Here is a 115343-nt window from a genome sequence, read left to right on the forward strand (position 1 = left end):
GTGTCGTCTTGCTTACTCAAAAGTAAGTGATGGCATAAAAATGATGAAAAGTGCCGCTCAGCAAGCAGAGGACAGATATTTTTTGCAGTAAGCAGTACAGAGGGCATCGTTGATAAGCTAACGCTGATGCGGCACACACAAAAAAGGTGTGCCTATGTTACCGTTGATAGCTATCAAGGTAAGGAGTTTGAAAAACTTCTCGCTGGCGGTATCTGGTGCATTGTGACCTTGAATTACTTTTTTGAAGAAAATCAAAAAGGATCGCCTTTCAGAATGGTGGATTTAAAGCCTATCCAAATGCCGAATATGGATATGGATGCTTTGAAGGAAGGGCGCAGGTATTTTACCGAAGACCAATGGATTGAAGTTCTTTTACGCTCAACCGGCATGGAGCCAGCTCACTTTAAAGAGCGTGCGAAATGGCATTTATTGGCGAGAATGATTCCTCTGATTGAAAACAACTACAACGTTTGCGAGCTTGGCCCACGGGGTACCGGTAAGAGCCACATTTACAAAGAAATTAGCCCAAACTCTATATTGGTCTCAGGTGGACAAACGACTGTGGCTAATCTTTTTTACAACATGAGCAGTCGCAAAGTTGGCTTAGTTGGTCTGTGGGATGTGGTTGCTTTTGACGAAGTGGCTGGTGTCACGTTTAAAGACCATGATGGCGTCCAGATCATGAAAGATTACATGGCGTCAGGATCGTTCTCCCGAGGGCGTGATTCGATTAGTGCGTCGGCTTCGATGGTATTTGTTGGGAATGTCAGTCAAAGTGTCGAATCGCTGGTAAAAACCAGCCATCTGTTTGCGCCATTCCTTGAGGCGATGATTGATACTGCATTTTTTGATCGATTCCATTGCTATATCCCTGGCTGGGAGATTCCTAAAATGCGTCCGGAATTTTTTACCAATCAGTACGGCATGATTGTCGATTATCTGGCTGAGTACTTGCGTGAAATGCGTAAAGTCTCATTTTCGGATGCTATCGATAAGTTCTTTAAGTTGGGAAGTAATCTTAATCAGCGCGATACAATTGCGGTGCGTAAAACGGTCTCTGGTCTATTGAAACTCCTTTATCCTCAGGGAGATTACACGAAAGAAGCGGTCGCTCGATGCCTGGAATATGCCTTAGAGAGCCGTCGTCGTGTGAAGGAACAGTTGAAAAAACTAGGTGGCATGGAGTTCTATGATGTACATTTTAGCTATATCGATAACGACACATTAGAAGAACATTTTGTCTCTGTTCTTGAGCAAGGTGGAGGTGGACTGATCCCTGAAGGGCAATTAAAGCCAGGCACGCTGCATACCATAGCGCCGAGTGCAAACGGCATGCTGGGTGTGTATCGTATCGTATCGAATTACAATCTACCCCTGGCAACGGAAAGTTATCACTTTCTGGTCTTGGCTCAAGCGCCAGTACGAAAGAGCCTGTACGAATTGCGTTTGATTATTTCAAAGCGAATGTTGGTCGTGTTAGCGCGTCAGCAAAGGTAAATGACCATGATTTTCATTTATCAGTGCTTGAGTTAAACAATACTGGGCCGACAGATCAAATGACCTTGCCAGCTTTTGTTGCTTTGTGTTCGGTACTGATGAGTCGTCCGATCCAATCGCAAATGGTCGTGTTAGGAAGCATGAGTCTGGGAGGTAATGTTGTGCCTGTCCAGAATCTTGCGGAGTCAATGCAAGCAGCTTTTGACGCTGGAGCAAAGCGAATATTAATACCAATGAGCAGTGTTTCAGCGATCGCAACCGTTCCCGGTGAGTTATTTTCAAAGTTTCAAACGAGTTTTTATTCTGATCCTGTGGATGCTGTGTTTAAGGCATTGGGGGTTGATTAAAGAATTCGGCAAGACTGCAAAATATGTGGGATGTCGACAGAGCTCAAAAGCACAAGAAGAAACGCTTCTTCATACAGCCTCCCAAGAGGCAGACTCTACATTATTTCCGTACTAATCTCGGGGGAGCAGGTCAATGGAGCTAAATAAGTGAGATTTCAAATAAATTGTAATTAGATTTTTTGCATCCATGTTTGCATCCATGTTGTATGTTTGGTGTGTATAAAATGTTGCTGGGTATATATATTGATGGTCTTTTCGATTCCGGCCTCGGCACCATATCGACATCTTAGTAAGTGTAAAAACCCGCAAATTCTTTGGAGTTTGCGGGTTTTTTGTTGTCTGTTCAAATGTCCGATACCATTGTTGCCTGACTGAGCCGGCCACTGGGCTTGCTTTTCTCTACTCACAGGGATCATTGATGTCTGCTATATCTCCAGAAAGCACGGTAGTTTTACAGATTGACGGATTGCATATCGCGCATCTGCGCCTTGTCTTGCGCGACTGGTCGACTGAGATTTATTCTGGTGTGACGCTGGTGTGCGATGAGGAGGGGGAGTGTAAGACGGATTTTCTGCTTTTGCTGGCGGCTGAGTTGCCGTACGCTGCGGGCAACCTTACTCTGCTGGGTGTGGCGCAGCATGTGGACGTCTCGGCTTACAGGCAACAGGTTTTCTGGATCGAGCCATCCGCTACAGAGTATGATGAATTCACCGTGGAAGGATTTTTTTCTTGGCAGGCAAGTCGCTATGCCGGCTTTGATCAGACTGTGTTATTGCAGTTGATAGACGGGTTGGCGCTGGGGCCACATTTGTTTAAGCAGATACAGATGTTATCGTCTGGCACCCGGCGCAAGGTGTGGATTGCCGCAGCGTTCGCGAGCGGCGCCGCGCTGACTTTGCTGGATGATCCGCTGGCAGCACTCGATAAAAGTTCTGCGTTGTTTGTACTATCTCAGATGGCAGCCTTGGCGCAGGATGGGCAGCGCGCACTGGTGGTGGGGGACTATCAGGCGCCAGCGAATGTGCCGCTGGCGGCAAGAATAGATCTGGGGGGGGACCGACGTTTGAGCCTTGTTGCATGCTTAATCGGCAGACGGAGATGTTGTGTAACAGGATTGATATATGCCAGCCTTAATGCCGGCGAAAGTGCCCACGTCAATTTTCACCGGTTAAGCTGCTTTTCCGTATCGGTTTAAAAGCGCCCCCGTTTTTAGACAAATGCGGTGACGTTACTGCACTCGGTGCAACGCGGCTCGTCACAGGGTATCGATATTCTCTAAGATAATTTTTGCCTGTTTCTGGAATTCTTCAACCGTAACAGTATCCATTTTTTCCAATTGGCGGTAGGCCATACCGATACGTGGATTCTTCGCAAGAGAATTGGCGTTACGCTGAAAAAAATCCCAATACAGGGCGTTGAACGGGCATGCGCTCTCGCCAACGCGCAATTTTTTATCGTAGTAGCAGCCTTTGCAATAATCACTCATGCGATCGATGTAGGCAGCGCTCGAGACATAGGGTTTGGTCGCTAACAATCCGCCATCGGCGAATTGACTCATGCCTATGGTGTTTGGCAGTTCCACCCACTCAAATGCATCGATGTAGATACCTAAATACCAGCGATGCACTTCAGCCGGGTCCAGGCCGGCAAGCAGCGCGAAATTACCGATTACCATCAAGCGCTGGATGTGGTGTGCATGTGCGTGATCCAGCGATTGCGTGATTGCATGGGACAGGCAATTCATCCGAGTTTTGCCATTCCAGAACCAGCTCGGTAACTGACGGCTGTGTCCGAAGAAATTTTTCTCTCCGTACTCAGGCATGTTTGCCCAATACACGCCGCGTACGTATTCGCGCCAGCCTAATATTTGTCGGATGAAGCCCTCTGCTGCAGCCAGCGATGCACGCCTGGAGTGATACGCCGCCTCTGCTTTTGTAACCACTTCACGAGGATTTAGCATTTTTACATTTAAGGCGAACGACAGGAGTGAATGGAATAAGCGCCATGATTTAACACTCATTGCGTCTTGAAAATCACCAAACTGCGGCAGCGCATTATCGATGAAAGCATCCAATTGTTGTAGCGCTTCCTGACGGTTAAGTGGCCACGCCAATTGCCTGGCCTGAGGATTGCCGAAACTCTTTACACCCGCATCGACAATGGTTTGCCACAAATCAGAGTGATCATGCAAAGTCCGCGTATCTTGTGGCTCAGGCGGATTGCCGCGCCACGGCTTGCGATTGTCGTGATCATAGTTCCATTGACCGCCAAGAGGCTTTTTCGTGTCTTCCATTAATACGTGATGAGTCACGCGCATCTGGCGATAAAAAAATTCCATTAACCATTGTTTACGTCCGCTAAAGATATCGGACACTTCGTTACGGCTTGTATAGAAATGTTCGCTATCAACCATGACCCACGGAATATTTGCGCGGCGACCATGTTGATATAGCTGCTGATCCAAACGCCACTCATCCGGCGCCTGATACTCAAATACCGTCGCCTGATATTGGCTGATCAGCGCGTCAATATTGGCTGGTAGGGATTGCAGATTATCCGTGTCGTCAATCGCGATGTAATGCACTTGATGTCCCGCGTCGCGCAACTGCTGGGCCAGATCGCGCATCGCCGCAAAAATCGCCAGAATTTTTTGTGCGTGGTGCAAAACATATTCTGTTTCTTGCTGCACTTCCATGAAGACATAGGTTGTCGCATCATCGACTTCGCTGAACCAGCGATGTTGTGGGTTGAGCTGGTCACCCAGAATCAGTCTGATTGTCCGGTGAGGCAGGGCTGTGCTGGCGATAGTGTGTTTCATATGGTTTGTGTGCTTACCATCTATTTCTATTTAGCGTTCCAGAGTTGCTGATATGTGTCATCGCGATCGTAATCATGGACTTGTTTTTGTATGTTGAACCTTCTGCCGTTGCGAGGATCGATACCCGCCCGTATATGAATAACCAATTGCCCTGATCGCTATAGACGTCATCATCAATTATTGGTCTCGTCAAGTCTTTCGCTTGCTATCCTGGCGGCATCGGTCGGAACAGTATTTCACATCGTTCCACACTTTTTCCCATTTCTTGCGCCATGCAAATGGTCTGTCGCATTGAAGACAGAGCTTGGTCGGCAACTCCGACTTTTTTCGCATACGCATGTCAGTCGTCCTAATAAACTGCATTAAAAAATTCGTTTGGTCTTGCTAAGTAAAACGAGTCACTTATGTCGGTGTCTATATATTTACCTTGAGATCAGCCTGTATGCGTAATTCATCGATTTGTTTGCGTGGCAATTGATGTGTGGTTTGTAACGGGGCTAAATAGTAGCGTGGAAATAGAGATTTCGCATTTGGTCGTAAACATCGCGTACTAAGGATGTGCCCATTCAGGACTTGGGATAGCTTGACGGTTCAGGGTAATAAATTAAAGTTGAAAGCTGTAAAAGATTTTGTGTTTGGATTAAAACGGAGTGATCACTGTCCGCAGAAATACTGATATCTGACGTTGTTTCTGAGAAATGATTTAAAGGTTGACATACAACGAACGCTATGTGGCTTTCAATTTCATTAGTTAAATTAAATCGAATTCATAAATTTAATTAAGTTGATTAATAGATTTGTGGTCTCTAGAATGAGTTCCGTAGCAGATGTTAAACAAATGATGCGGTGATTGAATAACTGATCGCAGTATTGACGCACTTACAGTTGATTCGTGCTGAGTTTTTACCTAATCCTGCCTTATCCGAGTCTGAATTTTGAGGAGAAATCTATGTCAAACGAAGCAAAATGCCCTTTCAACTATGGCGCTGCCAAACACACCGTCGCCGCAGGCGCACCGAATAATGCCACTTGGTGGCCGAATCAGCTCAAGCTGAATATTTTGCACCAGCATTCCCCTAAGTCGAATCCTATGGGAGAAGACTTTGATTACGCAAAAGCATTCAAGTCGCTCGATTTGCATGCCGTTGTTGCTGACTTAAAAGCCTTAATGACCGATTCACAAGATTGGTGGCCTGCCGATTGGGGACATTACGGCGGTTTGATGATACGCATGGCCTGGCATGCGGCGGGCACTTATCGCGTATCGGATGGGCGTGGCGGCGCAGGCACTGGCAATCAACGCTTTGCGCCTTTAAATAGCTGGCCAGACAACGGCAATCTCGACAAAGCACGTCGTTTGCTGTGGCCGATCAAACAAAAATACGGTCGCAAAATTTCTTGGGCAGATTTGTTCATCTTAGCGGGTAATGTCGCGCTCGAATCCATGGGCTTTAAGACCTTTGGTTTCGCTGGTGGACGTGAAGATATTTATCAACCAGAAGAAGATATCTACTGGGGTTCAGAAACCGAATGGCTGGCAACCAGTGATAAAGCAAATAGCCGTTATGCTGGCTCAGTCGCAGGCTCACGTGACTTAGAAAATCCCTTAGCCGCCGTGCAAATGGGATTGATTTATGTGAACCCAGAAGGCCCTGATGGTAATCCTGATCCCGTTGCATCTGGTCGTGATGTACGCGAAACCTTCGCTCGGATGGCCATGAATGATGAAGAAACGGTGGCCTTGGTCGCTGGTGGTCATACATTCGGTAAAGCGCACGGCGCTGGTGATCCTGCTTTAGTAGGACCAGAACCAGAAGCGGCAGGCATAGAAGAGCAGGGCTTAGGCTGGATCAACAAGTTCGGCTCAGGCAAAGGTGTACATACGACGACGAGCGGCATTGAAGGTGCATGGAAGCCTAATCCTACGACCTGGGACAACGGCTACTTTGACATGCTGTTCGGTTACGAATGGGAATTGACGAAGAGTCCGGCAGGAGCGAAACAATGGGTGGCGAAAGATTGCAAAGCAGAGCATTTGATTCCAGACGCACATGATCCATCGAAGAAGCATCCGCCGATGATGACTACGGCGGATTTGTCACTGCGGTTTGACCCTGCTTATGAAAAAATTGCCCGTCGTTTTCATCAAAATCCAGCTGAATTTGCCGATGCATTTGCCCGTGCCTGGTTCAAATTAACGCATCGCGATATGGGGCCGGTGGCACGCTATTTGGGACCATTTGTGCCGACGGAAACACTGATCTGGCAAGACCCGATTCCTGCTGTGAATCACGCCTTGGTGGATGCGCAAGATATCGCTACATTGAAAGCAAAAGTGTTGGCCTCTGGCTTAAGTATTTCTCAGTTGGTGAACACGGCATGGTCATCCGCATCGACTTTCCGGGGCAGTGATAAGCGTGGTGGTGCGAATGGTGCGCGGATTCGTTTATCTCCACAGCGCGATTGGGAAGCGAATCAGCCTGCCGAATTGAATAAAGTGCTGGCGATTTTAGAAGCAATCCAACAAGAATTCAATGCGGCGCAAACTGGCGGCAAGAAAATTTCTTTGGCTGATTTGATCGTGTTAGCTGGCGCAGCAGCGATAGAAGCAGCTGCAAAAAAAGTAGAGCAAGAGGTGCAAGTGCCTTTCGCACCAGGTCGTATGGATGCAGCGCAAGAGCAAACCGATGTGGAATCATTCGCGGTCTTAGAACCAGCGGCAGATGGCTTCCGTAACTATGTGCGTGCGGGTTTGGAAAAACACGCAGCCGAGCTCTTGCTCGATAAGGCGCAGTTGCTGAATTTAAGCGCGCCAGAAATGACGGTCTTGGTCGGCGGCTTACGTGCTTTGAATGCGAATACCGGAAAAACGCAGCATGGTATTTTCACCAAACGCCCAGAAACCTTGAGCAACGACTTCTTCGTTAATTTGCTCGATATGCGCACCAAGTGGCAGCCATCCAGTACAGCGGGTGTACTCGAAGGCCGTGATCGTCAGACTGGTGAACTGAAGTGGACGGGCACCACGGTCGATCTGGTGTTTGGTTCTAATTCACAGTTACGTGCCTTGGCGGAAGTGTATGCCAGCAGCGACTCGCAGGAAAAATTTGTGCATGATTTCATTACTGCCTGGAATAAGGTAATGAATGCAGATCGCTTTGATTTGGTGTGATCCAGAGTGATTTTCTAACGGTAGTCCTTCAGTAGCAGAAGCGTACCCACTTTCCCCCTTTTAACTGGGCAAGAGTGGGTACGCTTTTATTTATCTGAACCTGGATAAATACGGGCTTATAAGGGGCCGTTTATTTTGCCGAGATATTAACGCAACTGAGCCAGCACCGTTTTTGCCACTTCTTCAGAGCTTGCTGGATTCTGACCAGTGATCAGGTTACCGTCGGCAATCACAAATACTTGCCAGTCGGATCCTTTTTCATAGCGGGCGCCAAGCGCTTTAAATTCATCTTCGATTAAAAAGGGAACGACATCTGTCAGTTCAACGGCATCTTCTTCACCGTTGGTAAAACCGGTGACTCTGCGACCACGAATCAATGCTTGTCCATCAGCGCCTTTTACGTGACGCAATGCGCCGGGAGCGTGGCAGACAAAGCTGATCGGTTTTCCTGCACGGTCAAATGCTTCGATCAATGCAATAGATGTCTGTGATTCGGCCAGATCCCATAATGGACCATGTCCACCCGGATAGAATACGGCATCAAAGTCTTTTTCATTGATGGACGAGAGCACGACTGTATTTGCCAAAGCGAGCTGCGCCTTTGCATCGCTTTTGAAACGGTGGGTTAAGTCGGTCTGAAATTCCGGCAGATCGCTTTTGGGATCTAATGGCGGTTGTCCGCCGGCAGGTGATGCCAGAACGATGTCTGCGCCCGCATCGGCAAACGTATAGTAAGGTGCTGCAAATTCTTCCAGCCAGAAACCAGTTTTTTTGCCGGTGTCGCCGAGTTTATCGTGGGATGTCAGTACCATTAAGATTTTCATTTTATTTTCCAGTTCTGTAAAAAGAGATGTGTTATTTATTGCCATTCAGTAGCGATGTCGCAGCGCCGATTTTTTCTTCATAAGGTGCTCTTAAACGCAGGTTGGATGCGCCATCTTCACTCTGCCGCACCACGGCTTTCGCATGGGTGAATTGCCGGAAACCGTGTATGCCATGATATGCGCCGATACCCGATGCACCGACACCGCCGAACGGTAATGTCTCTACCGAGGCGTGAGACATCACATCATTGATCACCAATGCGCCGGATGTTGTTTTCTCTGCGAAGTGGTTTTGTTTTTCCGTATCGTTGCCGAAGTAATACGCGGCCAGCGGACGCGGACGTGCATTGATAAAGCGGATGGCGTCATTGACTGAGTCAGCCGCGACCAGCGGCAGGAGTGGTCCGAAAATTTCTTCTTGCATGACCGCCATGCTGTCATTCGCGTTCAGAATCAGATGAGGCGCAATTTTCCCAGTGATAATGTCGTAATCTGGTTCGCCTTCTGGCGCCAGACTCACAATGCGGGCGCCTTTATCTTTGGCGTCTTGTATCAGACCGATAAGCCGCTGAAAATGTTGCTCGTTAACGATGGATGTATAGTCTTTATTCGTCTGTATCTCCGGGTAGCTGTTTGCAATCAGGGACTTGGCCGCAGCAACAAATGCATCGGCTTTATCATCTCTGATCAGTACATAGTCAGGTGCAAGGCAAATCTGACCGGCATTGAAGGTTTTCACTGTCATCACCCGTTCGGCAGCTAAGCTGATATCGGCATTTTCCTCGATAACCACGGGGGATTTACCACCTAACTCCAGCGTGACAGGCACCAGATTTTCTGCGGCAGCTTTCATCACATGACGCCCGACGGTGGTGCTGCCGGTGAAGACCAGATGATCAAATGGCAGTGCACTGAATGCAGCGCCGACCGAGGCGTCTCCTAATACAACGCCAAGCTCCATCGGGTCGAAATATCGGGCAATGAGCTCCGCCAGGACTTCTGATGTTCTCGGTGTCAGTTCGGAAGGTTTAATCAGTGCGCTGTTGCCTGCGGCGAATACGCCGGCAAGTGGGCCAAACGCCAGATTTACCGGGAAGTTCCATGGACTGATGATGCCAACCACTCCCAGTGCCTGATATTGGATCCAGCTTTGCATTCCAGGATAAGGGGACGCGACCGGTTCTGCTTGCATCCAGCCTTCCAGTTGTTCTGCGGAGTGGCGCAGCATATTTGTTGTCGTCAGTATGTCAGCGGCTAAAGACTGATAATGGCTGCGGTTACCAAAATCGGCGCTCATGGCCTTAACTAACTGATCGTGATTGTCAGTGATTAATTTTGCGGCACGCTGCAGACGGTCTTTGCGGGTCGCTGCGTTCACATGCCCGTGCGCGAGATGTGCTTTTTTCATCGCGCCGAGTATCGTCATTAAGTCTTGGTGAGTCTGAGGATTAAGCATGATGTCAGATATTCTTTTTAAAAAATGATGTCAGGGATGCTGCATTTGTCTCATGAAGGTGAGCGTCATTCGTGCTACGCACGACCTCGTCGGCATGGGAAACATCTTACTGGGTGGTGACAGTGCTGGCTAATTAGACTATCTTAGTGGTGCCATAAATTAATTTATACCTTATTCATGTCTCTACAGCGTCTCCGGACTTTTATTGAAGTGTACAGGCAGCGTTCCGTCACGAATGCGGCGCGCAGTCTGAATCTGACCCAGCCAGCGGTGTCTCAGCACATCGCCGGGCTGGAAGTGGCGATAGGTCGTAAATTGTTTGAGCGGGAGGTGCGTGGTGTCGTGCCGACGGCAGCTGCGGATGAGCTGGCCGCTGATCTGGGCAATAAACTCGATGATGCAGAAGCAGCCTTATCCTCCGCCAGAGCCAGGTCGATTGAACTTACCGGTGCGCTGCGTATTATCGGGCACGGCGACTTTCTGGCCGAAGTGGTGACAATACATTTGCAACCCTTGCTTGAAGCGGGCATGAAAGTCCGGTTGCATACGGGAGACAGCGATCTGATTACTCATATGCTGACGGAGGGGCATTGTGATCTGGGGATTTCCGCTTACCCTGCAAATGATAAGCGTCTGCATTGTGAGTTGATCCGGAACGAGCGGGTACTTGCGGTCGCTTCGCCTCAGGTTGCCGATAGGATTGTCAGTGCACCGGATTTCCGGCAGGCATTGCTTGCTGAGCCTTTACTGGCGTATAACCTAGAGCTGTCGATGATAGATCGTTGGCTGGGGAAAAATAAAATTGATCATGGACAGATCAATCCGGCGATGACAGGTCAGGATTTACGGTCGCTTCGTAACCTCTTATGCAAGCATTTCGGTTGGACTGCGCTGCCCGAATATTTGTGCGCGCCGTATCTGGATAATGGTCAACTGATGGAAATTCCGGCCCCTGTCGGTTCCACCTTTCTTGATTACTATCTGGTGTGGACGCCGTCAGCGTTAAGGCAGCCGAGGGTAGCGCATGCACGTCAGTCCTTACTGTGGAATTTAAAGAAAACCTGATTGCTGTAAGGTCGTCACAGTTGTGCCGACGTTGCATTTACTGATCCGTGATGCCTGGCTGAGCGTTGCCACCGCCAAGTGCCAGGAATAAGCTGATCTGGTCGTTTGTCAGTTGCGCATTGGATGCCGCTAATGCCGCTTCTGATGAGGTGGCGCTGCGATCTGCATCCAGTACAGACAGAAAATCTGTCCGGCCACTTTCAAACAAATGGCGTATCTGCTGTGCCGCCCTGACACTTTCGTCGCGGGCGGTCTGCAGTGCGGCATTTCTGTCTTTTTCTCTGGCGTAGATAATCAGCGCGCTCTCCGCTTCTTTCAGTGCATTCAGAACGACTGCGTCAAAGTGAGCCAGTGCGCCTTCAGCACTAGCCTCAGCTGCTGAGACGCGACTACGGGCGCCTGCAGACGGGAAACTCCATGAGATCAGTGGGCCGAGATTCCAGTGAAAGGCATTTCCTGCGCCAAAGTGATCTAACAATCCGCTGCTTCCGGCAGATATACCAAAGGAAACGTGAGGATAAAGATCTGCGATTGAGACGCCGATGCGGGCGGTGGCTGCAGCCAGATTACGTTCCGCCTGGCGGATATCTGGCCGGCGGCGCAGAAGGGCTGCACCGTCACCTACGGGTAACGGAGACGTTAATCTGGGAACATCGTGACACTGAGGCTGGTTCAGATTCATTTCCTGCGGGGTTTTTCCGGTCAATACTGCCAGCTTGTAATAAGCCACACGTTGTTGTGATTGATATTGCGGCAGTGCCGATTGCAACAGGGCAAGTTGCGCAAGTGAACGCGTATGGTCGGTCTCGGTTCCCCGTCCGAGTTGAATGCGTTTTGCGATGAGGTCGGTGGTTTTTTTCTGTAAATCGATCGACTGCTGGCCGACGGTAATTTGCCGCATTGCTGAGCAGGCTTCGGTATAGGCACGGGCTGTATCGGCGACAACGCTGATTCTGACCAGATCGTATCCAGCCTGCGCCGCCTGAGTATCCGCATTGGCAGCTTCAGTCGCGCGGGCAATTTTGCCGAACAAATCGGCCTGGTAAGAAACGCTGGCAGTGCTATCGTAACTCCAGCTATCCGGCAGGGCATTTGGTAAACCTCTTGCCGCTGCAGAAGCTCGCCCGGCAGATGGTGCAGCGCTGAGACCGATAGTGGGTGTTGTCGCATCCGCAGTTTCTTTTTCTACAGCGCGGGTTCGTGCAAGGTTTGCGGCAGCAACTTTCAGATCTGCATTTGCGTTCAGCGCCTCTTGGATTAACGCGTTCATCACCGGTTCATCATAAAGTTGCCACCAGTTGTCTGGTAATGGTGCGGAACGATAGACCGTTTCACCGGCCGCCAGAAAAGGTGCGGCAGCAGCAGGCCGCTGTGCCACGGACTGCAATGGTAGTGAATACTGTGGTCCGGAGGCAGTGCAGCCGGACATCAGCAGAATGGCGGCGTAGCAGGTGCCCTGTGTGTAAGCAAGGATGGATTTCATTTTAAAAATCTGCTCAGGTACGGCTGTTGCGGACATCGACGGTCACTGTCTGCCCCGCGACCAGTGTGGTTCCCTGCGGCAGCTTATCGAATGTAATGCGGACTGGAATGCGTTGTGCGAGCCGGACCCAGTTAAATGTCGGATTGATGCTGGTTAATAAATTGGGTGAGGTAAGACGATCACGTTCGGCAATCCCGCTGGCAATACTATCGACGTGCCCGGGCAGCTTGGTCGTGCCGCCCATAGGAATAATCGTGACGGCATCACCGGCAGCAATGCGGGGCAGTTTCGTTTCCTCGAAATAGCCTTCGACATAGTAAGAATCGGTGTCGATCAGTGCCAGAACGGCGTGACTGGCGCTGACGTAGGAGCCAGTTCGTAAATCAAGATTGGCAACGCGGCCATTAACGGGCGACAGTACATGAGTCCGTTTCAGATTCAGTTTTGCCAGATCCCGGTTGATCGTCGCCTGAGTCAGTGCTGCGCGCAGTTGTTCGACATGGGCGCTGCCTTGTTCCTTACTTTCGTCGGAAACCAGTTCGCGTAACGCGTTGTTGCGGCGTGCTTCTTTAATCGCCTGCTCAAGTGCGATCCGCTGAGATAATTCTGCTGCTTCGGCCTGCCGTAAAGCCAGCTCAAAGCGTGCAGTGTCAACATCGAACAGCACATCGCCGATGTTGACTTGCTGGTTGTCATGAACCAGGACTTTGGTGACTTGACCAGAAACATCTGGTGCAACCTGAATCACGTTTGCCTTGATGCGACCGTCCCGTGTCCACGGGTCCATTTCATAGTGCCACCAAAGGCGCCAGGCCAGAAAGCTGGCGATCACGACAAAAATGCAGGTCAATGCGACGCGAGAGTAAATTGCGAGAGTTTTTTTTAAATTATTAAGTTGCATAAATCAATAACCTGAGTTTGTCAGAACAAGTGAAAAACTGCCTAAAAAAATGAAAAACAAGGCCAGTTCAAAAAGAGCCGGATGCCATAGGAAGCGGTAAAAGCCGGTGCGCATCAGGAAACGTCCGGTCAGCATCGTGCAAAGAAAAGCGACGATGGCGAGTAGTAAAAGGACGGGAACGTACAGCCCGAAAATACTGATTTCTGCTGTCACGCTATTTTTTCCTTTAGAAATGGGTTGTATGTACGGGCATCGGGAAACAGATCACGACGCATACTGGTTAACGCTGAAATCGCTGCCAGATGGATAGGTTTGCTATCGCTGGCGCAGATCTCGCGCAGCGTTTGATCGATCTGATAATTCAGTGCGTTGGCGGTGGTGCTGTCCGGGTTTGTAAAGTGATTGCCGATACTGGTGAATAGCGGCGACAATAGAATGCCGTTCATTTTCAATTCCGCATTCATCCCGCGTAATTGCGTAATATGAATCCCTGCACGCAGCTCACGTAAATGATGCATGGTGTGATTGCGTTCATCGGCGTTAGGGTGACGTTTGGATAGTCGCGGCATCAGCAAGCCGATGCGGTCGACAGTGCGGATCGCGATGTCACGTAATGGTGGCGCTGATAAGTGGCTCATTTCTACAAATTCACGATGGACGGTTTGCATCATCCGGGAAATCATCCAGTCGTTGCTGACCGTGCGAATCAGGCTGGTGACAACGCCGGCTGTCACAAATCCGAAAAGCTGCGCAAGTAAGCCGTTAAGAAAACTGGTGATTTCCAGCGTGCCTGTGTCTTGCAGTGACAACGCACCGGCAACTCCGATAAGGAAAGCGAGTGCTTTGCCTCCGGTTGCAGGATGGGGAATGTAGCTGCCAGCGACGATAAATAAAGGAGCCATGCAAAGCAGCAGCATTTCAAAACTGTGAATCGACGGAATAATGCTGATGATGTAAAGCATCGCAACAGGTACCGACAGCAAGGTATATTTGATAAACATCTTAATCGCCGGAACCGGATCGTCCTGCGTTGCAAAAAATGAGCAGAACACGCCTGCCATCATGGGCGCGGCGGCACCGGCAGGCCATGCGGTGAGTATCCAGAATGCGCTGCAGACAGAAATGGCGACGACTGCAGCAAAAGCAGAACGGAATGCCATGCCATGATCGCGGTGCAAAACGGATGTATTGGCATGTTCCTGAGTGGAAGTGCTTCCTCCTTGCATCGCGAGTGTAATCTGACTCCTTAACTTCAACACTTCCGCGTAGATGGTAATCAGTTTGCTGAGGCGCCTGATCAGATTCAGACACAGAATATCGCTCCAGCTTGAGGCCGCGCTGAACTTCGGCGTCAGTAGTTCAAGTTCTTTTTGGAATGCTGTTAAGCGTTGAGCCGCCTCGCTATTTTCCTCTTGCAGCCAGGCGGCGACGTCATTTAGTAGCTTTTGCCAGCGCGGCGTTAAACTCGCCGGACTCAGATGTTGCAACGTGGTCAGCCGGTCTTCTACCGCCAGTAGCAGGGCAAGCATTTTGGTGATGTTGTCGGCTAATCTGTGAACCAGCCCCGAGGTCAGCCGCAAGTTAGAAGTGTCAAACGGCAGGTGCGTTGACATTACTCGCAGATCAGTAATTTCAGCCGCGAGGGAGAGGCGGGCAGATCCCAATGCGGATACGCTGCCGGACGTCGGTTGCAGCACGTCGTACATCCAGCTCCGTACATCACGGATCGCTGCATCCAATCTGTTTAAAATGCCTGGGCCTATCCCTTGCGGAAATACAACGGAGTGAACGACGCTGGCAGACAAAATACCAATGCAGATTTCTTCAACGCGAGCCAGACCAGTATCGAAGATTGAGGTTGGATCTGAGACCGCGGGAAAACCGATCAGACCGGCGGTATAACCGGCCAGCATAAAAACATAGGAGCGGGGTGTACGGTCAAGCAAGGAAATATACAGACATAGCCCCACCCACAAAGCGATTGCGGCGGATAGCAGTTCAGGCGCGTTCGCTAACTGCGGCACTATCAGAATGGTGAACAGCGAGCCCAGAATCGTACCAAAAACGCGGTAAATCGCTTTGGAACGCACGGCTCCGGCAAATGGATTGGCGACAATATACGCGGTCATCATCGCCCAGAATGGTCGGGGCAAACCGGATGCCATTGCGATGTACAAAGCCAGCATGGCCGCAACGAAGCATTTTGCAGAAAACAGCAGGTGAGAAGGTGAGGGAAGTTTCACGATATTTCTGCAGTCTTATTCTGTAGGTGTCTCGGTCAGTTGCCCATTGAGTTTGTTGAGCACGCGCAGGCAGGCTTCGACGTCAGCCTGTGGAATGTCGCTGAACAGTTCTCTGCGAAATGGTAAAAGCGCCGCTTCTAAACGTTCTGCCACTTGTTTCCCCTCTCCGGTCAGAAAGAGTGCCTTGGCTCGCCGGTCTGTAGGGTCATCCTGTTTTAAAACAAGACCGCTGTCGATTAACTGATCGATCAATCGCACCATCGACGGAGGTTCGATGCCAACCGCCTGAGCGACTTTGCCCGGGCGCACACCGTCACCCAACCGGGAAATCATCAGTACAGGCCAGGCGCTTGCATGTGAAAGATGAAAGTCTGCCGTCATTTGGTCTGCGGCAGATTTATAAGCGCGACCAACCTGTATCAGCGTATGTGTCAACGACATCAGGGTTTTATCGTAAGGGGTCATTGGGCGATTAATTTAATTAGTATGCTAAATATTAGCATGATATTTAAAAATTCGCCGGGACCTGAAATCAATCGGTAGCTACACCAGAGATCCTTACTAAATAAAGGGTTATTCAATCGCTTGTATCTGAAATGAGATGTCCGGCTGATGTTCTTTAAAGGGAATAAACGGGTATTTACTCCTTTATTCCTCGCATCCAAGTTCGGCGGCGCGTTCAATAATCTCATCTGTAAATTTACGTAATCGAAGCATTACTTGCTTTGTGGAAATGACAGGAGTCGGCAATGGCCGAAGATAGCGATCTCGAAAAAACAGAACCGGCCTCGGAGAAGCGCCTTGAGCAGGCGCGTGAGGAAGGGGATGTTCCGCGTTCGCGTGAGCTGTCAACCTGCACTATTTTGCTGGCAGCTGGTGGTGCTCTCTGGGCGATGGGCGGCACTCTGGTTCAGCAATTGAATAAAAATCTGATTACAGGTCTGACTCTGGAGCGTGAAGCTGCCTTTGACTTTAATTTGTTGATTGGAAAAATCGGCGTCAATTTACTGGATGTTCTGTTGGCATTTTCCCCCGTCGTATTGGTGCTGTTGCTGGTGGCATTGGGCTCACCGCTGTTGATTGGTGGCTGGTTGTTCAGTGCTAAGGCGCTACAACCTAATTTCGGGCGCATGAATCCGATTTCCGGCTTGGGAAACATGATTTCTGCTCGTGCTGGTGTTGAATTGTTGAAGGCGATTGTAAAAACAGTGCTTGTCGGTAGCGTTGCCTGGGTTGTCATCATGGGGCAAAAAGAGGTGATTTTTGGTTTGCCTCTGGAAAATCTGCATGCGGGGATCGCACACGTTGGTCACATGATGGCCGTCTGTTTTATGTCTATCGTTGCTGCTTTAGTTGCGATTGCAGCGATAGATGCGCCGTATCAGATGTGGCATTACGCGAACAAATTAAAGATGACGCATCAGGAAGTGGTGCAGGAATCGAAAGAGTCGAATGGTAATCCGCAAATTAAAGCGAAGATTCGCCAGCAACAACGTGAAATGGCGCGTCGCCGGATGATGACTGAAATTCCGACTGCTGACGTTATTGTGACCAACCCGACGCACTTCGCCGTCGCACTGAAATACACCGAGGGTGGTGGTGGCGCACCAAAGGTAGTGGCGAAAGGTGCGGATGAAGTCGCCGCAAAAATCCGTGAGCTTGGTGCCGAACACAATGTTCCTTTGCTAGAAGCGCCACCGCTGGCGCGTGCGCTGTATAAGCACACAGAGTTAGGCGACGAGATTCCGGAAGCTTTATACGCGGCTGTCGCTGAAGTCCTTGCATATGTATTCCAGCTTCGCAGCTACCGCGAACGTGGTGGCATCAGACCGGAAGAACCACGCGAATTAGAAGTTCCCGCAGAGTTGGACCCGAATAATCAAGTAGGAGTCGCAGTATGAACAGCCTGAAATTGCCTTTGTGGATGAACGGGCTCAATGGCAGGGCGCTGGCAGCGCCTATCTTGATTATTCTGATGCTGGCTATGATGGTGTTGCCATTGCCAGCATTTATTCTCGACGTTTTTTTCAGTTTCAATATCGCGATTGCGATCATTGTTTTGCTGACGAGTTTGTACACGGTGAAACCGCTGGACTTCATGGTGTTCCCAACAGTGCTGCTGGTCAGCACCATGTTGCGTTTATCGCTCAACGTCGCGTCTACCCGCGTAGTGTTGACTGAGGGTCATACAGGTCCGGACGCCGCAGGTAAGGTGATTGAGGCTTTTGGTCATTTTCTGATTGGTGGAAATTACACTGTCGGTATCGTGGTGTTTGTGATTCTGACGATCATTAACTTCACGGTGGTGACAAAAGGTGCAGGTCGTATCGCTGAAGTGGGCGCACGTTTTGCGTTGGATGCGATGCCTGGTAAGCAAATGGCGATTGATGCTGATCTGAATGCTGGTCTGATTGCCGAGCAAGAGGCACGTCGTCGCCGTACCGAAGTCGCGCAGGAAGCTGAATTCTACGGTGCGATGGACGGTGCGTCTAAATACGTGCGCGGTGACGCGGTTGCCGGGATCATGGTGACGGTGATTAATATCGTCGGCGGTCTGATTGTGGGGATGGTGCAGCACGATCTGGACTTTGGTTCAGCGCTGAAGAACTATACTTTGCTGGCTATCGGTGACGGTCTGGTTGCGCAGATTCCATCGTTGATTATTTCTACTGCTGCTGGTGTGGTTGTCTCGCGTGTCGCCAGTGAGCAAGATATCAGTGGTCAGTTGATAGGGCAGTTATTTGCCAAACCACAGGTGATGTTTATCACCGCTGGCATTATCGGTGGCATGGGCATTATTCCAGGTATGCCGCATATTGCTTTCGTCTTGTTAGCAGGATTACTGGCTGGTGCTGGGTATCTGGCGCGTCAGAAAGCGGAACAGGCAGCGGGTATTTCTCCTGCCGAAGCGGCGGCGCAAGCGGAAGCGCAGAATGCACCGGCACCTGAAGTTGAAGAAGCCACCTGGCAGGATATCTTACCCGTGGATACTTTGGGGCTTGAGGTAGGTTATCGTCTGATTCCTTTGGTCGATAAATCGCAGGGCGGTGAGTTGCTGCGTCGTATTAAAGGAATACGTAAAAAATTCGCGCAAGAGGTGGGGTTTTTATCGCCGCCGGTACACATTCGCGACAATCTTGAACTGAAGCCATCTGCATACCGCATCGCGTTGAAAGGCGTTGAAGTCGGCGCCGGTGAAGCGATGAATGGCCAATATCTGGCGATCAATCCCGGCATGGTTTCTGGGCCGTTGCCAGGTGTAGAAACGACTGATCCTGCGTTTGGTTTGCCTGCGATCTGGATCGATGCCAGTGCGCGCGAACAAGCGCAAGCGATGGGATATACCGTGGTTGATGCCGGCACAGTGATTGCAACTCATCTGAATCATCTGATCACTACGCATGCCGCTGAATTGTTAGGTCGTCAGGAAGTGCAGCAGTTGCTGGATCATCTGGCAAAAGAAATGCCGAAAATGGTTGAGGATCTGGTGCCTAAACTGATTCCTTTGTCGGTACTGCAAAAAGTCTTGCAAAACCTGCTGCTGGAAGGCGTACATATCCGCGATATGCGTACCATTATCGAGACCTTGTCTGAGCAGGCGATGCATACCCAGGATGCCAATGAGCTGACCGCGCAAGTACGTATCGCGCTTGGTCGTGCGATTGTTCAGCAAATTTTCCCGGCAACAAATGAGCTGACCGTCATGACTCTGGATAGCCGTCTTGAACGTTTGCTGATGCAGGCGATCCATGCCGGTGGTGGTGATGGTGCTGCTCTCGAGCCTGGCTTGGCTGAGGCGTTGACAACGCAAACCGAAACTGCAGCCAAACACCAAGAAGAAATGGGCATGACGCCAGTCCTGCTGGTGCCTGCACCACTGCGTGCTTTGCTGTCTAAATTCTTACGCCGTACATTGCCGCAACTTAAAGTGTTGTCGCATGCCGAATTACCTGAAACAAAAACCATTAGAGTTACCAGCCTTGTTGGAGGGCAATCATGAACGTCAGAAAATTTACTGCTAACACCTCGCGTGAGGCGCTTCGCTTATTAAGGGAAGCATTGGGTGCGGATGCGGTGATTTTGTCCAACCGGAATGTTGATGGTAAGGTCGAGATTATGGCGATGGCCGATGAAGCGATACAGTCGATCGCACCGACTAAAGATGAGCGCCAGATCACCTCCGGCCACACCAGAGCGGCGCCATCGTTTCAACATGAAGCACGGATATTCACACCGCGCGGCATGGCCGCAGAGCCGCAGGAATATGCTGCAGCTCCGGCTTCCGTTACGGGTGAGTTAAGTGATGTGATGAACGAAATTCGTTCCATGCGCAATATGCTGGAATCGCAACTGGCGGAGTTGTCATGGGCTAATACGCAAAAACGCGAACCACAGAAGGCGCTGGTGCTGAAAGAGATGCTGGCAACTGGCCTGAGCGCCAGCTTGTCGCGATTCATGGTTGCAAAGTTACCGGAAAATGAAACAGGTGAACAAGGTATTGAATGGATAAAGTCTATTCTGGCCCGCAATCTGACGACCATCGATAATGAAAATGAAATTTTAGAAAAGGGCGGTGTGTACGCTCTGGTCGGGCCGACAGGCGTTGGAAAAACGACGACCACTGCAAAACTGGCAGCGCGCTGTGTGATGCGTCACGGTCCGTCGAAGCTGGCGTTGATCACAACCGATGGTTATCGTATCGGCGGCTATGAACAGTTACGAATCTATGGGAAAATTCTTGGTGTGATGGTTCACGCAGTCAAAGATGAGAGTGATTTACGGATTGCTTTGTCCGAGCTCAAGAATAAACATACTGTTTTAATTGATACTGTCGGAGTCAGTCAGCGTGACAAAATGGTGACGGATCAGGTCGCGATGTTGTCTGGTTCTGGCACTGATGTGAAACGCCTGCTGTGTCTGAATGCGACATCGACCGGTGAAACGCTGAGTGAAGTCGTGCGTGCTTATCAGGGGACAGGCCTCGCAGGATGTATTCTGACTAAACTCGATGAGGCGGCGACGATAGGCGGTGCGCTGGATATCGTGATCCGCCAAAAGTTAAGTCTGTATTACATTGCGAATGGGCAACGGGTACCGGAAGACTTGCATGTGGCAAACAAGCAGTACCTGATTGATCGCGCCTTTAAGTTAAAACGTGAAACGGCGCCGTTCCGTTATCTGGATGAAGAGCTGCCTTTGCTGATGGCTGGTGTCGGATCTGCTGCAACTGGTGGACAAGCGGCTGCGCGGGAGGTGTCTCTTGGCTAATGTTGATCAGGCAGAGGGACTGCGTCGCATGCTGGCTGGACCAAAGCCGCGTGTATTTACTTTTTTATCAGCGTTGAAAGACAATGAAAAAAGCGAAATGCTGGTAAATCTAGGCGTATCGGTAGCGCGGCAGGGGCAGCAAATTTTGATGGTTGATGCGCGTTCGTCTTCCGATAGTGTAGGCGCGTGGTTCAATGCGAGCATAGAGCGCACCTTGTTGGATGTAGCGCAACAACAGCGTACAATGCACGAGGCAGTAAAAATGGTTGCGTCTGGCTTGTCAGTATCGATGTTATCGCGTCAGAGGACTGTGTCATCCAGCTTGTCCGCCGAGCATTCGAGACGATTGTCGAGAGTATTTGATCTGGCAGTACATCGTGCCGATATGGTCGTGGTTGATTGTGATATTGACGCGTGCGATGCGTTTCCACTGGCATCTCTGGATGATAGTGAAGTGGTGATTCAGGTTTCTTCAGATCCGTCAGCAATCAAATCTGCGTATGGACTGATTAAGCGTATGAGTGCTCGTCTGGGGCGACGCTCTTTTAGTATTTTGGTGTCCGGTGTATCTGAGAAAGAAGCAATGTTGATTTATACGAATATGGCTCAGGCGTCTCAACGATATCTTGCGGTACCCTTAAATTTCATTGGTTATGTGCCGGATGATGAATTCGTCAGAAGAGCTGCTCATCAGGGGCGGTCAGTGATCGACGCTTTTCCAAAAGCGCGCTCTTCCATGGCTTTTTTTCAACTGGCAGAGCGGCTTGCTGTCAGTGCGCGATCTGCATTGTGTCTGGACAGTGTATCCGGACAACAGGGCATCGCTCTCGGAATCTAATTTGAATATGTACACGGCCAGCGGAAAATCAGATAAAAATTTTCTCCTCAGGGAGCATGCGCCTTTGGTTAAGCGACTGGCTTACCAATTAAAGGCGCGCTTGCCTCCCAGTGTTGAGGTGGATGATCTGGTGCAAGCTGGAATGATTGGTCTGCTTGATGCGATCAGTCGTTACGAAGACACGCATGGTGCACAATTCGAAACCTACGCCGTCCAGCGGATTCGTGGTGCGATGCTCGATGAGCTACGCAACACCGACTGGTTGCCGCGTGGGGTTCGGCAAAATATGCGGAAAATCGAAAATGCGATGAACCAGATGCAGCAAAAACTGGGGCGGCCGCCGACAGAAACAGAAGTGGCCAAGTCGCTTAAGTTATCCCTTGGAGAGTATCAGGGACTTTTGGGGGATAGCGGCGGACATCAGTTGGTGTATTACGAAGATTTCCATGACGCAGAAACAAAAGAGCACTTCCTCGATCATTATTCTTCCGATAGTTCCGGTGATCCTTTGCAGGATCTGTTGAATGACGATTTTCGTGATGCCGTAATCGGTGCGATCGACAGTTTGCCCGAACGCGAAAAATTGTTAATGGGCCTGTATTACGAACAGGAGTTAAATCTGAAAGAAATCGGCGCGGTCATGGGCGTTTCTGAGTCCCGCGTTTCTCAGTTGCATAGCCAGGCGGTTGCACGTATGCGTGCGCATTTAAGGGAGAAAGCGTGGACTGGGCTAGCTTAGTAGGATTTATTCTGGTCGTTGTCGGCATCAGTTCCGGTCAGTTAATGGAGGGCGGGCGTCTTTCTTCATTAGTGCAACCAGCGGCATTTGTGATTGTTGCGATTGGCACGCTGGGGGCGGTACTTCTGCAGAGTCGTATGAGTACTTTCCGACGTGGTTTGCGTATGTTGAAATGGGTCATTTCTGAGCCGCAAGACAATAGCCGTAAAAATATTCAGGATGCATTGATCTGGAGTGCGGTTGCACGGCGCGAGGGATTTTTAAGTCTTGAGCGTTATATGGATGCTTCTGATGACGCCTTTATCAGTAAGGGATTGCGGCTAGTTATTGACGGCGTTGACCCTGCGCGTCTGAAAGACATTCTGGATGTTGATATTTCATTGTATGAAATTGAGCAACGTCAGGCCGCCAAAATTTGGGAGGCCGCTGGTGGCTATTCTCCGACCATTGGAATCTTAGGAGCGGTACTGGGGCTGATTCACGTCATGGAAAATCTGACTGACCCCGCGAAACTCGGTGGCGGTATTGCCGTGGCATTCGTGGCGACGATTTATGGTGTTGGCCTAGCTAATTTATTTTTTCTGCCCGTCAGCAATAAGTTAAAAGAAATAATCGGCAGAGAAATTACCCGACGCGAGATGTTGTCCGATATTTTTTATAGCATTGCTGTTGGAGATAGTCCTCGTATCGTGGAAGAGCGGGTTGATAACCACAGTAGTCAGGTTTAAACATGGCAAGAAAAAAGTATCACGAAGAGCCAGAAAACCACGAACGATGGATGGTCTCTTACGCTGATTTCATTACCTTATTGTTTGCTTTTTTTGTTGTTATGTATGCGATCTCTTCGCTGAATGAGGGAAAGTATCGCGTGTTGTCCAGCTCCCTGACTGGCGCATTTAGTAACGACCCTACCTCTCCTGTTGCTGCCGGAGTAACTCCACAGGTGGTGAAGTTAGATCCGCTGCCAATAGTGAAGCGGAAATCAACTGAAAACATTCGTAAAGAGCGGGAGGTAATGACAGGATTAGCAAAAGATGTACTTGCTGCCCTGGAGCCCTTGGTCAAGGAAGGTAAAGTCAGAGTGACGCAAACTGCCAGGGGTGTGACGATAGAAATCAATGCAAGTTTGTTGTTTCCACCTGGCGAAGCTAAGTTAAACGCAGACTCCGTACAGGCACTGACCGCGATTGCTTCTGTATTAAAATTAGACAATCATGCAATTCAGGTCGAAGGACATACGGATAATGTGCCAATCAAAAATCCGGTTTTTCCCTCGAATTGGGAATTATCAGCGGTTCGGGCAAGTACGGTAGCGCGTCTTTTAACGGAAAATGGTGTTGATGATTTCAGGGTGACTGCTGTTGGGCAAGGAGCAAAATTACCGGTGGATTCAAATGATACGCCTGAAGGAAGATCGCGTAATCGCCGGGTGAGTGTCACTATCTTGTCGGTATTACCTGAGCCGGTAGTGGATATTCCTGTTGCGACTCAAGCGCCAATTACTCCCTGACAAAGATCGCAATAAAAAAAGCCCCGAACAATCGGGGCTTTTTTTATGTACTTGCGAACGATCAGCGGACAATAAGTCCTTTGGCGGGAGTTGTTCTGATCGACGACTGCCCATTTGGTCCGTATAAGGAGCCTGTCGTTGTTCCTTGTTGAAACGTGCTGAGTGCAGCCTGATTTTGCGACAGTCTGCGCGTGATCATCAGGCCATTGGTTTTATTATCTTCTTTAGCTTGTGCTGATAATTCCAGTAAACCATTCCAAAGCAATTGTGCCTCCGGTGTCTGGCGTACAAACTTTAATGTACTTTCTGCATCGTCACCGAAACCCTGCTGTTTAAGATAAGCGTTACGCAGTTTTTCTGCCTCAGACAGTTTTCGAACCAATTCACTTTTTTGTGCAGAAGTCTGAGTCAACAGAGACACATCACCATCGACAAGCGCAGCTTGCTCTTCTTTGAGTAAGTCAGCCAAAGCTGTCATTGCTTCTTTTTCTTCTTTTAAGCAATGCAGAATAGCGTCACTATTTGCGCTTGTATTGGTCATGTTCAGCGTTTTCTGGAGTTAAGTAAATCTTTCACGGTTTCCAGAAGTCCATCAGCAACTTTCTCAGAGTTCACCTGGAAGCGTCCCTCAGAAATGGCTAATTTAATTTCTTCAACCTTTTTTGCCTCGAATACGCCATTGCTTGCTTGTGTACTTTGCAAAGCTTGCAATTGCGTAGACAGAGGGGAAATTTGTACGTTAATAGAAGGCGCCGGAGTGGAAACTGCTCTCTCTGGTGCTTTTTCAGTCCGTACGGGCTGCTGGCTTGGTAAGCTTGCAGCTTTATTTAGTGTGTCATCAATTTTCACGGCGATACCCTCGAAAGTGGGAATGGTCTACTTCTACAATCCGGTTATCGGCCAGGTATTTTTAAACTTTAATTTTACGTACAAATATATTCCAATTGTGGTGCTTGTTAATATGTTATTTCAATGACGCCACCAGCTTTGGCAATGCCACTGACAGTTTGCCCGGAACTTGTTTTAGCCTTAGCTACCTGGCCTTCCGCTGCATTATTCAGTGCTTGCGCATCTGTGGCAACCTGAAACCCCGGGCCATTGCTGACAACTCTGACAGATTGCCCTTGTTGCACTACTGCCGGGCTTCGGAGTAATTCCTGGCGTAAAGGTGTGCCGGACGAAATGGAGCTTTGCAAGGATTTGCCGATGACCTGTTCAGGATTGGTAATAATGCCAGCAGGTAAATTTGATATGTCGCCTTTAATTTTACTCATGTCGTCAGCTGTGATGAGCTGTCCCTGACTCAGAGCACGGGATGCGACGTAATATTCAGAAGTGATTTGTACGTTTGCCTGCAAGTAAATAACCCAGTTAACAGGTGTTGTGCAACGTACCCCGACCGTGATCTTGCCCCAGGCTTTACTTCCGTTAGGCAGAAATGCTGTAGGAGACTGGCACGCCGCCAGATTAAGCCGTTTATCGACTAGTCCCATCGTAACCGTACTCTCACCCGGTTGAGTTCTTGCCTGCTGATTTAAAAAGTCGGTTGCCAGTTTTCTGATGATTTCGTGATCTTGCATAGCAGCCGTGGTTTGAGCCTGCGCCTGATTAAGGGCCGACGTCAGCACTAACAAAAAAATAATTGATCTGAAAAGTTGTTTCATAGCCGGGCGGATGCAGATAACTTTTAACGTGTTGCCATTGTAGATGTCAGGATCGGTTTGCTAAGGCTTGAATAGAAGAGGTTTTTCGCCTTTACTCAATGAATTGAATTGTCTTTGCGGGATATAAGATGCCAATAATGGAAAACCGTTATATGGCTGGCAGAAGGCTGGCTCTGGACTGGCGAGGGGCTTCGGATGACTAAATTAGATGATTTCATGCGTTTTCACGAAACAGCTTTATCTGTTCGTGGTCAGCGGCAGCAATTGCTTGCTTCTAACATCGCCAATGCGGATACGCCGAATTACAAAGCCAGAGATATTGATTTCACATCGGTTTTGAATAACGCACTGCATCTCGATTCTAAGCAGGCGACGGCAAGTCTGAATAAAACGGATGCGCAGCATTTGGGCGGCGCATCAACCGTGGCGGGGGCTGAGCCGATGTATCGCACAGTTTCACAAGGCAATATCGATGGCAATACTGTAGATATGGATGTTGAGCGCAATCAGTTTGCCGAAAACTCACTTCGATATGAGGCGAGTCTGACGATTATTAATATGCAAATTCGTAACATGCTTGCAGCAATTCAGGGGTAATTATCATGTCGCTTTTTAATGTTTTTAATGTGGCTGGTTCCGCCATGAGTGCTCAGGCTCAGCGTCTGAACGTCGTGTCCAGTAATCTGGCTAACGCCGACAGTGTGACCAGTTCTGATGGCAAGCCATATAAGGCTAAGCAGGTTGTATTCAGTGCGGTGCCGGTTGCTGGCTCACCTTCTACCGGAGTGAAAGTAACGGAAGTGGTTGAGGATGCGACGCCAGCAAAAATGAAGTATGACCCTAAACATCCGCTCGCAGATGACAAGGGCTATGTGGCAATGCCAAACGTCAACGTGGTGGAAGAGATGGTGAATATGATTTCGGCATCCCGTTCTTATCAGACCAACGTTGAAACGATGAACGCGGCGAAAACAATGTTGCTGAAAACGCTGACTTTGGGTCAGTGACCTTCATAAAAAGGAAATGTAATGACAACGATACAAAGCAATACAGTTGATCAGAGCTTGCTCAATACCATGAATGGTACGACCAGCAGCACATCAGCCGCAAAAACTTCAGAGAGCACGTTTCTGAACCTGTTGGTCACGCAAATGAAGAATCAGGATCCGTTGAATCCTATGGACAATGCCCAGGTAACAAGTCAGATGGCGCAATTGTCGACGGTGTCCGGAATTGAGAAATTGAATGCATCGTTCGCGGCACTCAGCAGCAATATGCAGGCAAGCCAGAATTTGCAGGCGGCAAACATGATTGGTCATGGTGTGATGACCGCAGGGAACTCCTTGCCACTCTCCAGCGCGAAGGGGATCTACGCTGTGGATTTGCCGCAGGGTGCTGATAAGGTCGAAGTGGTGATTAAAGACGCAGCCGGCGCAACGGTGCGCAAGCTGAGTCTCGGTGCTTTGCCCGCGGGTGTGAACGATCTGACCTGGGATGGAAAAAATGATTCTGGGGCAGCGGTCGCCGATGGTACTTATACGTTTGATGTTGCCGCGAGCTCAGGCGGAAAGGCGTTGGATGTGACTAAATTATGTTTCGGTATGGTGAATAGTGTGAGTTCGGGGTCGCAAGGTGTGAAGCTGACAGTTTCTGGTGTCGGTGAAATTTCAATGGCAGATGTCAAGCAAATTTTCTGAGATTGCTGATTACGCAGGTAATCGCAGTATTTAAAGTTAGGGAGAAAAATCATGGGTTTTCAGCAAGGTCTTAGTGGATTAAACGCGGCATCGAAATCACTGGACGTGATCGGTAACAATATTTCGAATGCAAATACAGTCGGTTTTAAGCAGGCGCAAGTGCAGTTCGCCGATGTTTATGCGAACTCATTGAGTGGCGCTTCTGCGAATGCAGTTGGTATCGGTGTGCGGGTATCGACGATAGCTCAGCAATTTACCCAAGGGAATATCAGCTCGACCAATAACCCACTCGATACAGCGATTAACGGTAACGGCTTTTTCCGCATGATTAAAAACGGTGCTGTCACCTATACTCGTAATGGTCAGTTTCAACTGGATAAAAACGGTGGTCTGGTGAATGCACAAGGACAGCAACTGACCGGTTATATTGCGAATGCGGCGGGTGTGCTTTCAACCGGGTCAGCGTCGCCAATTACAATTAATACTGCGGATATCGCACCGGCGCAAACAGCAAAGGTCAGTGGCGTGATGAATCTGGATTCGCGTGAATACGTGCCAGGGACGCAAAAGCCAGTGACAATTCCACCTGTCATTACGCCGATTGCTTTTTCTCCGACTGATCCTACGTCCTACAATAAATCGACATCGGTAACGGTGTTCGATAGTCTGGGTAATTCTCACGTTTTACAAACTTACTATGTGCGCGTTGATCCGGTTGCTACGCCGCCCGCAACGGCAGGCACCATAGAATGGAATGTCTTTGCGACAGTTGACGGTAATCCTTTCGATGCGGCGGGTGCTTTGACGCCGGCAGCGACGACGCCAACACCGATTGGTAAGCTGGCATTTGACAATATGGGTAAGTTGACTGGTGCGATCCCTGCGTATGCTGCAACTGATCCGCGTGCATTGCAGATGATTGTGCCCGTTGCTTCAGGTGCTGTGACACCAATCAATACGACAGCAAACATCAAATTTGATTACACGAATTCAACGCAGTTTGGCTCGGATTTCAGCGTCAGCAGCATGAAGCAGGATGGCTTTACGTCTGGCAAATTATCCAAGTTCAATACCGCGAAAGACGGCACGATTGTCGGTAGTTATACCAACGGTCAGACGAAGGTGCTAGGGCAGGTCGTGCTTGCTTCATTTACCAATTCTAACGGTTTGCAATCGCTGGGCGATAACCAATGGGCAGAGACTTCTGAATCTGGTCAGCCTCTGGTTGGTCCTCCAAATTCAGGTGGTCTCGGTGCGTTAACGGCGTCAGCAACCGAAGACTCGAATACTGATCTTACCGGCGAACTGGTCAATATGATCACGGCGCAACGTGTTTATCAGGCAAATTCACAAACCATTAAAACGCAGGATCAGATTTTGCAAACAATCGTGAATCTGCGTTAATCATCTGAATAAAAATGGATATTGAATTGAGTACGTGCTTATCGGGAGGTGGTAATGGATAGGTTGATTTATACAGCGATGACGGGTGCCAAGCATATCCTTGAGCAACAGGCAACGAATGCGCATAACCTCGCCAATGCGACGACGACAGGGTTTCGTGCTCAATTAGATTCCTTCAGGGCAGTGCCGGTGCAGGGGGCGGAGCTGCCAACCCGCGCGTTTGTTGTTGACGCGACGGTAGGTACGGATTTCTCTGCGGGTAGTTTGCAATTGACCGGGCGCGAGCTCGATGTTGCGGTTCAGGGTAAGGGTTGGCTGGCTGTAGAAAAGCCTGACGGCTCTGAAGGCTACACCCGCAGTGGCAGCCTGAAATTAAGTGAAAACGGGGTTTTGCAAACGCAGAATGGTTTAAATCTGATTGGCGACGGCGGTCCGATTACGATTCCGCCGGACGTGTCGATTGCAATTGCAAAGGACGGTACCGTCTCAACTGTGCCGGTCGGCTCCAATCCAAATGCGGTGCAAGTGATCGGTCGCTTAAAACTGGTAAATCCGCCAGAAGAAAATCTGGTGCGCGGTGATGATGGGTTATTTAAAACGAAAGACGGCACCGTTGCTGATGCAGATGCTGCCGTTGGCGTTGCTGGCGGCATGCTGGAAAACAGCAATGTCAGTGTGGTGGAATCGATGGTGACCATGATTAACCTTGGTCGACAATTTGAAATGCAAATGCGCCTTTTGCAGAATGCGGAGAATAACGCGACAAAAGCCAGTCAGATCCTCAGTTTGGGTTAGTCGTTTTAGGCGCAGAATAACCGGTAGCAAATTAAGCTGTTCATTACGCCGCAGGGCGTGCAGGAGAAATAAATGATACGTTCACTCTGGATCGCCAAGACTGGCCTGGATTCACAGCAAACACAAATGGATGTGATTACCAATAATCTGGCGAACGTCAGCACTACCGGATTTAAGCGTTCACGCGCAGTTTTCGAAGACTTGTTGTATCAGACTATACGTCAGCCTGGTGCGCAAAGTTCGCAGCAAACGCAATTACCTTCGGGCCTGCAGTTAGGTACTGGTGTACGTACAGTCGCAACCGAGAAAATTTTCACACAAGGCAATCTGCAACAAACCGGCAATGCGAAAGATGTGGCGATTCAAGGTCAGGGTTTTTTTCAGGTGTTGATGCCTGATGGCTCTACGGCATACACCCGTGATGGCTCTTTTCAGATGGATAGTCAGGGGCAATTGGTCACGTCAAGTGGCTTTGTGATTCAGCCTGCAATCACGATTCCTGCCAATGCGCAGTCGATTACTGTGGGACGCGATGGCACTGTTTCTGTAACTCAGCCAGGCTCCAGCGCGCCGGTGCAGGTTGGTTCCATTCAGCTCGCGACGTTTATTAACCCGACAGGTTTGTTGGCTCTGGGCGAAAACTTGTACTCAGAGACGGCAGCGTCAGGCAACCCAGGAACTAATACACCAGGCACAAACGGCGCAGGGTTACTGATGCAAAATTTTGTCGAGACCTCGAACGTCAATGTTGCTGAAGAATTGGTCAACATGATACAGACGCAGCGTGCATACGAGATTAACAGTAAGGCGATTACGACCTCGGATCAGATGCTGCAAAAATTAACGCAACTCTGATTCTGGTAACTAGTTGAGGACATCATGAAGGCTTTATTTTTTTTCGGTAGTGTCGTCTTGTTGCTGGCCGGTTGTGCTGTGACTCCGCCGGCCATCGTGCATCAGCCAACATCGTTGCCGGCGCAGTCTGCGAAGCCGCACAAAGAAATTAATGGTGCGATTTTTCAGTCTGCAAGTTATCGCCCTTTATATGAAGATGCCAAGCCCAGAATGGTGGGCGATGTATTGACAATCTCTATCAGTGAAAGAACTTCCGCAGCAAAAGGCAGCGCGAGTTCTTCCAGTAAATCGTCTGGTTTATCGCTGGCTGCACCGACAGTATTTGGTGTGAAGTCCTCAACCACGGCACAGTTGGGGCTGAGTACCAACGGCTCTTCAAAATTTGATGAAAAAGGTGCGGAAACGGCGAGTAACAGTTTTACCGGGACGATTGCTGTGACTGTCATTGATGTTCTGCCCAATGGTAATTTGCTCGTCAGTGGTGAAAAGCAACTTGCCTTTGATAAGGGCGCTGAGTTCGTTCGGTTTTCCGGCGTGATCAATCCTCAGACCATAGCAGCGGGCAATGTTGTACCGTCCACGCAGGTGGCCGATGCCAGATTTGAATACCGCTCAACGACGAGAATCGATAAGGCTGAGGCGAACTCCATGCTGACGCGTTTCTTCCTCAGTTTTCTTCCTATGTAAGAAACTGAAAAGAGGTTGAATATGAAAAAATATACGCAGTTGCGGTCATCGCTTTGCACTCTGCTCATCACTCTGACGATGGGCATGACGCTGACGGCAGAATGCCGAGCCGAAAGGTTGAAAGACCTTGCCGGTATTCAGGGCGTTCGTCAGAATCAGCTGCTGGGTTACGGCTTGGTTGTCGGCCTTGATGGAAGCGGAGATCAGACTACACAAACGCCGTTTACGGTACAAAGTATCGTGAGTATGTTGCAGCAGATGGGGGTTACTTTGCCTGTCGGTACGAGTTTGCAGTTGAAAAATGTCGCAGCCGTCATGGTAACGACATCGCTTCCACCGTTCGCACAACCGGGGCAAGCCTTGGATGTGACGGTATCGTCTATGGGGAATGCGAAGAGCCTTCGTGGCGGTACTTTGTTGATGACGCCGCTTAAAGGCGCGGATAACCAGATCTACGCGATGGCGCAAGGCAACGTATTGGTCGGTGGCGTCGGCGCTTCTGCGAATGGTAGTAAAGCACAAGTCAATCATCTGAGTGTAGGGCGTATTTCTTCGGGAGCGACGGTGGAACGGGCGGTTCCCAGTTCTGTCGGTCAGGGAAATACGATACAACTGGAATTGAATACATCAGATTTTTCTACCGCGAGCAGAGTCGTTGACGCGATTAACCGGCGTTTTGGCCCGGAGACTGCGGCCGCACTGGATGGCCGTGCGATTCAGGTGAAAGCACCGGTCAGTGCAGATCAGCGGGTCTCATTTTTAGGTGCTTTGGAAAGTCTGGATGTGACTCCGGCGCAGACTGTGGCAAAAGTGATCTTGAATGCGCGGACAGGCTCTATCGTGATGAATCAGGCCGTCACGCTGGATTCCTGCGCTGTCGCACACGGCAATCTTTCCGTTGTCATTAATACGGATAACGCGATCAGTCAGCCAAATGCTTTGGCGGGTGGTCAAACCGCAGCGACTGCAAACTCTGGCATCAGTATCACAAAAGATGCTGGGCAATTAATGATGCTGAAGGCAGGCACATCGTTAGCCGATGTCGTGAAAGCTTTGAATGCGATCGGTGCAACGCCACAGGATCTGCTGGCGATTTTGCAGGCGATTAAAGCCTCTGGCGCTTTGCGTGCAGAGCTTGAAATTATTTAAGGATGCCTCATGATCGGTCGTGCTGATCTTTCGGATAATAAATTAGCTTTTGATAGCAAGAGTCTGGATGGGCTCAAGCAATCGGCGAAAGATAATTCCCCCGAATCTATCAAGGCAGCAGCCAAGCAGTTTGAGGCATTGTTCATGAATATGATGCTGAAATCCATGCGTCAGGCTGGCGGCCAGGATGGTGCCTTCGACAATGAACAAACCCGTACCTACACATCGATGCTTGATCAGCAATTGTCGCAATCGATGGCAAACCGCGGTATCGGTCTTGCCGATGCCCTGGTAAGGCAATTGACTAATAATGCGGTGAGCCAGGCGTTGCAAACGGATGATGCTACTGCTGGCAATGGCGTCGGTATTAGTGGGAACATCGCGGGTAACGCCAGAGGCATCAGTTCGTATCTGGATAATCTGAAATTTGAACAACAACCTGCCACAGCGGCAAAGACGAGTTTTTCGGGGCCGGCGCACGTTCGTGAATTTCAGGAAAAATTAAGTGCCGACGCCGAGGCGGCAAGTAAGGCGACGGGAATTCCGGCTAAATTCATGCTCGGACAAGCGGCGCTGGAAAGTGGTTGGGGGCGCCGTGAAATCAAAACAGTCGATGGCAGTACCAGTCACAATATTTTTGGTATGAAGGCGACCAGTAAGTGGAAGGGAAAAACTGTTGATGCGGTAACAACGGAATATGTCAACGGCGTCGCCTATCGTAAAGTTGAAAAATTTAAAGCCTATGATTCCTACGCAGATGCATTCAAAGACTACGCAAAGCTTTTGACAAAAAATCCTCGCTATGAAAATGTCATTGCAAATGCCAAAGATGCGACCAGTTTTGCTGTTGGCCTGCAAAAGGCAGGTTATGCGACTGACCCGCAATACGCCAATAAACTGACTAAAATAATCAAACAAACATTGTCGACGTAATGTGACGGTCTTTGCTAACTGTTAGTTATTATTTTTACTACATTAAAGTTTTTGTGTTTTTCTCCGAAAACCTTAAGGTGATAGCTCAACAAAGCTCAAATAATCAATAGGTTAAATTATGGGTACAAATATTCTGAACATCGGGCAAACCGCATTGGCCGCTGCCCAAGTGGGAATTAGTACCACTGGACATAATATTGCCAACGCTGGCACGGCAGGTTATAACCGCCAGGTTGTGTTGCAATCGGCGAATGCGCCGCAATTGCTGGGTGGTTCTTTTGTTGGACAGGGCGTCTCCATCAGCCAGATACAGCGACAATACGACGCATTTATCAGCCAGCAAGTGAATGCGACGCAGACCACCAAAAACCAGGCTGACGCTTATTACTCGCAAATTCAACAAATCAATAATCTGGTTGCCGATCCGACAGCAGGAGTGACGCCGGCATTGCAAGAATTTTTCACATCTATACAAAATCTTTCTGCGAGTCCGAACGGAACAGCCGGTGCAGCTGCACGTCAGGCGGTTTTATCTAGTGCGCAGTCATTGGCTGGCCGTTTCAATAGTTTGCAGACCCGTTTGGACGAGATCAGACAGAACGTCAACGGTCAGATTGGCGGTGCGATCACCGCAATCAATACGTATGCGTCGCAAGTCGCCAATTTAAATGAGACGATTGCCAAGTCAGTCAGCACAACGGGTTCACCACCGAATGACTTACTTGATCAACGCGACCAGTTAATCACAGAAATGTCGAAGTACACCAAAGTCACGGTGATACCTCAGGATAATAAATTCAATGTGTTTATCGGTAATGGGCAACCGCTTGTTCTGGGCGGGGTCGTTAATCAGCTCGAATTAAGTGTCTCTAAAACTGATTCGACCAGAGCGGAAGTCTCGTATTCTGCTAACGGTACGTCGGTGCAAATTGCCGAAAATGGTTTGCCAGGCGGCGTTTTGGGCGGGCTCTTTGATTTTAGGGCCAATACTTTAGACCCTGCGCAGAATGCGATCGGGCGTGTGGCGATTGGTATTGCCTCGGCATTCAATGAGCAGCATGCATTGGGGCAAGATCTGAACGGCGCGACTGGTGCGAAGTTCTTTAATATTCCCCAGCCAATTACAACGCCAAGTACATCAAATACAACGAATGCAGATGTAACTGCGAATATTTCCGATGTCAGCGCACTGACCACCAGTGATTATCGTTTGCAGGTAACCAGCCCCGGAAATTATCGTGTTATCCGCGTGTCGGATGGTCAGACCCAGACTGCGACATCACAGCCGATCAAAATTGACGGCATTACGATGGAATTTCCGCAGCCACCTGCGGCTCAGCCTGCGACCGGAGATGAGTTTTTGATTCGTCCTACCCTGGCTGCCGCGGCAGGGTTTTCCGTTGATGTGATTGACCCTTCTAAAATTGCGGTTGCTGCGGCGATCAAAACGGCAGTGCCGACAACGAACATCGGTAATGGAAAAATTTCAGTTGGCACAGTAGATTCAGCGGTCGCGAGCGCATCAAGCTCCGCAACTGCAACCATTAGTGCGGTTAAAACAGATAGTTCTTTCGCAAGTTCTTCCGTCGCACCACCAGTCACGCTGACTTATTCCGGTGGCTCATTCACTGGCTTTCCAGCCGGAGTCAATGTGTCTGTGACTGTGGGTGCGACCACAACAAATTATGCGCCGCCGGCAACAGTACCTTATACGACAGGCGCGAAGATCAGTTTTTCCGGTATGAGTTTTACGGTTCAGAACAGTTCTGGAGCACCGGCAAATGGTGATACTTTTACTGTGTCGCCATCTGTTCCTGTGGCAGCATCCAAATTAACCTTTAATTCCGCGGGAAATACCCTGACTGGTTTTCCTGTAAACGCGAATGTGACCGTTACTAAGGGGGCAACGTCGACCACTTATCCTGCGGGTACGGCAGTTCCTTATTCTGACGGCGCAACGTATAGCTATTCGGGGACCAGTTTCACTCTTTCTGGTACGCCCTCAAATAGCGATGTGTTTAATATCTCAGCCAATGTGACTGGTTCCGGCGATAACCGGAATGCTTTATTGTTGGCGGGTATACAGACAAAAAACAGTATGGTTGGCAGTACTACGACGATACAAGGTGCATACGCACAATTTGTCAGTCAGGTTGGTAATAAAACACATGAATTGGGTATCACGACAGCATCTGAAGCGACCTTGTTAAAGAATGCGACGGATAATCAACAATCCATCTCTGGCGTGAATCTGGATGAAGAAGCCGCCAATTTACTTAAATACCAGCAGGCATATCAGGCTGCCGGCAAATTGATGCAGATTGCCAGTCAGTTATTCGACGCAATACTGGCCATCGGAAGGTAGGTAATTTATGCGTATCAGCACAAGTATGATCTATGAGGGCGGAGGTTCCCGTATCAGCGATCTGCAATCCTCCCTGAACCGTACGCAACAACAGATTGCTTCCGGGCGCAAGATACTCACGCCAGCGGATGATCCTATAGGCTCGGCGCGTGCTTTGGTGATCACGCAGGCTGATGCAATCAATGAGCAGTATGCGGTGAATCGGGCGAATGCCAAAGATAATCTGAGTATGGCTGAAAGCACTCTCGGCAACGTCACAACAACGCTGCACAATCTTAAAACCCTTATCGTCAGTGCTGGCAACGGAACGCTGAATGATAAAGATCGCAGTTACATTGCGGTTGAAATGCAGAGTAATCTTGATCAGTTGTTAGGTCTTGCGAACGCGACGGACGGAACTGGCGCCTATTTGTTTTCCGGTTTTTCGACAACGACTGCGCCTTATACAAAGACGATCAACGGAGCAACATATAACGGTGATCAGGGACAGCGATATCTGCAGGTTGAAACATCGCGCCAGTTGCCGTTGAGTACTCCCGGAACACAGATTTTTGAGAATATCCGTACGTCGCCAGGGCAGTTCAATGTTGTTCCGAATCCTTCAAACAATGGGCAGGTCGTTGCCGCAGTCACTATCAACGCACCGACAGCAAATGCATTGACGGGTCAGAACTACGATATTGCATTTGATTCTACGGGCTTAAATTTTACCGTAACGAATAAAACGACCGGCGCTGTAGTCGTGCCAAGTACCGCTTACACCAGCCCGGCAACGGTGACGGTTGATGGCATGGATATTACTCTGACCAATACACCCGGCGCGCCAGGGCCTGGGGATCATTTCAGTGTGCAGCCAGGCAATCAGAATATTTTTGAGACGCTGACTGACATTATTAATGCGCTCAATACTCCTGCAACGACAAGCAGCGCAAAGAAAGACCTTTCTGCTGCGTTAGCGCAGGGGAATAACAATCTGGATGCGTCCCTAAGTAATGTGTTAACGGCACGTGCGCAATTAGGTTCAAGTCTGAAGGAAATTGATGATCTTGATAGTTTTGGCTCTGCGAATGCACTGAACTATAAATCTGCGTTGTCAGATATTCAGGATCTGGATTATGTGAAAGCGCTGACGTCGTTATCACAACAGCAAACTACTTTACAGGCAGCGCAGCAATCGTTTGTAAAAACTGCCGGGCTGTCCTTGTTTAACTATATTAATTAAATATTTTTTGCTGGGCATTCTTCAAGGTGTGATTCTGTCAGAGATGCAGACTCACACCTTTTCCATTTCTTCGGAATCCAAAGCGATGACATGCGTTTGCAGTATGCCGCGCTCATCGTGCCATTCCCTCATAACGCACGGATAACCGTCTTCATCCAGATCGATCACTTTGAAAAATTGCCCGATCATCGATTCAATTAAGATGCGCTCGTCTTCGGGGAAATTATTGATAAATTTTTTACTGAGAGTGATGACGCGGACAATATCGCCGATAGCGACGGCTTGATTTTTGCAATCGAGGATGGGTGTGGTGGACATGAATTTAATTTTAAATTGGTGTGGCTGCCATTGTACTGGCAAATTTCCGGACGAAGAAGCGTGCTGACTATGCCAATGGAAAAGGACTTAAATCTATACTGATTTAAGTCCTTTTAATTTTTTCGCCGCTCGGTTCAGAGCTGGCTTAAGTCTGGCTAAGTGGCTGGTCAGCTTGCTTTTACATTCTTTTCACGGGCAACCAGATACAGGGTAACAATGATGACGGCATACGGGATCAGCGTTAATCCATTCGCGTAAGCGCCTTCAAAGAATGGATTGTGTGCAGTAGCCCAGTCACCGATCGCTTTGTCGAAACCGGTCAGAATGCCCGCAGTAAATGCAATCACGATGCCCGCCAGCGCACCACCTGCGATATAGCCGGAGGAAAGCAAAACACCAGAACTGCGGTCGCCAGCGGCCTGCATTTCTTCCTCATTCAGCGATTTATACTGATCGAGTTTGTTGTTACGGCGATCCACCAGCCACCGTATCATGCCGCCGACAAACAAAGGGGCGGACGACGATAAAGGCAGATAGACGCCGACCGCAAATGCCAGCGATGGGATACCCGCCATTTCCAGTACCAGTGCGATCATGACGCCAAACAAAACCAGCGTCCAAGGCAGTTGCTGATCGAGTATGCCCTTGATGATGTAAGACATCAGTACGGCTTTTGGAGCATCGTATTTCTTGACTTCAGTACCGTCAGGACGTTTGTTATAGGCACCGTTGATACCCGGATCAACCAGATACACGGCTTTGCCAGCGTTATCGACCAGATACTTGCCTGCCGGGCCGCCAACAGTATCGGTTTTATGCCAGACCTTGTAACTCGCTTTATCCTGCTTTGCCTGTGGACCTTGCAAACTGGCTGTTTCTGTCAGTTTGCCCGCATCCGTGCTTAATGTTGGCGCGACCTGTGCTGCCGGTACATATACCGTGCCAGCATCATTCAGTTTCAGGAGAATAGGGCCGAGAATCAATGCGGACGACAGCGCGCCAGCCAGAATTGCATATTGTTGCAGGCGTGGCGTTGAACCCACCAGATAGCCGGTTTTTAAGTCTTGCGAAGTTGTGCCACCGTTGCTCGAAGCGATACAGACAATCGCGCCTACCGACAAAGCAGTGACGTAATACTGACCACCAGTCCAGCCCATCAGCAAGAAAATCAGGCAAGTGAATAACAGCGTTGCTACCGTCATGCCGGAAATTGGATTGGATGAGGAACCGATTTCACCCGTCAGGCGCGATGATACGGTCACAAACAGAAAGCCGAATACCAGTATCAGCAAGGCACCGAGAAAATTCATGTGCAACGGTGTGGCGAAGGTAATGATGGCAATGATGGCGAGTGCGCCGATCACAACCCATTTCATCGGAATATCCTGATCTGTACGCAATGTTGCTGCACCATCGTTTTTACCATTGCGCATACCAGCCAGACCAGCTGAAAGGCTGCGCCAGATGGTTGGCATCGCGCGTACCAGACTAATCAGGCCACCTGCCGCAACGGCACCGGCACCGATATACAAAATATAGGCACTGCGGATATCATGCGGGCTCATTTCGCTGATGAGTTTGGTCGCAGGTGCTAGTGGTGTGATCAGTGCGTCGCCGAAAAATTTGATCATCGGAATCAGCAACAGGTAAGACATGACGCCACCCGCAGCCATGACGGCGGCAATGCGCGGGCCGATAATGTAGCCGACGCCGAGTAATTCTGGCGACACTTCCGCGCCCAGCGAACCAGCTTTGAGAGGTGCGCCGAAAGTGACTTCCGGTGTGTCTTTCCAGCCTTTAAACGCAACGTTCGCAATTTTGTACAGCAAGCCTATGCCGAAACCCGCAAAGATAATTTTAGCGCGGCGATTGGCATCGTCCTGTGCATGTGGGTTGCTGCTTTCTCCGGCCGCTTCACGTGACGTATCGGTCGCTGCGGCTTTCAATACTTCCGCACATGCCGTGCCTTCCGGATATTTCAGTTCGCCATGCTTTTCGACGATCATCGTCCGGCGCATAGGAATCATCATCAGAATGCCCAGCAAGCCACCGAGGCAGCCGACCAGCATTACACGCGAAATTTCCAGATCAAAACCGAGAATCAGAATCGCCGGCATGGTGACGCCGAGACCAAATGCCAGTGACTCACCTGCGGAGCCGGCGGTCTGCGTAATACTGTTTTCAAGGATGGTTGAATCTTTACCGCCGAACTTATTAAACAGGCGGAATAGCGTGATCGCGATGACGGCGACCGGAATCGATGCGCTGACCGTTAAACCGACTTTGAGTACCAGATACAGCGACGAAGCACCAAAGATCATACCGAGAATGACGCCCATGATTAAAGCGCGTGCTGTCATTTCCGGTAGTTGTGCCGACGCCGGTATGTACGGCTTGAATGAAGAAGCTGACGTTTCTTTTGGCATTGAATTACCTTTTTTATTGTCAATGAAGAGCCCGTATTGCTGTATTCCCCCGGGCCCGCCTGATATTGCTTATCGTTATTACGTTGTGACGAAACGTTAAGCAATTAACACCGATCGCGCATTATCACGCTTTTTTTCTTTTCTGCGCAATCATATGCGCACCGTGCTGCGAAATATTTACTGACCGCCGCCGGATCACTCGCCTGCACGGAATGAGCATGCGTATTGGCCAGTATTCAGCGCAATGATGCTGAATCCCAATGATGCTGAATCCGTTACGCAACCGGTCACAACGACTGCCTTTCTTCCTGCGGGCTTAGCGTTGGTAAAACACTGATGCCACGAATAATAGGATTACGCCACGCGAATGTTGCCAGCAGCAGTGCGGTAACTCCTGCGAACGCCAGTGAATAATGCAGACCCGCGTGTTCGCCCATCCAGCCACCGATCAGAGCACCGGGGCCTGCGGGTAACAGGATCAGCCAGCGCATAGTGCTGGTCATGCGTCCCAGCATAGGCTCAGGGGTGACGGCCTGACGTAAAGCGAGGAAGTTGATAAATATCAGTACCGCACCGACAGAAAAACACATCAGCATTAAAGCGAATGCCGCAATACCCCAATGATTGACAGGTGCGATGGCCAGCAAACTCCAACCTGCGCCGCAGATCGTGATACCCAGCACCATACAAGGCCCGGGGCCGATCGCGCGGCTGATGCGATAACCATAAACACTGGCAAGGATGGTACCCAAGCCCATGCCCATGTAACTCAGACCGACGGTTTGCTCTGATAAACCGAGGATGCGGGTCGCATACAAAATCTGCACGACTAAGGCGGCGTTGTAGCAAAGCTGCCAGCCGCCGACAGTGGCGGCCAGCGCCAGTAACAGGGGTTTTTTAGCGACGAAATGGACGCCAGCTTTCAAGTCGCGCCAGAACGCCGCATCCTTGGCAACCGGGCGGTTCTCGGTGACTTTGATCCCACGCAATATCATCGCCGAGCTGATCAGTAAAGCGGCGTCGGCGATCAGTGCAAGCGGTGCACCTAGCAGTTTGATTAAGGCTCCTGCGGTGGCGGGGCCGGCGACTTCAGCGCCGGAGGTTGCCAGCGCATTCTTTGCATGCGCTTCGACTAGCCGTTCACGCGGCACGATCTGAGTCAGGACGATTTGCGCCGCAGTTCCCGCCATCGTATTCACCATGCCGATGATGAAACCGACGACATACAGCCAGCGCATGTTCACCATATCCATCCACCAGGCCACCGGTACGCTGATGACGGCCAAGCCTATGATGGTTTCGCCCGCAATATACACCGGCAGTTTGCGCATACGATCAAGCCATACCCCGGTTGGCAGCGACAGCAATACAAACGGCAGCGTTTCCATCATCGTCAGTATGCCCATCTGGCTGGCGCTGGCATTGAGCATGACAGCGGCGGTCAATGGCAACGCCAGCATCGTGATCTGCGCACCAAACGAGCTGATCAGTATCGACGTCCACAAACGACGGTAGATCAGGTCCCGTAAAAGATCGTTGGCTGGCAGCGAAAATCGCCGTTGTAAAAAATTCTTGCGCATGAATGGCGTCTGGTTTTGTTTTTTGTTCACACGATAGCTGTGGCGCTGTCGTGATGAATGAGATCATTATTGTTCATTATTATTGTATGCAGAACCGCGCTGCATCAGCGATTACAATGTCGGGCAGCTGTGCACGGATGGGAAGCTTTTTAAGTTCTATTTCTTCTGGCGCTGCTGCCCGGTGTGCGTGGATGCATCAGGGCACACAATAATGATATTGGTAGATACTCTTACACAATTTTAGTTCCGGTGAATAAAAAATATGTTTGCACAAGCGATAGTCGTGATCGACTTTGAGACCTCGGGCATGAGTCCGGAGCAGGGCGGTCGGGTGACTGAAGTCGCGGCTTTACGTGTGGTGGGGGGCGAAGTCGTTGACCGTTATGTGTCCCTGATTAATTGTGGCGTACGGATTCCATATTTCATTACCGAGCTGACCGGGATTACGCAAACGATGGTGGATCGTGCTCCGGCGGTCAGTGAGGTGATGCCGGCGTTGGTGGATTTTATCGGCAACGATACTTTGGTTGCGCACAACGCCAGTTTCGATGAAAAATTTCTGAAGGCAGAAAGTGACCGCCAGGGTTTATGGCCTGATCATGATGGGCTGGTCTGCTCGGTCAAGCTGGCGCGGCGGATTTTTCCCGGTATGGCGAGTTATTCGCTGGGGCGACTGGCTGCTGCACTCGGCATCCGTTTTCAAGGCGCAGCGCACAGAGCCGAGGCCGACGCCGAAGTCACCGCCGCGCTGATGCTGCATGTCGCAGAAGAATTGCGCCGCCGTTATGCCGTTGCTGCAATTGATCCGCAATTGCTGATCGCGGTGAATCAGCTCAGCGCTGCCAAAGTACCGGCGTTTCTGAAAAAACAGTTTGCTGCGGCATGAGTGTGCGGCTGGTCGTTGGCAGAGTTGCGGCAGACGAGGCATAATCGCGGCCTGATGTTGAATTGATGAAAGAGCTCTGACGATGACCCAGCCACAAAAATACCGGCACTACAAAGGTGGTGTGTACGAACTGGTCTGCGAAGCAATACAAGAATCGGATCTCAGCCCCGTGATCGTTTACCGTTCACACAATGGCAGTATCTGGACGCGTCCGAAGGCGGTATTTTTTGAAATGGTGGAAGTGGATGGTGTACTCGTGCCGCGTTTCGCCGCGATCGATGACGATGAGGTGCGGACCGGCTTGTAACCGCAGGCTGCTGTCAGCCTCCCGGATCTTGCTCTGCTCACTGTCTGATCGCGCCGAATAGTGCAGAATGATGCCGGATGGTGCAGAACAGTGCCAAAATATACTCCCCCCAGTATATTGAAAGCCCCTTTGTTTATGCGGACATAAAGGCAAAATAGGCAGATACTCCCCCTAAAATCGTTGTAACAGAAAATTTAACCGACGAAATCAGCCCATTGTTACTGTGTTTTCGCGCGATACCGCTCCCGCGAGGGAAACCGGGTTTCGTGAGAAAATACCCGCACTCATTTACAGGAGAAATCATGAAACGTCTTATCCTCGCTATTTCACTGACTTTGCTGGGCGCTCAGGCGCAGATCAGCGCGCAGGAAGTGTTGCGCTTGTCGACCACGACCAGCACCGAAAATTCCGGATTACTGAAAGCCATTTTGCCGGATTTTGAAGCGAAAACGCACATGAAGGTGCATGTGATTTCCGTCGGCACAGGCAAGGCGCTGGAGCTGGCGAAAAATGGCGACGTGGATGTGACCTTAGTGCATGCGCGCGCGGCGGAAGATAAATTCATCGCCGAAGGCCATGGCATTAATCGCCGCGACGTGATGTATAACGACTTCATTATTGTCGGCCCGGTGGCAGATCCGGCTGGTCTGAAGGGCAGCAAAGATGTGATCAACGCGTTGCGCAAACTGGTGGCCAGCAAAGCGAAATTTATTTCCCGTGGCGATAATTCCGGAACAGATCAGATGGAGCAGGCGTACTGGAAAGAAGCGGGCGTGAAACCTGCTGGCAGCGCCTATGTATCTGCCGGTCTTGGGATGGGCGAAGTGCTGACAATGGCAGCGCAGATGCAGGCTTATACTCTGACTGATCGCGCGACTTACGGCGCGTATAAAGCGAAGACTGGATTGGATGTACAGGTCGAGGGCGATGCCAAAATGTTTAATCCCTACGGCATCATTGCAGTCAATCCTGCGAAGTACAAAGACATCAATATTCGCGGCGCGAACAGCCTGATTGAATGGATGACGTCAGCAGAAGGCCAGAAGAAAATTGCCGACTATAAAGTCGATGGCCAGCAATTGTTTTTCCCTTCGTATAAAAAATAAGCTGAGTTTCTTTGGTTTTTTTAGCTTCTTCAGTTTCAATGGCAACGGTCATCGTCACACGATCGCCGTTGCAGACATCTCTGGTTCCGCGAGAAGGTGCCAGAAATGCATTAACACCATGAACGAAAAATATGGATAGTGTCGATCTCGAAGTGCTCAAATCCTGTGATGCCTGGGTCAAAAGCGGGCTTCGTTGTGAGTTGGTGACGGTCATTAAGACCTGGGGCTCCAGCCCGCGTCCTGAGGGGGCTATGCTGGGTATTTGCGAAGATGGGCGCGTCATCGGCTCGGTTTCCGGTGGATGCATAGAGGATGATCTTATTGCCCGTGTTCAGCAGCATGGCATCACCCGTAATGTTCCGGAAATTGTTACTTACGGCATTTCTGCCGATGATGCACATCGTTTTGGCTTGCCGTGCGGCGGCACGATACAACTGGCGATAGAGCCGTTGACTGACAGCAGCAAGATAGGCGAATTGCTCGACAGACTCGCTGACCATGAACTGACAACGCGTGAATTAGATCTCGCGTCGGGTGCTGTAACACTGAGTAAAGCCGAAGCGCATGCGCAATTGGTGCTGGCATCTGAACGCCTGATCACGGTGCATGGCCCGCGCTGGCGCTTGCTGATTATCGGCGCTGGTCAGTTATCACGTTTTTTGGCGAGCATTGCCGTCGGCATGGATTATCAGGTGACGGTGTGCGATCCACGCGAAGAATATCGTGTTGGCTGGCAGGTGGATGGTGTGCAAGTCGTCCATGCGATGCCGGATGATCTTGTGCTGGAGATGCAACTCGACAGCCGTAGCGCTGTGGTGGCCTTGACGCATGATCCTAAACTTGATGATCTGGCGCTGATGGAAGCATTAAAGACTGAGGCGTTTTATGTCGGAGCAATCGGCTCCCGTCTGAACAATGCAAAGCGGCGCGAGCGTTTGAAACAGTTTGATGTCAGCGAAGCGCAACTCGCAAAATTGCATGGCCCGGTCGGTTTGTATATCGGTAGCAAGACTCCGGCTGAGATTGCGATTTCCATTCTGGCGGAAATGACCGCTGTGAAAAATAAAGTGCAACTCCCCGCTGGCATGCGCGTTGAAGAAGCAAAAACGCTGGCGGCGCAGGCGGCATCCGACGCGGTTTGCGGCGTCTGATCATCACGACATGCGTTTTCTGCAGGGCTGCAGATGTAATAAGCTGCGTAATAAGCTTAATTCACGGGGCGATTTCGCGTAAAATTCCACCCAATATCAATCGGGCAGGAGATTTTGCATGAGTATCAAATCAGATAAATGGATACGCCGGATGGCGGAATCGACGAACATGATCGAGCCGTTTGAGGCTGGTCAGGTGCGCGAGCGCGACGGTCAGCGCATCGTCAGCTACGGCACGTCATCGTATGGCTACGATATCCGTTGCGCCGACGAATTCAAAATCTTCACCAATATCAACAGCACTATCGTCGACCCGAAAAATTTCGATGAAAAATCGTTTGTCGATTTTAAAGGTGATGTCTGCATTATCCCGCCAAATTCTTTTGCGCTGGCACGAACCATGGAGTATTTCCGTATTCCGCGCAATGTGCTGACGATCTGCCTCGGCAAATCAACCTACGCGCGCTGCGGCATTATCGTTAATGTGACGCCGTTTGAGCCTGAATGGGAAGGCTACGTGACGCTGGAATTCTCGAATACCACGCCGCTGCCAGCCAAGATTTATGCAGGCGAAGGTTGTGCGCAGGTCTTGTTTTTCGAAAGCGATGAAGTATGCGAAACGTCTTACAAAGATCGCGGCGGAAAATATCAGGGTCAGCATGGCGTGACTTTGCCAAAAACCTGATGTAGTCGCCATTGTCTGGCGTTTCGGCAAACAAAAACGGACGGTGATTGAACCCGTCCGTTTTTATTTTGTGTCGAGTTTTTACGGACTTAATCCATCTCTGCCAGTGTCTGATGCACAAACGCAGACAAAATTAATCTGGATTGCGGTGTCAGATTAATAAATTCGAAACCGAGACGGAATTCTTCGCCGGTTTCGGTGATGGCTACCGAACGCAGAATTACGTCCAGCACCAGATACTCATCGTTGCCAGCGGCGTTGACTTTGAATTTGATGACACCGACATCGCCTTTTTTTCCTATGGATTTTTTCACTACACCGGAAGTGCCGCCCATGCTGAGGTCTCCCAGCGTGGCGGCAGCGGTTTGTTCCGGATTACCGATCGTGACAGAAGCGATGATTCTGACGGTTGCACGCGCACCCTGGCGGATGGTGGTCGAGCGCACCTGTCTCGGATAGCTGAGGTGCAGATAAGAAAAGGGCATGTACACGTATTTGAGCAGATTCGCGGTAAATGCGTAGGCTTTTTTGCCGGGGAAAGCACGGATGATAAATGCCTGTCCTTCACGGATAGATGCAGATCGCCCATCGATAGTTGGCGCGGTGACGAGCAATGATTTATTTTTTACATAGCCTATCAGTCTGACCGTGTAGCGAGTTGCGGCCTGATCATGCGTTTGCAGATGAAATACTTCGCCGACGGTCCAGCGCACACTGTCGAGCTCGACAATGGTTTCTTTATTCAGTTCTTCTGCTGGTTTTGATGTCGTGTCGGGCGCGGTCTTTGCACCGAGTTGTTCGAGGCTTGGCAGTTTTGAAGGGATACTATCCCACAAATTATTCGCATCGCAGTAACCGACTTCTAACAGATGATTCAATTGCTGTTGATCCGCAATGTGAACGCCTGATTTAAATAATATCTGACCAGCCTGATTGTAAATGGGCCAGTGTATCGTCTGGCCGACGGCAACATCGGCATGTTTCAGAGACATTAATCCTTGTACTTCACCCATCTGTCATTTCCATCAATTGGTCGCAGCGCATTGTTATTCTGTGATCGGCAGCAGGTATTACTTTTACTGCCGGGCCGCCCGGTTATTCCGGTGTTACATGATTGCATGTAACAATAAAACAAGCACCTGAAAATTGAAAGATTTTCAGGTGCTTTTGATGTTTTATCTGGGCTTGCGTGAGGTTTATTTGCCGTTTTCTGCGCCGAGTTTCACACAGTCAACAAAGTAACCCAATTTGCCATTCAGCTCTGCTTTGACCAATCCGTGACAGTCAGTTTCGAAGCCGGGGAAGCGATCATTGAAGTCGCGGACGAAACGCAGATAATCAACGATAGTGCGGTTGAAACGCTCGCCCGGAATCAGCAGCGGAATACCCGGTGGATATGGTGTCAGCAGAATCGCGGTGACACGTCCTTCCAGTTCATCAATAGAAACACGCTCAATCTCGCGGTGCGCCATCATCGCAAATGCATCGGATGGCTTCATCGCCGGTTGCATATCAGACAGATACATTTCCGTGGTCAGACGGGCGACATCATGGCCTTTGTAGGCTTCATGAATGCCCTGACACAGGTCTTTCAGTCCTGCGCCTTCATAGCGTGGGTTTGCTGCCGCAAACTCAGGCAAAATGCGCCAGATAGGCTGATTTTTGTCGTAATCATCTTTGAATTGCTGCAGTGCTGTCAGCAATGTGTTCCAGCGACCTTTGGTAATGCCGATGGTAAACATGATGAAGAAGGAATACAGGCCGCATTTTTCAACAATCACGCCGTGTTCCGCCAGGTACTTGGTGACGATCGATGCCGGAATGCCGGTTTCGCCAAATTTGCCTTCCAGCGACAAGCCCGGTGTGACGATGGTTGCCTTGATCGGGTCGAGCATGTTAAAGCCCGACGCGAGGTTGCCGAAACCATGCCAGTTGTCTTCCGCGCGGATGACCCAGTCTTCGCGTGAGCCTATGCCGTCATCTGAAAATTCTTCTGGTCCCCAGACCTGGAACCACCAGTCTTTACCCCATTCCTGATCGACTTTACGCATCGCACGGCGGAAATCCAGCGCTTCCAGAATCGACTCTTCCACCAGCGCAGTGCCGCCCGGCGCTTCCATCATGGCGGCTGCCACATCGCATGAGGCGATGATGGAGTATTGCGGTGACGTTGAGGTATGCATCAGGTAAGCTTCATTGAAGCTGTCGCGATCCAGTTTAACGGTCTGCGATTCGCGCACCAGAATTTGCGACGCCTGAGAAATCCCTGCCAGCAATTTATGTGTCGATTGCGTTGAGAAAATCATGGATTGCTTGGCGCGCGGTCTATCCTTGCCTATCGCATGCATGTCTTTGTAGAACTCATGGAAGGTCGCATGTGGCAACCAGGCTTCGTCGAAATGCAAAGTGTCGATTTCACCATCCAGCAAGTCTTTCAGCACTTCGACGTTGTACAGCACACCATCGTAGGTCGATTGTGTGATGGTCAGAATGCGTGGCTTCTTATTTTTAGCTTCGCGTGCAAACGGATTCGCCTCGATCTTGCGGCGTATGCTTTCCATGCTGAATTCTTCCAGCGGAATCGGGCCGATAATACCGAGGTGATTGCGGGTTGGCATCAGGAAAACCGGAATCGCGCCGCACATAATAATCGAATGCAAAATCGATTTATGGCAGTTGCGATCAACGACCACGATGTCGCCGGGCGCGACAGTGGAATGCCATACCATCTTGTTCGAGGTCGACGTGCCGTTGGTGACGAAGTAGCAGTGATCAGCATTGAAAATGCGTGCGGCATTCCTTTCTGAAGCAGCAACCGGGCCGGTATGATCGAGCAATTGACCGAGTTCTTCCACCGCGTTACAGACGTCAGCGCGCAGCATGTTCTCACCAAAAAACTGATGGAACATCTGACCTATCGGTGACTTCAGGAAGGCGACGCCACCTGAGTGTCCCGGACAATGCCACGAATATGAACCGTCATTCGCGTAATGCACCAGCGCGCGGAAGAACGGTGGTGATAAACCATCCAGATAGGATTTCGCTTCACGGATGATATGGCGTGCGACGAATTCCGGCGTGTCTTCAAACATGTGAATGAAGCCATGCAATTCGCGCAGGATATCATTCGGAATGTGGCGGGACGTGCGTGTTTCGCCGTACAGATAAATTGGGATATCTGCGTTTTTATAGCGGATTTCTTCGACGAAGGCGCGCAGCGATTTCAGCGCGTAATCGGTTTCTTCGTCGGTGCCGCCGCCAAACTCTTCATCATCAATCGAGAGAATGAAGGCAGAGGCGCGCGATTGCTGTTGCGCAAACTGAGACAAATCACCATAGCTGGTTACACCCAGCACTTCCATGCCCTCAGTTTCGATCGCATCGGCGAGTGCGCGGATGCCGAGACCTGAGGTGTTTTCAGAACGGAAGTCTTCGTCAATGATGACGATGGGGAAGCGGAATTTCATTGAGGTCTCCAAAAAAGCCTGGTACGGGGGAGACGCCTGGGCAAGTTAAATCAACCGCTTGCGCGCCGAAAAATTCAAAGAAGCGAATTCTCTCAGATATGTGGTCTGTCATGTGAAAAAAAACAGTGATTTTAAGCAATCGGAGTGTAATTTCACGGGATTGTCATCGACTACGGAATATCGCTATTTTTTGATGTTAAAAAAGCTAATTGAGCCGTGTTCTTCTGATTAAAATCATCTCTTCAAAAGAAAAAAGTGAGTACCGCTGGCGATACTCACTTTGGCTGTCAGCATGCGTACAACTCAGAAGCGATAACTTGCTGCAGAGAAGACGGAGACCGGTGTTTTGTCAAAGACGAACGGGCTTTTCGCCGCATCACCAGACAAGCGGCTGATGGAGGCGCCGGTCGTCAGCGACCAGTTCGTATCGATAGTCCAGTGCCAGCTGGCGCCGATGCGGACATCGGTAATGCCGGCGGAAGGTGTGAACTGCGCGTAACCGCTGGCAGCTGACTGACGGGCATTCACGCCGAAATAGGATTGCGCATAATGACTATTCGCCCAGTTCGCACCGATGCTGGCTGAGATCCGGTGATCTTTGTTTAACGCGGTTGTTGCGCGCGCACCGAGGCTGACTTGCAAACCATTATGATCGACGCCGGAACCATAGCGTAACGACGACACCAGTGAATAATTCGGATTGAACGAGTAGTTCAGGAACGCGCCTGGCTCCAGCGCAGTGCTGACATCGCCGAGTCCACGCAATTTGCCAGAACGGGATTCGTCACGCGCGGCTTCCAACGACATGCGCAGGCCGTATTGCAAGTTGGCGTTTTTCGAGAAGTTATAGCCCAGGCCGTTGAATGCGCTGAAAAACGCGCCATTTTTCCATTGCGCGTCGAACAGGGGATAAGCGGCAACGCGGTGTTCATCGGAACCCTTATATTTAGGGATGAACAATACTGCGCCACCAAGCGAGAAGTTAACGTCTTTAGGTAAATAAGCTTCCGGCACCAGATTGACGAATTCTGCCGTCTGCGCCTGCGCTGAACAGGCACTGACCAGTAAAATAAGGCTAAAAAGTTTTTTCATTCTGATCTCTCAATATTAAATATGAAACCAGGCGAGCCCGGCAAGCGCTACGCCAATACCGGCCACACCATAAGAGGCATATTGCAACCATTTCTTTTTAGTCAGTAATGTGATGGCGGCAAGCGAAATTGCAATCTGCACCGCCGTCATTGCTTGCGCCCAGCGATGGTGCTGATGCAAGGCGTTTTCTGATTTTTCTTCCCACTCTTTCGATTCCGCTTCGAGCTTTTCAGCGTCTTTCTTGATCGCTTCTTTCTCGCTTTCGTAACGGGTTACCTTGGCTTTGTATTTTTCTGCATCGGCACCGGGCAATACCATGGCGAGTTCAGCCAGATTTTGCTTACTCGATTTTGACTGATAAAAATTCCATTGGTTCGCTGCTTCGGTTTTTTTGATCGCTGCTTCGTTTTTAAACATGGCTGCGTCATTTTGTGTGGCGCCACCTTCGTAACCAAACAAGGCGCCGACGGTCGCCATAATCGCGGTCATGACAGCGATACGGCTGGCAAAATCATCATTGCCATGCGCTGCATGCTCTAATTCATGGTCATGTGGGCCGTGTACGTGAAAGCCGTGTCCTGACATTGTGTTTCCCTTTAAATTTTTTCGTATGTAACGAATGCGTAATGTAATTGTTTTTGTTCTGAAAAATGCTCTTCGCGTTGCGTTTCTTTCCATGTCTCTGGCGCTATCGCCGGAAAGAAGGCATCGCAGGCAAATGACTGGCCGATTTCGGTAACGATTAACTTATCGGCGAGCGGTAATGCCTGCTGATAAATTTGCGCGCCACCGATGATGAAGGCGTCTTGTCCATTCAATGCCGCTTGCGCTGCTGTTATTGATGGATAAGTTTCTACTCCCTCATGCTGCCATGCCGGATTGCGGCTGATGACGATATTACGCCGGTTCGGCAGTGGTCGTCCGATGGAATCAAAAGTCTTGCGTCCCATAATGATGGTATGACCGCTGGTTGTCCGTTTAAAATGCGCAAGATCTTCCGGCAAATGCCAGGGCAGGGTGTTGTTGATCCCTATGCCAGACTGGCTATCCGTGGCAACGATAATGGTCATGGATGACATGCTGATGACTTTCTTTTCTTTTTCATTACACCGCAACCGGCGCTTTAATATGGGGATGGAATTCGTAGTTGCGGAATTCGAAATCCTCAAACTTATAATCGAAAATCGATGCTGGCTGGCGCTGAATTACCAGCTGCGGCAACGGTAGCGGCGCGCGCGACAGCTGTAAGTCAACTTGTTCCATGTGATTCGAATACAAGTGGCAATCACCGCCGGTCCAGATAAAGTCACCAACGCCAAGGCCCGTTTGCTGCGCAATCATGTGCGTCAGCAAGGCATACGAGGCAATATTAAACGGTACCCCGAGGAAAATATCGGCGCTGCGCTGATACAACTGGCAGGACAGCTTGCCGTCGGCGACATAAAACTGAAACAGCGCGTGGCAAGGTGGCAGTTTCATCTGTGGAATATCGGCCACATTCCATGCCGAAACGATTAAGCGGCGTGAGTCAGGATTGTTTTTGATCTGTTCAATTAACTGTTGAATCTGATCGATATGCTGGCCATCCGGCGTCGGCCAGTTGCGCCATTGCGAGCCATAGACAGGCCCGAGATCGCCATTCTGATCAGCCCAGTCGTCCCATATGGAGACGCCATTGTCCTTGAGATACTTGATATTGGTTGATCCGGCCAGGAACCAGATCAGTTCATGCACGATGGATTTCAGATGCAGTTTTTTAGTCGTGACCAGCGGAAAACCCTCATTCAGGTCAAAACGCATCTGATAGCCGAAAACGGACACCGTGCCGGTGCCGGTACGGTCAGTTTTTTTTGTTCCGTGATCGCGCACGTGACGCATGAATTCCAGATATTGACGCATAAAGATGAGGTGAAAGCGGAATGAAATGAGGCAGCAGTATACATCAGCCAGACACTTGCCTGCTCGTATCTGCTCTATGAACAACGGTATTTGTTGCGCTGCACACGATCAAACATCTGTTGTACTACGGGAAATGCAGATATTTCAGATACTCCCCCGGTAAATCGCTAAAAACTGCTAAATCTCAGCGTCAATATTGGGGCTTTTTATATACTGGGGGGAGTATATTTTGGGCGGATTAAGACTCTGTCAGCAATGGATCGTTGGAATCGGGGTCGCCCGGCGCGATGAGGGGTAATCTGATTTCGAAGCGGGAACCCTGATCTGGTTTGCTGGTGACATGGATCGTGCCGCCAAGCACATTGGTGATAATGTTAAACGTGATACTCAGACCCAGGCCACTACCGCCCTGGCCAAACTTGGTGGTGAAAAACGGTTCGAAAATACGATTGATGATTTCCGGAGGGATTCCTTTGCCGTCATCGGTAAAGATGATGAGGACGAATTCCCCTTGTTTCACTGCGGTGCAGTGCATAACACCGTGGCTGCGACCTTCCAGCCCGTGAATCACAGAGTTGTTAACGAGGTTGGTGAACACTTGTCCCAGCAAGCCGGGATAGCTGTTGAGCTGAATGTCATCGGGAATATCGAGTTCCAGCGTGAAGGGTGTTTTGCGCAGACTGGAATGCAGCAGTGCGGATAATTCCTGCAGCGTGACCTTCAGGCCAAACGTGCGCCGTTGTGCACTCGACTGATCGACCGCCACTTGTTTGAAATCACCGACCAGATGCGCAGATTGCTGCAAGCCGCGCAATAACAGTTTGGACGAGTCCAGCGCGGTAGTGGCGTAACGGGTCAGGTCGGAACGCCTGATCTGGTTGTCTTCCACCATTTTCAACAGCTGGCGGGTTTCTTCTTCCAGTGTGCTGGCAACGAGCAAACAGTTGCCCAGCGGCGTATTCAGCTCATGCGCGACCCCGGCGACCATAGAGCCCAGTGCCGCCATGCGTTCTACCCTTGCCAGCTCTGATTGCGCCGTGTTGACATTGTGCAGCGCGGCTTCAAGGTTGCGGTTGACCGATTCCAGTTCTTGCGTTCTTTGCCGTACTTTGGATTCCAGCGTGCCCGAGTATTCCAGTAATTGCTGGTTTTTGATTTCGAGTTCGCCAAATGAACGCTTGAGTGCCTGACGGGTTACTTCCAGACTGGTGGCGAGGTGGCCCAGTTCGTCTTCACGATTGAGGGTGATCGGTGCGTTAAGTTCGCCATTGGCAAGGCGGTCAGATTCGTCCATCAGCAGGCGCACCGGTTTCACCAGACGCCATTGCAATACCATCAGAATGAAGACGATTGCCAGAAATAATGAGAGCACGGCGGTTGTCACATAACGGCGGAAGTCAGAGCGCAGGCTTTCGCGCAGTAAATCTTCAGCGAGTGTCAGTTTGACTTCACCGATGACCTGACCGCCGTGCTTGATCTCACGAACCATGCTGGTGAATGGTCCCACCTGGTTTTGCATGTGAACGTCATTTTTAATGAATTCTTTGCGGTCTGGCAGGGTGATGACTTCTATCTTCGCAACGCGCGGATCGGAATAAACAACTTCGCTGGAAATATTGGCGATTTCCGGTGTGATTTGCCATAACGGTTCGCTCAGAATCACAGACAAAATATCAACCAGACGATTGTGATCTTCGTTATTGCGAATCCGCGCTGCACTTTCTATTGTGCTCAGATGGTAGGGAACCAGAATGGCGGAAGGAACTGCGACACCGAAAACGACCGCTAAGATAATGGCAAGGCGAAGTGTGATGCGGCTGCGGATGGAAGAAAGAAAGTTTCGAAACCGCATTACTATGTCCTTGAACGTCACAGTTGTGTGGAATGCCGGGGCCAGTTGCGCTTGCTGCGAATTGACCCTGAGCACAATGTCAGACGAGTCAACCGGGTGACCGGAGACACATGATTTTGCATCGGCAAATCGGTAGACAATCAGGAAATATTAAGAGGTTTTTTGTTTTTGAGCAAGACATGCATGTGATTGTTTGGGCAATTCACATGCATTGCGTTGTGATAGCAACAAACAGCTTTTATTTGGCTTCTTCTATCCAGGCAGCCTGGATAGCTTCGAGGACTTTTTCGCCGCCACGGGCGTGGTCATCGTCAAATTCTGCAAGATCGACGATCAGGTTGTGCAAATCCGTGAAGCGCAAGGTTAGCGGATCAATATCCGGAAATTGATCGTATAAAGCTTCAGCAATACGGTGTGTCTCAGACCATTTCATGGCGTTCACCTGATGTTTAATGATTTTCGCGAGCGTGATTGATCGTGTATTTCGGAATCTCTATCGTGATGTCCTGTTTACCCAGTTTGACCTGGCAGGACAGGCGTGAAGTTGCTTCGAGTCCCCAGGCGGCGTCGAGCAAGTCTTCTTCATCGTCAGACGATGCATTCAATGACTGGAAGCCTTCGCGTATGACCACGTGGCAGGTGGTGCAGGCGCATGACATTTCACACGCATGTTCGATTTCAACATCGCTTTCAACCAATGCCTCACACAGTGATTTGCCTTCCGGCGCGTCGATTACAGTGCCTTCCGGGCAGAGTTGAGGGTGGGGCAGAACGATAATTTGTGGCATGTCAGTCTCAGTTTCAGTCAGTGTTAGCCGATGGCGATGCGGCGAAAATCAGGCGATCTCGTCAAGTTTTTTTCCAGCCAGTGCTGAACGTACGCTCTGATCCATGCGGCGGGCAGCGAATTCTTCGGTGCCATGCGCCAGAGCAGTAATCGCGTTGTGTAAAGCCTGATGATCGTCTTGCTGTGCCAGTTTTTTTACTTGTTGCATCAACTGCGAGATCGTGTCGTATTCTGCGTCTGAAATCAGATGGCGATCTGCCTCTAACGCCGATTGGGTTGCCAGTAAAATTCTTTCTGCTTCAACCTGTTCTTCGCGCAATGCTCTTTGTTGCATGTCCTGATCTGCGGAACTGAACGAATCTTGCAACATGCGCGTGATGTCGTCGTCGGCAAGGCCGTACGAAGGCTTGACGGTGATCGTCGCTTCAACGCCGGAGCGCAATTCACGTGCTGAGACCGATAACAGGCCGTCGGCATCAACCTGATACGTAATCCGGATGCGCGCAGCACCCGCAGCCATTGGCGGAATACCGCGTAACTCGAAACGCGCCAGTGAGCGGCAGTCGCTGACAAGTTCACGTTCGCCTTGTACGATATGAATTGCCATCGCGGTCTGGCCATCTTTGAATGTCGTGAATTCCTGCGCGCGGGCGCAAGGAATCGTCGAATTGCGCGGAATGACTTTTTCGGCCAGTCCGCCCATGGTTTCTACACCCAGCGACAGTGGAATCACATCCAGCAGCAACCAGTCGTCGCCAGCAGCGCGATTACCCGCCAGCAGATTGGCCTGTATTGCGGCACCGAGGGCGACCACTTTATCCGGATCGATATTGGCCAGCGGCGTTGTATGGAAAAATTCACCGACCGCTTTGCGCACATGCGGCATACGCGTGGCACCGCCGACCAGTACGACGCCGTCGATGTCGTCAGCCGACAAACCGGCATCGCGCAGCGCTTTGCGGCAAGGCGTGATGGTTTTTAACACCAGATTCTGCGTCATTTCCGAGAATTGCGCGGCGCTGATCTGCAGATGTACGCTTTCGCCTGAATTCAGTTTGGCATCGATGTAAGTGCTGGTTTTGCTGGATAAAATCTCTTTGGCTTCGCGCGCCTTGATCATCAGCGTGCTGGTATCTTCATCGGATAAAGGCGCTAACCGGGATTCCTGCAAAATCCAGCAAAACAGGCGATGGTCAAAGTCATCGCCGCCGAGCGCAGAGTCGCCACCGGTCGATAAAACTTCAAATACACCTTTGCTCATTTTCAGTATCGAAATGTCGAAAGTGCCGCCGCCGAGATCATAGACGGCATATGTGCCTTCCGACGCATTATCCAGACCATACGCAATTGCGGCGGCGGTTGGTTCATTCAGCAGCCGCAATACGTTGAGACCAGCCAGCTTGGCCGCATCTTTGGTTGCCTGCCGTTGCGCATCATCAAAATAAGCAGGAACAGTAATCACGGCACCGACTAAATCATCGCCGAGTGCATCTTCGGCTTGCTGGCGCAATGTTGCGAGAATTTGCGCGGAAACTTCTACCGGGCTTTTGATGCCGGCGACGGTTCTGAGTTGCACCATGCCTGGCGCATCGATAAAGTCGTACGGAAGATTTTCGGCGTGGCTAATATCTTTCAGGCCACGTCCCATAAAACGTTTGACTGACGCGATCGTATTTTTTGGGTCGTTACTTTGTTCCGCCTGTGCTTTAAAGCCGATGTGCGCATGTCCATTCGGAAGATAGCGTACGACAGAAGGAAGTAAAGGGCGTCCCTCTTCATCGTTTAATACTTCGGGGATACTGTTGCGTACAGTTGCGACCAGAGAGTTAGTCGTACCAAGATCAATTCCGACGGCCAGACGGTGCTGGTGTGGAGCGGTGGACATGCCGGGTTCGGAAATCTGCAGTAAAGCCATGGTGTTATATGCGTGGATGGCAAGCCATCAGATGGGCGCAAAGAATGCGCGGGTTATTCGGATTTACTCTTCCAGTGCTGCAATATCGGCGATGAATTTTTCCAAAAACATGCAGGTGCGGATATGCAACGTCGCTGCTTTGTAGTCCTGCGCATCAAGCGCTGAGCCAACTTGTTGCAGCGCTGATTTCAGTGCGTCGTGCAATTCTTTTTCGAGTGCAAGCAGGGCGCTGATGTTATTTGAATGACGCGCGTCTTCGAACGTTTCGCGCCATTCCATTTGTTGCATCAGAAATGCAGCGGGCATGCTCGTATTGGATTCAGTCTGTAAATCAACGCCCTGTAATTGACAGAGGTAGGTTGCGCGTTTCAACGGCTTTTTCAGCGTCTGGTAAGCCTCATTGGCGTGTGTCGCCCATTGCATTGCAACGCGCTTTTCTGCGTCACTTGCCTGCACAAATTTGTCCGGATGCACGGTGTTCTGGACTTCGCGATAAGCGCGGTCGAGTTGTGCGCTATCTACGGCGAACTGTTGTGGCAATTGAAACAGCTCAAAATGATTTTGCATGCTGAACCTTAAATCCGGAAGCTTTCACCGCAACCGCATTCATCCTTGACATTCGGGTTATAAAATTTAAAGCCTTCGTTCAGGCCTTCGCGCGCGAAGTCGAGTTCAGTGCCGTCAATGTAAGGCAGGCTTTTCGGATCGACAAACACCTTTACGCCGTGAGATTCAAACACCTGATCATCACTGCCGACTTCATCAACGTATTCGAGTTTATACGCCATGCCTGAGCATCCGGTAGTGCGTACGCCAAAGCGCAGGCCTATGCCTTTGCCCCGACGCTCCATATAGCGGGAAACGTGTTTTGCTGCTTTTTCTGTCAGTGTGATTGCCATGGTATTTCCAATCTCTACGGCAGCACCGCTGCCGTATTTATAGTCAAGCCTGATGCTGCGTTGTTGATACTGATTGATGCTTCGCTGCTGGTTTGTTTATTGCGCGCCGTGCTTGTTTTTGTAATCCAGCACTGCTGCTTTGATCGCATCTTCCGCCAGAATTGAGCAGTGGATCTTGACCGGCGGCAAAGCAAGTTCTTCCGCAATCGCCGTATTTTTGATTTCCAGCGCCTGATCCAGCGTTTTGCCTTTTACCCATTCGGTGACGAGCGATGATGAAGCAATCGCAGAGCCGCAGCCGTAGGTTTTGAATTTCGCATCTTCAATCACGCCATTCGCGCCCACTTTGATTTGCAGTTTCATTACGTCGCCGCAGGCAGGCGCGCCTACCATACCGGTGCCAACCGTTTCGTCGCCTTTTTCAAATGCGCCGACGTTGCGTGGATGTTCGTAGTGATCTAAAACTTTATCTGAGTATGCCATGATGATGCTCCTGAATTTTTTACTGTTCGTTCTCTCTGGTGAACAATATCACCAGAATCCGGATATGTTAATGAACGTGCTGCCTTAGTGTGCTGCCCACTGAATTGTCGAGATGTCGATGCCTTCTTTGTACATATCCCACAGTGGTGATAATTCGCGCAGTTTTTCTACTTTGGTTTTCAGCAGATTGATCGCGAAATCAATGTCTTCTTCGGTAGTGAAACGACCGATCGTAAAGCGTATCGAGCTGTGCGCGAGTTCATCGCTGCGACCCAGTGCGCGCAATACATACGACGGCTCCAGACTCGCGGAAGTACATGCGGAACCGGATGAGACGGCGATATCTTTGACTGCCATGATCAGGGATTCACCCTCAACATAATTGAAGCTGACGTTCAGATTATGCGGAACACGGTGCGCCATATCACCATTCACATAGGTTTCTTCGATTTCGTTCAGCCCTTTGGCCAGACGATCACGCATGGCACGTACATGTGCCAGCTCGCTTTGCATTTCTTCTTTGGCGATACGGAAGGCTTCGCCCATGCCTACGCATTGATGCGGAGCCAGTGTGCCGGAACGGAAGCCGCGTTCATGACCGCCACCGTGCATTTGCGCTTCGAGACGCACGCGTGGTTTGCGGCGAATGTACAAGGCGCCTATGCCTTTCGGGCCATACGTTTTATGCGCAGAAAAAGACACCAGATCGACTTTGACGTTTTCCAGATCGATTTCAACTTTGCCAGTTGCTTGTGCTGCGTCTGAATGAAAAACGATGCCTTTTTCGCGGCACAGTTCGCCAATTTCAGCGATAGGCTGAACCACGCCGATTTCATTATTCACCCACATCACCGACACCAGAATCGTATCGGGGCGGATCGCGGCTTTTAATTGCTCGACTGTGATCAGGCCATTGTCCTGCGGTTGCAGGTAGGTTGCTTCAAACCCCTGGCGTTCCAGTTCGCGCACAGTATCGAGCACGGCTTTGTGCTCGGTTTTCACCGTAATAATGTGCTTGCCTTTGGCTTTATAGAAATGCGCTGCACCTTTCAGTGCAAGGTTATTGCTTTCCGTTGCGCCGGATGTCCAGATGATTTCGCGTGGGTCAGCGTTGACCAGTGCCGCGACATTGCCGCGTGCTTCTTCAACCGCAGCTTCCGCATCCCAGCCATACATGTGACTGCGGGATGCAGGATTACCAAACTGGGCACGCAAAAACGGGATCATTTTATCGGCAACGCGCGGATCAACCGGGGTCGTCGCCGAGTAATCCATGTAAATCGGAAAATGCGGTGTTTTCAGCGTATCGAGCAGGCTTTGTTCTAAAGGGGCATTCATTCAAGACTCCAAATATTCAAGTAGCAGTGTGATTGGCATGCGGCTGACGCACGACAACGACCTGGTTTTCCGAGATTTTCTGTTTTTGCTGATTGACCAGATCCTGCAGAGAAACTGAGTCAAGATAATCGACCATTTTAGCGTTCAGCGTCGCCCATAAATCATGCGTCATACAGTGCAGGCCATTTTCATGATCGCTGCCGTGACAACTGCCTTTACCGCCGCATTGTGTGGCATCGAGTGGTTCATCAACGGCAATAATAATGTCTGCCACCGTGACCTGTTGTGCTTTGCGGGCAAGATTGTAGCCGCCGCCGGGGCCGCGTACCGACTCGACGATTTCGTGTCGGCGCAGTTTGCCAAACAGCTGTTCGAGATAGGACAGGGAAATATCCTGACGTTGGCTGATGCCGGCGAGCGTGACAGGACCCTTGTCCTGACGCAATGCCAGATCAATCATTGCCGTAACGGCAAAACGTCCTTTAGTAGTGAGGCGCATACGCTAGCTCCTGGTGCCTGAGACAGAAATTCCTGAATGCCCTGAGTTGTTGAGCATTTTGATCAAGTATAGCAAACTTGAGTAATTCTGTCAGGCAAGGGCTTTTTTTGCGATGACGGGGAAGGTGCAGCGTTTGTCACGGCTTGGCGCAAACGTCAGCGCAGATCAGGATTGTAGAAATAGCTGTTCGACTTTTTCGCGTGCCCAAGGCGTTTTGCGTAAAAACTTCAGGCTCGATTTTACACTCGGATCGGAAATGAAGCAGCGCACCGGGATTTTTTGCCCTAATACTTCCCAGCCGTACTGATCGACCAGATGGTGAAGAATTTGCTCTAGGGTAATGCCGTCGAGGCTGCGTTTTTCCATGATATATGCCAATATTTATGCTAATAAGGGGGAGTATGTGTGATTTTACGGCGAATGTCCGCGTAAAGTCTGGGCTTTTAAATATACTCACCCCAGTATATTTTGCTGATTGCAAAGGCTTTTAAGCGTCTGTGATGGACTGGGCGGCGTATTCGGCACTCTCAATCTGGTCTGTCTCATCCTGAAAAAAAGCCCCGGCAACGTAGCCGGGGCTGAAGGCTGGAGGCAAACCCTGATTCAGATATCGAAGCTGATTCCCTGCGCCAGCGGCAGCGAGTTGCTGTAATTAAAGGTATTGGTAGCGCGGCGCATATAGGCTTTCCACGCATCAGAACCAGATTCACGACCGCCGCCGGTATCTTTTTCGCCGCCAAAAGCCCCGCCGATTTCCGCACCCGACGGGCCGATATTCACATTCGCGATACCGCAATCACTGCCAGTTGCCGAGACGAAGGTTTCGGCTTCACGCATGTCGGTGGTGAAAATCGCAGAGGATAAACCTTGCGGAACCGCGTTATTCCATTCGATCGCCTGTGCCAGATACTGGTAGCGCACGATGTACAGAATAGGGGCGAAGGTTTCGTGATGCATCGCTATCGTTTGTGCTGGCATTTCAACCAAGGCAGGGCGTACGTAATAGCCGGCTTCGCAGCCGGACACAGTAATACGTTCGCCGCCGTAAACCTTGCCATGCTCGCCCACGGCGATTGCCAGCGCACTTTGCATTGCTTCAAATGCAGCGTGGTCAATCAAAGGGCCGACCAAGGTGGTTTTTTCCAGTGGCGAGCCGACAGGCAGGCCAGCGTAGATTTTCTGCAGGCGTGGCACCAGTGTGTCGTAGATGCTGTCATGCACGAATAAGCGGCGCAGGGTGGTGCAGCGTTGTCCGGCTGTGCCCACAGCGGAAAAAGTAATCGCACGTACTGCCATTTCCAGATCGGCGCTGGGAGCTACGATCATCGCATTGTTGCCGCCGAGTTCCAGTATGCTGCGCGCGAGTCGCTGCGCGCATACGGCGGCGACCTGTTTTCCCATGCGTGTGCTGCCAGTGGCGCTGACGAGTTTGATGCGTGGATCTGCGACCATGCTGGCACCGGCATCACGACCGCCGATAATCAATTCGGCTAAACCTTCGGGTGCATCGCTGCCAAATCTGGCCACGGCCTTCATGAATAAAGCGTGGGTGGCGATGGCGGTCAGCGGCGTTTTTTCTGATGGTTTCCAGATCACGCTGTCGCCGCAAACAAAGGCCAGCGCGGCATTCCAGGCCCAGACCGCGACCGGGAAGTTAAACGCTGAAATCACGCCGACCACGCCCAGCGGCAGCCATTGTTCCATCATCCTGTGCCCCGGGCGTTCCGAGGCGATGGTCAGACCATATAACTGGCGCGAAAGCCCGACAGCGAAATCGCAGATATCGATCATTTCCTGTACTTCACCCAAACCTTCCTGCAAAATTTTGCCAGCTTCGAGCGTGACGATTTTGCCCAGCGCTTCTTTGTGTGTGCGTAACTCGTCACCAAACAGGCGCACCAGCTCGCCGCGGCGTGGTGCCGGCACTTGTCGCCATTGCTGAAATGCCGCTTGTGCGCGGCTGATGCGGGCATCGATCTGCGCAGCGGAGTCGGCAGCCAGACTGGCGAGCGGCGTGCCATCGACAGGGGAAATGCTGTGCAGTTCTGTTCCCTGATAATGGCGGAGATCAACTCCCATGCTATTGAGTAAGGTGTGAAGTGTCGCGTTATCCATAATCATGATCGCTCATTTGGGTGGAAGCGGGTCTTCTTGTGGATGACCCGCTTCGGTTAAAAATAATGACGTCGCAGCAGAACGTCAGCCTGCCGGATATCAGACAGCGTAATACTGACCAAAACGGTTACTGAGGAAATCAGATAACTTCGTTTGCTCTTGTCGCACCAGTCCACGTTGTGGCAGCTTGCCGCTGACCACCAGATCCACCATCGCGCAGATGCCGGAAGCGGTTGTTAATTGTATGGCAGACAGCAACTGACCATTCACATTCTGAGCATAGATTTTTTTCGCATACGATTCTTGTTCCAGCCGGCCAGCGCGCATACCGACCACGCTGACGAATACCAGTACCACGTCTTGCTTGGTCATAGGGATGGACGTTTCCAGTACATCTTTCAGGATGGGGCGGCGTTCGATTTTGCCGAGTTCCAGATCGCGGATCAGCATTTTGACGATATCACGGTGTCCTGGGTAGCGCACGGTTTTGTAATTCAGATTTTGTACCTTGCCCTCCAGACTTTCGCAGAGTGTGCCGAGGCCGCCGGAAGTGTTAAAGGCTTCGTAGTCTATGCCGTCGAGTGAAAAGTGTTCGATTTCTTCGAGCGCCGCGGTTTCACGTAGTTGGCCATCGACGATCGCTTCACAAGGATTGCAGTATTCGTTGATCAGACCGTCAGTGCTCCAGGTCAGATTGTATTTGAGCGCATTGTTCGGAAATGTCGGCAGGGCGCCGACGCGCATGCTGACATCACGCAAGGTGTCGAAACGCTGGGCGACATCGTTGGCAACGATAGAGATAAAGCCCGGTGCCAGGCCACATTGCGGCACAAATGCAGAATGCGCTCCCTCGGCGAGCTGTTTGACGATACGTGTGCTTTCCACATCTTCGGTCAGATCGAAATAATGCGAATTTGCCTCGCGCGCAGCACCCGCAATAATGGGAGTCAGAAAATAGGGACAAGCGGACAGCGTTACCTGATGACCGCGTATCAGTTCAGTCACCGCAGCTTTGTCGCTCAGATCGGCTTGCACGATACGGGTGTGTGGAAATGCGGCCTGTTCTACATACTTCAGGCGTTGTGGGTCGCGGTCTGCCACCGTTATTTCGTAGTCGCCGGTATGCGACAACAGGTTCAGAATTGCGTCGCCGATTTTACCTGCGCCGAGCAGGATGAGTTTGCTTGTCATGATGTTCTCCAAAACCTGATTGATGTTGTAAAAAGGTGCTGGAGCAAGTGTAGATGTAAATTTTGTCAGATAATAGTAGGTAAAATATCGTCAAAATGTAGCAAAATAATTCAATATGACGATATATAAAATCAAAATGACGACATGAAGCCTGCGCTCGATGATATTGATCAGAAAATACTGGCCTTGCTGATGGATGATGCACGCACGCCGGTGACGACGATTGCCCGGCAGGTGGCGATTGCGCGCACGACCGTGATCGCCAGAATTGCAGCATTGGAAAAGCGCGGCATTATCGAAGGCTACGGCGTCAGGCTCAGTCATACGATGCGCCAGCCCGCAGTCCGGGCGTATGTAGGGATGTCGGTCGAGGCTAAATGCGCACCGTCACTGATCCGTCATTTGCAGCAATTACCGGAAACCGAAACCTTGTGCGCGGTTAGCGGAGCAATCGACTATATGCTGACTTTGCGCTGCGATACGACAGAAACGCTGGATCGTTTGCTGGATCAGATCGGTGCGATGGATGGGGTGCGGCAGACTTCCACTTCGGTCATCCTGAGTAAAAGGATAGACCGCGCCGCTTTATGATACTGCTGGAGATGGGATACTCCCGGTGAGTACGCTTAAAGAGTTAGCGTCGTTACTTGAGTCCGGCGCGATGGCATAGGGGAGTATCTTACGAAATCAGGGCTTGTTCAGGAATTACTGGATGCTTTAATCTGTGCTTTTTTATCGTAAGCACCGGTTTTTTTCGCGACGTTATTGTCAGAAAAATGGGTGTTTGACTGCTGCAGGATTTGCAAATGTACCGATGCGCGATCAACGCCACCACGATCAAGCTGAGTCTGAACTTGCGCACTTGCGCTGGCAGAGGCAGATTCCTGAGCGACGTCAACGGTGTTTCTGTCTTGCGGATTCTGCGGAATTGTCATGGATGTCATGGCCAACACGTTGCTGCAAAAGACAGTACCAGCCAGCATAGTGGCTGAAAGCAAACTCAGGAGTAGCGGTTTTTTTAACATGATTACCTGCTGATATGTGAATGCTGCAAACGGAAGTACATGCAACTATAAGGTAAGTGTTGTGACTTGCCAAACAATTTAGTGTAAATTTTTTTTCAGATCGTCAGTATAGTTGCTTACTTATACCAGCAATGCTGGCTTTTTATGCAATTTTGTTCTGGCTTGCTGGATACTTTGATCCTGGCGGTCAAATGCCAGTTTTTCTTCGGCTGTCAGGCGTTTTCCTGTAATTTCCACGGTGTGTACAGTGGATGCGGATTGCGCAAGGTCGAAAGCGATCTTCTGTTGCTCCGTCATTCTCTGGGCTGTTATTGTAACGACAGGAATCAGTGGGTCGCTGATGGCTGTTTGCTGGAATGCTGTTGTCAGTGCGATGGCTGCGGCAAATCCAGCGATGCTGAAGATGCTTAATTGTGAAGTTGTCAGTGATTTCATGGTTGTTCTCCGGTTGTTTGATTGGTGTTGCGATGGTTGTACTGTAAATAACGTCCCAACATATCGCCAGCGGGATGCGATGAAATGCAGAAAGTCAGGGTTAAAGCTAAAAAAACAACGACTGAAATGCGATGGCCTGACTGCGATTTTGTGAGCCGGGATTAGGAGTGACGTTTTACTGGAGGCGATATGCCTGAATTCAGAAGTGCTTGTCTGTGGTTGGTATTGAGTGCATTCCTGCCTGGAATGGCACAAGCACAGACATGGGGAGCGTATCCTGCGATGCCGCCAGCGGTGGTGCAGGCGGTTCAGTCGGTCAGAGATGATGCCGCCAGTGAAGCGGCAGCCCCTTTTCGCCTGTTTGAACAAACGGAACATGTGCAGATAAAGGATTGGCTGCAACGACAAAATGCACTAACGGATAGTGTGATGGCAAGGCTGGAAGGGCGCGACGCCTTGCTGGCACGCCTGCGCAGACAGATGTTGTCTGAAGTGCCGACTGTTCCCGTCACCGGGAAAGCTGCTGCGATTGAAGACATAGAAAACGCTGACAGCAGAATTTATGTGCAGGTGGGTGCGGATCAGCACAGACGCGTCATTATTCAGAGCAAGGCAGTTGGTGCTGAGCGGGTCTTGTTTCTGACCGCAGATAATGAGCAGATACAGCGCCTGTTACCCGCGCCCGACATGAGCAAACTGGGCGTACTGACACAAACTAATAACAATGGTCGTACAGAATTGCATCTCAGCATCGTCCATATCAGCGAGGGACGTCTATTGGATGATCGCATTACGCTGGCTGATGATGCTGAAAATAATGCGTTTTGGAAAACGGATAGCAAGGCAGTTTTTTATACCCGCTCTGCTGATCGCCACAACAATGGAATTCAGCAGAGAAAAACTGAAATTACGCAGCACATCATCGGCGAGCCGGTGCGCATTGATAAAGTGATGGTCGGTGCCGGTATGGCAAAACCTGTCCGCTTGTCGTCTGACGACACTGTGCGCATGAGAATCGTACCGGACGCGGCGCTGGTATTCGTTGAAGTGACGCACGCGAACGGCAAAGCAAAAAGCTATTTTTACGCAAAACAAAGTGAAGTGACTGGTGTTGGCACAGCCTGGAAGTTATTTGCGGCACCTGCGGATAAAATCGAAAGTATGGCGTTCGCCGGAGACGCAATCTATCTGCTATCGCGTAAGAAAACGACTAATGGCAGCCTGTTAAAAGTCGATTTAAAAACGCTGAAGCTGAATCAGGCAAAGCCATTGGTGAAAGATGGAGCCGCGATCTTGCATGAATTATTCGCAGTAAAAGACGCGGTGTATTGGCATGCGAGTGAAGCGGGCGTGAGTCAATTGCTGAAAGCTGACGCGAATAGCGGGAACATCAGTGCTATCGTTTTGCCTTTGCGGGGATGCGTCAGCGAAATGTCGCTGGAGCCCGCTTCCGGCCAGCTTTCTTTTATTCTGCAGTCTACCAGTGTTGCACCAGTCAGATATCGTCTTGGTAAAGACGGACAGCTTGTTTCAGTCTTGCCCGCAGGTACGGCAGCGCAGCCAACCGCCGGTATTCTGAGTAAAACTTTCTATTTGGCCGCCGCCAATGGTGAGCGTATTCCTTTAACGCTGATTTATCACGCAGGCCTGGAAATGGATGGTAGCCATCCGGCCCTACTGGTGACCGACTATGCGACGCCGCCATTCTTTGCCCCGGGGTTTGATACAAGCAGAATGGCGTGGCTGGAGCAGGGAGGTATTGTAGCGATTGCACAAATGCGTTCTGCAACAAGTGATGTTGATAGAAAAGCTGCCAGACTGGCGAAATACACTGCAGCGGACAATAAAAACGACCAAAGTGCGAAGGTGATTCTGGCGGCAGAGTATCTGATCAAGGAGGCTTATACATCACCCGGAAAACTTGCTGCAGAGGAGTTGGACTCCGGCAAGGATGCCGTGATTAAAGCGGCATTGCGTCGCCCGGATTTGTTCGCGGCGGTGCACGTGCATAACGTGCGTAGTGAGGCTTTGCCTACCGCCGATGAAAAAATCACGCCGAAAAAAAATCGCACGACTGCAGTAGAGACGGCATTCGCGTTTGATGAATTGCGTTCTGGCGTGGCTTATCCCGCGATGCTGATATCGGCTGATGCCACTGAGACTGGTGTCCCGCTGTGGATGTCTGCCAAATTAGCCGCTGGCATGCAAATACTCAGTGCCAATAAAAATCGCCCAGTTTTACTGCGAACATCGGCAAAGAGGTCTGATGCTGAAATGCAGATTGCACAGTCAGCACAGTCTGAGCGCGCTGATGCGTGGGCTTTTCTGTTATGGCAGGCCGGAGTTAAGAAGTTCTCTTTGATCGGTAGTAAATAATCGGATAGCGAAAACTTCGCGATCCGATTGTGGGCGCAGCTTATACCTTGTCAGCACGCCGCATAGTTCACAGTCACAACGTGAATGGCGAGGCCACCTAATGAGGTTTCTTTGTATTTTGCCTGCATGTCAGCACCAGTCTGACGCATCGTTTCTATCGCGTCGTCTAAAGTCACTTTGTGCTGACCGTCACCGCGCAACGCCAGTGATGCGGCGGTGATGGCTTTGACGGCACCCATGCCATTGCGCTCTATGCAGGGAATCTGTACCAGCCCGCCGATAGGGTCGCAGGTCATACCCAGATGATGTTCTATGCCGATTTCAGCCGCAGCCTCGATCTGTGCATTAGTACCGCCGAGTGCAGCGGTCAGACCGGCGGCAGCCATCGCGCAGGCGACGCCGACCTCGCCCTGACAACCTATCTCAGCGCCGGAAATAGAGGCATTTTTTTTGCACAACATACCAATCGCGGATGCAGCGAGCAAAAAGTTACGGATGCCTTGCTCAGGGTTTGACGGTTTACAGTCTTCGGCGTAATAGCGCAATACCGCAGGAATAATGCCAGCGGCACCATTGGTCGGAGCCGTCACAACACGGCCACCAGCCGCATTTTCTTCATTGACGGCCATCGCGTACAAGCTGACGCGATGCAAGCCATCGTGCGGTAACACATCTGCGCTGGAATTTGCTGCGCGCCAGAGATTCGCAGCGCGCCTCTGCACCTGCAAGCCACCAGGCAATTCACCGCTCATTTGCAAACCACGGGCGATGCAGGCTTTCATCACCGCCCAGATGTTATCAATACCCGCATTCAACTCTTCGTCATTGCAGTGACAGTTTTCGTTCGCGCGTAACATCGTCGTGATCGACAAGCCGGTGCGTTGACCATGAGCGAGTAAATCTGCCATGGTATTGAATGAGAATGGCACTGGTTTTTTAGTGTTCTTACTCTCTGCGGGAGTGGCTGTTAATTCCTCTTCAGAGTAAATAAAACCGCCGCCGGTAGAGTAGTAAGTTTTTTCAGAAATACTGCCGTCGCTGCGCGTGAGGAAAAATTTGAGACCATTCGGATGGCCGGGTAAGACTTCCTGTTTGAACCAGAGCAGATCGGTTTGCGGATCAAATGCAACGCTGTGCTGTCCGAGTAAGTTCAGCTGTCTGGTTTGCTTCAGAATGGCGAGCTTTTCTTCTACGCTTTCTGGCGCAACATCTTGCGGAGTTTCTCCCATCAGGCCAAGCAGCACCGCTTTGTCGGTGGCGTGACCGACACCTGTCAGGGCGAGTGAACCATACAGCGCAACCTGCACATTTGTTGCCAGATGCAGATCGGGTGTTTCCAGTAAAAAACGCCGGCCTGCCAGCATGGGGCCAACGGTATGAGAGCTGGAGGGGCCGACGCCAATTTTAAATAAATCAAATACACGCATGTCCATCGTCGCCACTCCAGTCTCAAATTTTATTTATGCAGCCTTGTCTAATCCTTTGGCTGCTACGGTGATATTTTTCAGCATGTCAGCGACCAGTGCATCGAGGCCGATGTTCGCTTGCCATTTCCAGTCCTTCTGTGCCTGACCGTCGTCCAGACTTTGTGGCCAGGAAGCGGCAATTGCTTGTCTGCTGTCTGGGGCGTAGTGTATTTCAAATGCAGGCAAATTTTGTTTGATTGCAGCGGCCAATTCACGCGGATTGAAACTTAAACCTGCGACATTATAGGAGGAACGTACAGAAAGTTTGGTCGGGTCTGCATCCATCAGCGAAATCGTGGCGCGGATCGCATCTGGCATATAGATCATCGGCAGCGTGGTTTCTGATTCCAGAAAACACTCATAGGATTCGCCACGCAATGCTGAATGGAAAATCGCAATCGCATAATCAGTAGTGCCGCCGCCTGGTGGAGACTTGTAACTGATGATGCCGGGATAGCGAATGCTGCGGACATCAACACCATATTTTTCGAAATAATATTCGCACAGACGTTCACCGGCGAGTTTGCTGATGCCGTAGATCGTGCTTGGATCCATGACAGTATATTGTGGTGTGTTGACCGGCGGCGTGTTCGGGCCAAACGCGGCGATGGAGGAAGGCCAGAACACTTTCAGTGGCTTTCCGGCTTCACCACGGATGCGGGCGATTTCCAGAATATTCAGCAAGCCATCCATGTTCAGTTCCCAGGCTTTCAGCGGCGCTTTTTCGCCGGTTGCCGATAATAGTGCTGCCAACTGATAAACCTGCGTGATGTTGTACTGTTCTATCACTTCGCTGATGCGAGCCGCATTCAGTACGTCGATAATTTCATAAATTTTTGCGCCGTACAGGCTGGCGGGGCTGATATCGGCCGCCACCACGTTGTCTGCGCCATGCTGCAGTGCGAGCGCTTCAACCAGCTCACTACCGATCTGACCATTCGCACCAATGACTAATATTTTTTCCATGTCGATTCCTTATTTAATCAGACCCAGTTCGCGGCCAGCTTGTGCAAAAGCAGCGAGTGCGGTGTTGAGTTGTTCTGTTGTGTGTGCGGCTGACAGCTGGACACGAACCCGTGCTTGTCCCATTGGCACGACCGGATAGAAGAAGCCGGTGACAAACACGCCGAGCTCATACAAGCGAGCGGCAAATTCTTGCGCAACTGGCGCATCGAACAGCATGACCGGAACGACAGGGTGCGTACCCGGTTTAATCGTGAATCCAAGTGCCACGATTTCGCGGCGGAAGTGCTCGGTATTCGCATGCAGACGATCCCGTAGTTCTGTTGAAGAAGACAGACGTTGCAATACCGATAAAGAGGCACCGGCGATTGAGGGCGCAAGCGTATTCGAGAACAGGTAAGGGCGTGATTTCTGACGCAGGGTGTTGATCACTTCTTTGCGTCCCGCTGTAAAGCCACCCATCGCACCGCCCAATGCTTTGCCCAGCGTGCCAGTGATGATGTCGATGCGCCCGATCACATTGTGATGCTCATGCGTGCCGCGACCGGTCTTACCCATGAAGCCGGAGGCATGACATTCGTCTATCATCACCAGTGCATCATATTTGTCTGCCAGTGCGCAGATTTTATCGAGCTGGGCAATCGTACCGTCCATCGAAAATACACCGTCAGTGACGATGATACGATGGCGTTTATCTGCAGCAGCTTGCAGTTGCGTTTCCAGATCAGTCATGTCGTTATGTGCATAGCGATAACGTGCCGCCTTGCATAAACGGATGCCGTCGATAATCGATGCGTGATTCAGTGCGTCGGAAATGATGGCGTCATTTTCATCAAACAGGGGTTCAAACACACCGCCGTTAGCATCGAATGCGGCAGCATACAAAATGCAATCTTCGGTGCCGAGAAATTCTGCGATCGCTTTTTCCAACTGCTTGTGTACCGTTTGCGTGCCGCAGATGAAACGTACCGATGACAAGCCATAGCCAAATTGTTCTGTTGCAGCAATGGATGCCTGCACCATCGCTTCGTCGCCAGACAGTCCCAGATAGTTATTTGCGCACAGGTTGATTAACTGGCGACCATCGTCGCAAGTGACAACCGCACCCTGACGCGACGCAATCACGCGTTCTGATTTGTACAAACCTTGCTCGCGTAAATTGTTCAGATTTCCCGCTAAATTGCTGATGAAGTGTTGTCTGGATGTAGTCTGGCTCATGATAGTCTCGGTAATTGCTGTGGCTGACGGGTTTCTGCTGTTAGACTGGAAAAAGGAAATTTTTTAACTTGTTTAGAATAAATTAAAAAATTCAATATCTGGAACGCAAATTCGATATATCGAATATTAAGCATTAATTTTTAATGATGCAAGAGCCTTTATGAAAAAAGTTTTATCAAATACGCCGCCAGAAGTAGGCGCAACCTTGCAGAAGTTGCGTCTCGACCGCGGCCTGACGCTGGAAGATTTGTCGCGCACCGCGGGGGTTTCCAAATCGATGCTATCGCAAATTGAACGTGAAAAAGCGAATCCCACCATTGCCGTTGCGTGGCGACTGGCAAATGCACTGGGCGTGACGATGGCTGAGCTGTTGTCGTCGGAAGTGCCGCAGCAGGATGTGATCCGTTTGCTGGAGTCACACGAAACACCGACACTCTCCGGTGAACACGCTGGCTATGTTTTACGGATTCTTGGCCCTATGGATCTGGCCGGTAAATATGAATGGTACGAGTTAATGCTGGCACCCGGTGGTGCCTTGGTATCGAATCCACATGATCCAGGCACGACTGAACATCTGACGGTGCTGCAGGGCAGTGTCGAAATTGAAGTGGACAACACACGCAAGAAAGTTAAAGTCGGTGCCACGGCTCGTTACGAAGCCGACAAAAGTCACGCCATCAGAAACACAGGTAAGACTGAAGCAAAAGCGTTGATGGTGGTGATACATCGTTGATGCAGCACCTTGCCAGCTATTGTTGAGAGTGTTACAGCAAGAGCGCCGCGTTGCACTGTCGATTTACCGCTGGTTTGCGGACATTGATAACGGGCGCTTTGTGAATTGACCTGATCAGAAATTTTCCCCATCAGAGCGGTAGCGCAGGTGGTCAAAAAATTAAATTTTAGTAACAAAATGCAATATTGATCTGGATCAAAGCGCTTACTTTGATAAGCTCAGGTCATATTATTGAAAAAGCATTTTTAAACAGGAGTGTTGTATGTCGCAAACGCAACCGGGGTGGTTTGCTAAAGAGCGCACGATCGCAGGCGAGGGTTTTAACCGCTGGTTGGTGCCGCCGGCCGCACTAGCGATACATTTGTGCATAGGCATGGCGTATGGCTTTTCGGTGTTCTGGTTGCCTTTGTCGCGTGCCATCGGGATTAAGAATCCGGTCGCCTGTCCGCAGGATATGAGTTTGCTGGCTGAGTTGTTCGCCAGCGATTGCGACTGGCGTATTTCTACTCTGGCGTGGATGTACACCTTGTTTTTTGTGTTTCTCGGCAGTTCGGCCGCTTTATTCGGTAAGTGGCTCGAGCATGCCGGGCCACGTAAGGCAGGCATCGTGTCTGCGCTCTGCTGGTGTGGTGGTCTGGTCATTTCTGCTTTTGGTATTTATATCCATCAAATGTGGCTGATGTGGCTGGGTGCCGGTGTGATCGGCGGTATCGGGCTGGGTCTTGGCTACATTTCGCCAGTCTCTACTTTGATTAAATGGTTTCCTGATCGTCGCGGTATGGCAACGGGCATGGCGATTATGGGTTTTGGTGGCGGCGCGATGGTGGGGGCTCCGCTGGCCGATTGGCTGATGCGTTTCTATGCGACGCCGGTGTCCGTCGGTGTATGGGAAACCTTCCTGACGATGGCGGCGATTTACTTTGTCTTTATGCTTGCCGGTGCTTTTGCTTATCGTGTGCCAGCTTCCGGTTGGGCACCGGTAGGCTGGGCGCCAGCGGCGACCCAGATCAGCAATGTCATGATTACCAGTCGCCATGTTCATCTGGAAAAAGCGTGGAAGACCCCACAATTCTGGCTGATATGGAGTGTGCTGTGCCTCAATGTTTCTGCGGGGATTGGCATCCTGGGTATGGCATCGCCATTATTGCAGGAGGTGTTTGGCGGTAAGTTGATTGGTGTTGACGTTGCTTTCAATGATCTGACCGCGGCACAAAAAACGCAGATCGCAACTATTGCGGCAGGCTTTACCGGTTTGCTGTCCTTATTCAATATCGGCGGGCGGTTTTTCTGGGCTTCGTGTTCCGATTACCTGGGCCGTAAGGCAACCTATTTCATTTTCTTTGTTCTTGGGTTCGTTTTGTATGCGTCCATCCCCAGTGCAGGTAAGGCTGGCAGCATGGCGCTGTTCGTGCTGGCGTTCTGCATAATTTTATCGATGTACGGCGGCGGATTTGCTACGGTACCTGCATATCTGGCAGATATGTTTGGCTCGCAAATGGTGGGTGCAATTCATGGCCGCTTGCTGACGGCATGGGCAACGGCTGGTGTGCTGGGCCCTTTGCTGATTACGTATATCCGCGAATACCAGATTGCTCAAGGCGTACCAAAAGCACATGCTTACGACGTCACGATGTATATCCTCGCCGGATTGTTGGTGCTTGGTTTTGTCTGCAATTCAATGATAAACCCCGTGGAGCCGGAGAATTTCATGAGCGACGAAGAGCTGGCATTGGAACGTAAGCTCGCACATGATCGCAGCGTTACCGTTACTGACAACGGCGTTGCCCCGGTTGCCAGCGTATCCAGCCATCCTGTCTTGCTGATTGCAGGGTGGGCGGCGGTCGGCATTCCTATGCTGGCAGGAATCTGGATCACCTTTCAGAAAGCCGTTGTGCTGTTTAAGTAACGGACTGGCGCAGAGGTTCTGATGGATAAAAAGGTCATACAAGTCTATACCCAGCCTGCTGGTGGCTGGGGCGCTCTGAAAAGTGTGGCGCAACAAATTCTTGAGCAGGGTAATCCTGCCAAGGGCGCACGCACGCTGTTATCCGCGAATCAGCCTGATGGATTTGATTGTCCCGGCTGCGCTTGGCCGGATGCCGATCACACATCAACCTTTGAATTTTGTGAAAACGGCGCTAAGGCGGTTGCTGCGGAGTCAACCGCGCGACGAGCCACGCCGGACTTGTTTGCTGACTACACCGTGACCCAGCTTGCTGAAAAAACAGATTACTGGCTGGAAGCGCAGGGGCGTCTGACACATCCACTGGCTTATGACAGGGTTAGCGATAAGTATCTGCCAGTGTCGTGGGATACCGCGTTTGAATTAATTGCCATGCATTTGCGTGCTCTGCCGACGCCAGACGATGCGATTTTTTATACCTCTGGTCGTACCAGTAATGAGGCCGCATTTTTGTATCAGCTGTTTGTGCGTGAATTCGGTACAAATAATTTTCCTGATTGTTCAAACATGTGTCACGAACCTTCCGGATATGCGATGCGTGAGGCCATCGGAACTGGCAAGGGTACGGTGTTGTTAGCTGATTTCCAGAAAGCGGATGCCATTCTGATTTTTGGACAGAATCCAGGTACGAATCATCCGCGTATGCTTGGTGAGTTACGCGCAGCAGCAAAGCGTGGCGCCGCGATCATGTCATTCAATCCTTTGCGTGAACGTGGTCTGGAAAAATTTCAGAATCCGCAAGATATGTCTGAGATGCTGGGCGGCAAAGTGACGGCAATTTCCTCGGATTATTTTCAGCTCAACATTGGTGGTGACCTCTCCGCCGTTAAAGGCATGATTAAGTGTGTGCTGGAGGCTGATATCGTCGCGCAGGCCAACGCTCAGCCGCGTGTGATCGACGTCACGTTTATTGCAGAGCATACGGCGAATTTTGAAGTTTTTGCGGCGGATGTGCTGGCCGAATCCTGGGATGTGATCGTCAATGAATCCGGGCTGGATAGAGTGCAGATACAGCGTGCTGCTGACAGTTACATGGCGGCAGGCAAGGTGATTGCGTGCTGGGGAATGGGAATCACGCAGCATAAGCATTCGGTGGCGACGATACAGATGATATTGAATCTGCTGCTGCTACGCGGCAATATCGGCAGGCCGGGTGTCGGCCCATGTCCTGTACGCGGGCACAGCAATGTGCAGGGCGATCGCACAATGGGCATCAATGAAAGACCGAAGCGGGCTTTTCTTGAACGTCTTGGTAAAACGTTTGATTTCGCTCCGCCGCTGGAAGATGGTTACGACACTGTCAGCGCAATTCAGGCGATGCTCGACAGTCCGGATAAAGTGTTCTTTGCCATGGGCGGTAACTTTGCCACGGCGACGCCGGATACACCATTGACCCATCGCGCTTTGCAAAACTGCGCACTGACCGTGCATGTCACAACCAAGCTCAATCGCAGTCATCTGGTTTGTGGTCGTGAGGCCTTGATTTTGCCTTGTCTTGGCCGCACCGAAATCGATATTCAGGCCAGCGGGCCGCAAGCGGTGACGGTGGAAGATTCGATGAGCATGGTGCATTTGTCGTCTGGCATCAACCCACCGGCATCGCCAGATTTATTATCGGAACCCATGATCGTAGCGCGGCTGGCGATGGCAACTTTAGGTGAAAAAAGTAAAACCGATTGGATGGGGCTGGTTGCTGATTACGACCGCATCCGCGACAAAATAGCGCTGGTATTTGATGAGTTTACCGACTTTAATGCGCGCGTTAAAGTGCCGGGCGGATTTCATTTGCGTAATTCTGCCGGTGAGCGGGAATGGCTGACTGCATCAGGGAAAGCCAATTTCTATGCGCATCCGGTACCGACTGATCTGCCAATTCATCAGGCGCGTGAGCAGCGTGATTCGCCGGTATTTAACCTCGCAACGATGCGCTCTCACGATCAGTACAACACGACCATTTATGGTTTGAATGATCGCTATCGCGGCGTGTTCGGCGAGCGTCGTGTTTTATTTATTCATGCGGAAGATATTGCTGCCATCGGCATGCAGGCGGGTGACTGGGTGGATATCGAAAGCCTGTCTGACGATGGCATCCGGCGTCAGGTAAAGCGGTTTATGCTGGTTGAATACAATATTCCACGCGGTTGTCTGGCGGCTTATTTCCCTGAAACGAACGGGCTCGTTCCACTCTCCAGTTTTGCAGATCACGCCCGCACACCGACCTCGAAATCGATTCCTGTGATCTTACATCCGCATCTGGCTGGTCATGAATAATGAAGCGGTATTGATGAATCCAGCATCGTCAACCTTGGCTGATGCTTTACTACATGAGCTGGCATTGAGCAGTACCCCCGTTCCCGTCCTGCGTCTGACCAAGCGCTTACGTGTGCGCCTGAGCAGCTTGCTGCGTTGCGTCGCCTATCTGGGTGAGGACATTATCGCTGGCAACCCCGGTCCTGGTTGGGTGCGGCTACATCAGGATGGCGACAGAACCTTGTTGAGTCTGACACAAAAAGGTCGTGATAAATGGCAACAGGAAAAATGACAACAGAAACGCTGAATCCGCCGGATATATTTGCGCGCGGCAGCCGTGAAATGACTGTGGATCAACATAAGTTTGCCGATGGATGGTTCTTGCAAACCAGCGACAGTATTGCTGAGGAAGTGCCGGTTGCGCTGGTCTTTAATGGCATTTCACATGCGGTGATGATGGCGACGCCGCTGGATCTGGAGGATTTTGCAATCGGCTTCAGTCTGGCGGAGCGTATCGTCGATCAGCATTCGCAGATTTACGATATTGTGGTGGTCAGCAATACCGCGATACTCGGCATTGAACTGCAGATACAGATCGCCTCTGAATGTTTTGTCAGACTCAAAAATAAACGTCGTAGCCTGTCGGGCAAAACCGGCTGTGGCCTGTGCGGTCTTGAAAGCTTGCAGTCATTGGATCTTGCCACACCGCGTCTGAATGCTGATCATCGTGTCAGTAAAGCAGCACTGGCCAAAGCGTTTGGGCAACTCAGCAGCAAGCAGGTGTTGAATGCGGCTACGGGATCTATGCATGCGGCCGCATGGGCAGATCTGGATGGCGACATCCTTTGCGTGCGGGAAGATGTCGGTCGCCACAATGCGCTGGATAAACTGATCGGTGGATTGCGTTGTGAGCGCGGTGAGGTTCCCGATATTCGTGATTCTGTTGCGGGAAACGCATGGGCAGCCGGTTTCGCGATCATGAGCAGCCGCGCCAGTTACGAGTTGCTGCAGAAATCGGCGCGGGCAGGCATCAGTATACTGGCGACGATTTCTGCCCCGACCAGCTTAGCCATCAGCATGGCGGAATCAGCCGGTATCTGTCTGATCGGTTTTGTCCGCGAACATGGCTTTGTTGTGTACACCCATCCGCAACGCCTGCAAGCTGGAAGTGCATGATGCTGTTGCATTGTAAAACTGTACTTAGCTGTTACGGCAGTTCATCGTCTGATTCGTGTTACTGACTGCCGCACCGTAACAACGCCAGACTTACTTTCATTCGTTTTGCCTGGGTTTTGAGGGGGTAAGGGCGATATAATAGATGGAAAATTCATCTAACCTCTTAATATACTTCAGTCATCTTATGCAATACGCTTCAACCCGCGGACATGCCGCCGCACAAAATTTCTCAGAAATTCTCTTAGGTGGTCTGGCGCCGGATGGCGGATTGTATTTACCCACCAGTTACCCGCAAGTCAGCGGTGCTGAACTGGATGCATGGCGCGGTCTGTCATACGCCGGTCTGGCGTTTGAAGTGCTGAAAAAATTTGCGACTGATATTCCGGCAGACGACCTGAAAGCGATTGTTGAAAAAACCTACACCGCTGATGTGTATCGCAATGCGCGTCAGGGTGAAGACGCAGCGCAGATCACACCCTTGCGCGTGCTCGAAGATAAAGATGGCCGCAAGCTGATCCTGCAAGCCTTGTCGAATGGCCCGACGCTGGCGTTCAAGGATATGGCGATGCAATTGCTCGGTAATCTGTTTGAATATGCGCTGGCAAAAAAACAAGCGGAACTGAATATTTTTGGTGCCACTTCCGGCGATACCGGCAGCGCAGCTGAATATGCAATGCGTGGCAAAAAAGGCATACGCGTTTTCATGCTGTCGCCGCATAAAAAAATGAGCGCGTTCCAGACCGCACAAATGTTCAGCCTGCAAGATCCGAATATTTTTAATATCGCGGTCGAAGGCGTGTTTGACGATTGTCAGGATATGGTGAAGGCCGTTTCCAATGATCTGGCGTATAAAGAACGCCAGAAAATCGGCACAGTCAATTCGATTAACTGGGCACGTGTGGTCGCGCAAGTGGTGTACTACTTCCGTGGCTACCTGAGTGCAACGAGCAGTAATGCGCAAAAGGTGTCGTTCACTGTGCCTTCGGGTAATTTCGGCAATATCTGTGCCGGACACATCGCACGCATGATGGGTTTGCCGATTGATAAGCTGGTCGTGGCAACCAATGAAAATGATGTGCTTGATGAGTTTTTCCGCACAGGTGTGTATCGTGTGCGTAAATCAGCTGAAACCTGGCATACCACCAGCCCGTCGATGGACATTTCCAAAGCCTCGAACTTTGAACGCTTTATTTACGATCTGCTCGATGGCGATGCAGACCGGGTGAAAGCCTTGTTTGGCAAAGTAGAAACAGCGGGCGGTTTTGATTTGTCTGGTCAACCTGGCAGCGATGGCGACGAGTTCAAAAAGGTGGCCCGTTTCGGTTTTCAATCAGGCAAATCGGTGCATGCAGACAGGTTGAACACGATACGTCAGGTTGAAAAAAATTACGGCATCACTATCGATACGCATACCGCCGATGGTATCAAGGTCGCGCTGGAGCATATAGAAACCGGTGTGCCTATGATCGTGCTGGAAACTGCCTTGCCAGCGAAATTCAATGAAACCATCCGTGAAGCGCTGGGGCGCGATGCGGAACGTCCAGCCGGTTTTGAAAACATTGAAGCACTGCCGCAGCGCTTTGACGTGATGACGGCCGACGTGGAAAAAATGAAAGCGTATATCGCGGCGAACACCGGTTTGTAATTGCTTTCTAATAGGTTTGTAACTTCTGCTGATTGCCTGTTTATTGATGCGCCTTTCCGCAGGTTTTTGCCTGCTGAGGCGCATTTTTTTGAGAGTGTATTTTTTTCGACTGAGATTTTGTTTTTTGGGGTTTGTATGTGAGGGCTGATCAGCGGGAGCGGAAAATGTCCCGCAAGTGGTTCAGCAACCGCGACCCGAACACATTGATCAGCAAACCTCCCATCACGATCAGTGCACCGGCGATCTGCAACGCGCTGAGCGCCTCGCCGAGTAATACCCAGGCGGCAGTCAGGCCGATCACCGGCACCATCAAAGTCAGTGGCGCGACCATGTGCGTGGGCAAACTAGCCAGTAATCGTCCCCACAAAGTGTAGCCCGTCAGGGTGGCGGCGAACGCCAGATAAACAATGGTCAGCGCCGATGGCAGACTCATATTCATCAGGCTGTGACTGATCTGATCGGGGCCTTCAAACCAGAGTGACAGCAGGAAAAAAGGAATCACCGGCACCAGTGCGCTCCATGAAACCAGACTCAGTACGGCTGTCGGGCCGATTTTCTTACTGATCACATTGCCGCTTGCCCACGAAATGGCGGCGCAAATGGTCAGTGCAAAACCCGCTAAGGTGACCTGACTGGCCGAACTGGCGATGCTGGCGCTGCCGAGCAAGACCAGCCCTGTGCTGGCAATCAGCATCCCCAGCAGGTTGCTGGGGCGCAGCTTGTCGCCAAAAACGAGCGCCGATAAACCCACCGTAAAAAAAGCCTGCGCCTGTAACACCAGTGATGCAAGACCCGCTGGCATGCCTATCGCCATGGCGGAAAACAGAAAAGCGAATTGCCCCAGACTGATCGTCATCGCATACGCCACTAACAGTTTCAGAGACACTTTCGGACGCGGTAAAAACAGTATCGCCGGAAAAGCAACCAGCATAAAACGCAGCGTTCCCATCAGAAATGGCGGAATGCCGCGCAGGCCGATTTTGATGACGACGAAATTCATCCCCCACAAAAACACCACGATCAATGCCATCAGAAGGTGGCGGGGGCTAAGGCTGTTCTGCGACATATCGTCCGTCAAAAAAGGTGGGGAAGGTGGAGGGCTGCTTTCAGGTAGCTTCTGGTTCTGCTTATTTGAAAGTCAGCGTGTCAGCGTTGATCCGCAGCGCGTCCTTGCAAACGTTGCAGCAACTCTTGATGCGCAGCCAGATCAACTGGGCGGTATTTTCTGGCGGTGCTTGCCGGATAATTTGCCAGATCATTGCCGCCTTTCCAGTTCTGCGCCGGACGCACCGGGCGCGGGCTGAAACCTCCGCCGCAATTCGGGCAAACGTTATGCAATATCGTCTCTGCACAATCAGCACAAAAAGTACATTCAAAACTGCAAATCCGCGCATTGCTCGCGGCAGGCGGTAAATCGGTATCGCAATGTTCACAGCCGGGACGAAGTTCTAACATGATGATCAAAATGGTAGTTTCGAAAGTATGCGTTCAGCATAACAGCCTCTGTTGGCGATAAAAACATTTTTGCTTGTCTTTTACGGTCACCTTTAGTGTATGTGTATTTTTTGTCGATGTGCCTGATCCATGATTCTTATTTTTGTATCTGGACGATCAGATCGTATGTGGCGTGCAACTTCGCTCAGGACGTAGTTAAAACAACAGATAAATAGAGATATCATCAAATTACGAAAAGCTTCGTATATAATTACGATGAATTTCGTAATTAATATTTTGGAATGTGACTATATGAATCCTCCCACCCCTGCTGAGCTAGAAATTCTTGCCATTTTGTGGCGATTAGGTGAAAGTAAAATCCAGGCGGTAAATGATGAACTTTGCCAAATACGCCCTGTTGGTTACACAACTACTCTCAAGACCATGCAGATCATGGAGCAAAAAGGTTTGCTTGGGCGGCGGAGGGATGGTAGGAGTCATATTTACTACCCGCTTGAAAATCAACAATCGACCCAAGTGTCGTTGCTCGAGCGCCTATTGAATAGTGCATTTGCCGGATCGAAGACAGCGCTAGTGATGAGTCTCTTTGGAAATCAAGCTGTGAGTAAAGGTGAAGTCCTGGAGTTAAAAAAATTCCTGAATCAGCTTGAATCTTCCTCTCCAACAGATACTCAGCCTCGGAGCTCATTGAGTGCCCGTTTAATTGAAGACAAGGGAGGAAAATGATGAGTGTCGATGCCGAAACGATTTCTTCCATTGTTTTTGCATTGGGATGGACCGTCATTCATTCAATATGGCAGTGTAGTTTGATTGCTCTATTGGCGCTGGCAATTTCACAATTGACGGCGCTAAATAATTCCAGCCTGCGTTGTAATCTATACAGTCTTAGTATGGTGATTTGCGGAGCATGGAGCACACTCACTTTTTCTCAGTTGTATAAATCACGCGTTACACAAGACATAATCGCCCCAACGACAGGTCGTTTGAGCGAAACAATGGCTGCATGGTCAGCAAGTGAGTTGCCAGTTGAAATGCGCTTTCTGGTTTGGATAGCACTGTTCTGGGTCGTCGGCATCCTATTTTTTCTGATGAAATTAGTCACTGAAGTAATACGTAGCTGGCTATTGAAGCGGCAAAGTACAGAGATACGCAACGCCGAATGGCAGATCGCATTGGCACGATTAAAAAAGAATATCGGCGTAAGTAGAGATGTTGCTATTCGCTTGTCTCAGAAATTATCTATTCCATGTGTTGTCGGTTACTTTAATCCCATCATACTGTTGCCAAGCAGTGTATTTCTCGGTTTGAGTCCGCTGCAAATTGAGATGATTATCCTTCATGAATTGGCACATATCAGACGCAACGACGTCCTGATTAACTATGTGCAGATTGTGTTGAAAATCGTGTTCTTTTTTAATCCAGCATTGCTTTATCTTTCACGCTGCATCGATCTGGAGCGTGAGCATGCTTGCGATGATTTGGCGGTTCAGGCTTGCGGCGACGCTTTTTCATATGCGCGGACCTTGCAAGCGTGCGCGGAAATGAATTTATTGGTGTCGCATCAAGTCGCCTTTGGGAGTCAACTTTTTGAAAGGAACACGATGTTAAAGCAGCGCGTATTTCGTTTGTTTATGAGGGAAGTCAAATCGCAGCATGGCTTCAAAAAAACAGCCAGTGTTTTTGGTTTGCTTGTCTTATCTCTGACAATTACTAGTTGCAGCTTGTTGAAGTTGAATGAAGCTGATCTTGATATTCGTGGTAAAGGAGTGCGTTTTGAGATATCCATCAAGAGAAATGGTGAAATTCTGGCACAACCCGTACTGTTGTCTGAATTTGGTCAAAAAGCCAGTGTCGAAGTAGATAATCAGATAAAGATAGTCAGCATAGCGCAAAAACCTCAAGGTCAGCGTTCATATGTGGAATCGCTTATTTATCAAAACGGAGACAAGGGTTGGATTCTCATTCAGCAACTAGATATGTCTGCTGCTATTGCACAAACCCCCTCATTTGAATACACAACCCCAGACAAGCAATATCGCATCGTTATTAAACCGAGACTTGCAGATATTCCGCGCTAAGCAATTCATTTGGTTGCATCATGCGCGAAGCATTACGACGATTTTCTGCCGACTTTGTGAGGTTGAGAATTGCTCCTTGCCTGTCGATTTTTCGTGCCGATAAAATCAGTTCGACATGAAAAAAATCTGACTCATCAATAAAAATATGTGGTCATTTGATATTGCACGTTGAATTCTCAGGAAGAGTGCGCTCGTATGCGGTGGGGTACGGGTGTATTGCTCAAAAATAATACTCCCTGGAGTATGTTTTAAGCGCCTTATTTTATGCTGACAATAAGGCGAAAATTGCACATACTCCCTTCTTTTCTTGTTTTTTTGAAGTTTCCTGCGATGCGTGCAACATGCTTTGCGCTGGTCAGATGCGAGGTCATGCCGACCATCCATAGTCGTATGTCATAAGGTGAATGATGATGCGTAGCTACCCATACCGAATCCTGAATGTGTTTGCTGAGTCTGATTTTGGTGGTAATCCTTTGTGTGTGTTTGAACATGCCGAAGGCTTATCGGATGCTGAAATGCAGGCGCTGGCTTTGCAGTTCAATTTATCGGAAACAACGTTTATTCTGCCGTCCGACACAGCAACAGCACGCATGCGGATTTTTACGCCGGGCACAGAAATGGCGTTTGCCGGTCATCCCAGCATCGGTACTGCGCATGTCGTCTCTGCGCTTTGTCATGTGGGAGATGCAGCTGGAGATGCGCTGACGCTGGAATGTAAAGCGGGAATAGTGCCGCTGAACCTGCGTGATCAGGTCTGGGCGTTTGCCGCGCCGCAGGCGGTGCAGACGCGCGAGTGTGAGGTGAGTCCGGCAGAAATTGCCCGCTTGCTGGGCTTACGCGAAGACGACTTATTGTCAGCGCCGCTGTGGGTGAGTACCGGGTCTGATCAATTATTAGTTGCTCTGAAAACACCGGATGCAGTGCGTCGCGCGCGACCGGATGCCGCTTTACTGGATACCTGGCCTGTAAGCAGTCTGGGGCGGCGCACTGCGTATCTCTTTGCGTTTGACGCTGCTTTCGGTGCGGATGCGGCAAGCCGCCAGCCGGTGACTGCACGTTATTTCTTTGTCCGCCCTGAAGGTGGTGTTGGTGAAGACCCCGCGACCGGCTCTGCCTGCGCCAATCTGGGCGGCTGGTGGCTGACGTCAGGGCGTGATCTACCCGCCAGCCTCGTGGTGGAGCAGGGCGTGCAAATGCGACGCCCTAGCCAGTTGTATCTGGACGTGGCGCTTGATAAAACGATCAGGGTCGGCGGCAAAGTTGTAGAAATCGGTCGCGGCATGATTCAAATCAGCTAAAAAGACGGCAGAATCCGCAGAAAGCACGGGAAGTGTTTCTGGAAATCCTTTAAAATAGCGACTTCATTCAAATGCAGTCAGTGGAGCGCCGCCTCAAGCGCCGGTGCTGAGCCCACTACAGGATATTCCCCTATGAGCATGTCAAATACATTAGAAATCGTCGCAGAATTGCGCGCTGGACGCATGGTGATTCTGGTTGACGAAGAAGACCGTGAAAATGAAGGTGATCTGGTGATGGCAGCGGAATTCGTCACGCCGGAAGCGATTAATTTTATGGCGAAATATGGCCGTGGCCTGATCTGCCTGACATTGACAGAAGAACGTTGCGATGAGCTGAACCTAGCCATGATGACCAGCCGCAACGGCACCTCGTTCGGCACCAATTTTACGGTATCGATTGAAGCCGCAGAAGGCGTGACAACGGGTATTTCCGCCGCAGACCGCGCCCGTACTGTGCAAGTGGCGGTGGACAAGAAATCGACTGCGCATGACATCGTGCAGCCAGGTCACGTGTTCCCGTTAAAAGCACAAAAGGGCGGCGTGCTGATGCGTGCCGGCCATACGGAAGCTGGTTGCGATCTGACTGAAATGGCGGGGCTGACACCAGCTTCTGTGATCTGCGAGATCATGAAGGACGACGGCACGATGGCACGTTTGCCTGATCTGATCGAATTCGCTAAAGAACATCAACTGAAAATCGGTACGATTGCTGATCTGATTCATTACCGCAGTCAGACTGAAAGCATCGTCGATCGCGTTGCCGAACGTAAGATGGATACAGTGCATGGCAGTTTTCAGGCGGTGGTGTATCGCGACAAACCAAGCGGATCAGCGCATCTGGCTTTGATCCACGGTGATATTTCGGCAGAAAAAGAAACGCTGGTGCGCGTCCATCAGCCGGTATCGATACTTGATCTGCTGGAAAGCAAGGCGACCACGCATTCATGGAATATCGCGGCGGCGATGCAGACGGTGCAAGCGGCGGATTCCGGCGTCATCGTGTTGTTAAATTGCGAAGAAACTGCCGAGCAAATGTTTGATCAGTTTAAAGCGCTGCAAACGCCAGACAGCCGCCCTGCGACTGGTCGCGCTGCCCGCATGGATTTGCGTAACTATGGTATCGGCGCACAAATTTTGAAAGATGTTGGTGTACGTAAGATGAAGCTGTTGGCCAGTCCGCGTAAAATGCCTTCAATGACAGGGTTTAATCTGGAAGTAGTCGGTTACATGGATAAGCCGGAAGCAGCGCAATAATATTGTCGTCGTGCTCAGTTGTTTCTGGTTTCTAGTTTTTGTTAACCATCCCATTCAGGCGCGTCAGCGCGAGAGAGAATATTATGACAGTAGGACATTACGAATCAAATCTGGACGGCGCGGGTGTACGCGTCGGTATCGTGCAGGCACGTTTTAACGAAGTCGTCGGCAATGGCTTGCTGACAGCTTGTCTTGCTGAACTCGCACGTCTTGGTGTGATGAACGAAGATATTTTGCATGTCACTGTACCGGGCGCACTGGAAGTGCCGTTGGCATTGCAAAAGCTGGCTGAAACCAATCAATTCGATGCGTTGATCGCGTTAGGTGCTGTTATCCGTGGCGAGACTTACCACTTTGAGTTGGTATCGAATGAATCCGGTGCCGGCATCACCCGTGTTGGTCTGGATTCCGGCATTCCTATCGCGAATGCGATTCTGACGACAGAAAACGATGAACAGGCAGAAGTCCGCATGTTTGAAAAAGGCACAGATGCGGCACGGGTCGCAGTTGAAATGGCGAATCTGACCCTGGCGCTTGAAGAATTGGCAGAAGCCACAGAAGAAGTCGATTACGACGCTTAAGTTGTGTTCAGGCCGGCTTGCATCTGTATTGATGCAGGTTCGGCGCTGACACCGCAGTTGAAGAACAAGTAAGATCAAGCAAGAATTCAGCAAGAGAAAATATGAATAATAATTCCATACACGCCAATCCAAGTAAAAGCCGTTCACCACGTCACCGCGCGCGCGAGTTTGCGTTGCAAGGCCTGTATCAATGGCTGTTGAATAATGAAGATTCCGGCGTGATTGATGCGCATATTCGTCAGGCACATGGCTTTGATAAAGCGGATCGTGAGCATTTTGATGCCTTGTTGCATGGCGCGATCAATAATTCCATCGCCTTGCGCGAAGATTTTGCACCGTTGATTGACCGCACGATTGCTGAATTGTCACCGATAGAACATGCAGTTTTATTGATCGGTGCGTATGAGCTCAAAAATCATGTAGAAATTCCTTACCGTGTCGTGATTAATGAAGCGGTAGAGTTGACCAAATCTTTTGGTGGCCTTGATGGTCATAAATACGTCAATGGTGTTTTGGATAAGCTGGCCGCTAAATTGCGTCCGAACGAGGTCGCTGCGAAGTAATTCTTTATATTCCGGTAACACAGATCACACCGCCTCTTTTCTACGAAAGAAAACAGGCGGTTTTTTTTCAGGGTTTCATTTGTATGCATAATAATCTCGCCTCCCGTCTCGATCATATTGCCCCGTTTCATGTCATGGAGTTGATGAAGATGGCTTCGATGCTGGAAGAGCAGGGGCGTCATCTGATTCATATGGGGATAGGCGAACCGGATTTTACGGCGCCGCAGACAGTAATTGATGCTGCAGCTAAAGCGATGTCAGATGGACGTTTGCAATATACGTCCGCTCTCGGCCTGCCTGCTTTGCGCGAAGCCATTGCGACGTATTACTTGCAGCAATACGGTCTGACGATTCCGGCTTCACGCATTATTGTGACTGCCGGAGCCTCGGCTGCGCTGTTGCTGGCATGTGCGGCCTTGGTTGAGCCAGGCAAAGAAGTCTTGATGCCAGATCCTTGTTATCCATGTAATCGCCATTTTGTTGCGGCGTTTAATGGTCAGGCGAAACTGGTGGCGAGCGGCGCCGAGGATCGATTTCAGCTTTCCGATCAGATGGTGCGTCAGAACTGGGGTGACAATACCAGCGGCGTATTGCTGGCGTCGCCATCCAATCCAACGGGCACCTCGATCAGCACCTCCGAGTTGAAGGCAATCATTGCCAGCGTAAAGCAGCGCGGTGGCTTTACGATTGTTGATGAGATATATCAGGGCTTATCCTATGATGCAGCGCCATTTTCTGCGCTGTCGCTGGATGACGATGTGGTTGTGATTAACAGCTTCAGCAAGTATTTCAACATGACGGGCTGGCGTCTGGGCTGGATCGTTGTGCCGGAACGCATCGTGCCACAAATCGAAAAACTCGCACAAAATCTGTTCATCTGCGCGTCGTCTGTCGCCCAGCATGCAGCACTTGCCTGTTTTACGCCTGAAACAATGGCGATTTACGAAAACCGTAAAGCAGAGTTTAGGCGCCGTCGTGATTACATCGTGCCTGCATTGCGGGAGTTGGGTTTTGGAATTCCTGTGATGCCTGACGGTGCATTTTATGTCTATGCCGATTGCTCGCGTTTTACCGACGATGCTGACGCTTTTGCAAAGGAAGTCCTGACGCAAGCAGGAGTCGTGATAGTTCCCGGGCTGGACTTTGGTCCGGCGACAGCCAATACCTATGTGCGTCTTTCGTATGCGAATTCATTTGAGAATCTGCAAGAAGCCGTGGCGCGGCTCAGCCGGTTTTTGCAATCAAGACCAGCATACAAATAAAAAAAGCAGCCTGATGTAGCGTCAGGCTGCTTTTTTTTAGCGGAACAGCTTACAGCGCAGCAACCTGTTCGGTATGCGTTGTTTTTGCTTTTGCTTCTGTTGGTTCGGTTTTTATCGCCGGTGCCGCTTCCAGTGGGCGCGGTAACGGTGCTGCGGTCGCTGGTGCGGCAAATGTTGTCGGTACTTTCTTACCGGCAGAAACGTCTTTCAGGCGTTTATATTCGGTCAGAACCCTTGAGCCGTAGCCGGAATCAGAGTCAAAAGCCCCTGCGCCAACGTACATCTTCAGGCCAGCTTCAACAGAGCCAGTGCGTGACACATAGTCCTTCAGAATCAAAGCGCCGACTTTGATATTGGCGACCGGGTTCAATGCTGCTTTGACGCCGCCCATATCCTCAAATTTTTCGTGATGGACTTTGGACATGACCTGCATCAGGCCTTGTGCGCCGACAGGGCTTTCCGCGAACGGATTCAGGCCGGATTCAATTGCCATCACTGACAGGATCAGTAAAGGGTCAAGCTTGATTTCTTTGGCTGTCAGATACGCCGCTGACACCAGCATATTGGTTGCATCACTGGCGACGCGATAACGTTTTGATAACCAGTTGGTAACCCATTCCTGCTGGCGTTGATTGCCCAGCATTTTGGCATCTTCTTCAGAGTATCCAGCCGCATGTACGTTGGCACTGGTATTGACCTTGCCTGGTGCTTGCATCAGCATTGCAAGGCTTGGTGGGGGTACTTCTGCTTCGACAGTGTTTTCTGCCTCAGCGAAGGGAGACAGATTTTTAAATTTGTCAGCCAGTTCAGGTTTGATAAACATCATCGCCAGCATAGCGATGGAGGTGATACCAAAAGCCATGAACAGGTGGCGCATGGAAGTGATAAAACCGCTGGTTGTATCACGTGCTACTGATTGCAGCGCGGCGCGCTTCTCTTGTTTAGTTAAACTACTTTGTTGTACAGCTAAAATAAAACGTTGAAACATATTACCTCCTGAATATACGCGTCGCAAAAAAGCCGAACGACAAGCCGTTTGCAAATTTATACTTTCGCGAATCAGAAACATCGTCCTCGTCGCAAGTCGCGATCGGAAGACGCCGGAGCTGTTTATCAAATTAAGTCCGTCAGACTTGGTACTGGAGTGTCCAGTGATAAACAACTATTTTCGGGGGAAGGCAGACGCCTTTTGAAAACAATCCTTACAATGTTGTGTGGGGCCCGATCCCCGTGAATGATGTTACCGATATTGGCGAAACTTTCCTTGTATCGAAAGTGGCGGAAGTTTTGACTTCTGCATCAAGTTGGGCGAATTGTAGGGGCGGTTTTATATCGAGTCAATACTATCAAACTTGTTTTATATAACTTATAGGTATAATAAAATCTACCGCAATGCAGCAAAAATCAATAAAATCAAGCACTTGGCGAATTAAGCTTGATCATCTGATTCAGACATGTAAAAAAGCGAAAAATGATTAAATATTCTGATTTGAGAGATTTTATTTCTCAACTGCAACGAATCGACGAGTTAAAGCAGATCGATATCGAAGTTTCACCTCATCTGGAGATGACTGAAGTCTGTGACCGCACCTTGCGTGCCGAAGGCCCGGCGCTTTTATTCAACAAGCCGACTGGTCATCGCATCCCTGTGTTAGCAAATTTATTCGGCACGCCGCGTCGCGTTGCGCTTGGCATGGGCGCGGATGATGTCAGTGAGTTGCGCCAGATCGGCCATGTGTTATCGGCTCTCAAAGAACCGGAGCCGCCAAAAGGTCTCAAAGATCTGATGGGTATGGGGTCTTTGGTGAAAGCAGTGTGGGATATGGCGCCGAAAGAAGTTCGCGGTGCTAAATGTCAGGAGATCGTATGGGAGGGAAATGATGTTGATCTTTCCCGCCTGCCGATACAGCACTGCTGGCCAGGCGATGTCGCGCCGCTGATTACATGGGGATTGGTGATTACCAAAGGACCGAACAAGAAGCGCCAGAATCTGGGTATCTATCGCCAGCAGGTGCTGGGGCGGAATAAGGTGATTATGCGCTGGCTTGCTCATCGTGGCGGTGCGCTGGATTTTCGTGAGCACTGTATCGTCAATAAAGGAAAGCCATATCCAATTGCCGTGGCGCTGGGCGCTGATCCGGCGACCATTTTAGGTGCGGTGACGCCCGTGCCGGATAGTCTGTCTGAATATCAGTTTGCCGGTTTGCTGCGCGGCAGTCGCACTGAGTTGGTGACGGCGATCGGCAGTGAATTGCGCGTGCCTGCATCGGCAGAAATTGTGCTGGAAGGGCATATCTATCCTGATGAGAACCATGCATCTGGCTATGAGCACGCATTGGAAGGGCCGTATGGCGACCATACCGGTTATTACAATGAGCAGGATTGGTTTCCGGTATTTACGATAGACAGAATCACCATGCGTCGTGATCCTATATATCACTCGACCTATACCGGTAAACCACCGGATGAGCCGGCGATACTTGGCGTTGCTTTGAATGAAGTGTTTATTCCTTTGCTGCAAAAGCAGTTCAGCGAGATTACTGATTTTTATCTGCCGCCGGAAGGTTGCAGCTACCGTATGGCGGTAGTGCAAATGAAAAAATCGTATGCAGGTCATGCCAAGCGTGTCATGTTCGGCGTCTGGAGCTTTCTGCGTCAGTTCATGTATACCAAGTTCATCGTGGTGGTGGATGAGGACGTGAATATTCGTGATTGGAAAGAGGTGATCTGGGCCATCACCACCCGCGTCGATCCGGTGCGGGATGCCACGCTGGTCGATAACACGCCTATCGATTATCTGGATTTCGCCTCGCCAGTCAGCGGGCTTGGCGGGAAAATGGGGATAGATGCGACCAATAAATGGCCAGGTGAAACTGATCGCGAATGGGGGACGACAATCACGATGTCGCCAGAAGTGAAAACCCGGGTCGATCAGATCTGGCAACAGCTCGGGCTCTGAAGTATATTCAGTTTGCAGGTTCATCCGCTGCACCGTTCACATACTCGGGGGAGTATGGGTCTATATAGCTAGAAGGTCGTTTGTTATTAACGGCAAGTAGCGATATTTCCTACATACTCCCTTGATTGTGTGCTGCTACATATATATGAGCAACATTGCTTTTCGGTATGTCGATTCTTTAGTGTTGCTGGCAGCGTTATCGTTTGTCCGAGCAGAGTATTCTCTGGGTCAGGGCGTCACTCTAAGCTGCGTCAGTGCGACAAAATTTCCTGTCGAGCGTTGGTGTCATCCTTCCCGTTAATTTGAAGTAGCATTTCTCGCTCGGAAACTTGTGCATATCTATGCAGGATTGCGCTATAATGCGCACTGGCGGGCCCCTGCGCATTGCGGCATGGCCAATCTGGTCAGGTCGGGAACGAAGCAGCCACAGTCATTTACCGCAAGTGCCGCAGATCAGGCTCGCCAACCTTCCTCCGTTTCCCATCCGTCTGTTTTCCACTCTCCCACCCTTACTTTTTGCCAGTATTGTTGCGTTCAGCGTCGTTCATTTTGGAATCGTTTTGATTTTAATTGCACACCAGAATGAAAGCTGAAATCATGGCTGTTTGCATCCATTGTTTTTTCCGCAGAATTACCAATCGCTGTCTTTTCCTTCTGAAATGTATATTTGAAATGAGTCGTACTCTCTATCCGATGACGCAAAGGTTTATTGCGTGGTTTTCTCGTCCCATTTTGCTGGGCGGCTTGTTGTTGTCTATCCCCGCCTTTTATTTGTTGCTGGCCGGTGAGACCGATGTGTACCGGAAAATCGGGCACGGTACATACATTTTTTCCGCGCTCATTATCGCTGTCGATGTTTATCTGCAGTGGGCAAAAAACCGTCATCGTCGTCGCCGTCGCCACGGCAAACTGATTATGGATGCCATCATTATTATTGGTTGTGTGCTGAGTGGTTGGCCGACCAGTGGTGAGTGGGGTGTGATTGAGTGGTTGCTGCGACTCTCACTCTGCACGGTGATTCTGCTGAGAATGGCAACGCTGCTCTTGCAGAAATTAAAACCCAGTCATCTGATGCAGGTGATAGGTTTGGCTTTGTTAATGTTGAGCACCGCCGGCGCCGGTTTTTACTGGCTGGAACCGAACGTAAATAGTTACGCCAATGGTGTCTGGCTTGCGTTTACGACGGTAGCAACTGTTGGTTACGGGGATATCGTGCCATCGACCCCGGCATCAAAAATTTTTGCGGTGTTTATTGTGCTGCTCGGTTACGCGATGTTTTCTATAGTCACGGCAAATATCGCAGCGCTGTTTGTTGGTGAAGAGGAAAAACTGTTCGAGCGGGAATTTCATGCTGATATCCGGGTGTTGACGCGCGAAGTTCAGGCCTTACGTGAAGAGCTGCGTCAGCGGGATAAGATCATGCTGCATTTGCAGGAGCAATTGGATAGACATGAAGGGCGGGAATGATGGCGATCAGTTATTTAAATTTCCTTTGCTGCAGGCACTATGTCGCGCAACGAATAGGGTAAAATCGCAAGATGTCCTATCAAGTTCTCGCCCGAAAATATCGTCCCAAAAGCTTTGACACGCTGGTGGGGCAAGAGCACGTGGTCCGTGCTTTAACGCATGCGCTGGAGCAGCAGCGGCTGCATCACGCCTATCTGTTTACCGGAACACGTGGTGTCGGTAAAACGACGTTGTCACGCATACTGGCCAAATCCTTTAACTGCGAAACCGGCATTACCGCCAGCCCTTGCGGAGTCTGTGACGCCTGTGTCGCCATTGATGCTGGCCGCTTTGTCGATTATATAGAGATGGATGCGGCGTCTAACCGTGGTGTCGATGAAATGGCATCGCTGTTGGAGCAGGCAATTTATGCGCCGTCGAATGCACGATTTAAAGTGTATATGATCGACGAGGTGCACATGCTGACCAACCACGCTTTCAATGCCATGTTGAAAACGCTGGAAGAACCGCCTGAACACGTCAAATTCATTCTGGCAACGACAGACCCGCAAAAAATTCCGGTCACGGTCTTGTCGCGTTGCCTGCAATTTAATCTCAAGCAAATGCCACCGGGTCATATTGTTGGTCACCTGGAAAATATTCTCGGGCAGGAACACATTGAATTCGAGCAGCCAGCGCTGCGTTTGCTGGCGCAAGGCGCGCATGGTTCTATGCGCGATGCTTTATCTCTGACAGATCAGGCGATTGCTTATGCCGCTGGTAAAGTGAGTCTCGACGCGGTGCAAGGGATGCTCGGTGCGCTGGATCAATCGTATCTGATCCGTTTATTGGATGCGCTGGCTGAGAATGACGGCAAAGCCCTGCTGGATGTGGCAGATGAAATGGCCGCACGCAGTTTGTCGTATAAATCCGCGTTGCAGGATCTCGGTACTTTGCTGCATCAGCTGGCGATTGCGCAGATGGTGCCGGCAGCAGTTGCTGATGATTTGCCTGAGCGTGAACAGGTGTTGCGCCTGGCGAACGTATTTAACAAAGAAGAAGTGCAGTTGTTTTACCAGATCGCTGTGCATGGCCGGAATGAACTGGCGCTGGCACCCGATGAATATGCCGGTTTCAGCATGACGCTGTTGCGTATGCTGGCTTTCCGTCCGGTGGATGGTGGCGTGCTGACGCAGTCAGGCGGCACGGGTATATCGCCAGCTCCTCGCCCGGGTAATGGGATGCCTTCTGCTCCGGTAAGGGGAACTGTTCCGTCAACACCGGTGGCACCTGCAATACCTGTTAAAACGGCGGCGATAAATTCTGCTTCTGCTCAGACTCAGCAGAATGTCTCAACTCAGCCAATGGCGACGGTTACAACTGATGTTCCGGCTGCAAAGCCGATGAGCCCTGCAATGGCCGCGCTTGCCGCTGCCCGAGCGGCCAGCGCAAAAGCCGGATCGACGTCAAAGCCTGCGGCATCGAAGCAAGAAAATGATGTCGCGCCGATTGTGACGCCAGTTGTTCCTGTTTCTTCTGTCGCCTCTGCAATGCCTGCCCCGGTTGCTGTTGCTAAGATTGCACCTTCTGTTGCTCCTGCCACTGAACCTGCGCCGGTACCTACGCCTGCGGCTGCCAGAGCACCGCAGGAAATGGAGCCGGTCGGCATGGATGATATGCCGCCGCCATGGGATGATGACGTCTGGCAGGCATCTGCACCCGCATCTGCGCCCGCATCTGCACCGATTTCGAGTCCTGCGGTGACGCGAAATTTTCAGCAAAATACAGTCGCTGAGTCTTTGGCGCCAGTGGCTGTATCAGAAACGCCTGCTGTGGCAACTGCCACAGTTCCACCAGTGGCAAACGTCGAGCCAGTGGCTATGGACCGCACTTTGTGGTCGGGTCCGGTTCCTGCGTTGGAATGGGATGGTAACTGGCCAGTCCTGGCTGCGAGTTTGCCTGTGCGCGGTGTGGCACAACAACTGGCGCAGCAAAGCGAACTGATTCATTGCAAGCAAGACGGGAATGCTTTTGTGTTTGAATTGCGCGTTCCGCTATCGACCTTATTGTCTGCGGGGAGTATCGATAAGTTAGCTGCCGCTTTATCTGAACGTTTTGGTAAAAACATTCGGGTGGAAAGCAAAATCGGTGCTGTTGAACTGACGGCCAACGCAAAAGCAGTCGCGGACCGCGAGGTGCGGCAGCAACAGGCTGAGCTGGCAATACAAAACGACTCTTTCGTGCAAACCCTGATGCGGGAATTTGGCGCTGCGATTGTGACTGGCAGCGTGCGTCCGATCTGATCTGGTTTGTTCATTCCTTCCTAATTTATTTATTTCCTTACTTTTCAGGAGCAACTCTTATGATGAAAAATCAACTCGCTGGCTTGATGAAACAAGCGCAGGCTATGCAAGATAATATGAAAAAAGCACAGGATCAACTCGCTCTGATCGAAGTTGAAGGGCAGGCGGGAGCAGGCATGGTGAAGGTGGTCATGACATGTAAAAACGATGTGAAGCGCGTGACCATTGACCCATCCCTGTTTGGCGATGATAAAGATATGTTGGAAGATCTGGTTGCTGCGGCGTTCAATGATGCTGTGCGTAAGGCAGAAGCAACATCGGCTGAAAAAATGTCAGGTCTGACGGCAGGTATGCCTTTGCCTCCTGGCTTCAAAATGCCATTCTGAGCGTGAAAAAAAACGGTAGCCTCGAACATCTGGCAGAAGCCCTGCGCCGCTTGCCCGGCATAGGGCCGAAGTCGGCGCAGCGCATGGCATATCATCTGCTGCAGCATGACCGTGAAGCCGCATCCGGGCTCGGTCATGCTTTACTGAATGCGGTTGATCGTATTCATCACTGCGCTTCCTGTAACACCTTTACTGAGATCGACATTTGCGAAACCTGTCAGGACGCTGAGCGTGATGACAGCATGTTGTGCGTCGTCGAGACACCATCAGATCAGATGATGATAGAACAGACCCTGACGTTCAAAGGTATGTACTTTGTGCTGATGGGGCGTTTGTCGCCGCTGGATGGAATAGGTCCGAAAGACATCTATCTGGAAAAATTGATTGCACGCGCGACCAATGGCATGGTGAAAGAAGTGGTTCTGGCGACCAATTTTACGAACGAAGGCGAAGCAACCGCGCACTACATCAGCGAAACTCTGAAAGCACGTGGTCTGAAAGTCAGCCGTCTGGCGCGTGGCGTTCCTGTTGGCGGCGAGCTTGAATACGTTGATGCTGGCACGATTGCCCGCGCCATGCTGGATCGGCGTACGACCTGAAGCAATCACAATGTCTGTGCTGATACCACTGCCTTGTTCTGCTCGTGCGAGTGCACTGCATTGTTTCAGTGATTGTTTTCCTATCGATGTTGATGAATCTGTGAGGTGCAATCCAGACCCGGAAATCCATTAACTTTCTTTCTTCCCTGACTTCCTTTTACTTTCTTCCACCTCATGACACAAAATCGCAAGGGCCCTTTGGCAGGCATCAAAGTTCTTGAACTGGGTACCCTGATTGCAGGGCCTTTTTGTGCGCGTATGCTGGCAGAATTTGGCGCAGAAGTGATTAAGGTCGAGTCGCCGGATGGTGGTGATCCTTTGCGTCAGTGGCGTGTATTAAAAGACGGGACTTCACTTTGGTGGAGTGTGCAGGCACGCAATAAAAAAAGTATCACCCTGAATATGAAAAGCGCGGAGGGGCAGGAGATCGCCCGTCGGCTCGCGCTGGATGCCGATATCATCATCGAAAATTATCGTCCCGGTGTGCTGGAAAAATGGCAGTTGGGCTATGAACAGTTGAAGGCGCTGAATCCGGCGACGATCATGGTGCGTTTGTCTGGTTATGGCCAGACTGGGCCAATGAAAGATCAACCTGGTTTTGGTGCTATCGGTGAATCTATGGGCGGCCTGCGTTACGTCTCCGGCCACGCTGACCGGCCGCCGGTGCGGGTCGGTATTTCTATCGGTGATTCTGTCGCTGCGTTGCACGGTGTCATTGGTGCGATGATGGCGTTGCGCCATCGTGATGTCACAGGTGGTCGCTGGAATGGAAAAAGCGGTGAACACAGTATCGCAGGGCAGGGGCAGATGGTGGATGTTGCCTTGTATGAGTCGGTCTTTAATCTGATGGAATCGCTGGTGCCGGAATTTGATGTTGCCGGTGTTGTGCGCGAACGCACTGGCGGTGCATTGCCCGGCATTGTGCCATCGAATACCTACACCACTGGTGACGGCGAAAATATTGTGATCGCAGGCAATGGCGATGCGATTTTTCATCGCCTGATGAAGGCGATAAAGCGCGAAGATCTGGCGCATGATCCGGCGCTGGTACGGAATGACGGCCGCGTGCCGCGCACGGCGGAAATTGATGCAGCGATACAGGATTGGTGTGCGACACAGAATATAGATAGTGCCTTGCAAATACTGAAAGCGGCGGATGTGCCAGTCGGTAAAATATACTCGGTGCGCGATATGATGAATGATCCGCAATTTCAGGCGCGGCAGATGTTTGAGCAGCATCATTTCCCGGATGGCGAGGGGATTAAGTTGCCCGCGATTTCGCCTAAGTTATCAGAAACACCGGGACAAACCGCGTGGCTGGGCCCTGAGCTTGGTGAGCACAACTACGAGGTATTATCTGCGCTCGGTTACTCCGAGGCAGACATCGCAGAATTACAAAATAAAAAAATTATTTAAACGGAGACCGCAATGAATCGTCAGTTCTGGACACAACTACGAGGTATTATCTGCGCTCGGTTACTCCGAGGCAGACATCGCAGAATTACAAAATAAAAAAATTATTTAAACGGAGACCGCAATGAATCGTCAGTTCTGGAAGCAGTTCCTGATTGCCCTGGTATTATTTTTATTGGGCTACTTCACGTTTAACAGCAAGTTGTTTGCGGCAGAGTTGCCGCCAGTTGCGAATATTGCTGTTGTCGGCTGAAATCTGAGAGCGTCAGAGTAAGAATCCATCAGAGAAAATCAGCCTGAATTTTAATCAATTAAAAACTCAGGCTGATCGCGTGGTCTTCTTTCTGTCTCTGACTTAGAGGATGTTTCGTCAGCTCAGCGTTTTGATATATTCGCGGAAGCCGGCCAGCAGCATTTCTATCGACATCGCGGCAAGTATTAAGCCCATCAGGCGTTCAAATGCCGTCATCACGTGAGCACCCAGCACTCGTTGCATGCGTTCGGCGCTCAGTAAAACGATCAGCCAGACCACCGCCACGGCGGTCAGCGCGCCCAGATGCACCAGCATCTCCTGATTATTGTCAGATGAAAACAGCAGCACCGTTGCCAGTGCAGACGGACCCGCCAGCGCCGGAATGGCGAGCGGCACGATAAATGGTTCGTGATTATCCTCAGTGTCGCCAAAAATCCCGCCTTCTTGCGGAAATACCATACGCAGCGCGATCAGGAAAAGAATCACGCCGCCACCGATGCGGATGGAAATTTCTGATAATTGCAATGCTGTCAGAAAATTTTTGCCGAAAAACATAAACAGCAGCAGCAAAATAAAGGCAATGCCGCATTCGCGTACGATCACGCGCCAACGCCGTTCTGGTGCAACGTGTGAGAGTGCGCTGACGAAAATCGGCACGTTGCCGAACGGATCGGTAACGATGACCAGAAGGATCAGGGTTTGAAAAAAATCTTGTGCCATGAATTACATTTTCTATTGAATAGTGAAACCAGAATATTCTGATGGTTGCGACCTGTGTCGCTGCGGTAGTGATGACAGGAACTGGTGCTACAGATGGTCAGTGTTGATCAGTTTGCAGTGCCTTTTATGTTGAGTCGCAAGCTGAAGAGGCTCAATTTTCCTGTGCTTTGACTGTGGCTGTCAATCAAAGTGGCTGCAAGCCGGTAGTTTTGCCGGAAATAGAACTTTCGCACCAGAGCGATACAGCATAATTAGCGTTACTATTACTCCCCGGATAGGTGCATGCCTGTCTTTTATTTTTTTGAATGTGCCTGCTTCGTCTTTTACGGTAAAGACAAGCAGCGCTGCGCTGGATGGTATGAATCATGAGTGAAACAAAAGAACGCCCGGATACGCCTTGTGTGGCGGTGTGTTCCACGACCTTCGATGAAATTTGTCGCGGCTGCGGCCGCACTGTCACCGAAGTGGCGGACTGGGTGTTTATGAATGCAGAACAAAAAGAAGTCGTCTGGCAACGTATTTTGTCGCAAGGATATCCACGAAGGAATAGCTGAGACGGCAAGCTAGGCAAATTTATTGATCCTTGATCACTCTTAATTTTAAAAATAAAAAATACTGAGAACGGAGACCAGGTAATGTCAGACATCAAGAAAACAGGGCGACGCCGCTTTATTTTAGGCGCAGCCGGTGCTGCTGGTGCTTTGCTTGTTGGCTGGGGGCTGATGCCGCCGCGCCAGCGCTTGAATGCGGCGCATTCTTTGCCTTTGGTGAATGATGAAGTCGCACTCAATGGCTGGATAAAAATTGCCAGAGACGGTAGCGTCACCGTTGCCATGCATCGCAGTGAAATGGGGCAGGGCATACATACCGCGCTGCAAATGCTGGTGGCGGAAGAGCTCGATGTCGCGATGGCGCAAGTCAAAACCATGCCTGCGCCCATCGATAAAATCTACGGCAATCTTTCTATGCTGGCCGATGGTCTACCTTTTCATCCTGACGATCAGGGAGTGATCAAACAATTCGCTCAGTGGATGACATTGAAAACCGCACGCGAACTGGGCCTGCAGGTAACGGGTGGTTCTTCCAGCGTCAAGGATGCGTGGTTGCCTATGCGTGAGGCGGGGGCTGCAGCGCGTGCGATGCTGATTGCCGCGGCGGCGAAAGAGTGGAACGTGCCTGCAGATCAGTGCACGACCGCGAATGGTATGGTGAAGCACACATCCGGCAAGCAAAAATCTTACGGTGAGCTGGCAGCCAGTGCAGCTGAAACCAAGCCCGCGCAGATACGGCTGAAAGCGCCTGCGGAATTTAAACTGATCGGCCATCCCGAGCCTCGCACCGATGCCAAAGCTAAAGTGGACGGTAGTGCGCAGTTCGGGATCGATGCGCATCCGGTTGGAATGCTGTTCGCAGCACTGAAATTAAGCCCGGTCATCGGCGGCAAGATTAAACGCGTGGATCAGGCCCCGGTGCTCGCGATGCCTGGCATCACGCATGTCGTCGATTTTTCTGCCGCCGTTGGCGAGGCCGGTGTTGCTGGTGTGGCTGTCGTCGCCAAAAACTATTGGACGGCGAAAACGGCCTTAGCCGCATTGCCGGTGGAGTGGGATGCCGGTGCGCACGCGCAGTTATCGACGGAGTCTGTATTCAAAGATCTGGCAGAAAAACTCGATAGCGAATCCGGATTCACTTATTACAAACAAGGTGATGCTGCCGCGATTTTGGCCGACTCTAAGGAAGTGGCTGTGGCTGGCACCTCGGTCGCAAAAACCATCAAGGCCGAATATCGCGCCCCGTTTCTTGCGCACGCCACGATGGAGCCGATGAATTGCACGGCGCAACTGAAAGACGGCAAGCTGGATTTGTGGGTATCCACCCAGGTGCCAAGCATTGCCGTGGCGGTGGCCGCCAAAGCTGCGGGCATCGCGGCTGAGCAGGTGCAGTTGCACATGTGCTTTCTGGGCGGTGGCTTTGGTCGCCGCTTAGAGGTGGATATGGTGGTGCAGGCGGTGGCGATTGCAAAGCAGACGCAGGGCTTGCCGGTCAAGCTGATCTGGAGTCGCGAAGAAGATATGGCGCATGACATGTATCGTCCGGCAGCGCTGGCGCGGTTTACTGCGGCGCTTGACGATAAGGGTAAGGTACTTGCCTACGATAATAAATCGGCGTCTGGATCTATCATGCATCAGGTGCTGAAACGAACTTTTGGTTTGCCGGGGGCGGGGCCGGATAAGACGACGGCCGAAGGTGAATTTGATATGCCGTATCAAATTGCTCATCAGAAAATCGCCCATGTGATTGTGCCCACGCCTGTGCCTGTCGGCTTCTGGCGTTCTGTCGGGCACTCGCATAATGCCTTTTTTAAAGAGAGTTTTATTGATGAGCTGGCGCATGCTGCGGGCTCTGATCCGGTGGATTTCCGGCGTGGTTTGCTGGCGAACCGGAAACGTCATCTGACTGTGCTCGATGCCGCGATGAATAAAGCGGGAAAGCCAGTTGAAGGTCGCGCGCATGGCGTCGCTTTGCATCAGTCATTCGGCAGTGTCGTCGCGGAAGTGGCTGAAGTCTCGGTGCAGAACGGACAAATCCGCGTACACCGGGTGGTCTGTGCAGTCGATTGCGGCATTGCCGTCAATCCCAATATCATTACGCAGCAGATGGAATCGGCGGTTATTTTCGGTCTGAGTGCGGCATTGTATGGCGAAGTGACGATCAAAGACGGCAAGGTCGTGCAGAGTAATTTTCATGATTACCCGGTGTTGCGCATCAACGAAGCGCCGCAAATCGAGGTCGTGATTATTCCGAGTGCAGAACCGCCTGAGGGCATCGGTGAGCCGGGCGTGCCGCCAATCGCGCCAGCGGTGGCGAATGCGGTATTTAAGCTGACAGGCCAGCGATTACGCAGTTTGCCGCTGAAACTGGCCTGAATGACCTAAATATACTGGGGGGAGTATTTATTTAGCCCCTTTGTTTATGCAGACATTAAGGTGGTTTTCAGAAAAACAGGGGGGAGTATAGTAAAAGTTCACTTTTTTTGTTATTTTTAAGTAACAAATAATCATGTTGTCATGTTCCCGCTTTATACTGCTTCGCTCCGGATGAGATGGGTAATCGCAAAGCAGATAATCAAGCTAATTCAGGGTGCCAGAGTTTTTGTGTTCAGGATTCCTTGGTTGTGCAGAGACCCTCTCAGAGCGGATTTACAGAATTAACCGAATTAATAGATAGGCTTATGTTTACTTCTCAATCGATTTCAGTTTTGCCGGCGGCATCTCGTCAATCCCGTCGTTCGCGTGGTTTTACGCTGATCGAAATTATGGTCGTGGTCGTGATTATGGGGATATTGGCCGCACTGGTCGTGCCTAAGCTGATGGGCCGTACCGATGATGCACGTATCTCTGCGGCGAAGCAGGATATTTCCACCCTGATGTCGGCGCTCAAGTTATATCGTCTCGATAATCAGCGCTATCCCACCACAGAACAAGGTTTGCAGGCCTTGATTACCAAGCCGACTTCCGGTCCTGCGGCGAACGGCTGGAAAACCGGTGGTTACATCGATAAATTACCTAAAGACCCATGGGGCAGTCCGTATCAGTATCTGTCACCAGGCATTAAAGGTGAAGTCGATGTTTTCTCTCTCGGTGCGGATGGTCAGCCGGGTGGTGTTGAAAAAGATGCCGATATCGGCTCCTGGGATTTGTAAACTCTGCATCGTTTCCCACTCATGACACTGCGAAGCAGGCAGCACGGCTTTACACTACTCGAATTGCTGGTAGTGATGGTGATCGCCGGTCTGATGCTGGGCGCGGTCGCGTTTAACGCGATGCCGAGTCCACGTCAGCGCGTCGAACAAGACGCGAATCGGATTGCCTTGCTGTTACAGCTGGCGCGGGATGAGGCCATTCTGCGCAATTTGCCAGTCGCATTTGAAGTGGATCAGTACGGCTACCGTTTTCAGGTGCGCGAAGACCGGGTCTGGTTGCCGCTGCGCGACGACATGTTGCGTGATCGCGCATTTGAAATTTCTCCGGTAGAACTGAGTATGGAGCCGCCAAGCAATCAGGCGGCAGCGGTGCGGGTTGTGTTTGGCCGCGAGCCTGTCGATAAGCCTTTCATTATCACTTTACGTGTGCCGGATGGCAGTGTGCGTATCCGCGCCGATGGCGTTGGACATTTTTCCGTGGAATGAAATGCGTCTGAAACTCCCTCGTCACGCTGGTTTTACCTTGCTCGAAGTGCTGGTGGCGCTGGTCATCGTCGGTACCGCGCTGGGCGCCAGCCTGCGTGCGGTCGGCAGCCTGACGCAAAACAGCAATGATCTGCGCATCTCGCTGATGGCGACGTGGTCCGCGGAAAACCGCTTGTCGCAAATCCGTCTGGCGCGCGAATGGCCTTCACTGGGGGAACGTACGTTTGAATGTCCGCAGGCTGATTTAAAGCTGACCTGCGAAGAGCATGTGATTGCGACACCGAATCCTTCGTTTCGGCGCGTCGAAGTCTTCGTGTATGAAGCAGATAAACCCGCGCGACGCATTATCAAGCTGACTCAGGTGGTGCCGAATGCATTGTAATCACCGGTCCGCCGCACCGCGCGGTTTTACCCTGATTGAATTGCTGGTGGCGATCACGATACTCGCCATTGTCGCCGTGCTTGGCTGGCGCGGTCTGGACGGTATTGTGCGCGCGCGCGTCGCCTTGAATGCGGAAATGGCGCAGACACGCGGTATTCAACTGGCGTTTGCCCAGATAGAAAATGACTGCGCGCATCTGATGGATGCCAACTTGCTGCAAGGGCGCAGCGTATTGCGTGCGGCAGGCAGCAAGCTGATGTTGATCCGTTCGGTGTTGGAAGATAACCAGCCGTTGCGTTTTCAGGTGATCGTGTACAGCGTGGTCGATGGCAAACTGGGGCGGCGTGAGCTGATGCCGACGCGCGAAATTGCGGCATTGGAAAACGATTGGCAAAGTGCCGCTGCTGATACCGATGTAACGCCGGTCATACAGTTGCAGACCGATGTGACATCGCTGGCGATGCGCACCTGGACGCAGGGCGAAACTGGTTGGCGGATCGATGGCACTGATATACAAAACGCTGCGACGGATGGTGCAGCAAAGAATCCCGCGATCAAGAGTGCGAAACTGGCCGGACTGGAAGTGTCCATGCAAGTGCAGGGGCGTGAAGCACCGATGACAAAAGTATTTTTGCTGGGGGCGAGCTGATGCAGATTGCCTTTCATCATTCCCGGCAACGTGGCGTCGCTGTTGTGACTGCGCTGTTGCTGACAACGCTGGCGATCACGATTGTTGCCAGCCTGTTCTGGCAGCAACAGGTGCAGGTGCGTTCGATAGAAAATCAGCGCATGCAGTTGCAAAAAAAATGGATATTGCGTGGCGCGATCGACTGGGCAAGGCTGATCCTGCGCGAAGATAAAAAGCAGAGCAATGTCGATCATCTGGGGGAGCCATGGGCGGTCAGACTCGAAGACACGCGCCTTGATCAGTATGTCGAAAATGGTCGGGCCGACACCGATGCCAGCGATGCCAGTTTGTCCGGGCAAGTGATCGATGCGCAGTCTTTATATAACTTAAATAATCTGGCGACGGACGGCGTCGTGGATGGCCGTGAAACTGCCGTCTTTGCGCGCTTGCTGACGAATTTGCGTTTTTCCGGTGATCTGGCGCAGCGCACTGCCAGCGCGATTGCGCAAAGCCAGCCGAAAGCGGTGGTACCGAAAGGTGCACCGGACAGCGCCCCCGCCAGTGCGCCTGCCAATTCTGGCGGTAATGTAAAAACTACATCGGAAGACGCGCAAGCTGCAGTACAATTCCTGCGGTTTACACAGGTCGATGATTTGTTGTCAGTGCCTGGCTATACGCCTGAGATGGTGAATAAATTGCGTTCGTATGTGATCGCCTTGCCCCGCAAATCCGTTATCACAACGATTAATCTGAATACAGCTCCCGCCGAGGTGCTGGCGGCACGGATAGAGGGCATGAGTTTATCGGATGCGGCAATGATGGTTGCCAGCCGCGAGCGCGCTTATATCAGTGGCTTTGCCGATTTTGAGACGCGTTTTCCGGATAAGGCAAAAATGACTTCTAAAAAAGAGGTCGATACCTCAACCAATTATTTTGTGGTGAACGGTAAGGTTAAAATGAACCGCTCGCTGATGGATGTCAGCGCATTGATAGAGCGGGCAGAGGACGCATCGACGACGGTGCTTTGGGTAAGAGACAACTAAATTACATGGCAAGTACACTCACTATTTCTTTACCCTCGCGGGTGGCTGCGCAGAGCAGCCCGGACTGGTCTTCGCAGACATTTCCGTTCGCCTTATTTTCGGCAGAAGGCAATATATTGCAGCAGGGTCTGCAAACGCTGACAGAGTTACGCGCCTTGTCGGTCGGTGCCCGCCAGCTCCATTTGTTGATTGCCGCCAGCGATGTCAGCTTGCTCACGATTAAAGTGCCGCCCATGTCGGCAGCGAAATTCAAAACTGCGTTACCGAATCTGCTCGAGGAACAACTGACTTCCGACCCTGCCGATGTGGCGCTGGTGGCGACACCGGTGGTGAATGGTGAGGCAACGGTTGCCGTCGCAGACCGGGCTTGGCTGGAGACGATTGCAGCAAAGGTCAAAGACTGGCCAGTCAAGAAAATCGCCGCCTTTCCATCGCAACTCGCACTGACGTTGCCGGGTAAGGAAAATTACGCTGCAGCGTTGATTGAAAATCGGGATGGCGTGCTGGCGCTGACGATCCGGCAATCTGAATTGCAAGGCATGGGCCTCAATCTGGCTGAGGCAGAGCGCGACAGCGCAATCGCCATGCTGAATTTGCTGGCACCGGAAACCAATGTCGAATTGTATGTTGGCGTTAATGAAGTCGAGCAATATCAGGCACTGTTGCAGACACTGGCGTTGAACGAGCGTTTTCAGGTGCGGGCAATCAGCTGGCAAAACAGAGTTGGCGGCATCAGCCTCAAAACACCGGATCTGATGTCAGATGTCGGCGCGGTTCATAAACCATCAATCGACTGGTCATTGTGGCGCTGGCCTTTGCGTTTGCTGGCAGTGATGGTGATACTGAATATCGCTGCACTAAACATGGAATGGTTCAGTCTGAAACGTGAAGCCAGAAATTTAAGTGCCGCGTTGATGCAGACGTATAAAAACAGCTTTCCTAAAGAGACGACAATTCCTGATCCTTTAGCGCAGATGCGGCAAAAAGTGGATTTGGCGAAACGCTTGTCCGGTCAGTTTGCACCGAATGATTTTGCTGTGATGGCGGCGCAGTTTAGCCAGGTGTGGGAACGTGTGATGCTTGGCAAACCAGCCGATGTGGTGTCGGTGGAATATAAAGATCGCGGCTTGAATGTCAAAGTGAAATCGCCGGGACAGATCCCGCTGGATCAGCTGCGCGGCGCACTGGCGGAACAGTCTATGCGTATGGAAGCCACACCCGATGGGATATTGCATATCACCATGGGAGGAAAAAACTGATGAAGAAGCAATTGACGCAAGAGTTTGCGCTGTTCTGGGAACAACGCGATGCGCGCGAGCGCCGTATGCTGAGCATTGCCGCTGCGGTGATTTTGCTGGCGCTGGTGTATCAGATTTTTCTTGATCCGGCGTTATCGGGGCGGACTAAATTGTTGAAACAGATTCCTGTTTTGCGCCAGCAAGTTGCCGAGATCAGCGCGCTCAGCGCGCAGCAATCCAAACTGGCGGCGGGTTTGTCGCAGATGACTGAGCCCGTTACCCGTGAAAGTGTAGAGGCATCGCTGGCGACACGCGGCATTAAGGCGCAAACACTCAGCGTGACGGATGATATCGTGCGCCTGCAAATTCAGACGGTCGCCTATGCGAATATCATGGAGTGGCTGATGGAAACGCAAAAATCTTCGCGTTTGACGGTCGAGGAAGCGCGTTTTACCGCCTTGCCTGAGCCAGCGCAGGTGAACGTCAGCCTGACATTGAAACAGCAACGCGGTGGACTTTGAATTATGGCGGTAAAGTCAGCAGCGGGATCTTGGGTTTGGATTTTGACCGGCATCGTCAGTATCACGTTATCCGTCTTGTTTTTTTTGCCTGCCAGTTGGCTTGGTGCTTTACTGGAAAAGCAAACGCAGGGGCGACTCAGTCTTGGTGACGTGCAAGGTTCGTTCTGGCGTGGCTCGGCGTTTGTCGGCGTTGCTTCCGGTGTCAGTGGCCCGGTGACGCCTTTGTTTGCAGGGCGCTTTGCGTGGAAAATTTCACCGCTGATCTTGCTGGCACAAGTCGAAGCTGAGCTGGATAATCCTGAATCGCTGTCGGCCATCGTCAAGATACAGGGTAATTTTTCAGAGTTGCAGGTGAGTCCGGCAAGTTTGTTGTTGCCGACAGAGCGGCTGGAAGGACTGGGGGCTCCGCTGAATACGATAGGGCCTACCGGGAAATTGCGGATGTCGTGGAATAATTTACGCTTTGCCCGGGATGCTGGCAGACTGAACGGATATGGGCAGTTGCAGCTGGAATTGTCGGAGATGGCATCGCGTCTGTCGCCGGTCAAACCTTTGGGCAGCTACAACATGGCGTTTGATTTACACGGCGCAAATGCCGATCTGCATCTGAATACCTTAAAAGGGCCGATGATGTTGGCCGGCAGCGGTACATTAAACGGCGGCCATTTCCAGTTTTCAGGCAAAGCCTGGGCAGAAGAAGGGCAGCAGGCAAGATTGGCAAATTTATTGAATTTGCTGGGGCAGCGCCGTAAGGACGGCGATCAGGATGTCATCGCTTTAGAGTTTAAATAGTTCAAATGAAAAAATATCCATTAAAAAACAAGGCAGCTATGATCAGCAATTCCTTACGCAAACCGATGCGTCACTTGTCCGTCATGACAGGGGCGGCAGTATTGAGTGCCGGTTGTCTCATCAGCTCTTCTGTGTTGGCACAAACACCAGCGCAAAATACGGCGGATTTAAATTTTGTCGGTGCCGATATTGAATCTGTTGTTAAAGCGATTGGTCATTACACAGGATCGACTTTCATCATCGATCCACGGGTGAAAGGTCAGGTCACACTGGTATCTGAAAAACCGCTGACCAAAGAACAGGCGTTCAAGCTGCTGACATCGACATTGCGTTTGCAAGGTTATGCGGTTGTGTATGCAGATGGCTATTACAAAGTGGTGCCGGAATCTGACGCCAAGCTGCAACCAGGTCCTACGCAGTCTGTGCAGAATGAGAAAGGCGAATCGGTCAGAGGCGATCAGGTGGCAACCCAGATTTACCGCCTGAATTACGAATCAGCGACCAATGTTGTGACGATTTTGCGGCCATTGATTTCGCCCAATAATACGATTAACGCGAATCCGGGTAATAACTCGGTGGTGATTACCGATTACGCCGATAACTTAAAACGTCTGAATAAAATTATTGCGTCTTTAGACGTTCCCGCGACGGTGGATATGGACGTGATTCCTATCAAACACGCGATGGCGAGTGATATTGCTGCATTGGTGAGTAAGCTCAGCGATAACGGTGCAGCGACGGAAGGTGGACGTGCAGTCTTGCTGGCTGATCCGCGCACCAATTCCGTTTTGTTGCGCGCGCCTTCGGCAGCGCGTGCAAATCTGGTTAAAGAGCTGATTGCCAAACTGGATCAGCCAACGGCATTGCCTGGTAATGTGCATGTGGTTTATCTCAAGAATGCCGAGGCGGTGAAGCTGGCGCAGACTTTACGCTCTATCATTTCCGGCGATACCAGCGCCTTACCCGCCAGTACGGGTTTGTCGAATACCGGCAGCGCTGCGAATGGAACGAATAGCCCGCTGACCTCTAATTCCAATACAGGTGCAAGTAATACAGGTGTCACCGGCGGTTTGCCGCAATCGTCCGGCAGCAGTTCTGCATCGGGTAATTCCGGTGGCGCAGCAGGCTTCATTCAGGCCGATGCGGCAACGAATACATTGATCATTACGGCGAGCGAAGCGGTGTATAAAAATCTGCGTTCCGTGATTGATCAGTTAGATGCACGACGTGCGCAGGTGTATGTCGAGGCGCTGATCGTTGAAATCAGTGCAGATAAAGCGAATGAATTCGGCGTGCAATGGCTGGGGTTGTCTGGCGATAGTAATAGCAATTATCGTGTTGGTGGCGGCACTGCATTTACGACAACTGGAAATAACATACTCAGTCTTGCCACAGCAGCGACGCCGACACCAGGCAATGGTTTGTCTATCGGTGTGTTCAAGCAGATCAACGGTAAACTGGGTCTGGGGGCTGTGGCGCATATCCTCAATAGCAGTGGCAATGCAAATATCTTGTCGATGCCGAATCTGGTCACGCTGGACAATGAAGAGGCAAAAATTGTAGTTGGTAAAAACGTGCCTTTCATTACCGGCCAGTTCACCACTTCTGCATCCACCGGCACGGCTGGTGTGAATCCGTTCCAGACCATAGAACGTAAGGAAGTTGGTCTGAAACTGACTGTCAAACCGCAAATTTCCGAAGGCGGTACGGTGAAGCTGGCGATCTATCAGGAAAGCTCAAGTATTGACGAATCTGCGACGGTGACCTCGTCAGGCCTGATTACCAAACAACGTTCCATTTCCACCAATGTGCTGGTTGAAGATGGGCAGATTCTGGCGCTGGGTGGCCTGATGGAAGACAGTACTTCTGACTCCGTTGAAAAGGTGACGGGTCTGGCGGATATTCCTGTTATCGGTAATTTGTTTAAGTATCAGACGGCCAAGCGCGGCAAAACTAATCTGATGGTATTTTTGCGCCCGACGGTGATACGTAATGCAGATCAGAGCAACAGTGTTTCTGTTGATCGCTACGACTATATGCGTACGCAAATCGCACCGAATAAGGATGGGGTACCGGCTGCGCAGTTGCCTGAGATGGAAAAAGGCAAGCTGATGTCGACGTCGACTTCGCTACCGTCAGATAAGCCGAAGTCCGGCGCTCAGGAAAGCAAGTAAGCCATGATGGAGAATCGCTTATTGCCATACGGGTTTGCGCGGGATTTTTCTGTGTTGGCCAGCCGCGACAATGCTGTCGCAGGGGCACCGGTAGAGCTATCCGTATCGAATAAAACCAGCCCTGCTGCGATCGCCGAGGTCGGGCGCAAATTTGGCACGATCAAGCTGAATATGCTCAGCCACGATGCGCTGAGTGACCTGATTGCCAAAGCGTATGCAGGCTCCGGCGGCGATGCTGCTGATGTTGTCGGCGAGGTGGAGTCCGACCTTGATCTGGCGAAGCTGATGCTGGATATGCCAGCGATAGAAGACTTACTGGAATCGGCTGACGATGCACCCGTCATTCGTATGATTAATGCTCTGTTGACGCAGGCATTACGCGATGGCGCCTCCGATATTCACATAGAACCGTTTGAGCAGATTTCAGTCGTGCGTTTTCGTATCGATGGATCGTTACGCGACGTCGTTCGGCCGCGTAAAGCAATTCATGCTTCCCTGATCTCACGTATTAAGATCATGGCGCAACTGGATATCGCCGAAAAGCGTTTGCCGCAGGATGGACGCATCACATTGCGGATTGGCGGTAAGCCGGTTGATGTGCGTGTGTCGACTTTGCCAACCGGTCATGGTGAGCGTGCCGTGTTACGTTTACTGGATAAGGAAGCCGGGCGTCTCGATCTGAGCAATCTTGGTATGAGTCCGGATGTTCTTGAAAATTTTGATAAGCTGATCGCGCAGCCGCACGGCATCGTTCTGGTCACTGGGCCGACTGGTTCGGGTAAAACGACGACGCTGTATGCTGCGCTATCTCGCGTCAATGCTGGCACGACTAACATTCTGACCGTAGAAGATCCGATTGAATATGAATTGGCCGGTGTTGGGCAAACGCAGGTCAACGCGAAGATAGACATGACGTTTGCCAAAGCCTTGCGCGCTATTTTGCGCCAGGATCCGGATGTCATCATGATCGGTGAGATCCGTGATCTGGAAACAGCGCAGATTGCTGTGCAAGCCTCACTGACCGGCCATCTGGTGCTGGCGACCTTGCATACCAACGATTCGTCAGCGGCGGTGACCCGTTTGCTGGATATGGGAATAGAACCTTTCCTGTTGTCTTCTTCACTGTTGGGTGTTGTGGCACAGCGTCTGGTGCGCAAACTTTGTATACATTGCCGCCGTGAAGAGGGCGGGCAATGGCATGCGACTGGCTGTGAACATTGCGGCCATACTGGTTATCAGGGGCGCGTCGGTGTGTATGAATTGTTGCAGACAACGGAAGATATCCGTGCGCAGATTCACCATCAGGCATCGGAGGCAGAAATCCGGCTCGCCGCCCAGCATAATGGTATGAGAACCATGCGCGAAGATGGCGATCGTTGGGTGAAGAGTGGCGTGACAACACCTGAAGAATTATTGCGCGTCACTAAGGAATAATTACCGTGCCGGCATTTCGATATGAAGCGATAGATAGTCATGGCAGTAGCAGTACCGGTGTGTTAAACGCCGATAGTGCGAGAGCTGCGCGCAGTGATTTGCGAGCACAGGGTCTTGTTCCTGTGTTGGTTGAGGCTATCAATAACAATGCTGACGGCGGTGCCCGTCAGCGACGCTCTTTTTTCTCCGAGCGCTTATCCAGCGTGGAGCTGGCTTTATTTACCCGCCAGCTTGCAAGTTTGCTGGAAGCAGGATTGCCACTCGAACAGTCATTAACAGCGTTGCTGGAACAATCTGAGCGTACCTTTATCCGCGACATCATTGCTTCTGTGCGATCCGAGGTGATGGCTGGAGCCGCCTTATCTGATGCACTGAAACAGCATCCGGATGATTTTGCCGATATCTATTGCGCTCTGGTGGCGTCAGGCGAACAAATTGGTCATCTGGCGCGTGTTTTGTCGCGTCTGGCCGATTACATAGAACGTCGTAACGCGCTGGTGCAGAAGGTGAAGCTGGCTTTTACTTATCCGGCGATTGTGACGCTGGTGGCATTTGCGATTGTGATTTTCTTGCTGACGTATGTGGTGCCGCAAATTGTTTCTGTGTTTGCGAACACCAAACAAAAACTGCCATTGCTCACTGTGTTGATGCTGGCTGTCTCAGATTTTGTGCGGGTGTATGGTTGGCTGGTTGCTTTGCTTGGTGTTGCGGCTTTTTCAGTCTGGCGTCTTGCCTTGAAAAATCCCGAAATAAAAATGCGCTGGCATCAGTGGTTGTTGACCGCCCCTGTTTATGGCAAGTTTGAGCGTAGTTTAAATACCTCCAGGTTTGCCAGCACGCTGGCGATTACGACAGGTTCGGGCGTGCCGATTTTACGTGCCCTGCAAACGAGCCGGGAGACCTTATCGAATGTCGCAATGCGCGCTCAGGTCGAGGATGCGACGGCAAGTGTCCGCGAGGGCGTCAGTCTGGCACGGGCCTTGTCTGCGCATAAATATTTCCCACCTATGCTGATTCATATGATACGCGCAGGCGAAGTCACGGGTGAGCTGCCTGCTATGCTGGAACGTGCATCGAATGCGCAGGAGCAGGATCTGGAACGCAGGGCGCTGACGATCGCCGGTTTGCTGGAGCCTGTACTCATACTCGCAATGGGCGCGGTGGTGTTACTGATCGTGTTGGCAGTCCTGATGCCTATTATTGAAATTAATCAGCTGGTACGCTGACAAGGATAGAAATGAAGCGTTTACCTCTTTTGTGTAGTGTGATTGCATTTGCATTATTGTGCGTGACCGTCAGTTTCTGGGGCTTGCGTATTTTTAATCCACAAAACCGTAGTGTTGCGGCACCAACGCAGCAGAACAGCATAGAGCCTGGTTCTGGGCAGTGGGGCAGCTTGTTCGGTGCTGCGCCCGCAAGTCAGATGGCAGCCAGCAATTATCAATTGAAAGGTGTGATCATCGCAAAGCGATCAGCAGAAAGTCTGGCGATTGTCAGTGCTAATGGCAAACCTGCGCAGTCAGTCGCGATTGAGATGCAGATTGCGCCCGGTGTTGTATTGAAGGAAGTGCACGAGCAGTATGTGCTGATTTCAGATAACGGCGTGGTTCGTCGAGTCGATCTGCCACAAAATGCGGTCGTGAATATCGCAGCAAATCCGGTTCGTCCTCCGCCAACCGAGATTATAGGCATCAATCCTGTGGCGCCAGTGGCATTTCCTGCGCATCAGGCGCAGCCAGTTCCGCCAAGTGGTCCGGCACCTGTTCCAAGCCCGGTTGTCACTCCGGGGCTTTCTACCGCATCATTACCTGCAGTGATGCCTGGCATACCTGGTGCTGCACAATGACTGTACGCAGTCCCGACAATTTACCAGCGCAGATTACTGATTGCATACAACTCGCCCATCCATCCTGGCATCCTGCGATACTGAATGGTTTACAGGCGATGCATGCAGCAGATGCTACTTATTTTTCGCGCTTATGCTCGACTGAATTTTTACCGACGGAAGGGCGTTTGTTTGCGGCGTTTCAACAACCGTTAAATGAAGTTCGCTATGTGTTGATCGGTGAGGGACCTTATCCGCGCGCTGATAGTGCAACTGGTGTTTGTTTTATGGATGGTGCGGTCGACAGTCTGTGGGCTGAAGATGGTTCCGGCTTATCTAAAAAAGTTAATCGTGCGACGTCGTTACGCAACTTTATGAAAATGCTGCTGGTCGCTTCCGGCGATCTCAATCAGGAGCATACGAGTGGTGATGTGATGAAAACTGTTGCCACCTCTGCTTTGAATGATGAGACAAGGTTTATCCGGAAACTCTCTGATTTGCAACAAAATATGCACAAGCACGGCTTTCTGTTACTGAATGCGACGCTGGTTTTTCGTGATAACGTGGCACCGGTCAAGGATGGCAAATCCTGGCAGCCGTTTTTACAAGCCATTTTTGCCAGTTTCCTGGAGCAGAAGTCTTCGACATCTCTGCCATCCCTTGTTTTGTGGGGGAAAATTGCGGAACAATTGAAGCGGATTCCGGAAACGGCGCACTTTCCGCAAATCCTTGCAGAACACCCGTATAACCTGAGTTTTATCAAAAACCAAGAGATGCAGGATTTTTTTCGTCCTATGCAATTACTACATAATTGCTCAAAGGAAAATTTTTGTTAGAAGCATGCGCTTATTGTGGCGTAGTTCCTGCCTTTGTAGAATAATCTAAGCTTGGGTTTTTACAGGCTTCACGTCGTCAGTTATCGCTTCCACTCGCTTCTTTATGCTAAAAAAAATTAAAACATCCGAATTGAGAGTGGGTATGTTTGTCACTGAGTTATGCGGCTCATGGATAGATACGCCATTCTGGAAAAAATCGTTTCTTCTCTCTGATTCCGCGGAATTGCTGGAGATCCAGAAATCAAAGATACAGGAAGCGTGGATAGACACAAGCAAAGGCCTTGATGTTCTTCAAGCCGAGTCTGAAGCAAAGCAAAAACCTGAACCTATCGTCGAAACCGTTGTCGTAAAACAGCCAGTTCCAAGGCAGATAGCACCGGTTTCTATGGCAGAGGAGATCGACAGAGCATCCTTGATTGTGAATAAATCGCGTGCGGCGGTTTTTTCTATGTTCAGTGAAGCGCGGATGGGAAAAGCTGTTGATGTCGGTAATGCGCAGGAAATGGTCGAGGAAATTGCAGACTCTGTGATGCGTAATCCCGGTGCTCTGATTGGTCTTGCGAGACTGAAAACCAAGGATGATTACACCTACATGCATTCGGTTGCGGTCTGTGCGTTGATGGTCGCGTTGGGCAAGCAATTAGGCTTAAGTGATGCGGACACCCGTGAGGCAGGGCTGGCAGGCTTGCTGCATGATATTGGTAAGATGGGCATTGACCCTGACATCCTGAATAAGCCAGGTAAGTTGACTGATGCGGAATTTGTCTCCGTCAAAGAGCATCCGGCGGCTGGATACAAAATGCTGCTGGAGGCAAATGGCGTCAGTCAGGTTGCGCTCGATGTGTGTTTGCATCATCACGAAAAAATGGATGGCAGCGGTTACCCGGATCGTCTGAAAGGGGAAGAAATCAGCCTGTTTGCGCGGATGGGAGCGGTGTGTGATGTGTATGATGCGATCACCTCAGACCGTCCATACAAACAAGGTTGGTGTCCTGCAGAATCGTTACGGAAAATGGCCGAGTGGAGTAAGGGACATTTCGATGAAAAAGTATTCCAGGCATTTGTAAAGAGTATAGGTATCTATCCTGTTGGTACTCTGGTGCGGATGGAGTCCGGGCGACTCGGCGTCGTTGTTGAGCAACAGGTCGGCAAGTCTTTGTTATCGCCCAAAGTCAGAGTGTTTTTTTCTGTCAAATCTATGGGTTATATCGTTCCTGAGTTGCTGGATCTGGCTGGTCCGGGCTTGCAAGATAAAATTGTCGCAAGAGAAGATGCATCAAAGTGGGGGTTAAAGGACATCAATCGCTATTGGCTTGGTGATGCTGCTCCACATTGACTTGTATTGTTTCATTTGATTCGATATAAAAAAACTCCACGGCATAGCGTGGAGTTTTTTTCAATAACGCGTGATGCATTATCTTTCAGGTTGTATCACTACTTTACCGGTCACTTTGCGGGCTGCGATATCGTTCAATGCGTTGGCCGTTTCGTTCAATGCATATCGGGCAGAAATATGGGGCTTGATTTTCCCCTCCCTCAGCCAGCCTATCATTTCGCTCATTGCAGCCATATTGGCTTTGGGTTCGCGCTTGGCAAATTCACCCCAAAACACACCGACCAGAGATGCACCTTTTAACAGTGCGAGATTCAGTGGTAATTTCGGAATCTCACCATTTGCAAAACCGACGACCAGATAACGTCCACGCCAAGCGATAGAGCGGAATGCAGGTTCAGCGTAGATGCCGCCAACCGGGTCATATATCACGTCAGGCCCTTTGCCTCCGGTCGCGCTTTTAATCGCTTCACGTAAATCAGTGTTGCTGTAATTAATCGTCATATCGGCGCCATGCTGGCGGCAGATTTCGAGCTTTTCATCTGTTGACGCTGCCGCAATGACTTTGGCACCGACCGCTTTTCCGATCTCAATCGCAGCCAGTCCGACTCCACCTGCAGCACCCAGTACCAACATGGTTTCGCCTGCTTTCAGTTGTGCTCTGTCAACAACCGCATGATGTGATGTGCCATAGGTCAGCGTGATTGCAGCAGCCGTATCAAAATCCATTCCTTCCGGCATAGGAATAACGGCGTTGGCGGGCGCTAAAACTTGTTGGGCAAACGCCCCTTGACCGATAAAGGCAATTACCTTGTCACCAGTTTTGATATGTTTTACACCCTCACCGACAGCGTAAACAATTCCGGACAACTCGCTGCCCGGCGTAAACGGTAGTTCAGGTTTGAACTGATATTTGTTTTGTATGATGAGGAAGTCAGGGAAGTTAACACCAGCGGCCTTGACGGCAATCGCCACCTCTCCGGCTCCGGGTGTCAGGTCCGGGAGTTCGATTACTTCCAAGGTGTCCGGGGTGCCCCAGGTTTTACATACAACGGCTTTCATATGAAGTCTCCAGTTTTAAAAATAGTACGACCGTTTAATTTTTTTGATTATGCCGTAAAAATTGATGACAGGAGGAATTTGTTTTTCCGCATCAGGTAGAATGTGGCTTATGAAAATCTTAATTAGTAATGATGATGGTTATCTTGCCTCTGGCATCGTTGCTCTGGCGGAAGCGCTGATGCCTTTTGCCGAGATTACGGTTGTTGCGCCAGACAGCAACCGCTCAGGTACTTCGAATGCCTTAACGCTGGACAGACCGTTGTCGGTACAACGGGCAGCAAACGGCTTTTATTTTGTGAACGGCACTCCCTCCGACTGCGTGCATATCGCATTAACGGCGATTATGACTGAACGACCTGATTTGATTGTTTCAGGCGTCAATCAGGGACAAAACATGGGCGACGATACTTTGTATTCCGGTACAGTGGCCGCGGCTACTGAGGGATACTTATTTGGAATTCCCGCAATCGCGTTTTCTCAGGTGCATAAGGGGTGGCAGCATCTGGATGCGGCGGCGGCAGTGGCGGCTGAATTGGTTCTGCGCGGGTTTCCTGAGTTGTCTTCACCTTATTTGCTGAACGTCAATATTCCTAATCTACCCCGGACTGAAATAAAAGGAATACGCCGGGCGCGCCTCGGGAAGCGACACAGTTCTGAGCCCGTTATTCCGATGAGAGATCCGCACGGACGTGATATTTACTGGATAGGACCACCGGGAGGTGTTCTTGACGGCGGTGAAGGGACTGATTTTGACGTGACATCGAAAAATTACGTGTCCGTCACACCATTGCAAGTTGATTTGACCAATACACGACAATTGGACATGCTGGCCATGAACATTCAATGACAACGAAAGAAAAGCGTTTCCCTCTCTCCTTATCGTCGGTTGTTGATCAACGCGAGGCAGGGCGTGGCGATCGTACAGGTCACAGTGCATCGACGCAGACGGCAACGCAAAATGCAAGGCAGGGTGCTAATCTGGCTACCCGCATAAGCGCTGCGGAAAACGGTGGAAAAAAAGCACCTGAACAAGCTGTGCCATTCGCCAGTCCTTTGGTTTCTGATGGCGTCCGACGTGCAATGGTTGCAAGGGTAGCGCAGCAGGGAGTCAGTGATACTCTGGTTTTAGCAGCATTAC

Annotated in this window: 109 protein-coding genes, 1 other RNA gene and 1 pseudogene (1 of these 111 running past the window's edge); 68 read left to right on the plus strand and 43 right to left on the minus strand. The window is 50.7% G+C overall.

The features are described 5' to 3' along the window. Window positions 1–105 precede the first annotated feature (105 nt). Window positions 106–1844 (plus strand): annotated as a pseudogene (gene brxL, locus H8K29_RS15285) (protease Lon-related BREX system protein BrxL); the annotation flags it as partial. A 418-nt stretch (window positions 1845–2262) separates the two neighbouring features. Continuing rightward, entirely contained in the window at window positions 2263–3039 is a 777-nt protein-coding gene (locus H8K29_RS15290; protein ID WP_186898293.1) for an ATP-binding cassette domain-containing protein, read from the plus strand. 60 nt (window positions 3040–3099) lie between these two features. Here the strand turns inward: H8K29_RS15290 and H8K29_RS15295 are convergent, their stop codons facing one another. Together H8K29_RS15295 and H8K29_RS15300 are read right to left on the minus strand one after the other, a co-directional pair. After that, window positions 3100–4662: a cryptochrome/photolyase family protein gene (locus tag H8K29_RS15295; protein ID WP_186898294.1), complete on the minus strand. Its 1563-nt coding sequence runs from the start codon at window positions 4660–4662 to the stop codon at window positions 3100–3102. 189 nt (window positions 4663–4851) lie between these two features. Then, window positions 4852–5025, minus strand: a complete 174-nt coding sequence (locus H8K29_RS15300) for a DUF2256 domain-containing protein (protein WP_370527206.1) — start codon at window positions 5023–5025, stop codon at window positions 4852–4854. A 586-nt stretch (window positions 5026–5611) separates the two neighbouring features. On the opposite strand from H8K29_RS15300, the gene katG reads away from it, so the two are divergent. Next, entirely contained in the window at window positions 5612–7834 is a 2223-nt protein-coding gene (katG, locus tag H8K29_RS15305; RefSeq protein WP_186898295.1) for a catalase/peroxidase HPI, read from the plus strand. A gap of 146 nt (window positions 7835–7980) precedes the next feature. On the opposite strand, the gene H8K29_RS15310 is transcribed toward katG, so the two are convergent. Continuing rightward, window positions 7981–8658, minus strand: a complete 678-nt coding sequence (locus H8K29_RS15310; protein ID WP_186898296.1) for a type 1 glutamine amidotransferase domain-containing protein — start codon at window positions 8656–8658, stop codon at window positions 7981–7983. 31 nt (window positions 8659–8689) lie between these two features. Further along, entirely contained in the window at window positions 8690–10114 is a 1425-nt protein-coding gene (locus H8K29_RS15315; RefSeq protein WP_186898297.1) for a coniferyl aldehyde dehydrogenase, read from the minus strand. A 177-nt stretch (window positions 10115–10291) separates the two neighbouring features. Between H8K29_RS15315 and H8K29_RS15320 the strand changes: the two genes are divergently transcribed. After that, entirely contained in the window at window positions 10292–11179 is an 888-nt protein-coding gene (locus tag H8K29_RS15320) for a LysR family transcriptional regulator (protein WP_186898298.1), read from the plus strand. Between the two features lie 37 nt (window positions 11180–11216). Here H8K29_RS15320 and H8K29_RS15325 read toward each other — a convergent pair whose 3' ends face one another. Genes H8K29_RS15325 through H8K29_RS15345 form a run of 5 tightly spaced genes read right to left on the minus strand, consistent with a single transcriptional unit; the run spans window position 11217 to window position 16247 of the window. Further along, window positions 11217–12662 carry an efflux transporter outer membrane subunit gene (locus H8K29_RS15325; RefSeq protein WP_186898299.1) on the minus strand — a complete coding sequence of 482 codons (1446 nt, stop codon included), beginning with the start codon at window positions 12660–12662 and terminating at the stop codon, window positions 11217–11219. Between the two features lie 13 nt (window positions 12663–12675). Further along, entirely contained in the window at window positions 12676–13563 is an 888-nt protein-coding gene (locus H8K29_RS15330) for an HlyD family secretion protein (protein ID WP_186898300.1), read from the minus strand. Window positions 13564–13566: 3 nt separating this feature from the next. Further along, window positions 13567–13776 (minus strand): DUF1656 domain-containing protein, encoded by a 210-nt coding sequence (locus tag H8K29_RS15335; protein WP_186898301.1) that lies wholly within the window; start codon window positions 13774–13776, stop codon window positions 13567–13569. Beyond that, a complete protein-coding gene (locus tag H8K29_RS15340; RefSeq protein WP_186898302.1) occupies window positions 13773–15806 on the minus strand; it encodes an FUSC family protein in 2034 nt (677 codons plus the stop codon). The genes H8K29_RS15335 and H8K29_RS15340 overlap by 4 nt, the downstream gene beginning before the upstream one ends. 15 nt (window positions 15807–15821) lie before the next feature. After that, window positions 15822–16247, minus strand: a complete 426-nt coding sequence (locus tag H8K29_RS15345) for a MarR family winged helix-turn-helix transcriptional regulator (RefSeq protein ID WP_255423409.1) — start codon at window positions 16245–16247, stop codon at window positions 15822–15824. 308 nt (window positions 16248–16555) lie between these two features. On the opposite strand from H8K29_RS15345, the gene flhB reads away from it, so the two are divergent. From flhB to motD, 7 genes are read left to right on the plus strand one after another with little or no spacing between them, the layout of a single operon-like run. After that, complete coding sequence (flhB, locus tag H8K29_RS15350; RefSeq protein ID WP_186898304.1) at window positions 16556–17707, plus strand: flagellar biosynthesis protein FlhB; 1152 nt, start codon at window positions 16556–16558, stop codon at window positions 17705–17707. Then, a complete protein-coding gene (gene flhA / locus H8K29_RS15355; protein WP_186883634.1) occupies window positions 17704–19806 on the plus strand; it encodes a flagellar biosynthesis protein FlhA in 2103 nt (700 codons plus the stop codon). Before flhB ends, flhA begins: the two co-directional genes overlap by 4 nt. Further along, complete coding sequence (gene flhF / locus H8K29_RS15360; protein ID WP_186898305.1) at window positions 19803–21074, plus strand: flagellar biosynthesis protein FlhF; 1272 nt, start codon at window positions 19803–19805, stop codon at window positions 21072–21074. The genes flhA and flhF overlap by 4 nt, the downstream gene beginning before the upstream one ends. After that, window positions 21067–21912 carry an antiactivator of flagellar biosynthesis FleN protein gene (locus tag H8K29_RS15365; RefSeq protein ID WP_255423410.1) on the plus strand — a complete coding sequence of 282 codons (846 nt, stop codon included), beginning with the start codon at window positions 21067–21069 and terminating at the stop codon, window positions 21910–21912. The genes flhF and H8K29_RS15365 overlap by 8 nt, the downstream gene beginning before the upstream one ends. A 7-nt stretch (window positions 21913–21919) precedes the next feature. After that, window positions 21920–22651: an RNA polymerase sigma factor FliA gene (locus tag H8K29_RS15370; RefSeq protein WP_186883781.1), complete on the plus strand. Its 732-nt coding sequence runs from the start codon at window positions 21920–21922 to the stop codon at window positions 22649–22651. Continuing rightward, window positions 22633–23379, plus strand: coding sequence for a flagellar motor protein (locus tag H8K29_RS15375; protein WP_186898306.1), 747 nt, complete (start codon window positions 22633–22635; stop codon window positions 23377–23379). Before H8K29_RS15370 ends, H8K29_RS15375 begins: the two co-directional genes overlap by 19 nt. A gap of 2 nt (window positions 23380–23381) precedes the next feature. Next, window positions 23382–24161: a flagellar motor protein MotD gene (gene motD, locus H8K29_RS15380; protein ID WP_186883631.1), complete on the plus strand. Its 780-nt coding sequence runs from the start codon at window positions 23382–23384 to the stop codon at window positions 24159–24161. A 61-nt stretch (window positions 24162–24222) separates the two neighbouring features. On the opposite strand, the gene H8K29_RS15385 is transcribed toward motD, so the two are convergent. From H8K29_RS15385 to flgA, 3 genes are all read right to left on the minus strand, one after another. Beyond that, a complete protein-coding gene (locus H8K29_RS15385; protein ID WP_186898307.1) occupies window positions 24223–24702 on the minus strand; it encodes a flagella synthesis protein FlgN in 480 nt (159 codons plus the stop codon). A 2-nt stretch (window positions 24703–24704) separates the two neighbouring features. Further along, a complete protein-coding gene (flgM, locus tag H8K29_RS15390) occupies window positions 24705–25010 on the minus strand; it encodes a flagellar biosynthesis anti-sigma factor FlgM (protein ID WP_186883629.1) in 306 nt (101 codons plus the stop codon). A 107-nt stretch (window positions 25011–25117) separates the two neighbouring features. Beyond that, entirely contained in the window at window positions 25118–25741 is a 624-nt protein-coding gene (gene flgA / locus H8K29_RS15395) for a flagellar basal body P-ring formation chaperone FlgA (RefSeq protein WP_255423411.1), read from the minus strand. Between the two features lie 279 nt (window positions 25742–26020). Here flgA and flgB point away from each other — a divergent pair, with 279 nt between their 5' ends. The 11 genes from flgB (at window position 26021) to flgL (ending at window position 36932) form a co-directional block, all read left to right on the plus strand. Beyond that, window positions 26021–26422, plus strand: a complete 402-nt coding sequence (gene flgB / locus H8K29_RS15400) for a flagellar basal body rod protein FlgB (protein WP_186898309.1) — start codon at window positions 26021–26023, stop codon at window positions 26420–26422. Between the two features lie 5 nt (window positions 26423–26427). Next, on the plus strand, window positions 26428–26832 hold the full coding sequence (gene flgC / locus H8K29_RS15405) for a flagellar basal body rod protein FlgC (RefSeq protein ID WP_186898310.1): 405 nt from the start codon (window positions 26428–26430) through the stop codon (window positions 26830–26832). Between the two features lie 21 nt (window positions 26833–26853). Further along, entirely contained in the window at window positions 26854–27522 is a 669-nt protein-coding gene (locus tag H8K29_RS15410) for a flagellar hook assembly protein FlgD (protein ID WP_186898311.1), read from the plus strand. Window positions 27523–27573: 51 nt separating this feature from the next. Continuing rightward, window positions 27574–28926 (plus strand): flagellar hook protein FlgE, encoded by a 1353-nt coding sequence (gene flgE, locus H8K29_RS15415; RefSeq protein WP_186883624.1) that lies wholly within the window; start codon window positions 27574–27576, stop codon window positions 28924–28926. Window positions 28927–28980: 54 nt separating this feature from the next. Then, window positions 28981–29721 carry a flagellar basal-body rod protein FlgF gene (gene flgF, locus H8K29_RS15420; RefSeq protein ID WP_186883623.1) on the plus strand — a complete coding sequence of 247 codons (741 nt, stop codon included), beginning with the start codon at window positions 28981–28983 and terminating at the stop codon, window positions 29719–29721. 72 nt (window positions 29722–29793) lie between these two features. After that, window positions 29794–30576, plus strand: a complete 783-nt coding sequence (flgG, locus tag H8K29_RS15425) for a flagellar basal-body rod protein FlgG (RefSeq protein ID WP_186883622.1) — start codon at window positions 29794–29796, stop codon at window positions 30574–30576. A 24-nt stretch (window positions 30577–30600) separates the two neighbouring features. Next, window positions 30601–31263, plus strand: coding sequence for a flagellar basal body L-ring protein FlgH (locus H8K29_RS15430; protein WP_186898312.1), 663 nt, complete (start codon window positions 30601–30603; stop codon window positions 31261–31263). Window positions 31264–31341: 78 nt separating this feature from the next. Continuing rightward, window positions 31342–32412: a flagellar basal body P-ring protein FlgI gene (locus tag H8K29_RS15435; RefSeq protein ID WP_234030649.1), complete on the plus strand. Its 1071-nt coding sequence runs from the start codon at window positions 31342–31344 to the stop codon at window positions 32410–32412. A gap of 9 nt (window positions 32413–32421) precedes the next feature. Further along, on the plus strand, window positions 32422–33345 hold the full coding sequence (gene flgJ, locus H8K29_RS15440; RefSeq protein WP_186898314.1) for a flagellar assembly peptidoglycan hydrolase FlgJ: 924 nt from the start codon (window positions 32422–32424) through the stop codon (window positions 33343–33345). A gap of 118 nt (window positions 33346–33463) precedes the next feature. Beyond that, a complete protein-coding gene (gene flgK / locus H8K29_RS15445; RefSeq protein ID WP_186898315.1) occupies window positions 33464–35710 on the plus strand; it encodes a flagellar hook-associated protein FlgK in 2247 nt (748 codons plus the stop codon). Between the two features lie 7 nt (window positions 35711–35717). Beyond that, window positions 35718–36932 (plus strand): flagellar hook-associated protein FlgL, encoded by a 1215-nt coding sequence (gene flgL / locus H8K29_RS15450; RefSeq protein WP_186898316.1) that lies wholly within the window; start codon window positions 35718–35720, stop codon window positions 36930–36932. A gap of 51 nt (window positions 36933–36983) precedes the next feature. On the opposite strand, the gene H8K29_RS15455 is transcribed toward flgL, so the two are convergent. From H8K29_RS15455 to H8K29_RS15465, 3 genes are all read right to left on the minus strand, one after another. Further along, window positions 36984–37250 carry a hypothetical protein gene (locus H8K29_RS15455; protein ID WP_186883616.1) on the minus strand — a complete coding sequence of 89 codons (267 nt, stop codon included), beginning with the start codon at window positions 37248–37250 and terminating at the stop codon, window positions 36984–36986. A 167-nt stretch (window positions 37251–37417) separates the two neighbouring features. Further along, on the minus strand, window positions 37418–39676 hold the full coding sequence (locus H8K29_RS15460) for an OPT family oligopeptide transporter (RefSeq protein ID WP_186898317.1): 2259 nt from the start codon (window positions 39674–39676) through the stop codon (window positions 37418–37420). A 287-nt stretch (window positions 39677–39963) separates the two neighbouring features. Further along, window positions 39964–41256 (minus strand): MFS transporter, encoded by a 1293-nt coding sequence (locus H8K29_RS15465; RefSeq protein WP_186898318.1) that lies wholly within the window; start codon window positions 41254–41256, stop codon window positions 39964–39966. A gap of 262 nt (window positions 41257–41518) precedes the next feature. Between H8K29_RS15465 and H8K29_RS15470 the strand changes: the two genes are divergently transcribed. The 5 genes from H8K29_RS15470 to dcd all read left to right on the plus strand — a co-directional run bounded on the left by H8K29_RS15470 (window position 41519) and on the right by dcd (window position 45391). Further along, on the plus strand, window positions 41519–42142 hold the full coding sequence (locus tag H8K29_RS15470) for a PolC-type DNA polymerase III (RefSeq protein WP_186898319.1): 624 nt from the start codon (window positions 41519–41521) through the stop codon (window positions 42140–42142). 82 nt (window positions 42143–42224) lie between these two features. Next, window positions 42225–42449, plus strand: a complete 225-nt coding sequence (locus tag H8K29_RS15475; protein ID WP_186898320.1) for a DUF1653 domain-containing protein — start codon at window positions 42225–42227, stop codon at window positions 42447–42449. A gap of 302 nt (window positions 42450–42751) precedes the next feature. After that, entirely contained in the window at window positions 42752–43555 is an 804-nt protein-coding gene (locus H8K29_RS15480) for a substrate-binding domain-containing protein (protein WP_186898321.1), read from the plus strand. Between the two features lie 131 nt (window positions 43556–43686). After that, window positions 43687–44706, plus strand: coding sequence for an XdhC family protein (locus H8K29_RS15485; protein WP_186898322.1), 1020 nt, complete (start codon window positions 43687–43689; stop codon window positions 44704–44706). 118 nt (window positions 44707–44824) lie between these two features. Beyond that, on the plus strand, window positions 44825–45391 hold the full coding sequence (dcd, locus tag H8K29_RS15490; RefSeq protein ID WP_186883611.1) for a dCTP deaminase: 567 nt from the start codon (window positions 44825–44827) through the stop codon (window positions 45389–45391). An 89-nt stretch (window positions 45392–45480) separates the two neighbouring features. On the opposite strand, the gene H8K29_RS15495 is transcribed toward dcd, so the two are convergent. From H8K29_RS15495 to H8K29_RS15580, 18 genes are all read right to left on the minus strand, one after another. Then, on the minus strand, window positions 45481–46404 hold the full coding sequence (locus tag H8K29_RS15495) for a flagellar brake protein (protein ID WP_186898323.1): 924 nt from the start codon (window positions 46402–46404) through the stop codon (window positions 45481–45483). 183 nt (window positions 46405–46587) lie between these two features. Further along, window positions 46588–48858, minus strand: a complete 2271-nt coding sequence (locus tag H8K29_RS15500; RefSeq protein WP_186883609.1) for an arginine/lysine/ornithine decarboxylase — start codon at window positions 48856–48858, stop codon at window positions 46588–46590. Window positions 48859–49161: 303 nt separating this feature from the next. After that, window positions 49162–49950 carry a MipA/OmpV family protein gene (locus tag H8K29_RS15505; RefSeq protein ID WP_186883608.1) on the minus strand — a complete coding sequence of 263 codons (789 nt, stop codon included), beginning with the start codon at window positions 49948–49950 and terminating at the stop codon, window positions 49162–49164. Window positions 49951–49965: 15 nt separating this feature from the next. Next, a complete protein-coding gene (locus H8K29_RS15510; protein ID WP_186898324.1) occupies window positions 49966–50535 on the minus strand; it encodes a DUF4337 domain-containing protein in 570 nt (189 codons plus the stop codon). A gap of 11 nt (window positions 50536–50546) precedes the next feature. Beyond that, window positions 50547–51029 (minus strand): dihydrofolate reductase, encoded by a 483-nt coding sequence (locus tag H8K29_RS15515; protein ID WP_186898325.1) that lies wholly within the window; start codon window positions 51027–51029, stop codon window positions 50547–50549. Window positions 51030–51054: 25 nt separating this feature from the next. After that, window positions 51055–51849, minus strand: a complete 795-nt coding sequence (locus H8K29_RS15520) for a thymidylate synthase (RefSeq protein ID WP_186898326.1) — start codon at window positions 51847–51849, stop codon at window positions 51055–51057. Between the two features lie 238 nt (window positions 51850–52087). Beyond that, a complete protein-coding gene (locus H8K29_RS15525) occupies window positions 52088–53701 on the minus strand; it encodes a sensor histidine kinase (RefSeq protein ID WP_186898327.1) in 1614 nt (537 codons plus the stop codon). Between the two features lie 238 nt (window positions 53702–53939). Further along, a complete protein-coding gene (gene iscX / locus H8K29_RS15530; protein ID WP_186883603.1) occupies window positions 53940–54134 on the minus strand; it encodes a Fe-S cluster assembly protein IscX in 195 nt (64 codons plus the stop codon). 16 nt (window positions 54135–54150) lie between these two features. Next, window positions 54151–54489 (minus strand): ISC system 2Fe-2S type ferredoxin, encoded by a 339-nt coding sequence (gene fdx / locus H8K29_RS15535; protein ID WP_186883602.1) that lies wholly within the window; start codon window positions 54487–54489, stop codon window positions 54151–54153. Between the two features lie 48 nt (window positions 54490–54537). Beyond that, a complete protein-coding gene (gene hscA / locus H8K29_RS15540) occupies window positions 54538–56403 on the minus strand; it encodes a Fe-S protein assembly chaperone HscA (protein ID WP_186898328.1) in 1866 nt (621 codons plus the stop codon). A gap of 63 nt (window positions 56404–56466) precedes the next feature. Continuing rightward, on the minus strand, window positions 56467–56970 hold the full coding sequence (gene hscB / locus H8K29_RS15545) for a Fe-S protein assembly co-chaperone HscB (protein ID WP_186898329.1): 504 nt from the start codon (window positions 56968–56970) through the stop codon (window positions 56467–56469). A gap of 8 nt (window positions 56971–56978) precedes the next feature. After that, entirely contained in the window at window positions 56979–57302 is a 324-nt protein-coding gene (gene iscA / locus H8K29_RS15550) for an iron-sulfur cluster assembly protein IscA (protein ID WP_186883599.1), read from the minus strand. 96 nt (window positions 57303–57398) lie between these two features. After that, window positions 57399–57785, minus strand: a complete 387-nt coding sequence (gene iscU, locus H8K29_RS15555) for a Fe-S cluster assembly scaffold IscU (protein WP_186883598.1) — start codon at window positions 57783–57785, stop codon at window positions 57399–57401. An 84-nt stretch (window positions 57786–57869) separates the two neighbouring features. After that, window positions 57870–59123 (minus strand): IscS subfamily cysteine desulfurase, encoded by a 1254-nt coding sequence (locus H8K29_RS15560; protein ID WP_186898330.1) that lies wholly within the window; start codon window positions 59121–59123, stop codon window positions 57870–57872. Window positions 59124–59139: 16 nt separating this feature from the next. Continuing rightward, window positions 59140–59622, minus strand: a complete 483-nt coding sequence (iscR, locus tag H8K29_RS15565; RefSeq protein WP_186883596.1) for a Fe-S cluster assembly transcriptional regulator IscR — start codon at window positions 59620–59622, stop codon at window positions 59140–59142. Window positions 59623–59787: 165 nt separating this feature from the next. Beyond that, window positions 59788–59988, minus strand: a complete 201-nt coding sequence (locus H8K29_RS15570; RefSeq protein ID WP_186883595.1) for a VF530 family DNA-binding protein — start codon at window positions 59986–59988, stop codon at window positions 59788–59790. Window positions 59989–60225: 237 nt separating this feature from the next. Then, on the minus strand, window positions 60226–61737 hold the full coding sequence (locus H8K29_RS15575; RefSeq protein WP_186898422.1) for an aldehyde dehydrogenase family protein: 1512 nt from the start codon (window positions 61735–61737) through the stop codon (window positions 60226–60228). A 99-nt stretch (window positions 61738–61836) separates the two neighbouring features. Continuing rightward, complete coding sequence (locus H8K29_RS15580) at window positions 61837–62928, minus strand: saccharopine dehydrogenase family protein (RefSeq protein WP_186883593.1); 1092 nt, start codon at window positions 62926–62928, stop codon at window positions 61837–61839. Between the two features lie 144 nt (window positions 62929–63072). Between H8K29_RS15580 and H8K29_RS15585 the strand changes: the two genes are divergently transcribed. Beyond that, the gene (locus H8K29_RS15585) at window positions 63073–63519 is read left to right on the plus strand and encodes an Lrp/AsnC family transcriptional regulator (protein ID WP_186883592.1); all 447 of its coding nucleotides are present in this window, start codon (window positions 63073–63075) and stop codon (window positions 63517–63519) included. 107 nt (window positions 63520–63626) lie between these two features. On the opposite strand, the gene H8K29_RS15590 is transcribed toward H8K29_RS15585, so the two are convergent. After that, entirely contained in the window at window positions 63627–63872 is a 246-nt protein-coding gene (locus H8K29_RS15590; protein ID WP_186883591.1) for a hypothetical protein, read from the minus strand. A gap of 201 nt (window positions 63873–64073) precedes the next feature. Beyond that, window positions 64074–64388 (minus strand): hypothetical protein, encoded by a 315-nt coding sequence (locus tag H8K29_RS15595; protein ID WP_186883590.1) that lies wholly within the window; start codon window positions 64386–64388, stop codon window positions 64074–64076. 189 nt (window positions 64389–64577) lie between these two features. Here H8K29_RS15595 and H8K29_RS15600 point away from each other — a divergent pair, with 189 nt between their 5' ends. Beyond that, on the plus strand, window positions 64578–66764 hold the full coding sequence (locus H8K29_RS15600; RefSeq protein WP_186898331.1) for a prolyl oligopeptidase family serine peptidase: 2187 nt from the start codon (window positions 64578–64580) through the stop codon (window positions 66762–66764). A gap of 50 nt (window positions 66765–66814) precedes the next feature. Here the strand turns inward: H8K29_RS15600 and H8K29_RS15605 are convergent, their stop codons facing one another. From H8K29_RS15605 to kbl, 3 genes are read right to left on the minus strand one after another with little or no spacing between them, the layout of a single operon-like run. Next, entirely contained in the window at window positions 66815–68197 is a 1383-nt protein-coding gene (locus tag H8K29_RS15605; RefSeq protein WP_186898332.1) for an L-serine ammonia-lyase, read from the minus strand. Between the two features lie 27 nt (window positions 68198–68224). After that, complete coding sequence (locus H8K29_RS15610; protein ID WP_186898333.1) at window positions 68225–69196, minus strand: NAD-dependent epimerase/dehydratase family protein; 972 nt, start codon at window positions 69194–69196, stop codon at window positions 68225–68227. Between the two features lie 9 nt (window positions 69197–69205). Continuing rightward, window positions 69206–70411: a glycine C-acetyltransferase gene (gene kbl, locus H8K29_RS15615; RefSeq protein WP_186898334.1), complete on the minus strand. Its 1206-nt coding sequence runs from the start codon at window positions 70409–70411 to the stop codon at window positions 69206–69208. Between the two features lie 160 nt (window positions 70412–70571). On the opposite strand from kbl, the gene H8K29_RS15620 reads away from it, so the two are divergent. The 6 genes from H8K29_RS15620 to thrC all read left to right on the plus strand — a co-directional run bounded on the left by H8K29_RS15620 (window position 70572) and on the right by thrC (window position 78178). Then, complete coding sequence (locus H8K29_RS15620; RefSeq protein WP_186883585.1) at window positions 70572–71144, plus strand: helix-turn-helix domain-containing protein; 573 nt, start codon at window positions 70572–70574, stop codon at window positions 71142–71144. A 262-nt stretch (window positions 71145–71406) separates the two neighbouring features. Further along, window positions 71407–73050, plus strand: a complete 1644-nt coding sequence (locus tag H8K29_RS15625) for an OFA family MFS transporter (RefSeq protein ID WP_186898335.1) — start codon at window positions 71407–71409, stop codon at window positions 73048–73050. 21 nt (window positions 73051–73071) lie between these two features. Continuing rightward, window positions 73072–75378 (plus strand): FdhF/YdeP family oxidoreductase, encoded by a 2307-nt coding sequence (locus tag H8K29_RS15630; RefSeq protein WP_186898336.1) that lies wholly within the window; start codon window positions 73072–73074, stop codon window positions 75376–75378. Then, window positions 75371–75649: a hypothetical protein gene (locus H8K29_RS15635; RefSeq protein WP_255423412.1), complete on the plus strand. Its 279-nt coding sequence runs from the start codon at window positions 75371–75373 to the stop codon at window positions 75647–75649. The genes H8K29_RS15630 and H8K29_RS15635 overlap by 8 nt, the downstream gene beginning before the upstream one ends. Beyond that, window positions 75646–76533 (plus strand): formate dehydrogenase accessory sulfurtransferase FdhD, encoded by an 888-nt coding sequence (gene fdhD / locus H8K29_RS15640; protein WP_186898337.1) that lies wholly within the window; start codon window positions 75646–75648, stop codon window positions 76531–76533. The genes H8K29_RS15635 and fdhD overlap by 4 nt, the downstream gene beginning before the upstream one ends. A 184-nt stretch (window positions 76534–76717) precedes the next feature. Continuing rightward, entirely contained in the window at window positions 76718–78178 is a 1461-nt protein-coding gene (gene thrC, locus H8K29_RS15645; RefSeq protein WP_186898338.1) for a threonine synthase, read from the plus strand. Window positions 78179–78326: 148 nt separating this feature from the next. On the opposite strand, the gene H8K29_RS15650 is transcribed toward thrC, so the two are convergent. After that, window positions 78327–79244 (minus strand): EamA family transporter, encoded by a 918-nt coding sequence (locus tag H8K29_RS15650; protein WP_186898339.1) that lies wholly within the window; start codon window positions 79242–79244, stop codon window positions 78327–78329. An 80-nt stretch (window positions 79245–79324) separates the two neighbouring features. Then, entirely contained in the window at window positions 79325–79633 is a 309-nt protein-coding gene (locus H8K29_RS15655) for a DUF1272 domain-containing protein (protein WP_186898340.1), read from the minus strand. A 291-nt stretch (window positions 79634–79924) separates the two neighbouring features. Between H8K29_RS15655 and H8K29_RS15660 the strand changes: the two genes are divergently transcribed. The 7 genes from H8K29_RS15660 to H8K29_RS15690 all read left to right on the plus strand — a co-directional run bounded on the left by H8K29_RS15660 (window position 79925) and on the right by H8K29_RS15690 (window position 86669). Then, window positions 79925–80359 carry a BlaI/MecI/CopY family transcriptional regulator gene (locus H8K29_RS15660; RefSeq protein WP_186898341.1) on the plus strand — a complete coding sequence of 145 codons (435 nt, stop codon included), beginning with the start codon at window positions 79925–79927 and terminating at the stop codon, window positions 80357–80359. Then, window positions 80356–81711 (plus strand): M56 family metallopeptidase, encoded by a 1356-nt coding sequence (locus tag H8K29_RS15665; protein WP_186898342.1) that lies wholly within the window; start codon window positions 80356–80358, stop codon window positions 81709–81711. Before H8K29_RS15660 ends, H8K29_RS15665 begins: the two co-directional genes overlap by 4 nt. Window positions 81712–82121: 410 nt before the next feature. Next, entirely contained in the window at window positions 82122–83009 is an 888-nt protein-coding gene (locus H8K29_RS15670) for a PhzF family phenazine biosynthesis protein (protein WP_186898343.1), read from the plus strand. 132 nt (window positions 83010–83141) lie between these two features. Beyond that, window positions 83142–84263: a bifunctional 3,4-dihydroxy-2-butanone-4-phosphate synthase/GTP cyclohydrolase II gene (gene ribBA, locus H8K29_RS15675; RefSeq protein WP_186898344.1), complete on the plus strand. Its 1122-nt coding sequence runs from the start codon at window positions 83142–83144 to the stop codon at window positions 84261–84263. Between the two features lie 83 nt (window positions 84264–84346). Beyond that, window positions 84347–84844, plus strand: a complete 498-nt coding sequence (ribH, locus tag H8K29_RS15680; RefSeq protein WP_186883573.1) for a 6,7-dimethyl-8-ribityllumazine synthase — start codon at window positions 84347–84349, stop codon at window positions 84842–84844. A 101-nt stretch (window positions 84845–84945) separates the two neighbouring features. Beyond that, a complete protein-coding gene (gene nusB, locus H8K29_RS15685; RefSeq protein WP_186883572.1) occupies window positions 84946–85407 on the plus strand; it encodes a transcription antitermination factor NusB in 462 nt (153 codons plus the stop codon). A gap of 83 nt (window positions 85408–85490) precedes the next feature. Further along, the gene (locus H8K29_RS15690; protein ID WP_186898345.1) at window positions 85491–86669 is read left to right on the plus strand and encodes a pyridoxal phosphate-dependent aminotransferase; all 1179 of its coding nucleotides are present in this window, start codon (window positions 85491–85493) and stop codon (window positions 86667–86669) included. A 49-nt stretch (window positions 86670–86718) separates the two neighbouring features. Here the strand turns inward: H8K29_RS15690 and H8K29_RS15695 are convergent, their stop codons facing one another. Next, window positions 86719–87657 (minus strand): transglycosylase SLT domain-containing protein, encoded by a 939-nt coding sequence (locus tag H8K29_RS15695; protein ID WP_186898346.1) that lies wholly within the window; start codon window positions 87655–87657, stop codon window positions 86719–86721. A gap of 486 nt (window positions 87658–88143) precedes the next feature. Between H8K29_RS15695 and ubiD the strand changes: the two genes are divergently transcribed. The 8 genes from ubiD to H8K29_RS18060 all read left to right on the plus strand — a co-directional run bounded on the left by ubiD (window position 88144) and on the right by H8K29_RS18060 (window position 96028). Further along, window positions 88144–89628, plus strand: a complete 1485-nt coding sequence (gene ubiD / locus H8K29_RS15700; protein ID WP_186898424.1) for a 4-hydroxy-3-polyprenylbenzoate decarboxylase — start codon at window positions 88144–88146, stop codon at window positions 89626–89628. Between the two features lie 368 nt (window positions 89629–89996). Then, an RNA gene (ffs, locus tag H8K29_RS15705) (signal recognition particle sRNA small type) lies at window positions 89997–90095 on the plus strand. A 205-nt stretch (window positions 90096–90300) separates the two neighbouring features. Continuing rightward, entirely contained in the window at window positions 90301–91095 is a 795-nt protein-coding gene (locus tag H8K29_RS15710) for an ion channel (protein ID WP_186883569.1), read from the plus strand. Window positions 91096–91166: 71 nt separating this feature from the next. Next, complete coding sequence (locus H8K29_RS15715) at window positions 91167–93377, plus strand: DNA polymerase III subunit gamma/tau (protein WP_186898347.1); 2211 nt, start codon at window positions 91167–91169, stop codon at window positions 93375–93377. Between the two features lie 59 nt (window positions 93378–93436). Beyond that, window positions 93437–93763, plus strand: coding sequence for a YbaB/EbfC family nucleoid-associated protein (locus H8K29_RS15720; RefSeq protein ID WP_186883567.1), 327 nt, complete (start codon window positions 93437–93439; stop codon window positions 93761–93763). Window positions 93764–93765: 2 nt separating this feature from the next. Next, window positions 93766–94362: a recombination mediator RecR gene (gene recR / locus H8K29_RS15725; protein ID WP_186898348.1), complete on the plus strand. Its 597-nt coding sequence runs from the start codon at window positions 93766–93768 to the stop codon at window positions 94360–94362. 174 nt (window positions 94363–94536) lie between these two features. Then, window positions 94537–95778, plus strand: coding sequence for a CaiB/BaiF CoA-transferase family protein (locus tag H8K29_RS15730; RefSeq protein WP_186898349.1), 1242 nt, complete (start codon window positions 94537–94539; stop codon window positions 95776–95778). A 121-nt stretch (window positions 95779–95899) separates the two neighbouring features. Beyond that, window positions 95900–96028 carry a hypothetical protein gene (locus H8K29_RS18060; RefSeq protein WP_255423413.1) on the plus strand — a complete coding sequence of 43 codons (129 nt, stop codon included), beginning with the start codon at window positions 95900–95902 and terminating at the stop codon, window positions 96026–96028. Between the two features lie 117 nt (window positions 96029–96145). Here the strand turns inward: H8K29_RS18060 and H8K29_RS15735 are convergent, their stop codons facing one another. Then, entirely contained in the window at window positions 96146–96748 is a 603-nt protein-coding gene (locus tag H8K29_RS15735) for a MarC family protein (protein ID WP_186898350.1), read from the minus strand. A 365-nt stretch (window positions 96749–97113) separates the two neighbouring features. Between H8K29_RS15735 and H8K29_RS15740 the strand changes: the two genes are divergently transcribed. From H8K29_RS15740 to H8K29_RS15815, 16 genes are all read left to right on the plus strand, one after another. Then, entirely contained in the window at window positions 97114–97302 is a 189-nt protein-coding gene (locus H8K29_RS15740; RefSeq protein ID WP_186883563.1) for a DUF1289 domain-containing protein, read from the plus strand. Between the two features lie 81 nt (window positions 97303–97383). Further along, entirely contained in the window at window positions 97384–99675 is a 2292-nt protein-coding gene (locus H8K29_RS15745; RefSeq protein WP_186898351.1) for a xanthine dehydrogenase family protein molybdopterin-binding subunit, read from the plus strand. A 305-nt stretch (window positions 99676–99980) separates the two neighbouring features. Beyond that, a complete protein-coding gene (gene gspG / locus H8K29_RS15750; protein WP_186883561.1) occupies window positions 99981–100451 on the plus strand; it encodes a type II secretion system major pseudopilin GspG in 471 nt (156 codons plus the stop codon). A gap of 21 nt (window positions 100452–100472) precedes the next feature. Continuing rightward, a complete protein-coding gene (gspH, locus tag H8K29_RS15755) occupies window positions 100473–100937 on the plus strand; it encodes a type II secretion system minor pseudopilin GspH (RefSeq protein ID WP_186898352.1) in 465 nt (154 codons plus the stop codon). A 1-nt stretch (window position 100938) separates the two neighbouring features. Continuing rightward, complete coding sequence (gspI, locus tag H8K29_RS15760) at window positions 100939–101319, plus strand: type II secretion system minor pseudopilin GspI (protein ID WP_186898353.1); 381 nt, start codon at window positions 100939–100941, stop codon at window positions 101317–101319. Continuing rightward, window positions 101309–101968 carry a type II secretion system protein J gene (locus tag H8K29_RS15765; protein WP_186898354.1) on the plus strand — a complete coding sequence of 220 codons (660 nt, stop codon included), beginning with the start codon at window positions 101309–101311 and terminating at the stop codon, window positions 101966–101968. Before gspI ends, H8K29_RS15765 begins: the two co-directional genes overlap by 11 nt. Next, the gene (gene gspK, locus H8K29_RS15770; RefSeq protein ID WP_186898355.1) at window positions 101968–102990 is read left to right on the plus strand and encodes a type II secretion system minor pseudopilin GspK; all 1023 of its coding nucleotides are present in this window, start codon (window positions 101968–101970) and stop codon (window positions 102988–102990) included. The genes H8K29_RS15765 and gspK overlap by 1 nt, the downstream gene beginning before the upstream one ends. A gap of 5 nt (window positions 102991–102995) precedes the next feature. Beyond that, window positions 102996–104249 (plus strand): type II secretion system protein GspL, encoded by a 1254-nt coding sequence (gene gspL, locus H8K29_RS15775; protein ID WP_186898356.1) that lies wholly within the window; start codon window positions 102996–102998, stop codon window positions 104247–104249. After that, window positions 104249–104749: a type II secretion system protein GspM gene (gspM, locus tag H8K29_RS15780; protein ID WP_186898357.1), complete on the plus strand. Its 501-nt coding sequence runs from the start codon at window positions 104249–104251 to the stop codon at window positions 104747–104749. The genes gspL and gspM overlap by 1 nt, the downstream gene beginning before the upstream one ends. 42 nt (window positions 104750–104791) lie before the next feature. Further along, entirely contained in the window at window positions 104792–105541 is a 750-nt protein-coding gene (gspN, locus tag H8K29_RS15785) for a type II secretion system protein N (RefSeq protein ID WP_223826882.1), read from the plus strand. A 38-nt stretch (window positions 105542–105579) separates the two neighbouring features. Continuing rightward, a complete protein-coding gene (gene gspD, locus H8K29_RS15790; protein WP_186898358.1) occupies window positions 105580–107715 on the plus strand; it encodes a type II secretion system secretin GspD in 2136 nt (711 codons plus the stop codon). Window positions 107716–107718: 3 nt separating this feature from the next. Next, window positions 107719–109149 (plus strand): type II secretion system ATPase GspE, encoded by a 1431-nt coding sequence (gene gspE, locus H8K29_RS15795; RefSeq protein WP_370527210.1) that lies wholly within the window; start codon window positions 107719–107721, stop codon window positions 109147–109149. Window positions 109150–109154: 5 nt separating this feature from the next. Beyond that, on the plus strand, window positions 109155–110375 hold the full coding sequence (gspF, locus tag H8K29_RS15800; RefSeq protein WP_186898359.1) for a type II secretion system inner membrane protein GspF: 1221 nt from the start codon (window positions 109155–109157) through the stop codon (window positions 110373–110375). An 11-nt stretch (window positions 110376–110386) separates the two neighbouring features. After that, entirely contained in the window at window positions 110387–110995 is a 609-nt protein-coding gene (locus tag H8K29_RS15805; protein ID WP_186898360.1) for a type II secretion system protein N, read from the plus strand. Continuing rightward, window positions 110992–111810, plus strand: a complete 819-nt coding sequence (locus H8K29_RS15810; RefSeq protein WP_186898361.1) for a uracil-DNA glycosylase — start codon at window positions 110992–110994, stop codon at window positions 111808–111810. The genes H8K29_RS15805 and H8K29_RS15810 overlap by 4 nt, the downstream gene beginning before the upstream one ends. A 103-nt stretch (window positions 111811–111913) precedes the next feature. Then, window positions 111914–113146 (plus strand): HD-GYP domain-containing protein, encoded by a 1233-nt coding sequence (locus H8K29_RS15815; protein ID WP_186898362.1) that lies wholly within the window; start codon window positions 111914–111916, stop codon window positions 113144–113146. A gap of 78 nt (window positions 113147–113224) precedes the next feature. Here the strand turns inward: H8K29_RS15815 and H8K29_RS15820 are convergent, their stop codons facing one another. Then, the gene (locus tag H8K29_RS15820) at window positions 113225–114205 is read right to left on the minus strand and encodes an NADPH:quinone oxidoreductase family protein (protein WP_186898363.1); all 981 of its coding nucleotides are present in this window, start codon (window positions 114203–114205) and stop codon (window positions 113225–113227) included. 109 nt (window positions 114206–114314) lie between these two features. On the opposite strand from H8K29_RS15820, the gene surE reads away from it, so the two are divergent. After that, the gene (gene surE, locus H8K29_RS15825) at window positions 114315–115052 is read left to right on the plus strand and encodes a 5'/3'-nucleotidase SurE (RefSeq protein WP_186898364.1); all 738 of its coding nucleotides are present in this window, start codon (window positions 114315–114317) and stop codon (window positions 115050–115052) included. Further along, window positions 115049–115343: the 5' end (the start) of a protein-L-isoaspartate(D-aspartate) O-methyltransferase gene (locus H8K29_RS15830; RefSeq protein WP_186898365.1), read on the plus strand. The gene runs 548 nt beyond the window's last position; only the first 295 of its 843 coding nucleotides appear in the window; it begins with the start codon at window positions 115049–115051; the stop codon falls past the right edge of the window. Before surE ends, H8K29_RS15830 begins: the two co-directional genes overlap by 4 nt.

It is taken from the genome of Undibacterium sp. CY21W (genome assembly GCF_014284265.1).
In the GTDB taxonomy this organism is placed as follows: domain Bacteria; phylum Pseudomonadota; class Gammaproteobacteria; order Burkholderiales; family Burkholderiaceae_D; genus Undibacterium; species Undibacterium aquatile.

Excerpts from the sequence above, each read along its gene's own strand:
- H8K29_RS15605 (WP_186898332.1), bottom strand. The coding sequence starts at position 68,197 with ATGGACATGCGTGTATTTGATTTATTTAAAATTGGCGTCGGCCCCTCC.
- H8K29_RS15525 (WP_186898327.1), bottom strand. The coding sequence starts at position 53,701 with ATGCGGTTTCGAAACTTTCTTTCTTCCATCCGCAGCCGCATCACACTT.
- H8K29_RS15430 (WP_186898312.1), top strand. The coding sequence starts at position 30,601 with ATGAAGGCTTTATTTTTTTTCGGTAGTGTCGTCTTGTTGCTGGCCGGT.
- H8K29_RS15470 (WP_186898319.1), top strand. The coding sequence starts at position 41,519 with ATGTTTGCACAAGCGATAGTCGTGATCGACTTTGAGACCTCGGGCATG.
- flgF (WP_186883623.1), top strand. The coding sequence starts at position 28,981 with ATGGATAGGTTGATTTATACAGCGATGACGGGTGCCAAGCATATCCTT.
- flgL (WP_186898316.1), top strand. The coding sequence starts at position 35,718 with ATGCGTATCAGCACAAGTATGATCTATGAGGGCGGAGGTTCCCGTATC.
- H8K29_RS15735 (WP_186898350.1), bottom strand. The coding sequence starts at position 96,748 with ATGGCACAAGATTTTTTTCAAACCCTGATCCTTCTGGTCATCGTTACC.
- H8K29_RS15290 (WP_186898293.1), top strand. The coding sequence starts at position 2,263 with ATGTCTGCTATATCTCCAGAAAGCACGGTAGTTTTACAGATTGACGGA.
- hscB (WP_186898329.1), bottom strand. The coding sequence starts at position 56,970 with ATGCAAAATCATTTTGAGCTGTTTCAATTGCCACAACAGTTCGCCGTA.
- H8K29_RS15500 (WP_186883609.1), bottom strand. The coding sequence starts at position 48,858 with ATGAAATTCCGCTTCCCCATCGTCATCATTGACGAAGACTTCCGTTCT.
- H8K29_RS15730 (WP_186898349.1), top strand. The coding sequence starts at position 94,537 with ATGACACAAAATCGCAAGGGCCCTTTGGCAGGCATCAAAGTTCTTGAA.
- H8K29_RS15585 (WP_186883592.1), top strand. The coding sequence starts at position 63,073 with ATGAAGCCTGCGCTCGATGATATTGATCAGAAAATACTGGCCTTGCTG.
- flgK (WP_186898315.1), top strand. The coding sequence starts at position 33,464 with ATGGGTACAAATATTCTGAACATCGGGCAAACCGCATTGGCCGCTGCC.
- H8K29_RS15320 (WP_186898298.1), top strand. The coding sequence starts at position 10,292 with ATGTCTCTACAGCGTCTCCGGACTTTTATTGAAGTGTACAGGCAGCGT.
- H8K29_RS15505 (WP_186883608.1), bottom strand. The coding sequence starts at position 49,950 with ATGAAAAAACTTTTTAGCCTTATTTTACTGGTCAGTGCCTGTTCAGCG.
- H8K29_RS15815 (WP_186898362.1), top strand. The coding sequence starts at position 111,914 with ATGCTAAAAAAAATTAAAACATCCGAATTGAGAGTGGGTATGTTTGTC.
- H8K29_RS15720 (WP_186883567.1), top strand. The coding sequence starts at position 93,437 with ATGATGAAAAATCAACTCGCTGGCTTGATGAAACAAGCGCAGGCTATG.
- flgG (WP_186883622.1), top strand. The coding sequence starts at position 29,794 with ATGATACGTTCACTCTGGATCGCCAAGACTGGCCTGGATTCACAGCAA.
- H8K29_RS15515 (WP_186898325.1), bottom strand. The coding sequence starts at position 51,029 with ATGTCATCCATGACCATTATCGTTGCCACGGATAGCCAGTCTGGCATA.
- H8K29_RS15745 (WP_186898351.1), top strand. The coding sequence starts at position 97,384 with ATGTCAGACATCAAGAAAACAGGGCGACGCCGCTTTATTTTAGGCGCA.
- iscU (WP_186883598.1), bottom strand. The coding sequence starts at position 57,785 with ATGGCATACTCAGATAAAGTTTTAGATCACTACGAACATCCACGCAAC.
- gspG (WP_186883561.1), top strand. The coding sequence starts at position 99,981 with ATGTTTACTTCTCAATCGATTTCAGTTTTGCCGGCGGCATCTCGTCAA.
- H8K29_RS15660 (WP_186898341.1), top strand. The coding sequence starts at position 79,925 with ATGAATCCTCCCACCCCTGCTGAGCTAGAAATTCTTGCCATTTTGTGG.
- H8K29_RS15630 (WP_186898336.1), top strand. The coding sequence starts at position 73,072 with ATGGATAAAAAGGTCATACAAGTCTATACCCAGCCTGCTGGTGGCTGG.
- H8K29_RS15595 (WP_186883590.1), bottom strand. The coding sequence starts at position 64,388 with ATGAAATCACTGACAACTTCACAATTAAGCATCTTCAGCATCGCTGGA.
- H8K29_RS15635 (WP_255423412.1), top strand. The coding sequence starts at position 75,371 with ATGAATAATGAAGCGGTATTGATGAATCCAGCATCGTCAACCTTGGCT.
- flhA (WP_186883634.1), top strand. The coding sequence starts at position 17,704 with ATGAACAGCCTGAAATTGCCTTTGTGGATGAACGGGCTCAATGGCAGG.
- flgC (WP_186898310.1), top strand. The coding sequence starts at position 26,428 with ATGTCGCTTTTTAATGTTTTTAATGTGGCTGGTTCCGCCATGAGTGCT.
- H8K29_RS15295 (WP_186898294.1), bottom strand. The coding sequence starts at position 4,662 with ATGAAACACACTATCGCCAGCACAGCCCTGCCTCACCGGACAATCAGA.
- H8K29_RS15820 (WP_186898363.1), bottom strand. The coding sequence starts at position 114,205 with ATGAAAGCCGTTGTATGTAAAACCTGGGGCACCCCGGACACCTTGGAA.
- H8K29_RS15695 (WP_186898346.1), bottom strand. The coding sequence starts at position 87,657 with ATGTTTCAACGTTTTATTTTAGCTGTACAACAAAGTAGTTTAACTAAA.
- katG (WP_186898295.1), top strand. The coding sequence starts at position 5,612 with ATGTCAAACGAAGCAAAATGCCCTTTCAACTATGGCGCTGCCAAACAC.
- gspK (WP_186898355.1), top strand. The coding sequence starts at position 101,968 with ATGCAGATTGCCTTTCATCATTCCCGGCAACGTGGCGTCGCTGTTGTG.
- gspH (WP_186898352.1), top strand. The coding sequence starts at position 100,473 with ATGACACTGCGAAGCAGGCAGCACGGCTTTACACTACTCGAATTGCTG.
- flgA (WP_255423411.1), bottom strand. The coding sequence starts at position 25,741 with ATGCAAGATCACGAAATCATCAGAAAACTGGCAACCGACTTTTTAAAT.
- H8K29_RS15465 (WP_186898318.1), bottom strand. The coding sequence starts at position 41,256 with ATGCGCAAGAATTTTTTACAACGGCGATTTTCGCTGCCAGCCAACGAT.
- H8K29_RS15560 (WP_186898330.1), bottom strand. The coding sequence starts at position 59,123 with ATGAATGCCCCTTTAGAACAAAGCCTGCTCGATACGCTGAAAACACCG.
- H8K29_RS15485 (WP_186898322.1), top strand. The coding sequence starts at position 43,687 with ATGGATAGTGTCGATCTCGAAGTGCTCAAATCCTGTGATGCCTGGGTC.
- H8K29_RS15300 (WP_370527206.1), bottom strand. The coding sequence starts at position 5,025 with ATGCAGTTTATTAGGACGACTGACATGCGTATGCGAAAAAAGTCGGAG.
- H8K29_RS15410 (WP_186898311.1), top strand. The coding sequence starts at position 26,854 with ATGACAACGATACAAAGCAATACAGTTGATCAGAGCTTGCTCAATACC.
- H8K29_RS15710 (WP_186883569.1), top strand. The coding sequence starts at position 90,301 with ATGAGTCGTACTCTCTATCCGATGACGCAAAGGTTTATTGCGTGGTTT.
- H8K29_RS15580 (WP_186883593.1), bottom strand. The coding sequence starts at position 62,928 with ATGACAAGCAAACTCATCCTGCTCGGCGCAGGTAAAATCGGCGACGCA.
- H8K29_RS15575 (WP_186898422.1), bottom strand. The coding sequence starts at position 61,737 with ATGGATAACGCGACACTTCACACCTTACTCAATAGCATGGGAGTTGAT.
- dcd (WP_186883611.1), top strand. The coding sequence starts at position 44,825 with ATGAGTATCAAATCAGATAAATGGATACGCCGGATGGCGGAATCGACG.
- H8K29_RS15455 (WP_186883616.1), bottom strand. The coding sequence starts at position 37,250 with ATGTCCACCACACCCATCCTCGATTGCAAAAATCAAGCCGTCGCTATC.
- flgB (WP_186898309.1), top strand. The coding sequence starts at position 26,021 with ATGACTAAATTAGATGATTTCATGCGTTTTCACGAAACAGCTTTATCT.
- H8K29_RS15310 (WP_186898296.1), bottom strand. The coding sequence starts at position 8,658 with ATGAAAATCTTAATGGTACTGACATCCCACGATAAACTCGGCGACACC.
- iscX (WP_186883603.1), bottom strand. The coding sequence starts at position 54,134 with ATGAAATGGTCTGAGACACACCGTATTGCTGAAGCTTTATACGATCAA.
- H8K29_RS15740 (WP_186883563.1), top strand. The coding sequence starts at position 97,114 with ATGAGTGAAACAAAAGAACGCCCGGATACGCCTTGTGTGGCGGTGTGT.
- ribH (WP_186883573.1), top strand. The coding sequence starts at position 84,347 with ATGACAGTAGGACATTACGAATCAAATCTGGACGGCGCGGGTGTACGC.
- motD (WP_186883631.1), top strand. The coding sequence starts at position 23,382 with ATGGCAAGAAAAAAGTATCACGAAGAGCCAGAAAACCACGAACGATGG.
- surE (WP_186898364.1), top strand. The coding sequence starts at position 114,315 with ATGAAAATCTTAATTAGTAATGATGATGGTTATCTTGCCTCTGGCATC.
- H8K29_RS15330 (WP_186898300.1), bottom strand. The coding sequence starts at position 13,563 with ATGCAACTTAATAATTTAAAAAAAACTCTCGCAATTTACTCTCGCGTC.
- H8K29_RS15620 (WP_186883585.1), top strand. The coding sequence starts at position 70,572 with ATGAAAAAAGTTTTATCAAATACGCCGCCAGAAGTAGGCGCAACCTTG.
- flgE (WP_186883624.1), top strand. The coding sequence starts at position 27,574 with ATGGGTTTTCAGCAAGGTCTTAGTGGATTAAACGCGGCATCGAAATCA.
- gspI (WP_186898353.1), top strand. The coding sequence starts at position 100,939 with ATGCGTCTGAAACTCCCTCGTCACGCTGGTTTTACCTTGCTCGAAGTG.
- H8K29_RS15590 (WP_186883591.1), bottom strand. The coding sequence starts at position 63,872 with ATGACATCCATGACAATTCCGCAGAATCCGCAAGACAGAAACACCGTT.
- H8K29_RS15600 (WP_186898331.1), top strand. The coding sequence starts at position 64,578 with ATGCCTGAATTCAGAAGTGCTTGTCTGTGGTTGGTATTGAGTGCATTC.
- H8K29_RS15810 (WP_186898361.1), top strand. The coding sequence starts at position 110,992 with ATGACTGTACGCAGTCCCGACAATTTACCAGCGCAGATTACTGATTGC.
- thrC (WP_186898338.1), top strand. The coding sequence starts at position 76,718 with ATGCAATACGCTTCAACCCGCGGACATGCCGCCGCACAAAATTTCTCA.
- H8K29_RS15610 (WP_186898333.1), bottom strand. The coding sequence starts at position 69,196 with ATGGAAAAAATATTAGTCATTGGTGCGAATGGTCAGATCGGTAGTGAG.
- nusB (WP_186883572.1), top strand. The coding sequence starts at position 84,946 with ATGAATAATAATTCCATACACGCCAATCCAAGTAAAAGCCGTTCACCA.
- H8K29_RS15520 (WP_186898326.1), bottom strand. The coding sequence starts at position 51,849 with ATGCGTCAATATCTGGAATTCATGCGTCACGTGCGCGATCACGGAACA.
- gspM (WP_186898357.1), top strand. The coding sequence starts at position 104,249 with ATGAAGAAGCAATTGACGCAAGAGTTTGCGCTGTTCTGGGAACAACGC.
- H8K29_RS15805 (WP_186898360.1), top strand. The coding sequence starts at position 110,387 with ATGAAGCGTTTACCTCTTTTGTGTAGTGTGATTGCATTTGCATTATTG.
- H8K29_RS15670 (WP_186898343.1), top strand. The coding sequence starts at position 82,122 with ATGCGTAGCTACCCATACCGAATCCTGAATGTGTTTGCTGAGTCTGAT.
- gspD (WP_186898358.1), top strand. The coding sequence starts at position 105,580 with ATGATCAGCAATTCCTTACGCAAACCGATGCGTCACTTGTCCGTCATG.
- H8K29_RS15665 (WP_186898342.1), top strand. The coding sequence starts at position 80,356 with ATGATGAGTGTCGATGCCGAAACGATTTCTTCCATTGTTTTTGCATTG.
- H8K29_RS15370 (WP_186883781.1), top strand. The coding sequence starts at position 21,920 with ATGTACACGGCCAGCGGAAAATCAGATAAAAATTTTCTCCTCAGGGAG.
- H8K29_RS15715 (WP_186898347.1), top strand. The coding sequence starts at position 91,167 with ATGTCCTATCAAGTTCTCGCCCGAAAATATCGTCCCAAAAGCTTTGAC.
- gspL (WP_186898356.1), top strand. The coding sequence starts at position 102,996 with ATGGCAAGTACACTCACTATTTCTTTACCCTCGCGGGTGGCTGCGCAG.
- hscA (WP_186898328.1), bottom strand. The coding sequence starts at position 56,403 with ATGGCTTTACTGCAGATTTCCGAACCCGGCATGTCCACCGCTCCACAC.
- H8K29_RS15480 (WP_186898321.1), top strand. The coding sequence starts at position 42,752 with ATGAAACGTCTTATCCTCGCTATTTCACTGACTTTGCTGGGCGCTCAG.
- H8K29_RS15435 (WP_234030649.1), top strand. The coding sequence starts at position 31,342 with ATGGGCATGACGCTGACGGCAGAATGCCGAGCCGAAAGGTTGAAAGAC.
- H8K29_RS15655 (WP_186898340.1), bottom strand. The coding sequence starts at position 79,633 with ATGTTAGAACTTCGTCCCGGCTGTGAACATTGCGATACCGATTTACCG.
- flhF (WP_186898305.1), top strand. The coding sequence starts at position 19,803 with ATGAACGTCAGAAAATTTACTGCTAACACCTCGCGTGAGGCGCTTCGC.
- H8K29_RS15625 (WP_186898335.1), top strand. The coding sequence starts at position 71,407 with ATGTCGCAAACGCAACCGGGGTGGTTTGCTAAAGAGCGCACGATCGCA.
- H8K29_RS15325 (WP_186898299.1), bottom strand. The coding sequence starts at position 12,662 with ATGAAATCCATCCTTGCTTACACACAGGGCACCTGCTACGCCGCCATT.
- ribBA (WP_186898344.1), top strand. The coding sequence starts at position 83,142 with ATGAGCATGTCAAATACATTAGAAATCGTCGCAGAATTGCGCGCTGGA.
- H8K29_RS15495 (WP_186898323.1), bottom strand. The coding sequence starts at position 46,404 with ATGGGTGAAGTACAAGGATTAATGTCTCTGAAACATGCCGATGTTGCC.
- iscR (WP_186883596.1), bottom strand. The coding sequence starts at position 59,622 with ATGCGCCTCACTACTAAAGGACGTTTTGCCGTTACGGCAATGATTGAT.
- H8K29_RS15765 (WP_186898354.1), top strand. The coding sequence starts at position 101,309 with ATGCATTGTAATCACCGGTCCGCCGCACCGCGCGGTTTTACCCTGATT.
- iscA (WP_186883599.1), bottom strand. The coding sequence starts at position 57,302 with ATGGCAATCACACTGACAGAAAAAGCAGCAAAACACGTTTCCCGCTAT.
- H8K29_RS15475 (WP_186898320.1), top strand. The coding sequence starts at position 42,225 with ATGACCCAGCCACAAAAATACCGGCACTACAAAGGTGGTGTGTACGAA.
- H8K29_RS18060 (WP_255423413.1), top strand. The coding sequence starts at position 95,900 with ATGAATCGTCAGTTCTGGAAGCAGTTCCTGATTGCCCTGGTATTATTT.
- H8K29_RS15510 (WP_186898324.1), bottom strand. The coding sequence starts at position 50,535 with ATGTCAGGACACGGCTTTCACGTACACGGCCCACATGACCATGAATTA.
- kbl (WP_186898334.1), bottom strand. The coding sequence starts at position 70,411 with ATGAGCCAGACTACATCCAGACAACACTTCATCAGCAATTTAGCGGGA.
- gspE (WP_370527210.1), top strand. The coding sequence starts at position 107,719 with ATGATGGAGAATCGCTTATTGCCATACGGGTTTGCGCGGGATTTTTCT.
- H8K29_RS15345 (WP_255423409.1), bottom strand. The coding sequence starts at position 16,247 with ATGTCGTTGACACATACGCTGATACAGGTTGGTCGCGCTTATAAATCT.
- fdx (WP_186883602.1), bottom strand. The coding sequence starts at position 54,489 with ATGCCACAAATTATCGTTCTGCCCCACCCTCAACTCTGCCCGGAAGGC.
- flhB (WP_186898304.1), top strand. The coding sequence starts at position 16,556 with ATGGCCGAAGATAGCGATCTCGAAAAAACAGAACCGGCCTCGGAGAAG.
- H8K29_RS15650 (WP_186898339.1), bottom strand. The coding sequence starts at position 79,244 with ATGTCGCAGAACAGCCTTAGCCCCCGCCACCTTCTGATGGCATTGATC.
- H8K29_RS15385 (WP_186898307.1), bottom strand. The coding sequence starts at position 24,702 with ATGACCAATACAAGCGCAAATAGTGACGCTATTCTGCATTGCTTAAAA.
- H8K29_RS15570 (WP_186883595.1), bottom strand. The coding sequence starts at position 59,988 with ATGGAAAAACGCAGCCTCGACGGCATTACCCTAGAGCAAATTCTTCAC.
- H8K29_RS15460 (WP_186898317.1), bottom strand. The coding sequence starts at position 39,676 with ATGCCAAAAGAAACGTCAGCTTCTTCATTCAAGCCGTACATACCGGCG.
- fdhD (WP_186898337.1), top strand. The coding sequence starts at position 75,646 with ATGACAACAGAAACGCTGAATCCGCCGGATATATTTGCGCGCGGCAGC.
- flgJ (WP_186898314.1), top strand. The coding sequence starts at position 32,422 with ATGATCGGTCGTGCTGATCTTTCGGATAATAAATTAGCTTTTGATAGC.
- H8K29_RS15690 (WP_186898345.1), top strand. The coding sequence starts at position 85,491 with ATGCATAATAATCTCGCCTCCCGTCTCGATCATATTGCCCCGTTTCAT.
- H8K29_RS15315 (WP_186898297.1), bottom strand. The coding sequence starts at position 10,114 with ATGCTTAATCCTCAGACTCACCAAGACTTAATGACGATACTCGGCGCG.